The organism is Agrobacterium sp. M50-1 (assembly GCF_049843495.1).
Taxonomy (GTDB): domain Bacteria; phylum Pseudomonadota; class Alphaproteobacteria; order Rhizobiales; family Rhizobiaceae; genus Agrobacterium; species Agrobacterium radiobacter.
Genome location: NZ_JBBHZH010000007.1, coordinates 1 through 115343, shown reverse-complemented (window position 1 = coordinate 115343; position 115343 = coordinate 1). Strand labels below are relative to the sequence as shown.

104 protein-coding genes and 3 pseudogenes (1 of these 107 running past the window's edge) are annotated in these 115343 nt (G+C 60.1%); 34 read left to right on the top strand and 73 right to left on the bottom strand.

Annotated elements, in window-relative coordinates:
- Positions 1–1878, top strand: partial view of a putative bifunctional diguanylate cyclase/phosphodiesterase gene (locus WDZ78_RS17385; RefSeq protein WP_425673719.1) — the 3' portion only. It extends 99 nt beyond the left edge of the window; only the last 1878 of its 1977 coding nucleotides appear in the window; its start codon lies off the left edge, out of view; its stop codon occupies positions 1876–1878.
- A gap of 43 nt (positions 1879–1921) precedes the next feature.
- Here WDZ78_RS17385 and WDZ78_RS17380 read toward each other — a convergent pair whose 3' ends face one another.
- From WDZ78_RS17380 to tssH, 11 genes are all read right to left on the bottom strand, one after another.
- Complete coding sequence (locus tag WDZ78_RS17380) at positions 1922–2224, bottom strand: PAAR domain-containing protein (RefSeq protein ID WP_003504574.1); 303 nt, start codon at positions 2222–2224, stop codon at positions 1922–1924.
- A gap of 23 nt (positions 2225–2247) precedes the next feature.
- Positions 2248–3036, bottom strand: a complete 789-nt coding sequence (locus WDZ78_RS17375; RefSeq protein ID WP_425673718.1) for a hypothetical protein — start codon at positions 3034–3036, stop codon at positions 2248–2250.
- Positions 3037–3567 carry a hypothetical protein gene (locus tag WDZ78_RS17370; protein WP_003504569.1) on the bottom strand — a complete coding sequence of 177 codons (531 nt, stop codon included), beginning with the start codon at positions 3565–3567 and terminating at the stop codon, positions 3037–3039.
- 10 nt (positions 3568–3577) lie between these two features.
- Complete coding sequence (locus WDZ78_RS17365; RefSeq protein WP_003504568.1) at positions 3578–4501, bottom strand: HNH endonuclease; 924 nt, start codon at positions 4499–4501, stop codon at positions 3578–3580.
- Complete coding sequence (locus WDZ78_RS17360; RefSeq protein WP_425673717.1) at positions 4498–4977, bottom strand: hypothetical protein; 480 nt, start codon at positions 4975–4977, stop codon at positions 4498–4500. Before WDZ78_RS17360 ends, WDZ78_RS17365 begins: the two co-directional genes overlap by 4 nt.
- Positions 4974–5570, bottom strand: a complete 597-nt coding sequence (locus WDZ78_RS17355; RefSeq protein WP_425673716.1) for a DUF4123 domain-containing protein — start codon at positions 5568–5570, stop codon at positions 4974–4976. The genes WDZ78_RS17360 and WDZ78_RS17355 overlap by 4 nt, the downstream gene beginning before the upstream one ends.
- Positions 5571–5578: 8 nt before the next feature.
- Positions 5579–7942: a type VI secretion system tip protein TssI/VgrG gene (gene tssI / locus WDZ78_RS17350; RefSeq protein WP_425673715.1), complete on the bottom strand. Its 2364-nt coding sequence runs from the start codon at positions 7940–7942 to the stop codon at positions 5579–5581.
- 13 nt (positions 7943–7955) lie between these two features.
- A complete protein-coding gene (locus WDZ78_RS17345) occupies positions 7956–8456 on the bottom strand; it encodes a type VI secretion system amidase effector protein Tae4 (protein ID WP_425673714.1) in 501 nt (166 codons plus the stop codon).
- An 11-nt stretch (positions 8457–8467) separates the two neighbouring features.
- A complete protein-coding gene (locus tag WDZ78_RS17340) occupies positions 8468–8857 on the bottom strand; it encodes a Rap1a/Tai family immunity protein (RefSeq protein WP_425673713.1) in 390 nt (129 codons plus the stop codon).
- A gap of 109 nt (positions 8858–8966) precedes the next feature.
- A complete protein-coding gene (locus WDZ78_RS17335) occupies positions 8967–9443 on the bottom strand; it encodes an Hcp family type VI secretion system effector (protein ID WP_003504561.1) in 477 nt (158 codons plus the stop codon).
- Between the two features lie 58 nt (positions 9444–9501).
- A complete protein-coding gene (tssH, locus tag WDZ78_RS17330) occupies positions 9502–12156 on the bottom strand; it encodes a type VI secretion system ATPase TssH (RefSeq protein ID WP_425673712.1) in 2655 nt (884 codons plus the stop codon).
- 220 nt (positions 12157–12376) lie between these two features.
- On the opposite strand from tssH, the gene tssA reads away from it, so the two are divergent.
- The 14 genes from tssA to WDZ78_RS17260 all read left to right on the top strand — a co-directional run bounded on the left by tssA (position 12377) and on the right by WDZ78_RS17260 (position 31030).
- On the top strand, positions 12377–13429 hold the full coding sequence (tssA, locus tag WDZ78_RS17325) for a type VI secretion system protein TssA (RefSeq protein ID WP_080864573.1): 1053 nt from the start codon (positions 12377–12379) through the stop codon (positions 13427–13429).
- Positions 13430–13496: 67 nt separating this feature from the next.
- Positions 13497–14006 (top strand): type VI secretion system contractile sheath small subunit, encoded by a 510-nt coding sequence (tssB, locus tag WDZ78_RS17320; protein ID WP_020010212.1) that lies wholly within the window; start codon positions 13497–13499, stop codon positions 14004–14006.
- Positions 14007–14104: 98 nt separating this feature from the next.
- Complete coding sequence (gene tssC / locus WDZ78_RS17315) at positions 14105–15586, top strand: type VI secretion system contractile sheath large subunit (protein WP_003504545.1); 1482 nt, start codon at positions 14105–14107, stop codon at positions 15584–15586.
- Positions 15587–15642: 56 nt separating this feature from the next.
- Positions 15643–17037 carry a type VI secretion system contractile sheath large subunit gene (gene tssC, locus WDZ78_RS17310; protein WP_425673711.1) on the top strand — a complete coding sequence of 465 codons (1395 nt, stop codon included), beginning with the start codon at positions 15643–15645 and terminating at the stop codon, positions 17035–17037.
- Entirely contained in the window at positions 17034–17858 is an 825-nt protein-coding gene (locus WDZ78_RS17305) for a type VI secretion system accessory protein TagJ (RefSeq protein WP_425673710.1), read from the top strand. The genes tssC (WDZ78_RS17310) and WDZ78_RS17305 overlap by 4 nt, the downstream gene beginning before the upstream one ends.
- Positions 17851–18360, top strand: coding sequence for a type VI secretion system baseplate subunit TssE (gene tssE / locus WDZ78_RS17300; RefSeq protein ID WP_003504539.1), 510 nt, complete (start codon positions 17851–17853; stop codon positions 18358–18360). The genes WDZ78_RS17305 and tssE overlap by 8 nt, the downstream gene beginning before the upstream one ends.
- The gene (gene tssF / locus WDZ78_RS17295) at positions 18353–20134 is read left to right on the top strand and encodes a type VI secretion system baseplate subunit TssF (RefSeq protein ID WP_425673709.1); all 1782 of its coding nucleotides are present in this window, start codon (positions 18353–18355) and stop codon (positions 20132–20134) included. The genes tssE and tssF overlap by 8 nt, the downstream gene beginning before the upstream one ends.
- 9 nt (positions 20135–20143) lie before the next feature.
- Positions 20144–21148, top strand: a complete 1005-nt coding sequence (gene tssG, locus WDZ78_RS17290; RefSeq protein ID WP_425673708.1) for a type VI secretion system baseplate subunit TssG — start codon at positions 20144–20146, stop codon at positions 21146–21148.
- A 4-nt stretch (positions 21149–21152) separates the two neighbouring features.
- A complete protein-coding gene (locus tag WDZ78_RS17285) occupies positions 21153–22358 on the top strand; it encodes a type VI secretion system-associated FHA domain protein (protein ID WP_425673707.1) in 1206 nt (401 codons plus the stop codon).
- Positions 22348–23688, top strand: coding sequence for a type VI secretion system baseplate subunit TssK (gene tssK, locus WDZ78_RS17280; protein WP_425673706.1), 1341 nt, complete (start codon positions 22348–22350; stop codon positions 23686–23688). The genes WDZ78_RS17285 and tssK overlap by 11 nt, the downstream gene beginning before the upstream one ends.
- Entirely contained in the window at positions 23685–25187 is a 1503-nt protein-coding gene (gene tssL / locus WDZ78_RS17275; protein ID WP_425673705.1) for a type VI secretion system protein TssL, long form, read from the top strand. Before tssK ends, tssL begins: the two co-directional genes overlap by 4 nt.
- The gene (tssM, locus tag WDZ78_RS17270; protein WP_425673704.1) at positions 25184–28663 is read left to right on the top strand and encodes a type VI secretion system membrane subunit TssM; all 3480 of its coding nucleotides are present in this window, start codon (positions 25184–25186) and stop codon (positions 28661–28663) included. The genes tssL and tssM overlap by 4 nt, the downstream gene beginning before the upstream one ends.
- Positions 28664–28746: 83 nt before the next feature.
- Entirely contained in the window at positions 28747–30147 is a 1401-nt protein-coding gene (gene tagF, locus WDZ78_RS17265) for a type VI secretion system-associated protein TagF (RefSeq protein WP_425673703.1), read from the top strand.
- On the top strand, positions 30134–31030 hold the full coding sequence (locus tag WDZ78_RS17260) for a protein kinase domain-containing protein (protein WP_425673702.1): 897 nt from the start codon (positions 30134–30136) through the stop codon (positions 31028–31030). The genes tagF and WDZ78_RS17260 overlap by 14 nt, the downstream gene beginning before the upstream one ends.
- 11 nt (positions 31031–31041) lie before the next feature.
- Here WDZ78_RS17260 and WDZ78_RS17255 read toward each other — a convergent pair whose 3' ends face one another.
- On the bottom strand, positions 31042–32178 hold the full coding sequence (locus tag WDZ78_RS17255) for a polysaccharide biosynthesis/export family protein (protein ID WP_020812997.1): 1137 nt from the start codon (positions 32176–32178) through the stop codon (positions 31042–31044).
- Positions 32179–32453: 275 nt separating this feature from the next.
- Here WDZ78_RS17255 and WDZ78_RS17250 point away from each other — a divergent pair, with 275 nt between their 5' ends.
- Positions 32454–32750 carry a PRC-barrel domain-containing protein gene (locus WDZ78_RS17250; protein ID WP_003504518.1) on the top strand — a complete coding sequence of 99 codons (297 nt, stop codon included), beginning with the start codon at positions 32454–32456 and terminating at the stop codon, positions 32748–32750.
- 166 nt (positions 32751–32916) lie between these two features.
- Positions 32917–34437 (top strand): glycine betaine/L-proline transporter ProP, encoded by a 1521-nt coding sequence (proP, locus tag WDZ78_RS17245; protein ID WP_020010199.1) that lies wholly within the window; start codon positions 32917–32919, stop codon positions 34435–34437.
- A 104-nt stretch (positions 34438–34541) separates the two neighbouring features.
- Here the strand turns inward: proP and WDZ78_RS17240 are convergent, their stop codons facing one another.
- The 14 genes from WDZ78_RS17240 to WDZ78_RS17175 all read right to left on the bottom strand — a co-directional run bounded on the left by WDZ78_RS17240 (position 34542) and on the right by WDZ78_RS17175 (position 49993).
- Entirely contained in the window at positions 34542–35267 is a 726-nt protein-coding gene (locus tag WDZ78_RS17240) for an SDR family oxidoreductase (RefSeq protein WP_003504515.1), read from the bottom strand.
- A gap of 57 nt (positions 35268–35324) precedes the next feature.
- Positions 35325–36935, bottom strand: coding sequence for an FGGY-family carbohydrate kinase (locus tag WDZ78_RS17235; protein ID WP_425673701.1), 1611 nt, complete (start codon positions 36933–36935; stop codon positions 35325–35327).
- A gap of 90 nt (positions 36936–37025) precedes the next feature.
- Positions 37026–37757: an SDR family oxidoreductase gene (locus WDZ78_RS17230; RefSeq protein WP_020010196.1), complete on the bottom strand. Its 732-nt coding sequence runs from the start codon at positions 37755–37757 to the stop codon at positions 37026–37028.
- Positions 37758–37796: 39 nt separating this feature from the next.
- A complete protein-coding gene (locus tag WDZ78_RS17225; protein WP_020010195.1) occupies positions 37797–38774 on the bottom strand; it encodes an ABC transporter permease in 978 nt (325 codons plus the stop codon).
- The gene (locus tag WDZ78_RS17220; RefSeq protein WP_425673700.1) at positions 38764–40266 is read right to left on the bottom strand and encodes a sugar ABC transporter ATP-binding protein; all 1503 of its coding nucleotides are present in this window, start codon (positions 40264–40266) and stop codon (positions 38764–38766) included. The genes WDZ78_RS17225 and WDZ78_RS17220 overlap by 11 nt, the downstream gene beginning before the upstream one ends.
- A 70-nt stretch (positions 40267–40336) precedes the next feature.
- Complete coding sequence (locus WDZ78_RS17215; RefSeq protein WP_020010193.1) at positions 40337–41248, bottom strand: ABC transporter substrate-binding protein; 912 nt, start codon at positions 41246–41248, stop codon at positions 40337–40339.
- Positions 41249–41345: 97 nt separating this feature from the next.
- Positions 41346–42230 carry a helix-turn-helix domain-containing protein gene (locus tag WDZ78_RS17210; protein WP_425673818.1) on the bottom strand — a complete coding sequence of 295 codons (885 nt, stop codon included), beginning with the start codon at positions 42228–42230 and terminating at the stop codon, positions 41346–41348.
- 373 nt (positions 42231–42603) lie between these two features.
- The gene (locus tag WDZ78_RS17205; RefSeq protein WP_425673699.1) at positions 42604–43656 is read right to left on the bottom strand and encodes an NAD(P)-dependent alcohol dehydrogenase; all 1053 of its coding nucleotides are present in this window, start codon (positions 43654–43656) and stop codon (positions 42604–42606) included.
- Positions 43657–43916: 260 nt separating this feature from the next.
- Positions 43917–44375: a DUF1801 domain-containing protein gene (locus WDZ78_RS17200; protein WP_425673817.1), complete on the bottom strand. Its 459-nt coding sequence runs from the start codon at positions 44373–44375 to the stop codon at positions 43917–43919.
- A gap of 277 nt (positions 44376–44652) precedes the next feature.
- A complete protein-coding gene (locus tag WDZ78_RS17195; RefSeq protein ID WP_425673698.1) occupies positions 44653–46086 on the bottom strand; it encodes an ABC transporter permease in 1434 nt (477 codons plus the stop codon).
- On the bottom strand, positions 46083–46772 hold the full coding sequence (locus tag WDZ78_RS17190) for an ABC transporter ATP-binding protein (RefSeq protein ID WP_020010188.1): 690 nt from the start codon (positions 46770–46772) through the stop codon (positions 46083–46085). Before WDZ78_RS17190 ends, WDZ78_RS17195 begins: the two co-directional genes overlap by 4 nt.
- Before the next feature lie 4 nt (positions 46773–46776).
- The gene (locus WDZ78_RS17185; RefSeq protein WP_026363606.1) at positions 46777–47241 is read right to left on the bottom strand and encodes a hypothetical protein; all 465 of its coding nucleotides are present in this window, start codon (positions 47239–47241) and stop codon (positions 46777–46779) included.
- A gap of 113 nt (positions 47242–47354) precedes the next feature.
- The gene (locus tag WDZ78_RS17180; protein ID WP_425673697.1) at positions 47355–49109 is read right to left on the bottom strand and encodes an alkaline phosphatase; all 1755 of its coding nucleotides are present in this window, start codon (positions 49107–49109) and stop codon (positions 47355–47357) included.
- Positions 49110–49399: 290 nt separating this feature from the next.
- Complete coding sequence (locus WDZ78_RS17175; RefSeq protein ID WP_020813009.1) at positions 49400–49993, bottom strand: TetR/AcrR family transcriptional regulator; 594 nt, start codon at positions 49991–49993, stop codon at positions 49400–49402.
- 121 nt (positions 49994–50114) lie between these two features.
- Between WDZ78_RS17175 and WDZ78_RS17170 the strand changes: the two genes are divergently transcribed.
- Positions 50115–51341, top strand: a complete 1227-nt coding sequence (locus WDZ78_RS17170) for an MFS transporter (RefSeq protein WP_425673696.1) — start codon at positions 50115–50117, stop codon at positions 51339–51341.
- Positions 51342–51438: 97 nt separating this feature from the next.
- Here the strand turns inward: WDZ78_RS17170 and purU are convergent, their stop codons facing one another.
- The 6 genes from purU to WDZ78_RS17140 form a co-directional block, all read right to left on the bottom strand.
- A complete protein-coding gene (gene purU / locus WDZ78_RS17165; RefSeq protein WP_425673695.1) occupies positions 51439–52323 on the bottom strand; it encodes a formyltetrahydrofolate deformylase in 885 nt (294 codons plus the stop codon).
- Positions 52324–52445: 122 nt separating this feature from the next.
- Complete coding sequence (gene glyA / locus WDZ78_RS17160; RefSeq protein WP_425673694.1) at positions 52446–53714, bottom strand: serine hydroxymethyltransferase; 1269 nt, start codon at positions 53712–53714, stop codon at positions 52446–52448.
- Positions 53715–53732: 18 nt separating this feature from the next.
- Positions 53733–54287 carry a sarcosine oxidase subunit gamma family protein gene (gene soxG / locus WDZ78_RS17155; protein WP_425673693.1) on the bottom strand — a complete coding sequence of 185 codons (555 nt, stop codon included), beginning with the start codon at positions 54285–54287 and terminating at the stop codon, positions 53733–53735.
- Positions 54288–54300: 13 nt separating this feature from the next.
- Complete coding sequence (locus WDZ78_RS17150) at positions 54301–57291, bottom strand: sarcosine oxidase subunit alpha (RefSeq protein ID WP_425673692.1); 2991 nt, start codon at positions 57289–57291, stop codon at positions 54301–54303.
- The gene (locus WDZ78_RS17145; RefSeq protein WP_003504489.1) at positions 57288–57608 is read right to left on the bottom strand and encodes a sarcosine oxidase subunit delta; all 321 of its coding nucleotides are present in this window, start codon (positions 57606–57608) and stop codon (positions 57288–57290) included. The genes WDZ78_RS17150 and WDZ78_RS17145 overlap by 4 nt, the downstream gene beginning before the upstream one ends.
- 65 nt (positions 57609–57673) lie before the next feature.
- Positions 57674–58927, bottom strand: coding sequence for a sarcosine oxidase subunit beta family protein (locus tag WDZ78_RS17140; RefSeq protein ID WP_020010179.1), 1254 nt, complete (start codon positions 58925–58927; stop codon positions 57674–57676).
- A gap of 85 nt (positions 58928–59012) precedes the next feature.
- On the opposite strand from WDZ78_RS17140, the gene WDZ78_RS17135 reads away from it, so the two are divergent.
- Positions 59013–60059: a GlxA family transcriptional regulator gene (locus tag WDZ78_RS17135; protein ID WP_020010178.1), complete on the top strand. Its 1047-nt coding sequence runs from the start codon at positions 59013–59015 to the stop codon at positions 60057–60059.
- Between the two features lie 16 nt (positions 60060–60075).
- On the opposite strand, the gene WDZ78_RS17130 is transcribed toward WDZ78_RS17135, so the two are convergent.
- The 19 genes from WDZ78_RS17130 to WDZ78_RS17040 all read right to left on the bottom strand — a co-directional run bounded on the left by WDZ78_RS17130 (position 60076) and on the right by WDZ78_RS17040 (position 82372).
- Positions 60076–60399: a cytochrome C oxidase subunit IV family protein gene (locus WDZ78_RS17130; RefSeq protein ID WP_425673691.1), complete on the bottom strand. Its 324-nt coding sequence runs from the start codon at positions 60397–60399 to the stop codon at positions 60076–60078.
- Between the two features lie 14 nt (positions 60400–60413).
- Positions 60414–61136 carry a heme-copper oxidase subunit III family protein gene (locus tag WDZ78_RS17125; RefSeq protein ID WP_425673690.1) on the bottom strand — a complete coding sequence of 241 codons (723 nt, stop codon included), beginning with the start codon at positions 61134–61136 and terminating at the stop codon, positions 60414–60416.
- A gap of 117 nt (positions 61137–61253) precedes the next feature.
- Positions 61254–61958: a cytochrome c oxidase subunit 3 gene (locus WDZ78_RS17120; protein ID WP_425673689.1), complete on the bottom strand. Its 705-nt coding sequence runs from the start codon at positions 61956–61958 to the stop codon at positions 61254–61256.
- Entirely contained in the window at positions 61955–63733 is a 1779-nt protein-coding gene (locus WDZ78_RS17115) for a cytochrome c oxidase subunit I (protein WP_425673688.1), read from the bottom strand. Before WDZ78_RS17115 ends, WDZ78_RS17120 begins: the two co-directional genes overlap by 4 nt.
- Before the next feature lie 56 nt (positions 63734–63789).
- Positions 63790–64605: a cytochrome c oxidase subunit II gene (locus WDZ78_RS17110; protein WP_020010173.1), complete on the bottom strand. Its 816-nt coding sequence runs from the start codon at positions 64603–64605 to the stop codon at positions 63790–63792.
- Positions 64606–64783: 178 nt separating this feature from the next.
- A complete protein-coding gene (locus WDZ78_RS17105) occupies positions 64784–65170 on the bottom strand; it encodes a c-type cytochrome (RefSeq protein ID WP_020010172.1) in 387 nt (128 codons plus the stop codon).
- A gap of 101 nt (positions 65171–65271) precedes the next feature.
- Entirely contained in the window at positions 65272–66087 is an 816-nt protein-coding gene (locus WDZ78_RS17100) for a DUF2189 domain-containing protein (RefSeq protein WP_020010171.1), read from the bottom strand.
- 384 nt (positions 66088–66471) lie between these two features.
- Positions 66472–68571, bottom strand: a complete 2100-nt coding sequence (locus tag WDZ78_RS17095; RefSeq protein WP_425673687.1) for an FAD-binding protein — start codon at positions 68569–68571, stop codon at positions 66472–66474.
- A 78-nt stretch (positions 68572–68649) separates the two neighbouring features.
- The gene (locus tag WDZ78_RS17090; protein WP_425673686.1) at positions 68650–70305 is read right to left on the bottom strand and encodes a GMC family oxidoreductase; all 1656 of its coding nucleotides are present in this window, start codon (positions 70303–70305) and stop codon (positions 68650–68652) included.
- Positions 70306–70391: 86 nt separating this feature from the next.
- Positions 70392–71897 carry an FAD-dependent oxidoreductase gene (locus WDZ78_RS17085; RefSeq protein WP_425673685.1) on the bottom strand — a complete coding sequence of 502 codons (1506 nt, stop codon included), beginning with the start codon at positions 71895–71897 and terminating at the stop codon, positions 70392–70394.
- 17 nt (positions 71898–71914) lie between these two features.
- Positions 71915–73030: an ABC transporter ATP-binding protein gene (locus tag WDZ78_RS17080; RefSeq protein ID WP_020010167.1), complete on the bottom strand. Its 1116-nt coding sequence runs from the start codon at positions 73028–73030 to the stop codon at positions 71915–71917.
- A 3-nt stretch (positions 73031–73033) separates the two neighbouring features.
- Positions 73034–73918, bottom strand: a complete 885-nt coding sequence (locus tag WDZ78_RS17075; protein ID WP_080867168.1) for a carbohydrate ABC transporter permease — start codon at positions 73916–73918, stop codon at positions 73034–73036.
- On the bottom strand, positions 73918–74796 hold the full coding sequence (locus tag WDZ78_RS17070) for a carbohydrate ABC transporter permease (protein ID WP_003504335.1): 879 nt from the start codon (positions 74794–74796) through the stop codon (positions 73918–73920). Before WDZ78_RS17070 ends, WDZ78_RS17075 begins: the two co-directional genes overlap by 1 nt.
- 229 nt (positions 74797–75025) lie before the next feature.
- Positions 75026–76267 carry an ABC transporter substrate-binding protein gene (locus WDZ78_RS17065; protein WP_020010164.1) on the bottom strand — a complete coding sequence of 414 codons (1242 nt, stop codon included), beginning with the start codon at positions 76265–76267 and terminating at the stop codon, positions 75026–75028.
- Positions 76268–76413: 146 nt separating this feature from the next.
- Positions 76414–77934 (bottom strand): aldehyde dehydrogenase family protein, encoded by a 1521-nt coding sequence (locus tag WDZ78_RS17060; RefSeq protein ID WP_026363603.1) that lies wholly within the window; start codon positions 77932–77934, stop codon positions 76414–76416.
- Positions 77934–78713 carry an enoyl-CoA hydratase/isomerase family protein gene (locus WDZ78_RS17055; RefSeq protein WP_425673684.1) on the bottom strand — a complete coding sequence of 260 codons (780 nt, stop codon included), beginning with the start codon at positions 78711–78713 and terminating at the stop codon, positions 77934–77936. Before WDZ78_RS17055 ends, WDZ78_RS17060 begins: the two co-directional genes overlap by 1 nt.
- Positions 78706–80319, bottom strand: coding sequence for an acyl CoA:acetate/3-ketoacid CoA transferase (locus WDZ78_RS17050; RefSeq protein WP_425673683.1), 1614 nt, complete (start codon positions 80317–80319; stop codon positions 78706–78708). The genes WDZ78_RS17055 and WDZ78_RS17050 overlap by 8 nt, the downstream gene beginning before the upstream one ends.
- Complete coding sequence (locus WDZ78_RS17045; RefSeq protein ID WP_425673682.1) at positions 80316–81329, bottom strand: Gfo/Idh/MocA family protein; 1014 nt, start codon at positions 81327–81329, stop codon at positions 80316–80318. Before WDZ78_RS17045 ends, WDZ78_RS17050 begins: the two co-directional genes overlap by 4 nt.
- The gene (locus WDZ78_RS17040) at positions 81326–82372 is read right to left on the bottom strand and encodes a LacI family DNA-binding transcriptional regulator (protein WP_425673681.1); all 1047 of its coding nucleotides are present in this window, start codon (positions 82370–82372) and stop codon (positions 81326–81328) included. Before WDZ78_RS17040 ends, WDZ78_RS17045 begins: the two co-directional genes overlap by 4 nt.
- A 412-nt stretch (positions 82373–82784) precedes the next feature.
- Between WDZ78_RS17040 and WDZ78_RS17035 the strand changes: the two genes are divergently transcribed.
- The gene (locus WDZ78_RS17035) at positions 82785–83255 is read left to right on the top strand and encodes a heme-degrading domain-containing protein (protein ID WP_425673680.1); all 471 of its coding nucleotides are present in this window, start codon (positions 82785–82787) and stop codon (positions 83253–83255) included.
- Between the two features lie 119 nt (positions 83256–83374).
- Here WDZ78_RS17035 and WDZ78_RS17030 read toward each other — a convergent pair whose 3' ends face one another.
- The 10 genes from WDZ78_RS17030 to WDZ78_RS16985 form a co-directional block, all read right to left on the bottom strand.
- Positions 83375–84772, bottom strand: a complete 1398-nt coding sequence (locus WDZ78_RS17030; protein ID WP_425673679.1) for an FGGY family carbohydrate kinase — start codon at positions 84770–84772, stop codon at positions 83375–83377.
- A complete protein-coding gene (locus WDZ78_RS17025; RefSeq protein ID WP_425673678.1) occupies positions 84772–86034 on the bottom strand; it encodes an NAD(P)/FAD-dependent oxidoreductase in 1263 nt (420 codons plus the stop codon). Before WDZ78_RS17025 ends, WDZ78_RS17030 begins: the two co-directional genes overlap by 1 nt.
- Complete coding sequence (locus WDZ78_RS17020; protein WP_425673677.1) at positions 86031–87428, bottom strand: NAD(P)/FAD-dependent oxidoreductase; 1398 nt, start codon at positions 87426–87428, stop codon at positions 86031–86033. Before WDZ78_RS17020 ends, WDZ78_RS17025 begins: the two co-directional genes overlap by 4 nt.
- Positions 87429–87610: 182 nt before the next feature.
- Positions 87611–88405 carry an ABC transporter permease gene (locus WDZ78_RS17015; RefSeq protein ID WP_020010154.1) on the bottom strand — a complete coding sequence of 265 codons (795 nt, stop codon included), beginning with the start codon at positions 88403–88405 and terminating at the stop codon, positions 87611–87613.
- A gap of 12 nt (positions 88406–88417) precedes the next feature.
- Positions 88418–89296: an ABC transporter permease gene (locus tag WDZ78_RS17010; RefSeq protein WP_020010153.1), complete on the bottom strand. Its 879-nt coding sequence runs from the start codon at positions 89294–89296 to the stop codon at positions 88418–88420.
- Positions 89293–90366, bottom strand: a complete 1074-nt coding sequence (locus tag WDZ78_RS17005; RefSeq protein WP_020010152.1) for an ABC transporter ATP-binding protein — start codon at positions 90364–90366, stop codon at positions 89293–89295. Before WDZ78_RS17005 ends, WDZ78_RS17010 begins: the two co-directional genes overlap by 4 nt.
- A gap of 273 nt (positions 90367–90639) precedes the next feature.
- Positions 90640–91680 carry an ABC transporter substrate-binding protein gene (locus WDZ78_RS17000; RefSeq protein WP_026363598.1) on the bottom strand — a complete coding sequence of 347 codons (1041 nt, stop codon included), beginning with the start codon at positions 91678–91680 and terminating at the stop codon, positions 90640–90642.
- A gap of 62 nt (positions 91681–91742) precedes the next feature.
- The gene (locus tag WDZ78_RS16995; RefSeq protein WP_020010150.1) at positions 91743–92408 is read right to left on the bottom strand and encodes an RraA family protein; all 666 of its coding nucleotides are present in this window, start codon (positions 92406–92408) and stop codon (positions 91743–91745) included.
- A gap of 15 nt (positions 92409–92423) precedes the next feature.
- Positions 92424–93206, bottom strand: a complete 783-nt coding sequence (locus tag WDZ78_RS16990; RefSeq protein WP_034501111.1) for a carbon-nitrogen hydrolase family protein — start codon at positions 93204–93206, stop codon at positions 92424–92426.
- Between the two features lie 147 nt (positions 93207–93353).
- Positions 93354–94262, bottom strand: a complete 909-nt coding sequence (locus WDZ78_RS16985; RefSeq protein ID WP_026363596.1) for a LysR family transcriptional regulator — start codon at positions 94260–94262, stop codon at positions 93354–93356.
- 87 nt (positions 94263–94349) lie between these two features.
- Between WDZ78_RS16985 and WDZ78_RS16980 the strand changes: the two genes are divergently transcribed.
- Positions 94350–94550 carry a hypothetical protein gene (locus WDZ78_RS16980; RefSeq protein ID WP_425673676.1) on the top strand — a complete coding sequence of 67 codons (201 nt, stop codon included), beginning with the start codon at positions 94350–94352 and terminating at the stop codon, positions 94548–94550.
- Positions 94551–94577: 27 nt separating this feature from the next.
- Here the strand turns inward: WDZ78_RS16980 and WDZ78_RS16975 are convergent, their stop codons facing one another.
- Positions 94578–95237: a hydrolase gene (locus WDZ78_RS16975; protein WP_020010145.1), complete on the bottom strand. Its 660-nt coding sequence runs from the start codon at positions 95235–95237 to the stop codon at positions 94578–94580.
- A 154-nt stretch (positions 95238–95391) separates the two neighbouring features.
- On the opposite strand from WDZ78_RS16975, the gene WDZ78_RS16970 reads away from it, so the two are divergent.
- Positions 95392–96312, top strand: a complete 921-nt coding sequence (locus WDZ78_RS16970; RefSeq protein WP_425673675.1) for a LysR family transcriptional regulator — start codon at positions 95392–95394, stop codon at positions 96310–96312.
- A gap of 36 nt (positions 96313–96348) precedes the next feature.
- Here the strand turns inward: WDZ78_RS16970 and WDZ78_RS16965 are convergent, their stop codons facing one another.
- Entirely contained in the window at positions 96349–96702 is a 354-nt protein-coding gene (locus WDZ78_RS16965) for an antibiotic biosynthesis monooxygenase (RefSeq protein WP_425673674.1), read from the bottom strand.
- 128 nt (positions 96703–96830) lie between these two features.
- On the opposite strand from WDZ78_RS16965, the gene WDZ78_RS16960 reads away from it, so the two are divergent.
- Positions 96831–97718 carry a LysR family transcriptional regulator gene (locus WDZ78_RS16960; protein ID WP_425673673.1) on the top strand — a complete coding sequence of 296 codons (888 nt, stop codon included), beginning with the start codon at positions 96831–96833 and terminating at the stop codon, positions 97716–97718.
- Between the two features lie 40 nt (positions 97719–97758).
- Here WDZ78_RS16960 and WDZ78_RS16955 read toward each other — a convergent pair whose 3' ends face one another.
- The 5 genes from WDZ78_RS16955 to WDZ78_RS16935 all read right to left on the bottom strand — a co-directional run bounded on the left by WDZ78_RS16955 (position 97759) and on the right by WDZ78_RS16935 (position 101049).
- On the bottom strand, positions 97759–98310 hold the full coding sequence (locus WDZ78_RS16955; RefSeq protein ID WP_425673672.1) for a DinB family protein: 552 nt from the start codon (positions 98308–98310) through the stop codon (positions 97759–97761).
- Positions 98311–98456: 146 nt separating this feature from the next.
- A complete protein-coding gene (locus WDZ78_RS16950) occupies positions 98457–99053 on the bottom strand; it encodes an NUDIX domain-containing protein (protein WP_026363594.1) in 597 nt (198 codons plus the stop codon).
- 27 nt (positions 99054–99080) lie between these two features.
- Entirely contained in the window at positions 99081–99926 is an 846-nt protein-coding gene (locus WDZ78_RS16945; protein ID WP_425673671.1) for a PhzF family phenazine biosynthesis protein, read from the bottom strand.
- A 50-nt stretch (positions 99927–99976) separates the two neighbouring features.
- Positions 99977–100606 (bottom strand): LysE family translocator, encoded by a 630-nt coding sequence (locus WDZ78_RS16940; protein WP_425673670.1) that lies wholly within the window; start codon positions 100604–100606, stop codon positions 99977–99979.
- Positions 100607–100644: 38 nt separating this feature from the next.
- On the bottom strand, positions 100645–101049 hold the full coding sequence (locus tag WDZ78_RS16935) for a VOC family protein (RefSeq protein WP_020010137.1): 405 nt from the start codon (positions 101047–101049) through the stop codon (positions 100645–100647).
- A gap of 132 nt (positions 101050–101181) precedes the next feature.
- Here WDZ78_RS16935 and WDZ78_RS16930 point away from each other — a divergent pair, with 132 nt between their 5' ends.
- Together WDZ78_RS16930 and WDZ78_RS16925 are read left to right on the top strand one after the other, a co-directional pair.
- Positions 101182–102534: a PLP-dependent aminotransferase family protein gene (locus WDZ78_RS16930; protein ID WP_425673669.1), complete on the top strand. Its 1353-nt coding sequence runs from the start codon at positions 101182–101184 to the stop codon at positions 102532–102534.
- 55 nt (positions 102535–102589) lie between these two features.
- A complete protein-coding gene (locus WDZ78_RS16925) occupies positions 102590–103198 on the top strand; it encodes a nucleotidyltransferase domain-containing protein (protein WP_020010135.1) in 609 nt (202 codons plus the stop codon).
- Between the two features lie 48 nt (positions 103199–103246).
- Here WDZ78_RS16925 and WDZ78_RS16920 read toward each other — a convergent pair whose 3' ends face one another.
- Positions 103247–104104, bottom strand: a complete 858-nt coding sequence (locus WDZ78_RS16920) for a LysR family transcriptional regulator (protein ID WP_020010134.1) — start codon at positions 104102–104104, stop codon at positions 103247–103249.
- Between the two features lie 91 nt (positions 104105–104195).
- Between WDZ78_RS16920 and WDZ78_RS16915 the strand changes: the two genes are divergently transcribed.
- Both WDZ78_RS16915 and WDZ78_RS16910 read left to right on the top strand, forming a co-directional pair.
- Positions 104196–105440, top strand: a complete 1245-nt coding sequence (locus WDZ78_RS16915) for an MFS transporter (protein WP_425673668.1) — start codon at positions 104196–104198, stop codon at positions 105438–105440.
- 121 nt (positions 105441–105561) lie between these two features.
- Positions 105562–106491, top strand: coding sequence for an MYG1 family protein (locus WDZ78_RS16910; protein ID WP_425673667.1), 930 nt, complete (start codon positions 105562–105564; stop codon positions 106489–106491).
- 63 nt (positions 106492–106554) lie between these two features.
- Here WDZ78_RS16910 and WDZ78_RS16905 read toward each other — a convergent pair whose 3' ends face one another.
- Together WDZ78_RS16905 and WDZ78_RS16900 are read right to left on the bottom strand one after the other, a co-directional pair.
- Positions 106555–107235 carry a DUF2161 domain-containing phosphodiesterase gene (locus WDZ78_RS16905; RefSeq protein ID WP_425673666.1) on the bottom strand — a complete coding sequence of 227 codons (681 nt, stop codon included), beginning with the start codon at positions 107233–107235 and terminating at the stop codon, positions 106555–106557.
- A 107-nt stretch (positions 107236–107342) separates the two neighbouring features.
- Positions 107343–108626, bottom strand: a complete 1284-nt coding sequence (locus WDZ78_RS16900) for a cystathionine gamma-synthase family protein (protein WP_425673665.1) — start codon at positions 108624–108626, stop codon at positions 107343–107345.
- 123 nt (positions 108627–108749) lie between these two features.
- Between WDZ78_RS16900 and WDZ78_RS16895 the strand changes: the two genes are divergently transcribed.
- Positions 108750–109208: an Lrp/AsnC family transcriptional regulator gene (locus tag WDZ78_RS16895; protein ID WP_003504223.1), complete on the top strand. Its 459-nt coding sequence runs from the start codon at positions 108750–108752 to the stop codon at positions 109206–109208.
- A gap of 75 nt (positions 109209–109283) precedes the next feature.
- Here WDZ78_RS16895 and WDZ78_RS16890 read toward each other — a convergent pair whose 3' ends face one another.
- Complete coding sequence (locus WDZ78_RS16890) at positions 109284–110978, bottom strand: dihydroxyacetone kinase family protein (RefSeq protein ID WP_425673664.1); 1695 nt, start codon at positions 110976–110978, stop codon at positions 109284–109286.
- A gap of 203 nt (positions 110979–111181) precedes the next feature.
- Here WDZ78_RS16890 and WDZ78_RS16885 point away from each other — a divergent pair, with 203 nt between their 5' ends.
- The 4 genes and pseudogenes from WDZ78_RS16885 to WDZ78_RS16870 all read left to right on the top strand — a co-directional run bounded on the left by WDZ78_RS16885 (position 111182) and on the right by WDZ78_RS16870 (position 113804).
- On the top strand, positions 111182–111544 hold the full coding sequence (locus WDZ78_RS16885) for a hypothetical protein (RefSeq protein ID WP_425673816.1): 363 nt from the start codon (positions 111182–111184) through the stop codon (positions 111542–111544).
- Between the two features lie 407 nt (positions 111545–111951).
- Complete coding sequence (locus WDZ78_RS16880) at positions 111952–112464, top strand: GNAT family N-acetyltransferase (RefSeq protein ID WP_425673663.1); 513 nt, start codon at positions 111952–111954, stop codon at positions 112462–112464.
- 232 nt (positions 112465–112696) lie between these two features.
- Positions 112697–112921: pseudogene (locus tag WDZ78_RS16875) on the top strand (hypothetical protein); the annotation flags it as partial.
- Positions 112922–113048: 127 nt separating this feature from the next.
- Complete coding sequence (locus WDZ78_RS16870; RefSeq protein ID WP_425673662.1) at positions 113049–113804, top strand: IS1595 family transposase; 756 nt, start codon at positions 113049–113051, stop codon at positions 113802–113804.
- On the opposite strand, the gene WDZ78_RS16865 is transcribed toward WDZ78_RS16870, so the two are convergent.
- The gene (locus WDZ78_RS16865; RefSeq protein ID WP_425673661.1) at positions 113801–114262 is read right to left on the bottom strand and encodes a hypothetical protein; all 462 of its coding nucleotides are present in this window, start codon (positions 114260–114262) and stop codon (positions 113801–113803) included. The two genes, WDZ78_RS16870 and WDZ78_RS16865, sit on opposite strands and share 4 nt — an antisense overlap.
- A gap of 200 nt (positions 114263–114462) precedes the next feature.
- Between WDZ78_RS16865 and WDZ78_RS16860 the strand changes: the two are divergent.
- Positions 114463–115027, top strand: a pseudogene (locus tag WDZ78_RS16860) (transposase); the annotation flags it as partial.
- A 103-nt stretch (positions 115028–115130) separates the two neighbouring features.
- Positions 115131–115343: pseudogene (locus WDZ78_RS16855) on the top strand (hypothetical protein); the annotation flags it as partial.

Here is a 115343-nt window from a genome sequence, read left to right as displayed (position 1 = left end):
CAGATGCCGATGATGTATTTCATTCTGCTCTCAAGTACATGGGCGCTTGCCGTAACGCATATGCAGGTGGCGCCGCTCTGGCTCACCATTGGAATTCCCGGACTCTTCACCCTCGGCTGCACGCTGAGAGTCACCTTCTGGTGGAGGACGCGTGGTATAGATCCCGCACCCAAGGTGGCGCATGCAGCCCTTCAGCGTACCAATCGTCTGGCTGCCGGCATCGCCATGGCATTCACGCTCTGGTCTTTTTTGCTGGTGCCCTATGGGGATGCCTATACGCGATCCCACGTCGCCTTCTATATGGCGATTACCGTCATTTCCTGCATTTTCTGTCTGATGTATGTGCGCTCGGCCGCTTTCATGGTGACGGTCATCGTCAATGGCGCCTTCATCGCCTTCTTTCTGGCGTCGCGGCAACCGACATTTGTCGCCATCGCCATCAACGTGCTGCTGGTCTGCACCGGCATGATGTCCATCCTGCTGACCAACTACCGCAATTTTGAGCGCATGGTCATTTCACAGCAGCGCACGGAAGCGCTCAGCAATGAAAACCTGCTGCTTGCCAATATTGACAGCCTGACGGAACTGCCCAACCGCCGCGCCTTCTTCGCCCACCTTGAAGCCGAGCTCGAAAAGGCCAGGGCCAACGGAACCCGGCTGGCGCTGGGGGTCATCGATCTGGACGGGTTCAAGCCGGTCAACGATCTTTACGGACATTCCGTGGGAGACAGGTTGCTGATCAATGTCAGCAAACGCCTCACCGCCAATCTGAAGGCCAGCAGGGCCTTTCGGCTGGGCGGCGACGAATTTGCCATTGTCGCACCGATCATACCTGATGATGCGCAGCTCGTGGCAAATGCCAATGCGATCTCCGAACAGCTGAGGGCGCCTTACCATATGCCTGAGGGAACGGTGCATGTTTCCGCATCCATGGGAATAGCGGTCTTTCCACACCTCGCCTCCACGCTCGAGCAGCTTTTCGACAGGGCTGACTATGCCCTCTACCATGCCAAGAAAACCCGCCGTGGCGATGCCGTTCTGTTCGATGCGGAACACGAAAAGCAGATCAATATCGAAGCACGCATCGAACATCTGCTCAAACAGAGGGATATGGAAAACGAGCTTTCAGTCGTGTTCCAGCCGATTGTCGATATACGCGACGGCAGAACGGCGGGTTTTGAAGCGCTGGCGCGCTGGCGCAGCCCGGTTCTCGGGCATGTGCCGCCTTGCCAGTTCTTCTCCATCGCGGAACGGGCCGGCATCGTCAGCTCGCTGACACGGCCGCTTCTCAAGATGGCGCTCTCCTCCGCCTCGAAATGGGAACCCTCCCTGCGCCTGTCGTTCAACCTTTCGGCCCAGGACCTCAATTCCCATGAGGGCGTGTTGTCCCTGCTCGGCATCATCGAAAACAGCAGCTTCGATGCACGCCGGCTGGACCTTGAAATTACCGAGACGGCTTTTGCCCATGATTTCGAACAGGTCAGGCAATCGGTCGAAATGCTGCGGCGTCTCGGCTGCGGCATTTCGCTCGACGATTTCGGCACCGGTTATTCGAGCCTGACGCGACTGCATGCTCTGCCGCTGACCAAGATCAAGATCGACCGCAGCTTCGTTACGGATCTGCACGAAAAACCGGCCAGCTATAAAATCGTAAAGTCGCTTCTCACCCTCAGCCGCGACATGGGACTGGAATGCGTGGTTGAAGGGGTGGAAACATCAGCCGAGCTTACCGCACTCGAAGGCCTCGGCGCCACGCTGGTGCAGGGCTATATTTATGCGCCGCCGCTTAAGGAAGAGGATGTCGATGCGTTTCTTGCGGGACAGGCGACTGGACCCAGAATTTCCGCCGGCAAACACAGAAACAGGCGCCTCCGGTAAATCCGTTGCATAGGGCAGTTTCTAACGGCACCCGTATTCCAGATTACTCGAACGTAATCCAGGAAGTTCCCTGTACCAGTCGGCCACCATGCGCACATGCATCACCCAGCCGCACTATCTTCTTCCCATCAATAGCGGCAAAGGCCGAGCCGGCAGTAATTGTATCGGTCGTCGGAACGCCCGTGCACAAACAGGTGTCACCGACAGTCGCAACCGGCGTTCCTTCAACCGTAACGAAGCTCTGTTGAGTAGAAATTACGGGGCCACCGACATGCGGCCTTGGACCGGGATCGACCTTTGGGCAGACGTGCATGTGGCCTTTAAGGGAGACTGGGCTGGCGGTCATTCGCTTTTCCTTCTCAAGTAAAATCAAGCCGCATATGCAAAAGGCAAGGGTGTTATGGCGAGCACTCGATTATCTCGCCCCCGGAAGCGTAGTCCCCTGTCGAAATCCCCTCCATTCTTCCATTGAAAAAGGCACGGATCTGACCGAAGGATGAGCGGGTTAAGGTCCAAAAGAACAGCCTCAAAGCCGGCGGCATCGTCGGGTCTCAGGTAAATGTCGACAATAGCATCATCGATATGAGCTACCTGCGTGAAACGGTCGGCAAACTCCACCAGGGCTACAGCGATGGATCTGGCCTTCGCCTCTATCTCAGGAAAGAAGGCCGTATGAAAATACTGCGATGCGCCGATAAATTCCCGGTTCTTCATGAAGAGCCTGAACTCCGACCATTTCGGTATGTTTTCCCAGGGCCGTATGAACATGCAGACGTCGAATTTGTCTTGAAGAGAGCTGGCAAGAAGTCCCGCCACGCGGGGGTTGTCCCGCAGGACATGCGGCATGAGTTGAGCGCTGTTGAAGATCGGGCCGTCCTGATACCGTCCGGGCTGCTTGAAGCTGCATCCCCCGAGACGAAAATGAGCTCCATCTTTGAAAAGCGCCGTTTTGGTATCTATGCCTATGCGAAATTCGTCTGATAGCTGGGTGAGTTCATCTATGTCGAACAGCTCCCGGAAAGCTGCGGTTCTACTTCCTATGGCGGCGCGGTCCTGCTCCGAAATAAGCAACTGTTCGAAGGGTAACCCCAACTCGCATACTTCGTCCGGCCAGGATTCGATGAAGGTTGCTCGCCATTTTTCGTGTAGACCAAGCATTTATATCTCATCGACCTTTTTAAGATTGTAGAAAAACTCATAAAGAGACGGCGCTGCGAGACCCAGGCCGCGCGCGTTATTTCCCGTGCCGAAAGGATCGGAAGCCTGCTCCCACAGCCATACACGATTGTCGGTTCTGTCCCGCCCATTCATCAGCAGATATGAGTTTCCGCCGTCGGCTGTACCAAAGAATATCATTGGCAAGGTAAACTGCTCAGGCCAGGCGGGGCTGGTTATGAACATATCGTGTCTATCATAGAACCGCTTCTTGCCGGAAACCAGAACCTGCACTTCATGCGCAGAGCGCGTCCCATCCTCATATGTCACAACAAAATTCGCGTAGACATCGGGTTGTTCGAAGCCGTTCCAGCCATAGTTCACCAGAACCTCGGCAAGCTGCTCCGGCACTGACAGCGAGGTGTAATCCTCAAATTCAAGAATGTCTTGAGCAGACCAGAGAGAGTCTTCCTCAAAGGACCAATCGCCAGTTTCCTGCATTCTGGCGATTGCTTCACCCAAAGTAACGCTCATAACATTCTCCTCAATATGCAGGGTCTTTTACCGCTGAAGCGCCGCCGGTATGCGCACCTCCGCCCGACTTTACGGCATGGATTCGTTCATCAACAAGCTGCATCGTTGATGTATCCTCATTATGGTGCCATGTGTAACCGTCCTCCATCTTGGAAGCGTTCCAGCTACCGTACCTTTCTTTCATCGCCGTTCTCGCTTGTCCGAAATCGCCATTTCGCGCAGCGTGATTGCCCTGCATATCGGGTATTCGTGCTTCAATGGGCTTGCCGTCTGGACCTTTCTGGCTGAAGGGTGAGAAATCGGGTTTACCATTTCGGTATTGAACACCATCCTGCCCATACTCTTTCAGTGCCTTATCGGCAGGAGTTCCCGGTTCCGGAGACCACTTGCTGTTGCCCGGCTCTCCAGACCACTTCCCCTCTCGCGGAATGTTCTTGTATTTGCCGCCATTTTTATACTCGTCTATCTTTTTCTGGCGGCATGCCTTCGTGTTGCATTTCCTCAGGTCTTCCTGAAGCTTCCGGTAGGCTTCGCCCCGTTTGGAAGCCCAGTATTTCGATGCCGCCGCCGACTTTCGTACGTGGTCTTCGAGCGCCTTGACCTTGCGTTGGGCAGCAGCAACCTGACTCATCAGTTTTTCGGCATACCGCGCGATCTTGGTGCCCTTGGCAGCAGCCTTGGCCCCATCACCCCAGACGGGAACGAGACCGACGAGATCCAGACCGGCATCTGCCCAGTTCCCAGTCCAGGCGTTTCCAATGGCGCTCGCGACATCCACGACGCCACCCACCACGGGAATGGACGAAGCAGCCAGCCAACCCGCTTCTTTCGCGATTTCGGTGTAGCGCTGGTTCAGCATATCCAGATCGCGACGGGCCAGTTCAAGCTCGCGCGTGTCAGGAACATTGACGAGGTCATCGAGGTGCTGGCTCATTGAACGTCTCTCGCCTTGGCAGCACGCTCACGCTCGAACTCCTCCTCGATATCGTCGTAGGGGACGCCGAGAATGTTGTTCTTTATATATTGCGGGAACCAGAAGGCATTGTCGCTGCGCGCGATCGCGTTCCCTTCCTGGCTCATGGTCGGTTCAAGGTTACAACGCTCGATGCGTTGTTCCTCAGTCTGGCTTTGATCGGCTAGAATGGATTTATAAGGTTCGAACAGAAAGAAATCCGGTCCGATCCGCCACATCAGCACAACGAAGTGAATCTGATAAATCGGGTCGGAAAACCCGAAATGCTCGGCATAACGCCTGCCCCAGCGCGTCATCTCGGTAGCCTGGGGCGACCCAGCCATATCCGCGAAACTGGGCAAATGCTTCGGAATCACCTCTCTGGTGAAATAATTCGTAAAATCATCGTCATCGTGCAACATCGCATTCATCTGACGCGGATCGAACTCAATGATCATGACGATATCCTCTCAACTGCCTTTGTCTGGCCTGCGCCCTGAGCAGGCACCACGATCGCACGATGTACAATGCCACCTTCAAAGCGGAACTTGAGTAATTCTCCCGCCTTCAGATCGTTTTCACAATAAAAACACTCAATTCCCTTGAAAAAAACGGCGGCCTGCTCTGACGTCAGGACTGGCAGATACTGGCGCAAAGTCCGCGGGTCGTAATAACGAAAGAAGTGAATGGTTCCCTCACTATCTTTGACGACCGTAAATTTCCTCAAATGCCGGACAACATCCTCCAGCGCATGCGACGTTCGCAGAAAAACCGACCATCGCTTGCCAAAGCCTTTGTCGATAAGCCATTGCAATACGCTTTCGTCAGATGTCATCTCCGCGACCCAAGCGGTATCGTCTCCGAATTCCTCAAGCGCATTGCCTCTATAAAGACATGCAACCTTGTGCGTCATGGCTTGAAGCGCTGGTGGAATAATCATCGGCGCCCGGGACGCATCGACCACGGCATAAAGGCGAGTGGTTCCGCCAGTTCCTTGCTCCTCCCGCAGTTTGGAAAGAACTTCCTGCCTTTTCTCGCTGTTGAGTTCCACGTCGGCCCCTACTTCTTCGAGCAGTCTTCAGCAAAGGGTTTGTTCGTGCTTTTGCCGCCGCTGCCGCGCTTGAAGTTCACAGCATTTGCTTTGACCTCGAACTTGGACGCCTTGATAAACACCCCGTTTTTGTTGATCTCGATGACGCCGCCGGGCGCCGCAAGCACTATCTTGTCGCTCACGATCACCGTGTGATTTTCAGTTTGCGTAAAAATGGCTTTGCCAACGTTTATTTCGTAACGCTCTCCAACGGTCGTCTTCTTTGTCTTTCCGACACTTTCAAGCGACGTCTGGCCGACATTCGTGACCTTGCTCACCCCGATCTGTTCAGCCCGTGCTACGCCGACGCTGTCGGATTTGAACGTGCTGACGATCGTGTTCATGATGCCCGGCAGCGGAAACAGACTCGACGCATCGGACCCGACGCCCGAGCCGGAACCGGCAAGTGCAGTGCCCGCATCTGCACGCGGGCTCGGACCGGAGACCACGCCCTCGCGCGAGGAAATACCGCCAGCACCAAGGAAACCGAGCGCGGACGAGGCAAGTGTGGTGGCGAAGGCTGCGACACCTGGGCCACCGCCGCCGGCGATCTGGGCGGCCTGCGAAAGGAGGCCCGCTGTCTGTCCTGAAAGCGCCTGCACACCCGCCATGGCCATCATCGCCATCGGCCCCGTGCCGCCGACGACGGTGTTCACCGAACCACCGATTTCGTGTTTCTGGTTGCCGGAAACTTCAACGGCGCGGTTGCCGCCGACCGAGGCGACCTCGTGGCGGTCGATGCGCTTGGTCCGGTCATTCAACACCCGCGTCGTCTGGTCCTTCTGGGCGTGGAAGAACTGGTTCTCCTTGCCGGCCTCATCCTCGAAGGTGATTTCGTTGAAACCGTCCCCCTTGTGACTGTTGGAGCGAAGCACCATGCGCGTCTTGTTGGCGGGCAGGTCATAAGGCACTGAATTGGCGGGATTGTTGACCACGCCAATGACCAGCGGTTTGTCCGGGTCACCATCGACGAAGGCCACCATCACTTCCATGCCGATGCGCGGAATGACCTGCGCACCCCATGTGCCACCACCCCATGCCTGGCTGACACGCACCCAGCACGTATCCGTGCCGTCCTTCTTCGCCTTGCGATCCCACGGGAACCACAGCTTGATGCGGCCATATTGGTCAGGGTGGATTTCTTCGCCTTCAGGGCCGGCGACGATCGCCACCTGCGTGCCTTCGATGCGCGGGCGCTTCGTCGCCCGGTGCGGCGTCAGCGGCACACGAGCCGGGATCGCTTCGAAGTGGTTGCGATATTCCGGCTCGTTGCTGTTTGTCTCATAGGAGAGATCCACAATGCTGTGGCTTGCCCTGATAACTACATGCTCTTCATAGGGATGCTCTGGATGGGCAACCTCGAAAGGCGTGAAACGGCGGCCGGCCTCCAGAATCCGCGTGGTCGACGAACCGAACACCCGGTCATGATCGGCTTCGATGGACTGGGTGCGCAGTTTTTGCGCGCGCTCGGCCTCTGCCACCGTCTTGATGCGGGCCGGATACTCGTAAAGCTCGCGCTTCGTCGCATCCGGCATCTGCACCAGCGAGGGCGTCATCGTGCCCGGCACCATGCCCGGCGTCTCGAAATTCCAGTCGGCGCCAGCGCGCTGGCCCGAGACATAGGAAAAACGCCGCGCCCAGTCGCTGATGTGGTTGCGATCCGACGAACCCTGCGCCAGACGCACCGTCCCCTCCCCCTGGGCGGCCGGCGACGGACCGAGCCAGCCACTGGCGCTATCGGCCACATGCAGCTTGTGGGAACCATCCTCATGGCTGAACCAGTAGAACAGGCCGTCCTCTTCGAAACGGCGGGTGAGATAGTCGAGATCAGTCTCATTCCATTGAACACTGTAGTGCTGGGCGGGCGGCGGCGAGACGATGCCCGACGTGTCGGGAGCAGGAATGCCATGTTCGGAAAACAGCGTCTCGACGATCTCGACCGCCGTCTTGTCCATCCAGATACGGCAATCGGAACGGCGCGACAGAAGCCACATTTGCGGGCGGATCGTCAGCGCATAGGAGCGCATGCCGCGGGTGATAGGCGGGCCTTCATGCAGCTCCGTCACCAGGCCGTTGAACGGGCGGCGAACACCGCCGCCATCACCCTCGCCCTGGCTGATCTCGATGGAGATATCGACCAGCCGTCCGATCAGCTCTTCGGGCTTGACCGCTTCTTTCTTGGCCCGCACGGTCAGGCGGATGTCGAAGAGCTGCGACACGCCCTCCTCGACCGTCAGGCGCTCCGGCAGAAGCTGATCCTCGCCGAGTGGCGAAGAAACCTTCAGAACGCGACTTGCCTGAACGAAATCAGAAAAAGACGGCTGGTCGTTCATGGGACACTCCTATTCAGGACCCGCGGCTGGACTGCAGAGGCCAGAACCAGATCGTTTCCGAATTGTAGTAGCAGGCCGATGCGCATTGGGTGGCTTCCGAGCCGCCCCGCACAAGGTCGATATGACCGCCGCCGGTGTAGCCGGGGATATTGTTGAAGGCGACGACGCCGTTGCGCGCGCCGATGCCGTTACGCGCCGTCGCGGGCGTGAAGGGCTCGGGCTCGCCGAGATAGCCCGTCCGCTTCATCAGGTTGGCGAGGCGGCGCATGTTCACCTCTATGCCCTTTCCGGCATAGGGGCCTTTCTGGATGCGGTGCGAGGCAGGCACGATGTTGATGCCCGACTTCACGAAAGCGATGCTGACACGGATGGCGCAGGTATTGTGATAGTTCGGATTGCCGATGAAATCATCCCAGCCGATTTCCGTGAACAGATCACGCTGGCTGACATAGTTAGGGTGCGACGGATCGCTGCTCGGGTAATTCTTATAGAGAGTGTCAAAGTTAACACGCATGGTTCGTCCCACTAGTTACTTTTCTGCTCACAGGGAAAGGAGACCTTGAGCGCCTCCCGCACGAGAGTGGCTGCCTGTTCATCCAGTTTTTCCGCAGGAAGATCGCCGAGATAGGTGTAGATCCGGTCGGTGAGTTCATGGGGCGCCACGGCGCCCGCACCGCACCAGTCCGATCCGCTTGTCAGATCGGCCACACCGGCGATATAGGCGCTCGATTTTGCGACGGAAACCAGCCGCCGCATTTCCGGATCAGACACATCAGGGGCAAGTTTGCCCTCGATGGCCTGCTTGAGTTCGGCACCGGAGAATATCCATGTCCGTTCCTCGGCACCGGCCGGAGAAAGACCGGACAGAGCCAGAACAACCGGCACGGAAACAAAAAACGCATATAGGGAGCGCATGATTAACCCGCCTCGTCCAACGTGGATGAGAAACATCACGACGTGAGCTGCAAAACTGCAATGAAAACGTTCCGGTGCCGGCCGGGGCCGGCACCGGGTCGCGTCGCTATCAGGCGGCCTTCGTCGTCGCCAGATCGTAGGAGGCGATCATCGGAGACTGCGGCGAGTTGTTGTCGTCGAACGGCGTGTACTTCACTTCCATCTTGGTGAAGTTGAGCTTGATGGTTTCCACCGGACGATCACCGCTGGAATCCACCGAGTAGCTGGCGATGAGTGTGTTCGTCAGCAGGTATTCGATATAGGTATTGCCCGGATTGCCCGTGGTCACCAGATGGATGGTTGCGAGCTTGCCAGTGCGGCCGGCGCAGGCTTCCTGGAAAAGCTTGGTGGAAGAAGAATCGCTGACCTTGGTCAGAATGACTTCCGAAATAGTCGGTTCGGATGCTTCGCGGTTTGCAGCAGAACCAGCAGACGTGTTCATGTTGCGTGCCACGTTCCAGTGAATGGCTTCGATGTCCATCCACTTGCGGTGTTCCTCATGCGTGGCGTCGCCCTGGATACCGTCAATCTGCAGATAAATTGGCATGCTGTAAGCTCCTGTAGCTGAAAATGACCTCTTGCTTCGAGGCCGCGTTACCCTTCGTTTAATGCCGCATGCGTCGGGTAGCCCCTTCCGACGCGGCAACTTTATCCACCTCATCCTCTTCGGTTGCGGCGAATTCATCTGGCTCCCCAGCCACTTCGGCACGAATACCGAACCGATTTTCATCAAAATCGACAACGATCTTGCCCACGCGTTCTCCCGCGATCACCTTCTCGAGGAAAAAGCTGGAAAGAGGCGGCAGGAGATCCTTGCCGATCATGATTTCGATGGCGCGTGCGCCAATTTCACTTGCACCGGCGCGCGCCACCAACGCGTCGCGCGCGGCATCGGACAGGGTCAGGTCGGCGCCGTATGTTGCCAGAACACGCTCCCTGATCTTGCCGATCTGCATGTCCACGATCCTTGCAAGTTCTTCCGCACCGAGCGGCATGAACGGCAGGATGATCGTGCGCCCGAGGAAAGCGGGCTTGAACTGTTTGGTCAGCTCCGGCATCAGCAGCGCTTCCAGCGCCTCGCCTTCCGGCATCGTATCCGGGTCGGCTGACAGCGCGGCCAGCAGCTCCGATCCGGTGTTGGCCGTCATGAAGATCGTGGTGTTCTTGAAATCGACATCGCGGCCTTCGCCATCGCGAAGCACGCCTTTGTCAAACACCTGATAGAAAATATCCTGAACGCCGGGATGGGCCTTGTCGATCTCATCGAGCAGGAGAACGCCGAACGGCCGGCGGCGCACGGCTTCCGTCAACACCCCGCCTTCGCCGAAGCCGACATAACCGGGCGGCGAGCCGAGAAGCAGCGAAACCTTATGCTCCTCCTTGAACTCCGACATGTTGATCGTCGTCAGATGGCTGTTGCCGCCATAGAGCAGATCGGCGAGCGACAGCGCCGTCTCGGTCTTGCCCGTTCCCGACATCCCAACGAGGAAAAACACGGCGGGCGGGCGGCGAGGATCGGACAATCCGGCGCGCGCGGTTCGCATGGCATCGGCAATCCGGCCGATTGCGGCATCCTGCCCCACGACCCGCTGGCGCATGCGCGCATCCAGAGTGCGCGCGCTTTCGATCTGGTCGGCCAGGAGTTTACCGAGCGGAATTCCGGTCCAGCGTGATACGACGGATGCAATCGCTTCACGATCAACCACCGTCGGCACAAGTCTTTCGGCATTTGCCGGCCTGGTCTCAGCCGCAGGCCGCAGGGGCGATACATTCGATGCACCGGTTTCAGCCGACTGTTCTTCGCTGAGTTCAGCCACTTCTGCATCGTAACGGCTGCGCAGATCGTCGATCCCTCTTTCGAGCTTTTCGACTTCGTCGCGTATCGACTGGATACGGCCCAGAATCTCGTCATCCTGCGGTTCACGCAGAAGCCAGTTCAACTCATCGGACAGAAGACGCCGCTCGCTTTCCATGGCGCGCAGCCGTTCCGGCAGGGTCTGCCGCGCCAGCGAAACGGCCGCGGCGGCCGTATCGAGAAGGCTGACGGCCTTGTCCGGCAATTGCCGCGCCGGCATATAACGCGCGGATAATTGCACCGCGGCCACGATCGCCTCATCTCGAACGATAACGTTGTGATGGCTGACGAAACTGTCGGCGACACCGCGCAACATGCGTATCGCGGTCGTCTCGTCAGGTTCGCGCACATGCACGGGCTGGAAACGACGCGTCAGCGCCGCATCCTTTTCGAAATATTTCTTATATTCGCTCCAGGTCGTCGCCGCGACGGTGCGCACTTCACCCCGCGCCAGAGCCGGCTTGAGAATATTGGCCGCATCGCCCTGACCAGCTGCGCCACCTGCGCCGACAAGGCCGTGCGCCTCATCGATGAACAGGATAACCGGTTCGGCCGAGCGTTTTACGGCATCGATCACGCCATGAAGACGGCGCTCGAACTCGCCCTTTACACCGGCGCCGGCCTGCAGCAGCGAAATATCGAGGTTCAACAGACGGACGTTGCGCAATTTTTCCGGCACATTCCCGGAAGCAATCTCCAGCGCCAGCGCTTCCGCAACCGCCGTTTTGCCGACACCGGCCTCGCCCACCAGAATGGGGTTATTTTGACGACGGCGCGTAAGAATATCAACGAGTTGGCGCAGTTCATCGTCGCGCCCAATCACCGGATCGACCTTGCCGTTCCGGGCATCGGCGGTCATGTCCTGGGTGTAAAGGCGTAGAAAATCGTTCTGGCCGGCGGCTGGCGCTGTACCCGCCGTCGTGGAAGGAACGCCGCTCCCGGCGGTGTCTTCAACAGAACTGCGAAGGCGCTCCAGAGCCGCGCGATCCATCGCTTTCAGCGACGGAAAAGCGGAGCGGACGAAAGAGCGGAGCGAGGTTTCCTCGTCCATCGCCAGAAGCAGGTCGCAGAGCGTCACGCGGTCGCGCCCGGCCTCCAGCGAAGCAAGAACCCATGCCTCGCGGCCCGCCGTCAGGATGTTCTGGGAGAGCGACAATGCCTCGCCGTCGCCGATCACGGCCTCTTCCAGGCTGCGGCCGATTTCTGCCTGCAACACCGGAAGTGGAATTTTTAATTCCTCGAATGTTTTCGCATAGATGCCGGCATCTACAACCGCCAGCAGCCAATGCGGGATATCCACGTACCTGTGCCCCATACGCACCGCGACAGAAGCCGCAGCTTCAAGGGTGACGCGCAGGTCAGGCTCAAGCGCTTCAACGAGGCGATTGAGATCGATATGCGACATGCAATGAGCCTCCTGCCCGGGTTCATTCCACAACGTGACGTGGAATAACTATGATGATGAAACCGGGTTGTCCACCCCGAAGTTTATTTTTTATCGGGTTAGATTAGAGGGTAGACGCCACAATTTAGACACATTTTGAATAAGTCTGTCTGATCAATAGCCTCACGTAAGGGAAGTAACTACAAAAAATCCATTACTATTTTCTGGGGATAGACTACCTTTGGATACGAAGCATGTTAAAACAGATGTAGAACTTTTAGGGAATTGCGGAGATAATATCCGCAATGATTCAAGAACGCGTGAACTATACTATAGAATTAAGGATGAAAGAAACCAGGCACGCACAGAAGAGCGCGCCACCTCCCCTCAGGATAACTTAAAGATCTCCAGTAGCTGGGACAGTGTCAGCAATCTTGGATTGCAGATTATATATTCCGAAAGCAAGGACATAGAAATATTGGCGTGGCTTTCCGAAGCAAGCCTGCGGTTGCGCGGCTTTCCTGGACTGCGCGAAATCTATGAGCTTTGTAATGATCTTTTTTACAACCACTGGGACTCATTGCGCTCGATCAGCGACGATAATGATGAGGAAAAATTTGCACCTTTTGCGGGATTGAACGGCATCGGCACCGAAGGAACACTTGTTCAGCCGCTCCGGCTTGCACCGCTGATCCCCGGAGGGAAATTTGGCGAGCACAGCCTCTGGGATTTCCAGCTGGCGCAGCGGCCAACCGAGAGCAAACGGCGCGAAGAACTGTATCGGCTGGCATCCGAAGCGGGCGTTGCCGCCATGTCTTCCCATCTGGCCGAGGTAAACGCCTGTCTCTCCAGCTTCGACGCCATCATGGCGGTTCTTTCCGAACGCTGCGGCCAGTTCGCGCCACCCAGTTCCAATATCCGCAATACGCTCATCGAAGCCGCCGCCGCCATCCGCACGCTGGGCGGGCGCGAAAAGGAGCCGGCCCCGGTTGAGCAGGCGGCGACCGCTGTTGCGGACACTGACGAGGGCGGGCAACCTGCGGTGCGGATATCCGCAGCCTCGCCGGAAGGCATATCTTCACGCGATGAGGCCTTTGAAACTCTTCTTTCGGTTGCGCGTTACTTTCGCCGGACCGAGCCGCACTCGCCGATCTCGCTCTCCATCGAAACGCTGGTTCGCAGGGGGCGCATGGATTTTTCGGAACTGCTGGCGGAGCTTCTGCCCGAAACGCAGGCCCGCAACGCAGTTCTGACGGCCGCCGGGATCAAGCCCGGCGGAGAAAACGGAAAATAACGGGCAAGGGACGGGAGACGCCGTCCCCTAACAGTCAGCCATGCCAAGGGGCATCAAGGAGGTTGAAATGGCAAGTGTACATGAAAAGCTGGAGCGGGTTCGCAAGCCCCGCGTTCACATCAAATACGAAGTCGAAACCGAAGGCGCGATGGTGGTCAAGGAACTGCCCTTCGTCGTCGGCGTGCTGGGTGATTTCTCCGGCAACCCCACCCAGCCGCTGAAGCCGTTCGGCGAGCGCAAGTTCGTTCAGATCGACCGCGACAACTTCGATGAGGTGATGCGCCGCATGACCCCCGGCCTCAACATTTCCGTTGCCAACACGCTGCAGAAAGATGGGACGGACATGCAGGTCAACCTGAAATTCGAAAGCATGGACGATTTCGAACCCGGCGCCGTCGTGCAGCAGGTTCCTGCGCTGAAGGCGCTTCTGGACGCCCGCAACGAACTGCGCGACCTGCTTTCCAAGGCCGACCGTTCTGAAGATCTGGAACGGATGCTGGAAGATATTCTGCAGAACAAGACCGATCTCGCAACGCTGGTTTCCGAACTCAAGGAAAAGAACGGCGCGAGCAAATAATCGCCTGTGCGGAGGAAACCCTCCCCGAACGGCCCCCATTGCGGGGCTTCAACTGTTCAAGCGGCATTTTTCAAAGCCGCATGTGGAAGGACTGAAACATGAGCGCTGAAAGCCTGCTGAAAAACGAAGCACAGGCAACGACCGCCGAAGATCAGGGACTGCTGTCCAAGGTGGTTGCCGCAACCCGCCAGACCGAACCGGACCGCGCGCAAAATCTTCTGCGCACGCTGACCGACCAGGCGCTGAAGGGAACGGTCAAATACGACCGCAACCTCACCGTAACCCTCAACCACGCCATTGCCGAACTGGACCGGACGATTTCCGAACAGCTTGCCGCCATCATGCAGGCGCCGGAATTCGCCAAGCTGGAAGGCACCTGGCGCGGGCTCAACTATCTCGTCAAGAATTCCGAGACGAGCGTCAACCTCAAGATCCGCGTCATGAATTCCGGCAAGCGGGAACTGGCGCGCGATCTGGAAAAGGCCGTGGAATTCGATCAGTCGCGCCTCTTCAAGGCGATCTATGAAGATGAATTCGGCACCCCCGGCGGCGAGCCGCTCGGCGCGATCATCGGTGACTATGAATTCGACAACTCCTTCGATGACGTACAGTTGCTGCAGGGCGTCTCGTCAATTGCGGCGGCGGCTTTCGCACCGTTCATCTCGGCGGCGAGCCCGCACATGTTCGGTTTCGAGGATTACCGCGATCTCGCCCGTCCGCGCGATCTGGAGAAAATCTTCGATACGGTGGAGTACGCCAAATGGCGCAGCTTCCGTGAAAGCGACGATTCCCGTTTCGTGACGCTCGCTCTTCCGCGTGTGCTGGCGCGCATGCCCTATGGCCCCAAAACCAACCCGATCGATGATTTCGCCTATGACGAGACCAAGGGCGCGGTGAATGGCGACCTGCAGCATGACGAATATTGCTGGATGAACGCCGCCTATGTCATGGGCACGAAGCTCACAGACGCTTTTGCAAAGAGCGGCTGGTGCACGGCGATCCGTGGCGCGGAAAATGGCGGCCGGGTGGAAAATCTGCCCATGCACGTCTTCTCCAGCGATGACGGCGATCTCGATCTGAAATGCCCGACGGAAGTTGGCATTACCGACCGCCGCGACGCTGAACTGGGCAAGCTCGGTTTCCTGCCGCTCTGCCACTACAAGAACACGGATTATGCTGTGTTCTTCGGTGCCCAGACGGCACACAAGCCGAAGCTTTACGACAAGCCCGAAGCCACGGCCAACGCCGCCGTTTCGGCCCGCCTGCCCTACATCATGGCCACGTCGCGTTTTGCGCATTATCTCAAAGTGATGGGCCGCGACAAGATCGGCTCCTTCATGGAAGCGTCCGATTGCGAAGTCTGGCTCAATCGCTGGATTGCCAATTACGTCAACGCCAATGACGAAGCGGGCGAAGAAAGCCGGGCGAAATATCCGCTGCGCGATGCCAAGGTGACCGTGCAGGAAGTGCCGGGCAAACCCGGCGCCTATAATGCTGTCGCATGGATGCGGCCCTGGTTGCAGATGGAAGAACTGACGACCTCGCTGCGCATGGTCGCCCGTATTCCGTCCAAGAACTGAACCCGGACCGGGGTGGTCCGGCCACCCCGGTCCCGTTCTTCACCCGGAGCCCGCTCATGGCGCATCTGTCCTTTCCGGACGCCCGCATATTTGCCGACCAGCTCATCGCCCTCATCGACGATGCGCTGACCGGCCAGTTGAACGCCATTCTCCATCACCCTGATTTTCAGGCGATGGAAGCGAGATGGCGCGGGCTTGCCATGGTGGTGCGCGAGGCTGGCCGGGGCACCGACGTCAAGGTGAAGCTGCTGAACGCCAGCTGGCGCGACCTTGCCCGCAACACGGAACGCGCCACCGATTTCGACCAGAGCCATCTTTTCGAAGTCGTCTATAATCGCGAATTCGGCATGCCGGGCGGCGAACCGGTCGGCCTTTTGATCGGCGACTACGAATTTTCCCCTGATGATCTCGAGGGCGCCGATTCCATCACCACGCTGTCGCAGATCGGCATGGTGGCTGCGGCCGCCTTCTGCCCCTTCGTGGCGGCGGCCTCGCCTTCCGCCATCGGCCTGCAGGATTTCTCGGAGCTGAGCCGGGTCCACGATTTTTCCTGGCTGAAACAGGAGAAATCACGGCTGCGGTGGAACGCGCTTCGTGCGCGTGACGATTCCCGTTTTGTCGGCCTTGTTGCGCCGCGCGTTTTGCTTCGCTCGCCCTACAGGCCCTATGCGCGCGGGCGCGATGACGGATTTCCCTTCCGCGAGCATGTGGCGGAAAGCGGCGAAACCCTGCTTTGGGGCAACGCCGCCTTCGCTTTTGCCACGGTGGTGGTGCGCAATTTCGTCGATTCCGGCTGGTTTGCGGATCTGCGCGGTGTGACGCAAGACGCCGTGGATGGCGGCATGCTCTCTTCCCGGCAATTGCCGCCGCTCGATCTCGGCATCGAGAGCAACAGCCTTTCCGCGCAGCCGCCTGTCGAGGTGCAGCTGACGACCGGGCAGGAACAGCAATTTTCCGACCTCGGCATCGTGCCCGTCTCCACCACCTATCTCTCCGGCATGGCGATCTTCAACGCCAACCAGTCCCTGCATGCGCCCGGCCACTATTCCAGCGAAGCGGCAAGACAGAACGCCCGCCTCGCGGCCATGCTGCAATATGTGCTGTGCGCCTCCCGGTTCTCGCATTACCTCAAGGTCATCATGCGCGACGATATCGGCCAGCTGAGCGACGCCTCGACGATAGAACGCAAGCTGGAAGGCTGGCTTTCCTCCTACACGCTCGGCAATGACGATGCGGAAGCGACGCTGCGCACGCGCTACCCGCTGCGCTCTGCCGGGATCAACGTCTTCGAGGTTCCCGGCAAGCCCGGAACATTCTCCTGCACCGTGCGCCTTCAGCCGCATTTCCAGCTCGATGACGTCTCCACGAGCTTCCACCTCATTGCCGAAACCATGATGCCGCCGGCGGCCGCATCCCGATCTTCGGCCGAGCCGCAAAGGATATCCGCATGACGCTGCGCGACGACATTTCCCGCCTTCTCGATGATGACCGTCTGCAAGAGGCGATCGGGCTTGCACGCGAACACGTCAAGACGAAGCCCACCGACAAGGATGGCCGCCATTTCTACATCGACCTGCTGGTCCTCGCCGGCGATTATGAGAAGGCCGATGCGCAATGCAATCTGGCCGCAACATTCTCGCCGCAGGAAAGTGTCGGTTTTTCTCTCTTCCGCCACCAGCTGCGCGCCATGGCCGCACGCAATGCATGGTTCGAAACCGGCGCGGTGCCGGATTTTCCAGGCGGTCCGTCCGAACTCGATCAGCTGGCCATCCGGGCGAATATCGCCGCACGCAGCGGTGACGCGGATGACGCCGGAACCGCGCTGGCTGAACTCGACGAAAAACGTGGCAATGTGACGATCGGCCATAATGGCAAAAGCGCCGGCGATATCCGCGATCTGGACGACCGGATTCCGCACGCGCTGGAAGTGCTGACCAATGGCGGCCGCTATCTGTGGATCGATTACGGCCGCATCGAAAGCCTCACCATCGACCCCATGAGCCGCCCGCGTGACCTCGCTTTCCGCGGCGCCGAATTGACGCTGCGCGACGGCGCGGTCGCATCCGTGCTGCTTCCGGCCATCTATCACGGCGCAAAGGACGATGTCGGCCTTCTCCTTGGCCGGGAGACGCGCTGGAGCGAAGGGGAGCAACCGCTGGCGACCGGGCAAGGCCAGCGCTGCCTGCTGATTGGCGACGATGTCGTGCCGTTCCACGAAATCGGTTCTCTTGCCGCCGCCTCCGACGATGAAAGGCAGATCGCCCGTGGTTGATCCGCTCGAGCAATATCGCGCACGGCAGAGAACGCTGTCGCGCTCCGTTCTGGACCGGCTGCTCGATGACGCGCCGGATGCCGAAACGGACGCGCTCGTGAGCCTGAAGGATCAGGCGCGCGAAATGCGTGAGGTGATCCGCCGCGATCTCGAGGCATTGCTCAATACCCGCCGTAACCCCGCCGGCCCGCCGGCGGCGCTGAAGGAACTGTCCGATGCGCTGGTGAGCTATGGCGTGGACGGTATTCTCTCGGCCAATCTGGTGACGGATGCTTCCAAAGCGCGGCTCGCGCGCAGCATCGAACGGCGGATTTCCCTGTTCGAAACCCGCCTTGCCGACGTGCATGTGACAATCCTGAAAAACCGCACGGATGGCGATCGGGCGCTTCGCATGCGCATACAGGCAAGTTTCCGCCTTCAGGAAGGCATGCCGCCGATCAGCTTCGAATCCCGGATCGATCCGTCTACGCAACGTTTCCTGGTGGAGGCGACGAATGGCTGACGGCTTTCTCGAAAAATACAATGACGAACTTTTTGCCCTGAGAAAACGCGCATCGCGTTTCGCGGCGGCGTTTCCGAAAATCGCCGGCAGGCTGCGCATGACGGGAGATGTCGCCGACGACCCGCATGTCGAGCGGCTGATCCAGAGCTTCGCCTACTCCGCCGCCCGTGTGCGCCAGAAACTGGACGACGAATTTCCCGAACTGTCGGACAGCCTCTTGGAAACGCTCTATCCGCATTATCTTGCGCCCATCCCGTCCATGAGCGTGGTGCAGTTCACCCCGAGCACGACGCTCGCAACCGTGCAGACGCTCCCAAGGCACAGTGAAATCCTCGCCGAACCCGTCGGCGGTGAAAGCTGCCGTTTTCGCACCACGCAGGCGGTGGAGATCGCGCCGCTGCAAATCGCAGCCGCAACCTTGTCGGGCCAGCCGATCGACGCGCCGTTTTCGGCCTCCTTCGCCGGCGCCGCCAGCTGCCTGCGGCTTTCGCTGCGCAGCACGGCGCCGCGCGGCGGCACTTTCCCGGAAATGGGGCTGACGAAGCTTCAGATTTTCCTGTCCGCCGCCTGGCAGCAGGCCACGGCGCTTTACGAGCTTTTGACCAATCATTGCGTGGGTATGGCGCTTGCGCGTCACGCCGAGGACAAGGAAGCCGTTTTCCTGCCCGCCGGCAATCTCTGGCCATCCGGCTATACGCGCGATCAGGCCATGTTGCCCTATCCGGCCAACAGTTTTGACGGATACCGGCTTCTCACCGAATTCTTCGCGTTGCCGCAGAAATTTCTCTTTCTCGACATCGACGGGCTGGGCAAATGGAGCGGCGGCGATTGCGAACTTTACATCTATCTGGATGCGGCGGATACGCAGCTTGAGCGCATGGTGTCGGTCAGGGATTTCGTGCTGAACGCCTCGCCGGTCATCAACCTGTTCAAACAAAGCTGCGAACCGCTGAGCCTTGATGGCACGCGCACGGAATACCGCCTGCTGCCGGACGCACGACGGCAGCGGACCCGCGAAATCTACGCCGTCGAAAACGTCCAGCTGACCAGCCGCTCCGGGCAGACCGAAAAGACCTCCCCGTTCTTCGGCCGCACACAGCGCAATAATGGCGCGAACGTGTTCTGGCAGATACAGCGCCGGTTCGATGACGATGGTTCTTCCGATACGGACATCGCCTTCGTGGATCAGAAGCGCGGACCGCTTGGACCGCTCGACATGGTGGCGAGCATCGATACGCTGTGCATCAATCGCGAGCTGCCAAGCCAGCTCCCCTTTGGCGGCGGACACCCCTTCCTGCAGCTTTCGACCGGCAACGAGGCTGTAAAATCCATCCATGCGCTGATGCCGCCGACAGCGGCGATCCGCGTCAACGAGCGTTCGGCGCGTGAATGGCGGCTGATCTCGCATCTCCTCCTCAACCATCTGTCCCTCACCGACAGCGGCGGCGCACCACTGAAGGACATTCTGTCGCTTTATTCCTTCAGGGACAGCCCGGAAACCCGGCAGCTCGTGGAGGCGATCAGCAATGTCGAGGCGCAGAATTCCCATGCCCGGATCGGCTCGGCCATGGTGCCGGGAACTGACATCACCGTGGAGTTCGATCCCGCGCTGATCGCGCGACCTGCCGCATTTGTTTTCGCCAATGTCCTCAACCATTTCTTCGGGCTCTACACCTCGATCAACAGTTTCACGCGGCTGACGGCGACGATGCGCGGCCACTCCAAACCGATTGCCCGCTGGCCTGCCCGTGCGGCCGACCGGCCGCTGCTCTAGGAGACCGGGATGGAACAGCAAACGCCAACCATGAAAGACCGGCAGGCGGCGCTTCTCAGCGACGATCCCGGTCGTTTTGAGCCCGCCACCGCGTTTCGCGTCGCCCAGCTCGTTTCGGTGGATGACGGGATTGTCATCGGCGCCCATGGCGGAACACAGCCTACTCCGCTGGCGATCAGCGGTTTCAATCACAAACGAGGCCAGGCCGAACTGAAATCCGCTTTCGCGCCCATTGTCGGGCCGCTCGGTTCGCTGCCGCCGGCCTATGGCGAATTGCTGCAGCGGGAGGAACGCAATCGCTCCGGCGCGCTGGCAAGCTTCTTCAATCTGTTCGCGGCGAGATTCAGCGAATTATTCGTATCCGCAACGGAAAAATACCGCCTCGCAAGGGGATTGCGCTGGTCGGTCGAGCAGCAGGAAAACGGTTTTCGCAAAACCTTGCTCGCACTCACCGGGTTCCGCACAGCCGGTCTGGTCGAGAAGGCAGGCGTGAGTGAAGATGCGCTCCTGCGTTTCAGCGGGCTGCTGGCCGGCCGCAACCGCAATGTTTCGGCGCTGACATCAATGCTTTGCGAATTCACGGGACTTCCGGTCAATGTCGAACAGTTTCGCCGGCGATGGGTGGCTTTGCCGCTTCACGAACAAAGCCAGCTCGGGCAGGCATCCGGGCTGAGGCTCGGACAGAACACGACGGCGGGAAGCGCTGTCGAAGACATGAGCGGCGGTTTCCGGGTCGTGATCGGTCCTGTCGCCTATGCGGATTATCTGGCCCTGACGCCCGGATCGAAGCGGCTTGCTGAGATATTTTCGCTGACGCGCCTGTTCATCGGAAGCGCATTACATTTCGATGTGCAGGTGATCCTGAAAAAGGAGGACATTCCCTTTTGCCGCCTCGGCCAGTCCGATGCTCCCGCCCGTCTCGGCTGGAACAGCTGGGCTCGTGTGGCGCCTGCACAAAAAGACAGCGCCGATGCTGTGGTGACCGAGCCGGAAGGCTCGGTAATTTCCGCGTGAGGGCATGGATATGAAGCTTGCACTCAGGGACACACAAAATATCGGAGCCACAAGAGCCAATCCATGGAGCTTTGAGCGAGGCCGCCGCGTCATCGGCCGATCTCGCGATTGCGACTGGCAGATCGACGACAATGAGCGGCGCGTTTCCAAGCAGCACTGCACGCTCAGCCGCGATGGTGAAGGTTTTACGATCCTTGACCAGAGCGCGAACGGCACGCTGGTCGATGGCCGCCTGCTGCTCGAAGGTGAAAGCGCGCGTCTCCGGGACGGTTCGCAAATCAATATTGGCGGGCAGATTTTTCAGGTTGCCATCAGCGGCGACGCCGAGCTGGATTTTTCCGATCCCGACGCATCCCTGCGTATGAGTGACGAGCCGCTGACCATTTCGGCGATCCTTGCCGATATCGCCCCGAACGGCCGCTCGGCCGGCGGCGTGATGGGCAACACAGCCGCCTCCGATGAATGGTCCGAAACATGGCGCGAGGGCGCGAAACGGAAGGCAAAATCCATTTCGCGAAATGTTGAGATCGGCTGGAGCGAGCCGCCCTCGGCGCGTGGAATCGGCACCGTTCTGCCTGACAACTGGGACGAGGAGCCGGTTGCGAGCAGCGAGCACGAACATACCGACGCACTGAACACGCCGGTCATGATCTCACGCCCGGTTTCGGCCGCAAGTAGCGAAGATTTTGACAGTGTTTTTCCGGAGGCAAGCGAAGAGCTGACCCTGGAGAAAGCATCAACTGCTGATGTTTCGACCGCCCAGGAAATCGGCGATCTTCTGACCGCGCTGGAGCGGGAAAGCGCCGATTGTCTGGCCATTCTCGACATTGAAAGCGAGCGCGCCGGCCACGGTTCGTCAGCCTCCCTGAGCGAGCGGGTGGAAATGCTCATCCGCCAGCAGCGGCGTCTCGCCGCCTCTCTTGAAACCTTGATCCATAACTGCACGCAAAAGCTAGAACCAAGGCTTCTCGAAGCCTCCGTCGATGCCGGCAACGATCTCCGGGCGAAAATCGGCCGCAGGGACTGGCAGGGTCTGATCATGAAGACCGATTACTGGTCCGCGTACAAAAAGCAATTTGAGGAAAACGGCCGTCCATTGCCGATCAGACAGTTCCTGCAGCGGGCAGCGCGCGGTGAGGCCGCGCCCACGCAGGAGCCTGACGCGATAACGGCCGACGCAACGGGGGTAAACAACCACGATGAGACATGAGAACCGTGTTGCCTGGAGCGAGGGCATGTTTCTTCGCGTCCAGCATTTTCAGCAATCCGACCGCTGGACCGAACGCCTGGTGCGCAACACCACGCGCAACCTCTCGCCCTATCCCTGGGGCATCGCCGAAATCGGCGTCGACCGCAGCGCATTGTCTATAGGGCAATTCGCCCTGTCGAACCTGCGCGGCGTTCTTCCCGATGGAACGCCCTTCGAGGCGCCTGAAGATTCCGACCTGCCGCCACCGCTCGATCTCGACGAAAGCGTCAAGAACGCCGTCATCTATCTCGCCCTGCCGGCCCGGCAGCCGGGCAAGGCGGACATGTCCGCCAGCGGCCGCAACGATGCGAATAATGTGCGCTTCACCGCATCCAGCTATGAGGTCTCCGACACGAATATCGAGACGGATTTCGTGGCCCCCATCGATGTCGGTCGTCTCAGCCTGAAATTCCTGAAAACCGGCGACGATCTTTCCGGCTACGATCTCATCGGTCTGGCGCGCGTGATCGAGGTCCGCTCCGACCGCGCGGTCATTCTGGACCCGGATTTCATTCCTCCCAGCCTCAGCTGCGCGGCGGCACCGCGCCTCAACGAATTGCTGACGGAGCTTCTGGGGATCGTGCGCCACCGTGCGCAGGCGATTGCCGAACGCATCGGCGACCCGACGATCCGGGGAACCGCGGAAGTGGGCGATTATTTCCTGCTGCAGATCCTCAACCGCGCCGATCCGCTGCTGGCGCACCGCTGCGCCAACGCCACGCGTTTTCACCCCATCCGCTTTTACGAAGACTGCATCCAGCTTGCCGGCGAACTCGCCACCTTCACCACGGACAAAAAACGGGCGACGGATTTCCCGCCCTATCGGCACGAAGATCTGAAGGCCACCTTCGGTGCGGTTTTTGATGATCTGCGCACATCGCTGTCAGCGGTTCTGGAACAGGCGGCTGTGGCCATCGAACTGGTGGAACGCCGCCACGGCGTCCGCGTCGGCACCATCCACGACCGCACGCTTCTGCGCGATGCCGGTTTCGTGCTTGCCGTGCGCGCGGACATGGCCGCCGAGGACATTCGCCGCCGTCTGCCGGCTCAGATCAAGGTTGGGCCGGTGGAGCGGATTTCCGAACTGGTCAATGTCGCACTGCCGGGCATTCCCGTGCGCTCCCTGCCGGTTCTGCCGCGACAATTGCCCTATCGATCCGGCACCGTCTATTTCGAGATCGACACGCAATCACCCCTCTGGAAGCAGCTTGATACATCAGGCGCCATCGCCCTGCATCTGGCAGGCGAGTTTCCCGGGCTTGAGATGGAAATGTGGGCGTTACGCGAATGAGCAAGGAAAAGCCCTCCTCCTGGCAGGATTTGCCGACGGTGGTCGAAATCACCGAAGAAAGCCGCCGACGCAACCAGAACGCCCGCAACATGGCGGCGATCCTGGAAGACATTGTCGAAGCCGACGAGCCGGCCGGGCGACCGAAGGCAAGCGCGGCCGCCATGCCGGTCGATCAGCTGCTCTCCGGTTTCCATTTCGGCGGTGACGATGTGCCGACGCTCGTGCAATCGGCCGCCCCCCTTCTCAACCTCGCGCATCTACTGCGCTTCAGCGATGCCGAGCCGGATTCCGACCAGCTTCGCCGCGCCTGCGTTGAAGCGATCACCCGCTACGAGCGCGACCTCGCTTCCGCACGCATCAGCCCCGAGCGGGCAAGGGCGGCGCATTATGTCGTCTGCGCCACGGTGGATGATGTCGTTCTGAGCAAGCCCTGGGGCGTGCGGGCAGGCTGGGCGCGCTCCGGCCTCGTCTCCACCTTCCACAATGATGTCACCGGCGGCGACCGGGTTTTCGACATTCTCGACCATTTCCACCAGTCGCCCGGCCCCAACAAGGATCTGCTGCTTCTGATCTATCTGTGCCTGTCGCTGGCTTTCGAAGGACGCACCCGCGTTTCGCCAAAGGGTGCGCTGGAGCTCTCGCGCATCCGCGACAGCCTCTACAAAACGCTGATCGGCCAATACGGCACTTTCGAGCGGGAGCTTTCGCCACACTGGAAAGGCGTCGACGCACGGCATACGCCATTGCGCACGATGGCTGCGTTGTGGACCTTGCTGTCGCTGATGGCGCTTGCCTTTGCGCTTGGTTATCTCTTCTTCACGCTGTCGCTCAACAACGCCTCCGATGTGACCTTCGAGAGGCTCGCCCATCTCCCGCCGAACGAAACACCGAGCGTGCTGATCGCAAGCCCGCCGCCACAACCGCCGGCGCAGGTCGAAACGCCCAAGGTCGTGGAACCGCCGAAGACGGAGCCGCGGCAACCATCCCGGCTTGAAAAGCTGATGGCCTTCCTTCAGCCGGAAGTCGAAAAGAAGCTTGTCACGCTGGCGGATGTAAACGGGCGGCTGCGCATTCGCATCAACAATTCGGGCCTGTTCTCCACCGGCAGCGCCGATGTCAGCCCGCAGTTCCGCGATCTCATCCAGCGTATCGGCGGCGCGCTTGCGGCTGAGAAATTCCGCGCCGTCGTCATCGGTTATACCGACACCGTGCCGATCAAGACGGTGGAATTTCCGTCGAACTGGCACCTTTCCGAAGCGCGCGCCAAGGCGGTCGGAGACATTCTTTCACAATTCACCGGCCCGGAAGCGATCCTGACGGAAGGCCGTGCCGACAGCGACCCGATCGCCGACAACAAGACGGAGGAAGGCCGCCAGATCAACCGCAGAACGGAAATCATGGTCCTGACCAATCCCGATGAAAAACTGAGCGACGCCGGCATTCTCTCGCCGACCATCCAGAACAGTTCGGGACAGCAGCCGCAAGAGGCCCAGCCATGAATCCGCTAAGCTATTTTTATACGATCCGATCCTATGTCGAGAGCTATGCGGCTCTCATCGGCCGCCGTTTCCTGTCGCTGTTATGGGCGGTCGCGCTCTGCATCGTCATCTGGTTTTACGGCTATCTGGTCGCGCTGGGCGATTTCAAGCCTTTGGGGACGACACAGGCCCGGCTCATCGCCATCGGCATCATTCTGGCGATATGGCTGGTCTATATCGTCGTCACCATTTATCGCGGTCGCAAGCAGGACAAGGAACTTGTCGACAGTATCGAGCGCGAAGCCCTGGCCAACCGCCAGGCTGAAGTCGGCGAAATCCAGACGCGCCTCAAGGAAGCGCTGGCGTTGCTGCGGCGGGTCACGAAAAAGCGCTTCGGTTATATTTACGACCTGCCCTGGTACGTGATCTTCGGCGCACCGGGCTCCGGCAAGACGACAGCGCTCACCAATTCCGGCCTGCAATTTCCGCTTGGCGATGCGCTTGGCGAAAACGCGGTGAAGGGCATCGGCGGCACGCGTAACTGCAACTGGTGGTTCGCCGACGAGGCGATATTGATCGACACCGCCGGCCGTTACACCACGCAGGACGACCTTGATGGCTCATCGAAGGCCGGCTGGGAAGGATTCCTCGGCCTTCTGAGACGTTATCGCCGCTCGCAGCCGATCAATGGCGCGCTGGTGACATTGTCGATCCCCGATCTTCTGAGCCGCAACCCCGAGGAGCAAAGGCAGGAACTGCGCTCCATCCGCCGGCGGCTTTCGGAACTGGACGAATATCTGCGTGCGCGCGTTCCGGTCTATATCGTGCTTACCAAGGCGGATCTGCTGCATGGTTTCGTGGAATTCTTCGACGGTTTCAACAAGACCGATCGCCAGCAGGTTTGGGGCACGACCTTCAAGCTGGATGAGAGCTATTCCGCCGAAAACCTGCCGCAACGTCTGACGGAAGAATTCGAGCTGCTGCAACAGCGGGTCGATGCGATGCTGATCGAGCGCCTGCAGCAGGAGCAGAATGCCGAAACGCGCGGCCGCATCTTCCGTTTCCCGGCTGAACTCGCACGGCTGAAAGACAGGCTCCATGAAGCTCTGACCGAGCTTTGCGCAAGTTCTCCGCTCATCGAAGCGCCGCTTCTGCGTGGCGTTTACCTCGCTTCGGGAACGCAGCCGGAAACGGAAAGGTCTCCCGCAGCGTCCCGAACCCGCCGAAGCTATTTCCTGTCGCGGCTGTTCAAGGACGTCATCTTCCCCGAAGCCGCACTGGTGATGCGTGACAAGCGCCTTTCCAGGCGACAATTGCTGGTGCGGCGCATTGCCTATGGCGTATCCGCCGCCGCGGTCGCCATTGTCTTCACCGGCTGGATTTTCACCTATTTCGCCAATACGCAGGCGCTGGCGGAAGCCGATCGCAAACTTGGCGCTTATGAACAGCTCGTTCAGGGCATTCCCGTGCGCGATGTTTCCGACGCCGATTTTCTCCGTATCCTCCCGGCGCTCGACAATCTGCGCGATGTCAATTCCGGCTTTGCCCGCGAGAGAGTGTGGAACGTCAGCTTCGGGCTCGATCAGGAAGACAAGATCGCCGGACGGCAGCGTGACGCCTATCAGCGCGCGCTCAACGCCCTGCTCCTGCCACGCATGATCGTGCAGCTGCAGAAGCAGCTGAAGGACAAAAAGGATGTCACGCGCACCTTCAATTCGCTGAAGCTCTATGGAATGCTCGGCGGCATGGGTGCGCTGGACCCCGATTTCCTGACCGTGCAGACGCATCAGATCTTCGCATCCCTCTACCCCGGCGACGGAAGAGCGGCGGCGAGAGAAGCGCTCGACCAGCACGCGAAAGCGCTGGCGAATGGCGTACTCGCCCCGATCGAGCTCGATGCGCGGCTCATCGCCACCGCCCGCGAAACCATCCGCAACCAGGCTGTCGGCACGCGTGCCTATGATATTCTCGCCGGTCTTCCGCAGGCGCGGGAACTGATGGAATGGACACCAGCCACGGCTTTCGGCCCGCTTGGCGAGCGTGCCTTCGAGCGCCGCAGCAAGATGCCGATGGCGGAAGGCATCGAAGGTCTTTTCACGGCGGAAGGATATCGCAGCGTCGTCATTCCACAGGTGGCCCATGCCGCGCGCATCGCACTTTCCGAAGGGTGGGTGCGCGGTTCCGATGATGCACTCCGTGGCGCAACGGTCGAGCAGGTGGCGCAGGCTGCACTGCAAATCTATTTCGACCGTTTCGAGAAAAAATGGGCCGATACGCTGGCCGACCTTCGGGTCAAACCGTCCCAGACCCTTGGCGACGCGGTGGAAACGAGCCGCGCACTTGCCAATGAGCGCAATATCGTGGTGGAAGCTGCCAGATCGATCGCGGATGCGACCGATCTACGTCCCGGAGCAAACCCGGCCACCCTCGCCTCCACCGCGGAAGGCGACACAACCGCAGCCGTTCTGGCCGCCACGGTGAACGCGGCCGATCCCTATGCGAGACTGCGGGACATGCTGGCGGCGAAAGGCACGGCCGCAGCGGGCGAGCAGGCCAATGGCGGCAAGGCAGGCGGTTCGCCATCGGAACAGTTGCTCGCGCATTTCAAGATGCTGAACGAGCAGCTTGCCCGCTCGGCAACCACCTCCGACGAAGTCGCCAAGGTGTTCGACGTGGATAGCCAGCTTACCAAGGCAAATCAGGATCTGTTGCAGCAGGCCCGCGATTTGCCGGCGCCGCTGGATGTGTGGGTGGCGGGCGTGGCGGCGGATGTCGGTTCGCTTGCGGTCAAATCCGCACGCAGCCGCATTGCCGAACTCTGGGCAGCCGATGCGGCATCCCTGTGCTCTTCCATCGTGACGGGCCGTTATCCTTTTGACAGGTCATCTTCCCGCGATGTCGCCATCGCGGATTTCACCCGTCTCTTCGGGCCATCTGGTGTTTTCCAGAGCTTCTTCAAACAGCGACTGGAGCCGTTTGTCGACAGAACAACCAACCCCTGGAGCTGGAAAGGCACCTTCGGCGCCGCAGGCATTCCCAGCAGCGCCATTGCCCAGTTCGAAAATGCCGACAAGATTTCGCGCGCCTTCTTCCCGAATGGCAGCGAGACGCCGGCGGTGTCGATCAATGTAAAACCCGTTTCGCTCACCAATGCTTCGAGCGCGGTGATGCTGGAAATCGAGGGTGAGCGGGTCGTTTATTATCACGGCCCCATTCAGGCGAAATCGATTACCTGGCCGTCGCGCGAAAACACGGCCAGCCTCTCGCGCATCGCTTTCCAGCCGGGCGGCTGGCAGCAGGCGAAAACCGAAAACGGCGACTGGTCGCCATTCCGGCTGTTTGACGGCGCCGACATCGAAAACCAGTCGGGTGATCTGCTGCGGGTGCGATTTGCGAATGGTGCTCAGGCTGCCGAATTCGATATTCAGTTCGGCTCGGTTCTCAACCCATTCAGGCTGGACGCCATCGCCGGCTTTGCCTGCCCCGCGCAGTTTTAGCGGCGGGGCGGCGCAGCGTTTTTTTTAAGGAGGGGATCTATGATGAAAGCAACGACGAAAAGCATCGCGGTCAATCACGACTGATGGTCAATCAGGCATCGAGGCCCGCGGAAACAGCAGCGGAAAGCGACCGCATCGGTTTCTTCGGCAAGGTACCCAGCCATGGCGACTTCATCTCCGACGGGCTTGAACGGGAGTTGATCGGGACGTTTGACGACTGGATGCGATCCGGCCTGCACGCCTGCGCAGACATGTTCGCGGGCCGATGGTCCGAAATATTCGCGTCATCGCCTCCCATACGTTTCATCATCGAAAGCGGCATATGGGGAAACTGCGCCTATGCCGGCGTGCTGGTGCCCAGTGCAGACCGGGTGGGGCGAAAATATCCGCTTGCCATCATTGCCCAGCTCAATAACTTCCGGAAACATCCGAGAACGCTCTATCTCGACGACACCTGGTTCATGGCCGCCGAAGCGCTGGCCGAAACATCCATGACGGGTGATTTCGACATGTCCCGGTTCAACGCCTCCGTCAAAAAACTGCGCCCGCCGAAGCCACGGGAAGAGGATGATACGCAGGAAATGGTGCGTAACCGCGTACCGACGAGCCTCTGGTGGCACATTGATCCCATCAGCCGCCGTGCCCGCGGCCTCAAATTTGACGGTAAACCCAAAGCTTCCGATTTCCTGCGCCTCTTCAGCGACATGACGGGCAAGGGCGATGAGGACAGCTCAGCGCCTGCGCAGGCGCCGGAGAGTGTGAAACAGAAAACCCCACCCATTATTTCGCCCGCGCCTTCAACCGGACAGCCCGCGCCGGTCATCTACAGCTATGCCACGCACCCGGGAACACGGCTCTCCCTGAACGCGGATTCGCTCTTCGTTTCCCAGACGCCCGCCCTCTTCGCCATAGCGGACGGACAGGGCGACACGCACAGCGCCGCGGAAGCCGCCCGTCTGGTCACGAATATTCTTGCCGAGACGCCCGACGCCGAAACTCCCGAAGTGATGGCGCAGCAGATCAGGGGAAAGCTCGGCACAGTCAACAGCCTGCTTCTGTCGCGCCAGGCCATGGGTGCGGACGGCAGGCCGATGGCAAGCGTCGTCATAGCCTCCATTTTCGGCCGCAGGCTGAGCGTGTTATGGTCCGGCGATGCGCGTGCCTATCTCCTGAAAAACGGAACCATGCACCAGCTTTCGCGCGATCACGTCGTTATCGGCATGAAAAAGCAGCTCTCGCAATGTGTCGGGCTTTCCCAGCAATTCCGGCCGGATATCGTCGGGGAAGACTGGAGCTCACAGGACAGGCTGCTCCTGTGCAGTTATCCGCTGGTGCAAATCCTGAAGGAGCGCGCGATTGCCGAGATTGTCGGCAACACCCCGATCAAGGACTGCGCCAGCGCCCTGATCCAGGAAGCGCTGATCGAGGACGCACGCGAAAATGTCAGCGCCATCGTGATTGGAAACCGGCTTGAGCAAGGGTAAAGAACCGGCGGATGGGCCTGCCTACCCGCAGGTCGCCGAGCGCTTTTCCGATCTGTGGCAGAGCATCCGCCACGATGGCATTGAGGAGAGGTCGGCCGAAGACCAGAAGGATCTGATCGATCAGGTCAGGAACGCGCTGGATCGGAAAGTCTCGCATTTTTCCGAAGCAAAACCCGAGTGGATTGCCGACAGTTTTTCCCTTGAACGGATTGCCTACGAAAGCGAAAACACGCTGCTGCTGCAAGTGCGGCACCGCGATCTCGGCTCCCTTCATGCGCTGAAGACCGTGCCACCGACGTTGAGAAACGACGCGGTGCTGCTGCAAAGATTGCGGCAGGAGGCACAGGTCGGACTGACACTGCGTCATCCGTGCCTGGTGGAAACATCGGCGCTGCTGAGATTGCCCGATGGCCGGCCGGGTCTGTTGCAACCATGGCTCCCGCAGTCACTGGCGTCGCAGCGGCCTACTACCGCGCCGCAGGCGATCACAATCCTTCGCCGCCTGCTGGAAGGGCTAAGCGCCATGCATGCACGGGGTTATGTCCACTGCGATGTCACACCAGCCAATATCTTGCTGGAGGACGGCGATTTCGAAACAGGCAGGCTTGGCGATTTCGGCATTGCGCTGAAAATCGGCCAAAAACATGCGGAACGGGGCATGAGTTTCGCCGCCTCGCGCGAATTTGCGGCACCGGAACGGATGTGGGACGCAGCGGCAAAGCCGGATCAGGATATATTTTCAGTGGGACAGCTTGCCCGGCGGCTCGCCGGGTCAGACGAGGTGCGGATAACGCAAGGCTTGGCGGACTTTGCGGACGCCTGTTGCCATGACGATCCTCAGTCGCGTCCACAGACGGCGATGGAAGCGCTACAGCTTCTGTAGCGCCTCATTGGTCAGTTGCCGCTGCCGGGAAGCGGCGCGGCCGCCGTCGGAACGCTCTTCTGGAACACGGTCAGCAGCTTGGCCGAATCCACCAGCGGCGCGTTGCTGGCATAAAGCACATCGCCCTTCTGCATCTGGAAAAGCTGCATGAGGGCGATGCTGGAAGCGTCGCGCATATTGACGTGATAGATCACCGGCCGCATGGTCGTGGCTGTCGCGACCGGGCCTTTCGCGCCCGATGCCGTTGCGGCGGGAACCTGAATGATCTCGTTGCGGAAGACATAGACATTGCGTGCGTCCGCACGGTCATCCAGCAACCCGCCGGCGCGGCCGACAGCCTGCGCCAGGGTGAGTTTTCCGGCTTCGAACTGGAATTCGCCGGCGCTCTTGAAGGCGCCGAGCGCCGTGTAACTCGCCGCATCGCCATCGATCATGATCTGATCATCAGGTGACAGTCGGATATTCTGGCGGTCTTCCCGCATGACGCGGTCAAGCGGCGCGCTGGCCCTGTGGGAGCCACGAACAACGGTGACCGTGGCAGCGCCCGGCGCGACAGTCGGGCCGCCGGCCTGATTGAGGGCGTCGAGCACCCGCTCCTGCCGGGCGGTAAGCGTTATTTTGCCGGGGTTCTTCACCGCACCGCTGAGCATGACGGCGCTCGTCGGTTTATCGACGACGGTGACGACGGCCTGCGGGTTCACGGCCGATCCCTTGAGCCCGGCGACGACCTGCGATTGCAGCCCCTCGGGCGTCGAATCCACCACACGCTGTTTGCCGACGAAGGGAATATTCACCGATCCGCTCTGGTCCACTGTAAAGCGGCCGAGATTGAGCGTCTTGCTTTGCGTCGGGGAGAAAAGTCCGTCTTCTCCCGTATCCAGCACGGTGATGTCGATCACGTCGCCGCGCCGCAATCTCTGGGCGTTGTAACCGGTGTTGCGAAGCGCGGTAAGGCCGGGGCCGGAGGCGCCCTGCAGGCTTCCGGCGGAAACCGTAGCAGCCGGTGCATTCGCCAGTTCGATGACGGGGATTTTTTCGTTGGTTCGCGGGAAGGTCGCAGATCGGATATTGCCTGCGGTCGGTCCGTCAGATGGCTTTGCACATGCGCTCAAAAGCGCCACCAGCAAAACCGCCCCCAACTTTTTCATCCCTCATCCCCTCGATGATTCAACCTGACGCAGAGATAACATCCCGACACGTCATCGCAACAACTTTAGCGGTTGCTATTTAGCGAAAACTTGTCTTCCAAAGAAAAGGTGTGACCATTCCGCAACCTTTTCGAAAGCGCCCAAAAGCAAACCCCAACAATGTACCGATGAGAAATAGGCGCGATACCGCGCTCACCGGCATGGGGGATTTTGGATGGAACGGTTTTGCGGTGCGGGAGTTTGTTTTGTGCAAACCCAAGACAGGAGGAAGAACAATGGACCACAGCAATCACGTCCGTCTGGCTGAAACCGAACTCACGCCATCCGTTCTGGAAGGCGCCACCGTTTATGGCGCGGATGATCACAAGGTCGGTAAAGTTGACCATGTGCACGGTGTCGGCGCCAACACGACAGCCATCATCGATGTCGGCGGTTTTCTCGGCATTGGCGCAAAGCCCGTTGCAGTGCCGATCAGCGACCTTGATTTCATGCGCGATGAAGATGGCGACGTCCATGCCGTTACCTCGTGGACAAAGGACCAGCTGAAGGACATGCCCGAACATCGTCACTAAGCCTGTCCCAGCAGACTTCAGAAGCGCCCGGCCATGTGCCGGGCGTTCGTTTATATGGGCCGCTCCCTGCACCGCTCCCCCTCCGCCGGCAAATGGAACACTTGCGCATGTCAGGCATTTTCATGGCGCGCAATAATTGGGCGCAAGGCATTCAAGGGGATAACAATTGCACAATCAGGTTCAGGCCAGCCCGCTGAGCATTGACGACGTGACCGTCATCGATGACGAAAAGGTCAAAAAGGCCGTAACGGCCGCAGCCCTCGGCAACGCCATGGAGTGGTTCGATTTCGGCGTTTACGGTTTTGTCGCTTACGCCGTCGGCAAGGTCTTCTTTCCCGAGGCGGCTCCCGCCGTTCAGACCGTGGCGGCACTGGCGACATTTTCGGTGCCGTTTCTCATTCGTCCTCTCGGCGGCATTTTCTTCGGCGCGATGGGCGACAAGTTCGGCCGCCAGAAAGTCCTTTCGCTCACCATCATCATCATGGCGGCGAGCACCTTCTGCATCGGCCTAATCCCGGGCTATGCGACCATCGGCATCTGGGCGCCTGTCCTCTTGCTGCTCTGCAAGCTCGCCCAGGGCTTTTCCGTCGGCGGCGAATATACCGGCGCGGCCATCTTCGTGGCGGAATATGCGCCGGACCGCAAACGCGGCTTCCTCGGCAGCTGGCTCGATTTCGGCTCCATCGCCGGTTTCGTGCTTGGCGCAGGGTTCGTCGTGCTGCTCAGCACCGCCATGGGGGAAGCAAAGTTCCTCGATTGGGGCTGGCGCATACCGTTCTTCCTGGCCGCACCGCTCGGGCTCATCGGCCTTTATCTCCGCCACGCCGCGGAAGAAACCCCGGCTTTCACCGAACGGCTGCAGCGCGCTGAAGAAGAGGACCGCCAGTCGCTCAAGGAACGGCCGATGGTGCCGATCGCGGAGATCGCCAGAGAGCATACCCGATCGCTGGCGATCTGCATCGGCATGGTTCTCGTCACCAACGTGACCTATTACATGCTGCTGACCTACATGCCGACCTATCTGTCAAAAACGCTGAATTACAGCGAGGATCACGGCGTTCTCATCATCATAGCTGTCATGGTCGGCATGCTGTTCGTCCAGCCGGCGATCGGGCTGCTCAGCGACCGGATCGGTCGCAAACCGTTTCTTGCCGTCGGCAGCACGGCGATCCTTTTCCTCTCGCTGCCTGCCTTTCATTTCATCGCCAGCGGCCAGGTGGTGCAGATTTTCTTCGGGCTGCTCATTCTCGCAGTCGCACTCAATTGCCTGATCGGCATCATGGCCTCGACCCTGCCCGCCCTCTTCCCGGCCCGCATCCGCTACAGCGCTCTGGCAATCGCCTTCAATATCTCGATCATCGTCGCGGGGCTGACACCAACGGTAACCGCCTGGCTGGTGGAGGTGACCGAAAACATCTACATGCCGGCCTATTACCTCATGGTCGCAGCCGTCTTCGGCATCATCACGACCTTCTTCCTGAAGGAAACGGCCAATCGGCCGCTCTATGGCGATACACCGAATGCCTCCAGCCGGAAGGAAGCAAAATCGCTTCTTGCCGAGCAATATCTGCACATCGAAAAAAGTGTCGAGGAGATTGACGAGGAACTCGTCAAATTGGAAGAGCAGAAGAAAACCCTGCAGGCGAAACGCGAGGAACTCGTCGGCCGCCATCCGGACCTGAACTGACAACTCCGCATCAAAAAGTAAAATGCGCGGCGGTGCATCTTGCACCCCGCGCATCAGGTTTGATGGTTTTCAGCGATCCGCCCTGAAATCCGCCGTTGCCTGCCTCAAACGGCGAGGAAACCGCCATCGACCGGCAAGACGGCGCCGGAAATCATCTTGCTGTCGTCCGAGAGCAGCAGCGCGATGCTCTGCGCCACTTCTTCCGCTTCGGCAAAGCGGTTGAGCGGATGACGAACCATCATCGGCTGGCTCTTTGCGGGGTCGTTCCAGGCTTCCGCTGCGAGTTCGGTCAGCGTAATTGTCGGCGCAACGGCGTTGACGCGGATACCATGCGGGCCGAGCTCCTTGGCGAGAACGCGAGTTGCGCCTTCAAGCCCTGCCTTGGACGCCGCATAACACAGGTGATCCTGAAAACCTCGATGGCCGGCAATCGAAGTGATGTTGACGATCGCACCGCCACCGCCATTTGCGATGCGGGCGCGGGCAAATTCCTGGCAGGTGACAAGGGCCGCACGCAGGTTGATGCCCAGCACGGCTTCATAACCCGCATCGCTCATGTCGAGCACGCTTTCCAGCACGTTGATGCCGGCGCTGTTGATCAGGAAATCGCAGGGGCCAGCCTCCGCCATCGCGGCGCGGGTGGCGGCGACGTCGGCAAGATCGACACGGATCGAACGGCCACCGATTTCGCTTTTCAGGCTGTCGAGATCTGATTGCGTGCGGCTGATCGCCACCACTTCCGCACCGCGCGCGGCCATCAGCTGCGCACAGGCGCGGCCGATACCTTTTCCTGCGCCGGTGATGATGACGGATTTTCCGGAAAACTGCATGGAATCCTCGTTGTTTTGCGGCCGATACGGCCGGATGATCTAAGCTTGTGACGCGTTTCAGGAATGGCTGGCGGAACGAATGGCGCGCACCGCATTCTGTAGCGCCAGAAACGCGTCGTAACGCGCCTGATGAACCTTCTGAAAATCAGGATCGGGTGTCGCGCAGCTGGCGATACGCGACATCGCTGGCATGGCGGCGATGAGGTCGGGATAGGTTCCCGCAGCAACGGCACCCAGCATGGCCGAACCGAGCAGCACCGGCTCCTCGCATTCGGTCAGTTCAACCGGAAGGCCGGTCGCATCCGCCAGCAATTGCCGGGCAAGCGGATGAGCACCCGCCCCACCGCTGACGCTGATCGTTTCCACCGGCGCGCCGTTGCGGGCCTGCGTCTCGATAATCTGGCGAAGCCCATAACCGAGGCCGAGAAGCCCCGCGACATAAAGCGCGACGAGAGAATCCACGCCCGTCTCCATGCCGTAACCGGCAATGACCGCGCGGGCATGGGGATCGGCGAAGGGCGCGCGGTTACCGAGAAATTCCGGCACCACATGAAAATCCTCGGCGATCTCAGCTGCGGCGGAAGCGGATGCGGCAAGGCTGAGCGCGCGGTCGGCAAGCCATACCGGCAAGGCTTTGCCATCCTTCTCGGCAAGCACCTTGGCCTCGGCAAAGGCAGGATGCAGTTGCACGAGATAATCGATGGCGGCACCGGCAGCGGACTGGCCGCCCTCGTTCAACCAAGCGCCCGGAACCATGGCGGAATAATAGGGACCCCAGACGCCAGGCACGAAGGCGGGTTCGGCGGTGGTGGTCATGGTGCAGGACGAGGTGCCGAAGACATAACCAAGGCATCGCGAGGCATCGCCGCCGGCAGCAACCGTGCCGACACCGCCCGCATGGGCGTCTATCAGGCCTGCTGCGACGGCTGTGCCTGCAACCAGCCCCATGGCTTTTGCAGCGTCTTCGGTGAGACCCTTGCCCAGCGCCGTACCGGGATGGACGACGCTTTCACCGATACGGCGGAACCCCTGCTCTGCCAGATCCCCGAGGCCGATCTTGGTGAAATACTCTGCATCCCAACGGCTCTCATGGGCAAGATAGGTCCATTTGCAGGTGACCGTGCAGGCGGAACGATCAAGAGCGCCCGAAGCCTTCCATGTCAGGAAGTCCGTGAGGTCGAAGAAGTGCTCGGCGCGGGCATAGATATCCGGCTTGTTTTCGCTAAGCCACAGCAGCTTCGGCGTCTGCATTTCCGGGGAAATACGCCCGCCGACATATTTCAGGACGGCATGCTCTCCCGCATTGATGCGTTCCGCCTGCGCGACGGCGCGGTGATCCATCCAGACGATGATATCGCGCTCGGGATGATCGGCAGCCCCCACGGGCAGGGTTTCATTATCAGGCCCGCGCACGACAAGCGAACAGGTCGCGTCGAAACCGATGCCGGCAACCTCAGCCGGATCGATGCCGGCGCGTGACACGCTTTCCCGCACACTCTCGCAAACGGCCTGCCACACCTCGCCGCTTGATTGTTCGGCGATGCCCCCATCTTCGCGGTGCATTGTGATCGGGCGCTTGGCGGTGGCGAGAAGCTTGCCCGCGACATCAAAGACACCGGCCCGCGCCGAGCCGGTCCCGACATCGACGCCAACAAGATAGGAAGCCATTTGCGATACTCCTCGGAGCGGATCATCCGGTGCTTGAACAGATTTTAAGCGGCGGGACCGTTTCCGGTTGCCCCGCCGCTCCAGACGTTTTTAAACGCGGTCGAAGTTGGTCGGCAACACCAGCATGTCGCGGATGGTGACAGTGCGCTTGCGCGTCAGCATGTAAATGACGGCATCGGCCACTTCGCTCGCGTCGATCAGGCTGCCCGATTCCTTGGCCTTGCGAAGGTTTTCCTCGGGCCAGTCAGCCAGAAGTGCGGAAACGACCGGGCCGGGAGAAACCTGGGCGACGCGCACGCCGTGCGGGATCATCTGGCGGCGCATGCCCTGCACGAAGCTGGTGATCGCCCATTTCGAGCCCGAATAGACCGGCTCCCAATAGGTCGGGAAATGGCCGGCGATCGAGCAGGTGACAATGATATCGCCAGTCTTGCGCTCCGACATATGCGGCACGACGGCATGAACATTCTTCATGACGGCGTTGACGTTGAGGTTCAGCATCTTGTCGATGGCTTCGGGCGTCGTTTCGGTGAGATCGCCGCCGATATAGGTGCCGGCATTGCAATAGAGAATGTCGATATGGTCGACCTTCCCGAGGATTTCCGGGATCATGGCGTTGCAGCTGTCGGCATCGAGCAGGTTCGTCACCTGCGGGATGGCGCGGTCACCAAGCTTGGCGACCAGATCATTCAAGGCTTTCTCGTTCCAGTCGACCATGACCACGGTTGCGCCCTGTTCCAAGAGCGCTTCTGATGTGGCAAGCCCGATGCCGGATGCGGCGCCGGTGATGACCGCGATCTTGCCTTGCAGCGATTCAGACATTTAATTCTCCTGCGTTTATGAAGGTGTTTCCGGGCCGGCTCAGCGCCACTCACGCCCGATATAGATGGCCAGCAGGATGATGCCGCCCTTGATGACATCCTGCAGATAGGGGTTGATGCCCATCAGGTTGAGGCCGTTATTAAGGATGCCGAGCAGCACCGCGCCGATGAGCGTGCCGAGAATGAGACCCCTGCCGCCTGCAATCGCCGTGCCGCCGAGAACGACCGCCGCAATGGCGTCCAGTTCGAAGCCGACACCGGCATTGGGCTGACCGCTCATAAGGCGGCCGGTGAGGATGAGCGCGGCGAAAGCTGCCGTGACGCCCGAGATGCCATAGACCGCAAGCTTGACGCGCTGGGTTTTCACGCCCGAAAGACGGGCCGCCAGTTCGTTTCCGCCGAGCGCATAGACGTGGCGGCCAAAAGCCGTGCGTTGCAGCAGCACCCAGGCGATAGCATAGATCACCACCATGATAATGACAGGCACCGGAACGACGCCGATACGGCCGACGCCGAACCAGGAAATCCAGCTCGGAATGCCGCTGACAGGGTAACCACCGGAATAGATAAGGCCGAGGCCACGCGCCATTCCCATGGTGGCGAGCGTCACGATGATGGCGGGCATCTTGCCCCAGGCGACGAGCGCACCGTTGAAGATGCCGATGCCGAGACCGATGAACAGGCCGGCAGGCAGCGCAATCGCGGGCGACAGGCCCGTATTCACCATCAGGCCCGCCGACAGCGTTCCGACAAGCGCCATCACCGCGCCGACAGACAGGTCGATACCGCCGGTGAGAATGACGAAGGTCATGCCCACGGCGAGAATGCCGACGACGGAAACCTGCCGCAGTACGTTCATGATGTTGTTGACGCTGAAGAAATTGTCGCTCGCAAGCCCCATGAGGATCGATACGACAATCAGACCCGCCAGAGGCAGGGCGAGCGGCGAACGCAGCATCGAGCTGAAACTGAAACCGCCCGTTTTCGCGGCGGTGCCGGTGTTTGCATCAAGCGACATGTTCAACTCTCCCGGTGGTGGCGTTTGTCATTATTGTTTCTGAATTGATGTCTTCGCCTTCGACCGTGGCGACGATGCCGCCGGAACGGAAGACGCAGACCCTGTCGGACATGCCGATCACTTCCGGCAGCTCCGAGGAGATCATGATGATCGAATGGCCCTTCGCGGCGAATTCGCGCATGAGCGAATAGATTTCCGCCTTCGCGCCGACATCGATACCACGCGTCGGCTCATCGAAGATCAGCACGCGCATGTCATGGTTCAGCCAGCGCGCGATGACGATCTTCTGCTGGTTACCGCCGGACAGCGTGTCGACGCGGGCAAAAGGCCCCTGCGCCTTCACCTGCACCTGCGCCATGGCCTTTGTCGTATGTTCCAGTTCCTTTTTGAGATCGAGGAACCAGTGCGCCTTGCGGTATTTACGATAATTGTTCAGCGAAATATTCTGCAGGATGGAGAAGCTGGTGATCAGCCCCTCTTCCTTGCGGCTTTCAGGCAGCAGGCCGATGCCGCGCATCAGCGCTTCATCGGGGCCGGAAAAACGCGTGTCCACGCCATCGACCTTGATCTTGCGGCGCGAGGCGGAATGCGAGCCCAGCATGGCGAGAACCGTTTCGGTGCGGCCCGAGCCGACAAGCCCGGCAAAGCCGAGGATTTCACCCTTGCGCAGCGCAAAGCGCGAAACGGGGCCGCCTTTCTTCAATTGCAGCTCTTCCACTTCGATCAGGCTTTCGGCGGAGGGATTGAGCTGTGGCTTTGGCGGGAAGCTGGCTTCGATGCGCCGGCCGACCATCATCTCGACCAGGCGGTCATTGTCGACCTCCGACGTCAGGCAGGAGCCGATCAGTTCGCCATCGCGCAGAACGGTGATGCGGTCGCAGATCTCGAATATTTCCTCAAGGTGGTGCGAAATGAAGATGATCGCCACGCCCTGACGACGCAACTCGCGCATGACCTTGAACAGGTGCTCGGTCTCAGACGGGGTGAGCGTCGCGGTCGGCTCGTCAAGAACAAGGATGCGGGCATCCAGTGACAGCGCCTTGGCGATTTCGACAAATTGCTGCTGGGCAACGGAAAGACGATGCACCGGCACATCAAGCGGCACATCCACGGCCAGACGGCTCATGATCTCGGCCGCGCGCTTGCGCATCGCGCCCTTGTTGAGAAGGCGAAGCGGTCCGCGAATTTCGCGGGCGAGAAACATGTTTTCAACGGCATTGAGATAGGGGATCAGGCTGAATTCCTGAAACACGATGCCAACGCCGGCGGCAATCGCCTCATCATAATTGGCGAAGCGGCGATCCTTGCCGTCGATGCGGATCGTCCCTTCCGAGGGCTGCAGAATGCCGCACAGGATCTTCATCAAAGTCGACTTGCCGGCGCCGTTCTCGCCCAGAAGCGCATGCACCTCGCCGGCGCGCGCCTGAAGGTCGACACCGCGCAGGACTTCGATCTTGCCAAAGCTTTTTCTTATTCCATTCAGTTCCAGCATTTCACCCTCCTCGATGGTCGGGATTTAACCCCGCCCCCGCATAAGCGGGGACGGAGCCTGGGAGGAGTTCTTACCAGCTGAACTCGCCGGCGTTTTTGCTGTCGACGACCATGACGTCGATCGGGACTTCCTTCGGCACAACGCGTGCGCCCCACTTCTGGGCGAGCGCCATGGCAAGGCCGACACGGACCTGGTCACGCGGGAACTGCGCGGTGGTTTCGATGAAAGGGCCACCGTCGGCAATTGCCTTCACCGCTTCCGGAGCACCGTCTACCGAGGTCAGCTTGATGTCCTTGCCGGAACCCTGGATCGCAGCAAGCGCACCCATCGCGCCGCCATCGTTGACCGAGAAGATACCGGCAAGGTTCGGACGCGACTGGATCATGTTTTCGACGACGCCGAGAGCAACGGAACGGTCCTGACGGCCGTTCTGCGTGTCAACGAGCTTGACCTCGGGGAATTCTGCAAGGGCCGCCTTGCAACCTTCGACGCGCTGGAGGATCGGCACGACCGGAATACCGTCGAGGATAGCAACCTCACCCTTACCACCGAGGGCTTCACCGAGATATTTGCACGACTGGTAACCCGCGTCGCGGTTCTTCGAACCGACGAAGGTATCGACCGGGCCGTTGGCGTTGGCGTCGACGGCGACGACAGTCACGCCGGCAGCCTTGGCAGCATGCACGGCGGCTTCGATGCCGGCGCTGTCGGTGGGGTTCAGGAGCAGGATGTCGATCTTCTGCTGAAGCATGTCTTCAACGTCGGAAATCTGCTTTGCCACATCGTGGCCGGCATCGGTGACGACGACATCGGCGCCGATGCTTGCAGCGGCTTCCTTCAGGGCTTCCTGCATCGATACGAAATAGGGGTTGTTCAGTTCCTGGAAGGTCATGCCGATCTTCAGCTTTTCCTGCGCCAGCGCCGGAGCGGCCATCATTGCAATTGCGGCTGTCGCCATCAGAAACTTGGATTTCATTTTCATCTCACTCTTCCTCCCGTTTGGAAAGTTGGGGCAACAGGTGCCCGTTTCCGGACAGCCCTCTGCCCGAATTGGTAAAAATCGGCGATGTGTCGCTGGTTTACTCCGCCATGACCGCTGCCTTCTGGGCCGCGAATATGGTTCGGAACCTCGACGGCGACATTCCCTTCAATTTCAGGAAATGCCGGTTGAAATTTGAAAGGTTGGAAAAGCCCACATCGTAGCAGACCTCCGCCACCTTTACGTCCTGATCCGCCAGGAGCATCTGGCAGGCGAGATCGATGCGCAACTGATTGCGATAGCGCACCAGCGTCGTTCCCGTGTGGCGCTTGAAGGCGCGGGAAAAGGCGCTCTGGCTCTGGCCCACCATGTCGGCGAGATCGATTTCCTCAACCTGCTCGGTCAGATGCTGGCGCAGATGCGACAGGGCGCGGTTGATGCCGCTGTCACCGATGCCGGTCAGGTCCAACTCGTAGCTAAGGCTCGCCAGCACCTCGGATGTCGGGGCATTGACCAGGAGATCGAGAATTTCCCAGAAAAGCGCCAGACGCGTCAGCCCCTGCGCTTCGATCAACCGGAGGATCAGCGGACGGACGCGGTCGCTCGTCTCATCATCGAAAAGAATGCCGCGGCGGCTGCGATCCAGGAGGCCGCGCACCACGTCCATTTCCGACATGGAGGTGCAGGCATCCTCGATAAAGCTCTCCGGAAACTGGATCACGAGGGAACGTGTCGGCACGATTTCGTCCGGCTCGATCTCGCTGATCCAGTTCTGGGGGAGATTGGGACCGGTCATGATGAGCTGACCGGGGCCGAAGCGACCGACGAAATCACCGATATAAAACGTGCCCGATGTGGCGACGACGAGGTGGATTTCGTATTCGGGATGATAATGCCAGCGCACGGTGCGGAACGGATAGCCATGCCGCCAGGCGGCGAAGGATTCGCCCTTGCGGATGTGCACCAGTTCCAGGTCGGGCTGCATCATGGTTCCTCCCATCAGTCGCGTCCGCCGTATTTGCGGACAGGAGCCATTTCCTCTTTATGGCTCGTCCCAGGCGTTGATGAGGAGCATATGGCGGGCGGCGGCAGTACATCCACATCACGCCGAAGAAAATGCCGATACTTTTTTGACTCTTTTTTGTCGAAAATTGAAGAGTCGCCCGAAAGGGCTGACCATAAACGCGGCGATGGGCCCGATTTTTCCGCTCAATTTAGTGTGATGCGCTCAAACAATGCGCAACCGGAAGCGATTTTCGTTGAAATTTTGACGTGTAGCCTGCCGGATGCCGGCAGGCTACACTCATACTTTTCCGCAACGTCTCTGCCGCTCAATCATCAGCGGCTGGCTTCGTTCGTTACTGCGGCATCACGATCTGCAGTTTCACATCCGTTTCCCGCGCTTCCACCGCACGGTCGAAACCGGCGATGCTATCTTCGAAGGAGATGGTCGCGGAAATCAGCGGCTTCAGGTCCACCTTGCCGGACGCGATGAGCGCCACGGCGCGGTCATAGACATTGGCGTAGCGGAAAACCGTCTCCACCCGAAGTTCCTTGGCCTGCAGGCCGACAATATCGACCGGAACCGGATCGACAGGCATGCCGACCAGAACGATCGCGCCGCCCGGCCGCGCCAGCTTCGCCATGCCAAGCACAGCGGGTGCTGCACCCGAGCATTCGAAGACGATGTCGCAACCCCAGCCGTCGGTCGCAGCCGAGACAGCCTCTGCGAGATTGCGCTCGCGAATGTTGACGGTTTCGATGCCATCATAGGAGCCGATGATATCGAGCTTCGGCTGGGCAAGATCGGCTACGATGACCTTCGCGCAACCGCCGGCAAGTGCTGCGAGCGCCACCATCATGCCGATCGGACCTGCACCCGTTACCACGGCGATATCGCCCGGCTGGATACGCGCCCGCAGCGCCGCCTGCATGCCGATGGCGAAGGGTTCGACCATGGCGCCTTCGGCAAAGGACACGTTGTCGGGCAGCTTGTAGGTGAAGGCGGCAGGATGAATGACCTCGGGCGTCAGGCAGCCATGGATCGGCGGCGTCGCCCAGAAGCGGACAGCCGGATCGACATTATAGATGCCAAGTTTCGAGGCACGCGATGTCGGATCGGGAATGCCGGGCTCCATGCAGACGCGATCGCCGGCTTTCAGGTGTGTTACCTCGGCGCCGGTTTCGATCACCGTTCCCGACGCTTCGTGCCCGAGCACCATGGGCGCATTGACGACGAAATGACCGATCTTGCCGTGGGTATAATAATGAACGTCCGAGCCGCAGATGCCGACCGTATGGGTGCGGATAAGCACATCCTTCGGCCCGAGTTCACCGGATCCTGCTCCACCGGGAATATCAAAATCCCTGAGCGAGAGCTTGCCTTTTTCTTCCAGCACCAGTGCCTTCATCTCATCCTCCGTGGTTTGCGATACGCCTGGCAGCGAATTCAGCAAGCGTGATGGCGTGCAACATCGGCAAAAGTAAACAGAAATCGGCCGGATCGGCCGGTTTTTCTTTGCGACGGAAAAACTGTATCGAGCAGCCTGCGATTTCTCATCATTCCCAGCGCGGCGCGGCCTTTGAGGGTGAGGAAAGAAGGCGTGATTCGCCGCCGCATGCCGCAATCTTCACCCGCTCCCAAGCCTGCCGAGCCGGCGAACCAAGTCGCTCACATTTTTTCGCCGGGCAAGGCGCTCGCCTGCCGCACCCAGTCGGCAAACTGCGTTTCATCAAACACACCCTCATGAATATCGAGGTAACGAACCTTCGGATGTTTGGAGGCGCCGGGCGGCAAAGGCTGTAAAGATACGCCGTTGAGGAAGGTCACTTTGATATATTTCGTAAAACAGTGAAGGCTGAGAAACCAGACGTCGTCCTCCATGCCATAAAAGGGCGAATTCCACTTCACGGCCTTGCGCACGCCGGGCACGAGGCTTTCGATCAGCGCATCGATACGTGCTCCGACCGGGCTTTTCCAACCCGGCATGGCGGCAATATAGGCCTGCACCGGGCCGTCCCCATATCCCTTGGCAATCTGCGGATTGCCGCCCGAAAGGAGCTTCGGCGCGGCGGCGGGCGGCTCTGTCTGCGCGATTTCGGCAGCTTTACCCGGCTTCTTTTCGACCATCTCGGTTCCCTCACAGTATTGCGCGGCTCCTGCTTTTTTCCCAAGCCTCGATGCAATCCTCAGTACAAGCCTGCCATAAAAAGCTACCACAGTAAAAAAACTATATTTTATGTGCATGCTCATGTTTTACGCCTTGGAGAGAATATTTGAGGCCGAAGCGTCGATGTGTCGGCATGGCTATCAAAATGCTGACGGACTAGACCGCGCCAATCGCCCCGGGCTGGCACGCCATTCGATCAATCAAAAAAAGCGAAAACTGCGGCGACTTGCGCGCGATCTAGGCGCGCAGGGCGGCGGCTGGAGACTGGCGATAGGCGAGCAGGGCCGGTATCGCTGAGAGAACCGCGGCAAAGCCCAGCAGGAACAGTGCAAGACGCAGATCTTCGCGGGTGAAGCCAACCGGCAGGATGACGCCGCTTTTTGCGGTAAAGAGTTTTGCGCCGATATGGGCAGCGCCCAACCCGACCAGAAAACCGATACCGACACCGAGCGCCACCAGCAAGAAAAGCTCAAGCCAGACGATGGCGAATACCGAGCCGCGCGGCGCGCCGAATGCCCGCAATGCGCCGATCTGCCTGCGCCGCTGCCCGACATGGATCACCGTCACCAGCACCAGCGCCGCCGCCACCAGCCCCTGCGAACCGGCGGCAACCGCGCTCAGCACCATCTTGGCATCGCCGAGCGTCGCATAAAGACCGGTCAGAACTTCGCCCGGGAAAACGCCAAGCGTATTGCCGGTCCGGTATTCCTGCCGCAGGCGATAGGCGTCGGCGATCGTTTTGGGCTTGACGAGAATGGCAGGCAGGCCGGGCGTGCCCTCGCCGAACGTCTCCACGATTGGCGCATCCGGATCGATGCTGCCTTGATGGTCGGACTCCACATGCGCCGACGTGGCGGGGCCGAGGGCCAAAGCATGTTTTTGCTCTTGCGAGACCACCAGTTGAACAGCGGCTTCGGCATGACCCACCTCACCTTCGGCATGCTTACCGCCATCTTCGTGATGTTCTTCACTTTCATGGGCGTGATCGTGACCATCTCCGTGGTGATGTCCTTCATCATGCGCGCCCGCATCGCCATCCTCATGCCCTTCATCATGGCCATGATCATGACCGAGACCATGGACGTGCCACACGGCCTGTATCGGCACGAGAATGGCGCGATCCCAGGGCGTGCCGGTGGGCTGCAATTTGCCAACGGCTTTATAGGCGATCTCGGTATGGGTGTGGCCGCCGGTCTCGGCGGTGCCGTGCATCGGCTTGATCTCAGCACCGAGAGACAGATCGACGGCAGCCCCGAGTATGGCTTCGCCTTCCAGCGCGAACATCCTGCCCTCGGCAAAACCTGATGTCGTGTTGCTGACGAGGCTCATCGTCGTGCCGACTATCGGGTATCCGGCAAAGGAATCGCCAAACCCGACAGGTGCCGCCCAGGCAACCCGTGGATCGGCAGTGAGCCTGGTCAGAACAGCGCCATTCACGAGCGGCAACGGTGCGGCCTGCAGAAAAATGGAGGAAAGGATCAACTGGGTTTCGCTGCCGGCCGCACCGATAACGAGATCGAATTTATCGGCGGCACGGGCGCTGCCGAGACGCAGCGAACGCTCCTGCAGCGTGACCGCAACGCCAAGCGCGGTGGCGAGCGCAACCAGGAGAACCACGACGATGCCACCCAGCCAAAGGCGGCGCAGGTCGGCAAGGATGAAGCCGATCATGCCGCAATCTCCTTCCGCTCGGTATCGGCGACGATACGGCCGCCGCTGAGGGTGAGACGCCGGTCGAGGCGACCGATAAGATGCTGGTCATGGCTGGCGACGATAAGCGTGCTGCGGGTGCTGGCCGCTACGGAAAGCAGGAGATCACCGACAGCCTCGCCGCTTTCGAGATCGAGGCTTGCGGTCGGTTCGTCGGCAATGATAACGCCGGGACTGCGCAGCAGCGCACGGGCGATAGCGACACGCTGCATTTCACCGCGCGACATGGTCTCAACGTGCTGTCCCGGGCGTTTGAGGCCGACAGTCGCAAACAGGGATTCCGCGCGTTTCACGAGGTCCGCATTCACTGCGCGCGACAGGCGGGCGGGCAGCAGGATATTATCCAGCGCGGAAAGGCCGGGGAAAAGATGAAACTCCTGCATGACGAGGCCGATATTGGCGGCGCGCCAGCGGTCGCGCCGACCCTCGGGCAGATCCGCAATGTTCTCTTCTCCCCAGACAACGCGGCCGGCCTGAACACGCTCAAGGCCGGCGATGATGTTGATCAGGGTGCTTTTGCCCGAGCCGGAACCACCGGTCAGCGCAACGCGGCTACCGGCAGCGATTTCCAGACCGTCGAGAACGAGAACCGGCGCCGACAAACCGGGAAAGGATACGGCAAGATCATCTATCTTCAGGGACAGCATGGTCTCAAACCGTCGCGTATTCTGCCCGGCGGATGCGCAGCAGGCTGACGAAGCCGGTATCCGGATCGGTCCAGGAACCCGTTTCCAGCGTGCCGCGCACTTCGATTGTCTGGCTCGGCTGGGTAAAAGTCTGTTTTTCGCCGAGATAAACGACGACGATGTTGTCCGGCCAGTCGGCATCCGTGGAGCAGAAGGGGCAGATCGACATGGGTATTTCGGTCAGCACGAAAAACTGCGCTTCGGCCTTCAGCGGCGGCGCCATGAAACCGCGCATGGCGATCTCCCTGCCGTTTAACTGCTTGACCTTTTCGGAAAACTCCAGCCCGAGGACGCTGACCTTGCCATAGAGTTCGTCGAAGGTGATGTCGCTGTTCGCCTGCGCGCGCGTGCCGGCGGCCAGCAGCGGCAGACCGGCAATGAGACCCAGGGTCTGGCGACGGTTGAATTGCGCCCGATCAGCCTTGCTCATGACCATTCTCCTTCTTGAAAAGGTCTGCCATCGTCCGTCGTCCGAATGGAAGATGGAAGACCTGAAACCATTGTGAGGACACGCGACAGCGGCGTGCCCTCACAACTCATATCTTAGTTGGTCTGCTTGGCGCCGAGTGCGAAAGCTTCGGCAAGACCCTTGTAGACGTCGCTCTGTTCCATGTAACCACGGAAGCCTTCGGCACCGGGGCCTTCAGCCTGCAGAACGACGTCATCCACCGCGTGGACGCCGCTATCGGAACTTTTCGGAATGATGCCTGGTACGAATACAGCACCGGGAACATCCTTGTACTGCTCGTTGGCGACATATTCCTTCTTTTCGTTCTGGACGGCCGGTGTGAACGGGCCATCGAGCTTAGGACGGAAGGTTTCGTAATGGTCAGGACCGTTATTGGCGTTCAGGAACAGGCGACGGGAAACGTCGACCTTATCAGGATAACCGTCGCCGTCCTTGTCTTCATAATTCGGGAAGCCGGCCTCGGCGTAGGTACCGACCTTTTCGCGCATTTCGGCGCCCGGCTTGTCATCATCGACGGTGCCGATGATGGAAACGCCATGCGTATGGTCGCCGGTGACGACGATCAGCGTATCGGGGTTCTTCGCGGCGAATTCACGGGCGACACCGATGGCCTTGTCGAATTCGATCGTGTCGACGACGGCGCGATCCCAGTCAAGCGGATGGGACATCTTGTCGACGTTGGCAGCTTCGACCATCAGGAAGAAGCCGTCCGGGTTCTTCGACAGTTCGCCGAGCGCGACCTTGGTCATTTCAACAAGGCCCGGCTGGTCAGGGAACTTCGCCGTGGTGCCCTTCTTGAGGAACTCGCGGTCGAGTGCTGTATCCATGTTGCCGGTGTGGAACAGGCCGAGGATCTTGCCCGTGTTGGTGCCGGCAGCCGTGGCGAGTTCCGCCTTGCTGGTCGCCAGCGTGTAGCCAGCTTCCTTGAACAAGGCGATATAGTCCTTGTCATCCTTGCGCTTGGAACCGGCCGTCGCCTGCGGCAGGAAGTAGGCGGAGCCGCCGCCGAGAAGGACATCCGGCTTCACATCGAACAGCATGCCGTTGATGTCAGCCTTGTCGCCGCGCTTGCGGGTGTGGGCAACGACGGCGGCCGGCGTGGCGTCCTGCAATTCGGCGGTCGAGATGATGCCGATCGACTTCTTGGTCTGGCGGCGCAGGGCTTCCGCGATCGTTTCGACCTTCGGATCGTCGAGCGAGGCCGGGGTGCGGTCGGCATAAACGCCAATGGCGTTCACGGCGGTCTTGTGACCGGTCATGTAGGCTGACATGGTGTTGGCGCTGTCGGTGGCCACGGCGTCGGTGGCGGAGGTGCCGATGAAGGCGACCGGCGGCACATCATCCATGTTGAGGCGGCCGTTGGCCTTACCCTCGGTCATGCCCTTGGACATGATGCGGGCAGCGGTGCGGTGAGCGACGGACAGGCCGTCGGCGATCAGGAAGATGACGTTCTTGGCTTTTGCCTGGGCCGGCGTGCCATAAACGGTCCAGGTGATCGCCTTGGTTTCGGAACCGGCAGAAACTTCGACCTTGTAGTCACCGGCGCTGGCGAGCGTGACCCCACGCAGGATGACGGCCGATCCAAGGACCTTGTCCTTGTTCTTTTCTTCGGCGACGAACTCGGCATCCTTGCCGAGAGCGGCCTTGTAATCCTGGCCGTTGACGGTGATCTTGACGTCTTCCGGCTTTACGACGGAAGCGAACTCGACTTTGAAATCGAACGGCGAACCGGTCAGGATCGTAGCACGATCAAGCGGATAAACCTCGGCAGCCTGGACGGCGCCGGCAAGAAAGGTCGTGGCGACCAAAGCAGCAACGATTTTGCGCATATTCCCCTCGCGAAACGTGTGAAAACCACACTTTCTCCTAGACCCGCGATATGACAGTTGCATGACTTGCAGGCAGCATATCCGGGCTCATGGGAAATTCGCGGGGGACGGTTTCAGCACGCCGTCCTCCTCCGGTCGCCGCGCGGCGCGGCAACCCTCTATGATGCGTTTCTCTCCGAGGGGGCCAGCGGATATCGAGCCTCGACGAAATTGTCGGGCGTATGCAGAGATGCTGCGGGGCCGAATGATCGGGCTGCCCGGCGCGCATGGGCAACCGTGTAAAGCCCGGTTCAGTCTTTCCTGATCCGTAATCCCTCCAGAAAGGCCCGGAAGCTGCCCACGGCCCGTTTCGAGGTCATTTCGGGGTCGTCGGAATTGGCGATCCACTGAGCGGCGGCGCTGCTTGCCGCGTTGATGAAGCGGGCGCATGCCTCCGCATCGATATCGCCGATGGTGCCTTCTTCCTTCAGGGCATCGAGGCTTCGCGCGACTGCCGAGATGCAGCCGTTTGCATTTGGCCAGCGCGACGGATCGCCGAGCACCGCCGGCCCGTCACGAAACATGATCCGCTGGATTTCCGGTTCGAGAGCCATGCGCACATAGCCGAGATTCTCCTCGACAAAACCTTCCCACCGGGACTCGGCCCTCGAGGAGATGTCACAGAGCCTCTTCGTCATTTCCGCATCGATTTCGGCCACCACCGCCAACAGCAGGCCTTTTTTGTCGCCAAAATGGTGATAGAGCGCGCCGCGGGTGAGACCGGCCTCGGCGGTGAAGTCATCCATCGACGCTTCCGCATAACCGATGCTGCCAAAGGCCTTGCGGCCGGCAGCCAGAAGCTTCGTCCGCGTCTCGGCAATCATTTCACTGCGAGGTTTGCGCATTTTTTCTCCATTTTCCACATACGACGCGTATATTAGTTGACATACGCGCCGTATGCAATTATCTCATTCACATACGCCACGTATGCATGTGGTGGACACCCTCTGAACAAGGTGCATCCCGATGGCTAATCCATACAGAGAAATTTTCCGGGCTCCAGGCGCAAAAGGCTTTTCCGCCGCCGGTTTCTTCGCCCGCCTTCCCATTGCCATGGCCCCGATCGGCATCGTCGCCATGCTTTCGCAAACCCATGGCGAATATTGGCTGGCCGGCGCCGTCTCCGCAACCTTTGCGCTGACCAATGCCGCCGTCTCCCCACAAATCTCCCGGCTGGTGGATCGCAAGGGGCAGAGCAAGGTCCTCATCCCCGCCACCATCGTCTCGGTCATCGCCTTTGCGGCGCTGATTATCGCGACAAACCAGAAATGGCCGGCCTGGACGCTGTTCCTTTCCGCCTTCCTCGCCGCTGCCATGCCGAGCATTCCGGCCATGATGCGCGCCCGCTGGACGGAAATCTTCCGCGACCGGCCGGAACTGAACACCGCATTCGCCTTTGAATCCGCCGCCGACGAACTCGTCTACATTTCAGGCGCCTCGCTTTCCGTCGGCCTGGCAGTCTCGCTCTTTCCGGAAGCGGGCATGATGATCAGCACCACCTTCCTGGCGCTCGGCACCTTCGCTTTCCTTCTGCAACGTTCGACCGAGCCCAAGGTACGCCCGGTTGAAAGCGGTCGCCGGCAGCGTTCGGCCATCTCCCTGCGTCCGGTCCAGATCATCACGCTTGCGCTGATCTTTGTCGGCTCCACTTTCGCCACTGCCGAGGTAAGTGCCGTCGCAATCACCAAGGAACTTGGCCAACCGGAAGCCGCCAGCCTCGTCATCGGCGTCTATGCCATCGGGTCCTTCGTGGTCGGCCTCATTCTCGGCGCGCTCAATCCCAAAATGCCGCTGCAACGCCAACTGCTGATCGCCGTCAGCGTGCTTGCACTCACCGCTCTGCCGCTGCTTGTCGCCAGCACTTCTGTCGCCCTTCTGGCTTTTGCCGTTTTCCTCAGCGGCGTTGCAATCTCTCCGATCTTCATCACCTCATTCGGCCTGATCGAGCGCCGGGTGCCTGAATCGATGCTGACGGAAGGCGTGACCTGGGTGATGACCGGCATCGGTATCGGCATGGCGCTCGGCGCCTTCATCTCCGGCTGGGTCATCGATAATTTCGGCCCGGATAACGGTTTCTGGGTGTCAGTTGCCGCAAGCCTTTCGACCGTCGCCATCATCACGCTCGGTCAGCGCAGCCTCTCGGGAGATCGCGAAAGATCCGGCGCGGAGACCGTGGCGCAGCCCGCCGAATAACAACCCTCACTCGTAGTCCGCCTCGTTCACTGGCGGGACGGCATGACAACGAGCCACTGACGACGGACGCAAATCACGGTTCCGCATGAGCCGGCATTCAGCCCATGCGCTCGGACACATGCTCCCCGGGAGACGCGGGAAAGACAACCGTCCTGTTTCCATTCAGGAAGACCCGGTGATGAATATGGGCGTGGATGGCCCGCGCGAGAACCTGGCTTTCCACATCCCGGCCCAGGCTGACATAGTCCATCGCGCTTTGGGCATGGGTTACGCGGATCGTATCCTGCTCGATGATCGGCCCTTCATCGAGATCGGCGGTGACGTAATGGGCGGTCGCGCCGATCAGCCTCACCCCGCGTTCATAGGCCTGTTTATAAGGGTTGGCGCCCTTGAAAGACGGCAGGAAGGAATGATGGATGTTGATGATGCGGCCAGACATTTCCTGACACAGCCGGTCCGACAGGACCTGCATGTAGCGCGCAAGCACCACAAGCTCCGCTCCGGTATCCTGCACCACCTGCAGGATCGCGGCTTCCGCCTCCGGCTTCGTTTCCGGCGTGACGCGAATGTGGTGAAAGGGAATATCCTCGTTCACCACCTGCTTCTGGTAGTCGAGGTGATTGGAGATCACCGCGACAATCTCGACCGGCAGCGCGCCGATGCGGGAGCGGTACAGCAGATCGTTCAGGCAGTGGCCAAAGCGCGATACCATGATCACGACCTTCGTCTTTCGCGAAAGATCATGGATATCATAGTCCATATCGAAATCGGCAGCGACGGGACCAAACCCGTCGAGCAGCGCATCGCGTCCCGATCCCTGTTCGGAAACGAAGCTCAGCCGCATGAAAAAGCAGCCCGTCTCCTGGTCGGTGAATTGCGAACTGTCGTTGATATTGCATCCGGACCGGGCGAGATAACCGGATACGGCGGCGACGATGCCGCTACGCGCCGGGCACGCGACTGTCATGATATAGGTGCTCAAATCCTGCTCCCCTGGGTCTTTGCCGCGCGGACGGATCGCCCGCGCTTTCGCGCCGATTGCCGATGAACCGCCGGCCGTGGTCAGGACGGCGATTGAGACTTGCCGAAGCCCGGCGGGGCCGCTTACGAACCGTAGATCGGGAAGGTCTCGCAAAGTGCAGCAACCTCTCCCCGCACCTCGGCCTCGACTGCGGCATCACCTTCGGCATTCGCCGCCAGCGCGTCGATGACACGTAAGATCAGCGCGCCGACCTGTTCGAATTCGGCCACACCGAAACCACGCGTGGTACCGACCGAGCTTCCAAGCCTGACGCCCGAGGTGACGAAGGGCTTTTCCGGATCGTTGGGAATGGCGTTCTTGTTACAGGTGAGACCCGCCCGCTCCAGCGCGATTTCGGCAACCTTGCCGGTCACGCCTTTCGGCCGCAGATCGACCAGAACCATGTGGCTGTCGGTTCCACCCGAAACGATCCCGAGACCGCCATCCGTCAACACCTTCGCCAGCGCCTGTGCATTGGCGATGACCTGGCCGGCATAATCGGAAAACTCCGGACGCAAGGCTTCACCGAAAGCCACGGCCTTGGCGGCGATGACATGCATCAGCGGGCCGCCCTGATTGCCGGGGAAGACGGCCGAGTTCAGCTTCTTCGCCAGGTCGGCGTCATTGGTGAGGATCACGCCGCCGCGGGGGCCGCGCAGGGTCTTGTGGGTGGTGGAGGTGACGACATGGGCGTGCGGCACCGGGTTCGGATATTTGCCGCCGGCGATCAGGCCGGCATAATGGGCCATGTCGACCATCAGATAAGCGCCGACTTCGTCGGCTATTCTGCGGAAGCCGGCAAAATCAATCTGGCGCGGATAGGCCGATGCGCCCGCCACGATCAGCTTCGGCTTGGTCTCCAGCGCCCGCGCCCGCACCTTCTCCATATCGATCAGATGTGTATCGGCATCAACCTCATAGGAGACGACATCGAACCACTTGCCGGACATCGTCACCGGCGAACCGTGGGTCAGGTGGCCGCCATGGGCAAGCGACATGCCCATGATCCGGTCTCCCGGCTGCAGCAGCGCCAGAAATACCGCCTGATTGGCCTGCGCGCCGGAATGCGGCTGCACATTGGCGAATTCCGCACCGAAGAGCTGCTTCAACCGGTCGATCGCGACCTGTTCGACCTTGTCGACGAATTCGCAACCCCCGTAATAACGCTTGCCGGGATAGCCCTCGGCATATTTGTTGGTCAGCACCGAGCCCTGAGCCGCCAGAACATCGGCGGAAACGATGTTTTCCGAAGCGATCAGCTCGATCTGCGTCTTCTGGCGGTCGAGTTCCTCGGCGATGGCGTCGGCGATTAGCGTGTCCGAAACGGTATTATGCGACAGGCGGTTGAGCATTGTTTTCTCCTCTGAGAATCAGGCGATGTCAGCCGCAAGTTCCTTGCAGCCGGTTTCAAGCAAATGGCCAAGATGCGACACGAAGCTGTTCCAGATATCCATGCGGAAACGGTTTTCCGCATCGCGCCAGAGCACCACGGTCACGCCGTCGAAAATCGTTCGGCGCGCCTCACCGACAACAATGGTGTCGATATCGCGGGCGCAGCCCAGCGTCAGTAGTTCGCCAGCCTGTGGCCCCTCGATCGAGAGCGTCACTTCCCGGCCGGAAATATCGACGAGGCTGTGCGGGTGGCTGGCATAGACAGCGCCGCAGGCTGCAATCAGCCTGTCGGTCTCCCCTGTCGGAGCAAGGATCGTCCATTCGTCGGGACCGAGGCGCACGGCCTCGATTTCACCTGCGGCGGAGCGGGTGCCGATCCGATCAGGCAAGGCAAGGCCAAGGGCGGCGCTGAGCGGTGTGAGATCGCCTCGGGCGCGCAGCGACAACCGCGCCTTTGCGGCCACGATACTGACCCGGGCCGCCTTGCTCTCTGCCAAAGTGCCGGAAATGGGGAAGGAAACGCGCATGTTCATTGTCATCTCCGGGTCAGATTTTCAGGCGGGTATTTTCGGGATCGACAAAGACCATCCCGGTGATTTTCGCGGCAATGGTGCGGTCCAGCATGGGGATGTAGACGGTCTCGCCCATCCGCTCATGGCCACCCTCCACCAGAGCCAGCGCGATGGGCCGGCCGACAGCATCCGAGTGATAGGACGAGGTGACATGGCCGACCATTTTCATCGGGATCGGCTGTTTCGGGTCGAAGACGATTTGCGCGCCCTCTTCCAGCTTCGAGCGGTCTTCGGTCAGAAGGCCGACGAGATGACGGCGATCCTTGGCGACGAGATCGGGGCGGGCAAGGCCGCGCTTGCCGACGAAATCCGGCTTGTTCTTGCCCACGGCCCAGCCCATCGCCGCATCATAGGGCGTGACCGTGCCATCGGTATCCTGGCCGACGATGATGTAACCCTTTTCGGCACGCAGCACATGCATGGTTTCCGTGCCGTAAGGCGTGATGCCATATTGCTGGCCGGCCTCCCACAGGATTTCCCAGAGCTTTCGGCCGAGCGGTGCCGGCACATTGACCTCGAAGCCGATCTCGCCGGTGAAGCTGACGCGGAACAGCCGCGCCGGCATGCCGGCCACGGTGCACTCCACGCAGGACATATGCGGGAAGGCCTCTTCCGTCAGTTCGACGCCCTCCACCAGCGGCGCAAGCAGCTTTGCCGCGTTCGGGCCGTTCAGCGCAATGGTGGACCACTGTTCGGTCGTCGAGGTCAGCCAGACATTGAGATCCGGCCACTCCGTCTGGAGGTAATCCTCCATCATGTTCAGCACGCGGGCGGCGCCGCCTGTCGTGGTGGTGACGTGGAAACGGTCTTCGGTCATGCGGCCGATGACGCCATCGTCGCGAATGAAGCCGTCATCGCCGAGCAGCAGGCCATAACGGCAGCGGCCGGCAGCGAGCTTCGTCCAGGGATTGGTATACATGCGGTTCATGAACTCGACCGCATCAGGCCCGACAACCTCGATCTTGCCGAGCGTCGAAGCGTCGAAAATGCCCACAGTCTGGCGCACCGCCCGGCATTCGCGGCCGACAGCCGCATCCATGTCTTCGCCCGGTTTCGGGAAATACCAGGCGCGACGCCATTGCCCGACCGGTTCGTAGACCGCGCCATGGGCCTCAGCCCACCCGTCGATCTGCGTCTTGCGCGTCACCTCGAAATGCGCGCCGCGGTGATAACCGGCGAAGGCTCCGAAGGTCGTCGGCGTATAGGGCGGGCGGAAGGTCGTCAGTCCCACCTGCGGTTGGCGTTTGCCGAGCGCTTCCGCCGCGATATTGAGGCCGTTGATGTTGGACATCTTGCCCTGATCGGTGGCCATGCCATTGGTGGTGTAGCGCTTGACATGCTCAATGGACCGCATGCCCTCGCGCACGGCAAGCCGCAGATCCTTGGCGGTCACGTCGTTCTGGTAATCCACGAAAGCCTTGGCCTTGCCGGCATCGCGGTCGCTCGGCAATTCGGTATGCGAGACGCCGCTGCCGGTGCGGTCATGTTCCACCGCATGGCTGGAAATATTGGCGGCCTTGCCGAGTGCTGCTGCAACTTCACGGCCCCGCTCAGCGCCGTCCTTCAGCGCCGCCTCGATGCCCCAGAGCCCGCGCCCGGCCCCGGCAATCACGCAATCCTCGTTGGTGGCGGCAGGAAGGAAGGTAGTCCGCTCGTCATCCCAGGCGATCTTGCCCTGCGTATGGGAAAAGAGATGCAGCGACGGCGTCCAGCCGCCTGACATCAGCACCGCGTCGCAGGCGATTTCCTGTCCCGCACCGACCGACGCACCATTAACCGGATTGACCCGAACCGATTTGACCCGCAGCCGCCCCGACGTCGCCGTGACCGTATGCGACAGCTTGACCGGAATGCCGAGAGCGCGCGCCTCGTTCACCAGTTCTTCCCGCACCTTGGCGCGGGTATCGACAATGGCCTGAACAGGTGCGCCCGCTCCGTGAAGATCAAAAGCGGCGTACCAGGCGCTGTCATGGCTCGTCACCACCACCGGCCGGTTGCCGACCTTGACGCCGTAGCGGTTGAGATAGGTCTGGGCGGCACCCGCGAGCATCACGCCCGGCCGGTCGTTACCGTGGAAGACCAGCGGCTTCTCCAGTGCGCCCTGCGCCAATACGACCTGACGCGCCCGAACGCGCCACAGGCGCTCGCGCGGCGTATCCTTCGGCACGGTTTCCAGATGGTCCGTGAGCTTTTCGCAAAGGCCGATCATGTTCTGGTGGTAATAGGCAATGGCCGTCGTGCGGGTCATCACTTTGACGCCGCGCTCCTTCAAAGCCGTCAATTCATCCGCCAGCCAGTTCCATGCGGGCTTGCCATCGATCTTCGCCTGCGGCTCCGACAGCAGCGTGCCGCCGGCTTCGGCATTTTCATCGACCAGCACGACCTTGAGACCATCGACCGCCGCCGCGTGCGCCGCCGCCAGACCGGCGGGACCTGCGCCGACAACCAGCACATCGCAATGCAAATTGCGCGATGCATAAATATCCGGGTCTTCTTCGGTCGGCGAAACGCCAAGCCCTGCGGCCGCGCGGATGAAGGGCTCATAGACCTTGTTCCAGAAGCTCTTCGGCCACATGAAGGTCTTGTAGTAAAAACCCGCCGAAAACAGCATATAGGCCATGTCATTGACCGCGCCGATATCAAATTTCAGGCTCGGATATTTGTTCTGGGAGGTGGTTTCCAGCCCGTTCCAGATTTCCTGCACCGTGGCGCGGGTATTCGGCTCGAAACGCCCTGCGCTGCGGCGGGTGCCGATCAGCGCATTCGGCTCTTCGGAACCCGCCGCCACCGGGCCGCGCGGGCGGTGGTATTTGAACGAGCGGCCCATGAGATGCACACCATTGGCGAGAAGTGCCGAGGCGACCGTATCGCCCTTCACGCCGCGATAGGTCCTGCCATCGAAGGTAAAGCTGACCGAGCGGGCGGCATCCACACGGCCACGGCCGGAAACGCGATAAGAGTTCATTTCGACACCTCGGAACTGGCTGGTGCACGGGTCAGGGAAGAAAGTTCTGGACGCGGTTCACCCGCCCGATAGGTCGTGAGGAACCGGTCGCTCACCGTATCACGCACGGCGTTGAAGAAGCGGCCGCAACCATGCAGATGCCGCCAGCGCTCGAAATGCGGGCCTTTCACGTTTTCGCGGATGAACAGGAATTCTTCCCATTGCTCATCGGTCTGCGACGAGGGATCGGCGGCGCGGGTAATATGGGCCTGCCCGGCATAGGTGAATTCGGCCTCGGGCAAGGTTTCATTGCAATAGGGGCAGCGGATCAAAAGCATCGTCGTATCCTCAGAGCATTTCCAGTAAAAGTGCAGCGCGGTTTTACGTCCGGAAAATGCGTGAATTAATGCGCCACGGCGGCGGCGGCGGCCTCGTCGATCAGGCGGCCGGAACGGAAACGCTCCAGCGTGAACGGCGCGTTGATCGGGTGCGGTTCGTTTTTGGCAATGGTCCAGGCGAAGGTGTGCGCAGCGCCCGGCGTGGCCTTGAAGCCGCCCGTACCCCAGCCGCAATTGACATAAAGCCCGTCAACCGGCGTCTTGCCGAGAATGGCCGAGCGATCCGGCGTAACGTCGACGATGCCGCCCCATTTGCGCAGCATGCGCATGCGATTGAAGATCGGGAAAATCTCGACGATCGCAGCGATCGTATGCTCAATCAGCGGCAGACCGCCGCGCTGCGAATAGGATGTATATTGGTCCGTACCTGAACCGATAACCAGCTCGCCCTTGTCGGACTGGCTGATATAAGCGTGGACCGCGTTCGACATGACAACGCAGGGGAAAATCGGCTTGATCGGCTCCGACACCAGCGCCTGCAGCGGGTAGCTTTCGAGCGGCAGGCGCACACCCGCCGTGTCCATCACAACAGAGGTGTGGCCGGCGGCGGAAACCGCGACCTTCTTCGCCTTGATGAAGCCCCTCGCCGTCTCGACGCCCGCAACGGAGCCGTCTGCGTTACGGCGAATGGCGGTGACCGGGCAGTTCTGGATGATATCGACACCACGGGCGGCAGCGCCGCGCGCATAACCCCAGGCAACCGCATCGTGGCGCGCCGTGCCGGCCCGTTCCTGAAGCGCACCGCCCATGACAGGATAACGCGCATTCGGCGCAATGCTGAGCGGCGGGCAATAGTCCTTGCATTCTTCCGGGGTAAGCCAGCGATTGTCCACACCGTTCAAACGGTTGGAATGGATGTGGCGCTTGAAGCTCTGCACGTCATGCACATTGTGGGCCAGCATCAGCACGCCGCGCCTTGAATACATGACGTTGTAGTTCAGCTCCTGGCTCAAATTCTCCCAGAGATCGACGGCGTGATCGTAAAGACGGGCGCTCTCGTCATAGAGATAGTTGGAGCGGATGATCGTGGTGTTGCGGCCGGTATTACCGCCGCCGAGCCAGCCCTTGTCGATGACGGCGACATTGGTGATGCCGTGCTGGCTGGCCAGATAATAGGCGGCGCCCAGACCATGGCCGCCGGCGCCGACGATGACCACGTCATATTCGGTTTTCGGCTGGCTGTCCGGCCACTGCTCGTCCCAGTTCTTGTGGCCGGTCAGGGCATTCCGCAAAAGATTGAAAGCATTAAAACGCGTCATGAGCGGACCCGATGGTTGGAAAATCTCGTGTCGTAAACGCTATGAGCATTTGCCGCGCCGCGGCTGGACAATCGCGTCTGTTTGCATGAATATTTGCGTCATGACTTCACACCGCGCCAGAAAACGCCTCAGCGTCGCCTTCCTGCTTGCCGACCGCTTCACACTGTCGGCCTTTGCGAATTTCGTTGATGTGCTGCGCCTTGCCGCTGATGAGGCGGACCGTTCCCGGCCGATCCTCTGCGAATGGTCGGTGCTCTCGGCAACGCTCGGCAGCGTGCAATCGAGCTGCGGCGTGAAGGTGCAGCCGGATACACGGCTGATGGACGCCGGGCATTACGACTATATCGTCGTTGTCGGCGGCTTGATCAGCGATCACAGCGCCCTGCCGCAGGAAGCGCTGCGGTTCCTAAAAGACCGGGCGGCGGCGGGCATTCCCATCGTCGGGCTCTGCACCGGTGTTTTCATTCTGCACGAAGCGGGCCTGCTTGATGGTTATCGCTGCTGCGTGAGCTGGTTCCACCATCAGGATTTTCTCGACCGTTTCGATACCGTCCAGATGATCTCCGACCAGATCTTCGTCATCGACCGCGACCGGCTGACCTGTTCCGGTGGTCACGGCGCCGCGCATCTGGCAGCCTTCCTCGTCGAGCGTCATGTCGGCCAGTCAGCCGCCATCAAAAGCCTCAACATCATGATGATCGACAGCGCGCTGAGCGGCGAAAAACCCCAGCCCGGCCAGCAGAGCACGCGCAAGGCCAATGATCCCCTCGTCAAAAAAGCGATCCTGCGGATGCAGCAGAATATCGAGGTTCCGAAAACCGTGCTGGAACTGGCGAGCGACCTCGGCCTTGGCCGCCGCAGTCTCGAACGGCGTTTCCTCACCGACCTGAACGCGACGCCGTCCAAGGTCTATCTCGAGCTTCGGCTGGACCGTGCGCTCTCCCTCCTGCGCACCACGCATGACCCGATCACCCAGATTGCGCTCGCCACCGGTTTCTGCGACGCGCCACATCTTTCCCGCACCCTGCGAACCGAGCGCGGTTTCACGCCCAGCGAATATCGCAAGACACAGGCCGGCCACACGGCAACCGACGAGGAATTCGCCGTCGGCGTGCTGCTTCCGCAAGCCTGAAATATGTTGCAGCGGTCTAGGAACCCGCAGTCATAAAGGTCAGACGGGTGAAAGCCGTATAATTGGATTCCGACACCATCAGGGCGGCAAAGACAAGCACGAGGCCCGGCGGGAGCAGGATGACGTAGATCAAGACCAGCCGCTCCCAGGCCAGATGCATGAAAATCGCGATGATCAGCCCCGCCTTCAGCAGCATGAATACGATGATCAAAGACCATCTGGGATAGCCCTGAATGCCGAGATAATCGACCAGATAGGAGAAGGTGCTGAGGACAAAAAGCAATCCCCAGGCCACCATGTAAAGTCTTATCGGATGCTGCCGTGACTGTTCCTGTGCCATGATGCCATCCTCACTCACCACAGATAGAAAAATGCAAAGATGAAGACCCACACCAGATCGACGAAGTGCCAATAAAGCCCCACGATCTCCACAACCTCGTAGTGCCCCTTGCGGCTGGTAAAAAATCCGCGCCTTTCCTGATCGAAATCTCCCCGCCATACCTTGCGCGCGATGATGAGGAGGAACAGCACGCCTATCGAGACATGGGTGCCGTGAAAGCCAGTGATCATGAAGAAAGTCGAACCGAATTGCGCCGCACCCCAGGGGTTTTCCCATGGACGCACACCTTCCCCGATCAGTTTCGTCCATTCGAATGCCTGCATTCCGACGAATGTCGCGCCAAGGAGGGCCGTTACCACCATCAGCGCGGCAGTTTTGCGACGATCGCGGCGGTATCCGAAATTGACGGCCATGGCCATCGTGCCGCTGCTGCTGATGAGGACGAAGGTCATGATGGCAATCAGGATCAGCGGAATGTCCTTGCCGCCAATCGTCAGCGCAAAAACCTCGCTCGGATTGGGCCAGGCGACGGTGGTCGACATGCGCGCGGACATATAGGCCAGAAGGAAACAGCCGAAAATGAAGATGTCGCTGAGGATGAAGATCCACATCATCGCCTTGCCCCAGGAGACGTTCTTGAACGCCCTCTGGTCCGACGACAGATCGGCGGCAACCCCGCGCAGTCCCGTGGGGCGCAGATGCGGATCGCTTGCTGGCCTTTCCATGGATGCGGTCATGATCGACACTCCTTAGAGGATTTCCAGTAAAAGTTCGTAGCGGCTTTACGTCCGGAAAATCCGATGCTTTGATAGAACTTAGAGCGGCGGGACGTGCTCGAGCACATCTCCCGCCCTCTAGCTGACCAATTGACGGCATAGATCGACAAAACTATTCGCCCAGCCTGCAAAAAGCGCAAAAAGGATCAGCCATATCACCAGCATGAAATGCCAGTAGATGGCGCACAGCTCTACGCTCAGGCGCGTCCTTGCCGACAGGGGTTCGCTCCGGGTGCGTATTGCGGTGCGTCCAAGCACGCAGAGCCCGCCCGCTATATGCAGGCCGTGCAGCCCGGTGATCATGTAAAAGAAACTGTTGGATGGGTTATCCGCCAGCACATAGCCCGCGGCGGTGAGTTGCCACCACGCCAGAAACTGCCCGGCGACGAAGAGAACGGCCGTCGCAAAGGCTGCTGCAAGAGCCGTGTTCAGCCTGTCCCGGCGACCGGCGCCGGCTTCGGTTTTTGCCCATTGCAGTGCGAGACTACTGGCGGCGAGCACAGCAGTATTGGCCCATAACAGCCCGGGAATGGGGATGCCCCACCAGTCCGCGCCGCCCATGCGGCCGAGATAGGCGCTGATGAGCAGCGTGAACAGCGCGCCCACGACACCCAGAAAAATGCCGAGCCCGAGTTTCGCTATTGTTGCCGACGATCCCTGCATCTGCGGCGCATCGCCCGCCACTCCCACTTCCAGCCATGGCTTTGATGTCAACCGCTGCCCCGCCATCCACCAGGCGATGATGCCGGCAACACCCGCCATGAAAATGAGAATGGCGATCATGACAGAGCCCTTTCGGACGGTCCGGCCGCAGCCGGCTGGTTTTGCGGCAGGAAGTCCTCATCCGCGCCGGGCACGCTGTAGTCATAAGGCCAGCGATAGACGACCGGCAGCTCCTTGCCCCAGTTTCCATGAACGGGCGGGGTCTGCGGCGTTTGCCATTCCAGTGTCGTCGCCCGCCACGGATTGCCGCCGGCCTTTTTGCCCCAGCGAAGGCTCCAGGCGAGATTGAACAGGAACAGCAGTTGCGCGGCGCCGACGACCAGTGCCGCAACGGAGATGAACATGTTGAGCGTGTGTGCCGAGGGTGGGATGAAAGCGGTCTCGCCCAGCTCGTAATAACGGCGCGGCACGCCCATCAGGCCGAGATAATGCATCGGGAAGAAGATGGCATAAGCGCCGAGAAAGGTGATCCAGAAGTGGATATGCCCCATCGCCGCGTTCAGCATCCGGCCCGTGACTTTCGGATACCAATGGTGGATCGCGCCGAAAATCACCATGATCGGCGCGACCCCCATCACCATATGAAAATGCGCGACAACGAACATCGTATCCGAAAGCGGAACGTCTACGACGACATTGCCGAGGAAAAGACCGGTCAATCCGCCATTGATGAATGTGACGATGAAGGCGAGCGAAAACAGCATCGGCAAGGTCAAATGGATATCGCCGCGCCAGAGCGTGAGCACCCAGTTATAGACCTTGATCGCCGTCGGCACGGCGATGATCAGCGTCGTGGTCGCAAAAAAGAAGCCGAAATTCGGGTTCATGCCGCTGACATACATGTGATGCGCCCAGACGACGAAGCTCAGCGCCGCGATGATGACGATCGCCCAGACCATCATCCGGTAACCGAAGATATTCTTGCGTGCATGGGTGCTGATCAAATCCGAGACGATGCCGAAGGCCGGAAGTGCGACGATATAGACTTCCGGATGGCCGAAGAACCAGAACAGGTGCTGGAACAGGATGGGGCTGCCGCCCTCCTGCTTCAGCTGTTCGCCCATCTCGACAATGGCGGGCATGAAGAAGCTCGTGCCGAGCAGCCGGTCGAACAACATCATGACGGCGGCAACGAGAAGCGCCGGGAAGGCGAGAAGCGCCATGGCGGTCGCCGTGAAGATACCCCAGATCGTCAGGGGCATGCGCATCAGCGTCATGCCGCGCGTGCGCCCTTGGAGCACGGTGACGACGTAATTCAGCCCGCCCAAAGTGAAGCCGATGATGAAAAGGATCAGCGAGGACAGCATCAGGATGATGCCCCAGTCGCGCCCGCCCGGCGTTCCCGACAGCAGCGCCTGCGGCGGATAAAGCGTCCAGCCCGCGCCCGTCGGCCCGCCGGGCGCGAAGAAACCGGCGACCAAGACGATGACCGCGAGAAGATAGAGCCAGTAGCTCAGCATATTCGCATAGGGGAACACCATGTCGCGCGCGCCGAGCATAAGCGGGATCAGATAATTGCCGAAACCGCCGAGAAACAGGGCAGTAAGCAGGTAAATCACCATGATCATGCCGTGCATGGTGATGAACTGATAATAATGTTCCGCGTCGATGAAGGAGAAATAACCGGGAAAGCCGAGTTGCAGGCGCATCAGCCAGGACAGCACCAGCGCCACCATGCCGATTGCCGTCGCAGTCAGGAAATATTGAATGGCGATGATCTTGGCATCCTGGCTGAAGACATATTTCGTCCACCAGCTTTTCGGGTGATAAAGCTCGACATCCTCGACCTCAGCGGGCTGGATGACCTGCCCCGCGCCGGATCCAATCTCGACCATCTTCCGTCCTCCCTGTTTCCTCCGGCGCAGCTTTTCCCTTCAACGATGCATGGCGTTCATCTGGCTGCCGACTTTTCCGCCAAAGCCAGCGATTTCGAGAAAGTCGGTTGCTGCTGTAGCCAGGCCTGATAGTCAGCCTCGGTATCGACGACGACCGTGCCGCGCATCTGCGGATGGCCGACGCCGCACAGTTCCGCGCAGAGAACCTCGAAGGTTCCCGTCCGCGTCGGGGTGAACCAGTAATAGGTGACCGAACCGGGGATCATGTCCATCTTGGCCCGGAACTCCGGCACGTAGAAATCATGCACCACGTCAATCGCGCGCAGCAGCATTTTCACCGGCCTGCCGGCGGGCAAATGCAGCTCGCCGCCTTCAACGATGACATCGTCCATTCCGGCGGGGTCGTTTCTGTTCAAACCGAGAGGATTGTCCGGTGCAATAGCGCGCGTATCCGCCCGTCCGAGCCGGCCATCCGCACCGGGCAGCCGGAAACTCCATTGCCATTGCTGACCGACGACTTCCACCTCGCTGGCGCCATCAGGCACGGTCACGAACTGGTTCCACACGAAGAGGCCCGGCAGAAGCATGGCAGCCACGCCGACCCCGGTTCCTCCGGCCAGCCACCCTTCCAGGCGCTTGTTTTCAGGCTGGTATGCCGCCCGGTTTCCGGTTCGGTGCCTGAAACGGAAGACGCAATAGGCGACGAACAACACGATGGCGGAAAAAACGAAACCGGTAATCCAGAAGGTGATGATGATCGTATTGTCGATATAGCTCCAGTTGGAGGCAATCGGCGTCCACCACCAAGGGCTCAGCAGGTGGAATGCAATCGACCCCACCACCAGCAGAACGAGAACCACAACGACAGCCATCGTCTCCTCCCCTGACACGGCCGCGACTATTTCTACAATCCTATCGCGAAACGTATTAGCATTATCTCATGAACGGTTCGGGCGAGCAATTGCGGTAACAGCAGCGGTTCGCCGCTCATTCGGCCCTATCCTGCCGATCCACCCCGGCGAAAGACAGCTCTTCGGCACACATCTTTCGCTACTTGGAGTATTGCTTCAGATAGGCGATGAGATTGGTGATGTCGGTGTCATCCTTCACCCCGGCAAAGGCCATTTTTGTGCCCTTCACCTTAGCCTTGGGGTCGTGCAGATAATCGCGAAGTGATGTCTCGTCCCACACCAGCCCGGCCTTGCCCGCATCCTGCATCGCCTGGGAATAGGCGAAATTCGGATGGGTGCCGGCGGTTCGGCCGAACAGGCCGTTCAGCGAGGGACCGACCTTGTTCTGGTCGGTTTCGGCGACATGACAAATGCCGCATTTTTTGAAAACCGTCGCGCCGGCGGCAGGGTCGCCCTCCTGTGCGTGCGCATCAAGCGGAAGGGTAATGGCGAAAAGCAGACAGATGGCAGGAAAACGATACGACATGGCATCCTCACGCGCTCCATCGCCATCCCGGCCGCCACGGCTCCCTCAGGAGAGCCGCAACGGCGGGAAGGATGATCGACAGCTAGATTTCCGTTATGAGTTCAAGGCATACGGTTTGGATAAACGGGGACGATCAATTTCCGATAAAGGTGCCAGGTTGCATGTCCGAGGATGGGCATGATGACAGCAAGGCCGACGAAAACCGGGATTGTGCCGACGACGAGCAGCGCCGCGACGATCACCCCCCAAAGCGCAACGGGAACCGGATTGGCAAGCGTGGCGCGTATGCTCGCATCCACCGCCGCGACTGCGCCGACATCCCGATCCAGCAGCAGCGGGAACGCCACCACCGTTGTCGCCAGCACAATGACCGCGAAAACAAAACCGGCAAGATTCCCCCAGATTATCAGGGAAAGTCCCTGCGGGGTGGTCAGCACGTCTGACAGAAAGGTTGAGAGCGAGGCCGGACCGGCCGCATCGAACGTCGTGGTGTAGAGGTGCTGCGCAACAATCAGCCAGACGGCGAAAAGCACGAACAGCATGACGGCGACCGCGATAATCGACGGCAGGGCCGGAGAGTGACGAACCTCCAGCGCATGACGCCAGGAGCTATCCAACCCCTGCTCGCGTCGGCGGCTGATTTCATAAAGACCGATGGCCGCAATCGGACCGATCAGCGCAAAACCTGACATCAAGGGATAAATCAGCGGCAACAGATTGGCGCCGGAACTCCACATGACCAGAAAAACACCCGCAATGGGATACATAAGACAGAGAAAGACATAATGGGACGGCTTCTCTTTGAAGTCATCAAGCCCCAGCCTCAATGCATCGACAATATCCGCGAAACCAATCTTGCGGACTTCGGGGCGGGTAAATTCACCGGTCGCACCGGCCATGACATGGAATGCCGTCATAGCACTTCTCCTCCTGCGCCATGATCCGGCTGGCGGCGTGGAAACGCCTGGAGACTTTATCCGCGCGTCAAACCGCAACCGGCTAAATTGTAATTTATCAAATCCGGGCGCCTTTGTCGCCTGTTCTTTAAATTAGAGAAATTAGATGCTCGTCGTCAGCGCGACCGGGGGCAACGCCGGTCCTTCGAAGACAATCCCGCCGGGGGGCTCCTCGCATCGGCAAACTGGCCAGCCATGGAGGAAAACACCTCCACCTGCCGAGGCTGATCCGCTTCTTCATGTTTTCTCTTGAAAGGCGCCTGGCTTGCGAGCGCGAGGACAGAATGCTGATCGGCCGTATCAAAGGCGTGACTGGGGCCCGTCCGAGCATAATTCAAAACGAATTCAGTCTTCGGCGCATCCTTCTCTTTCGCCGAGATCATAGATGCGTCCGGTGAGCCAGGCGGGCCAGTCCCGTTCAAAGAAGGATTTCTGGCTTTCATCGAAGACACGGTTGGGACGCGTCGATGTCGCCATATCCTCACCTTCGAGCCTGACGACAATCTGTTCGCTTCGATGATCGTCTTTCTCCCTGCGAAAGCGGAATTCATGCAGGGGGCCCGCATTGACGTTCGGAACCAGTTCACCGTCAGCGTCGCAGATCGCGCGTGCGCCCCGGCTGCCCCCGCCGTTGCGAATGAAGTAATCCAATGCCGTGAGTACGGCCTCGGACGCTATCGCCATCTGTTGCCACTGAACGGCGCGAACCGCCTCTGCTGCCCGTCCGTAAGCGATCCCGTTCAAGCGGATCGTTGCATTGAGCGAACGCGCCTCGGCAAGCGCCTGAGAAACACTTTCGGCATCGCATATCATCCCCGCCTTGTCGCTCATGCGGGACTGGATTTCGGTGCGGATGTCCCTGGCGGACAGGCGACTATCCTCCTTCAGAATGGCAAGCAGGCCGTCGAGCCCCGCTAACGCCACCGCCTCGATATTTCCCGATGACGAAGATTTCGCGCGACGGCTTGCGCCGATATGTTCGGCTACGCGTGTGCCGAACACCTGCCCGGCATTCAATGCCGCGCCGCCCGGTCGTGTCACCCCATGTGTTCCAGCGGCCTCGCCGACGGAATAACAGCCCGCCAGATTGGTCCGCCCCCAGGTATCGACCATGATACCGCCGTTCATGTGCTGGTTGTTCACCGCAAACTCCAGCGGCTCACTGGCAATGTCGATTTTGTAGCGCCGGTAGAGTTCGATCGCGAGCGGGTTCATATGCAGCAACCGGTCGATCGGCAGTTCCTTCATCGCGCCGGCGTTTTCGATGTAGCTGCGGACATCGGTATCAAGACGATCAAGGCTGAACGGAAGATCACCGGGAACCGCCAGCGGATTGCGATTGAAATCCATGAAGACCCGCCGCCCGGCCGCCGACTCGCGGAAGATTGCAAGGTCGACCAGACTTGAGCCGAAATCGAGCATCCGGGTCGAATGGAAGGGCCATTGGTAGCCCTTTCGGAAAATGTTGGAGGCCATTTCCTGCGTGTTGCGATAGTAGTCCGCCAAAAAATGATGCTCTTTGCCCCCGGCATCCAGGGAGTAAATGTGCGGAATGGCCTGCACATAGGTTCCCGACAGGTTCCAGGGAAACCCCTCCCGTCGGGTGCCGATGCCGAACTGGCTTTCCGTGAGGTTGACGAGGTCTATCCCCGCCTCCAGCGCCAGCCCCAGCGAACCGAAGCAGCCATTGGGATAGACGCTGTCGCGATAAAGCTCGCCCGGTCCTCCGGCTGCAAGGACTATCACCGGACACACGAACAGGGCGATCCCGAACGGGTTGCTGTCGCTGCGCTCATGCGGCTGCATGGCGAGGACGCCGACGACCCGCCTTTCGTCACCAGAACCTTCCGTCAGTATTTTGACGACGGTGGTGTGATTGTGAAACGGGATATCCAGGCGGATCGCTTCATCCGCAAGCACCTTGACCATCAGCCGCGATGTGCGGGGTCCGCAACTGGTCGCACGTCCGACTTCGTCGTGGTCGGTCTGATATCGCAGCGTCCCGCCCAGCGGGTCCTGCGGCAAAGGCAGCCCGAGGAATTGCAGGGAGGCCATCATGCGCACCGAGCCGACCGCCTCGACATAGGCGGTGTCTTCGTCCATGGCCCCGCCGCTGCGGATGGCGCGCGCCATTGCCTTGAAGTTGTCGCCCTGATCGGCCGTGTTCGCGGTGTGGAGCGTTTGTTTGTCTGATCCCGAACAGGCGGATGCCCCACCCCACGCGCTCTGGCTGAGGATGACGACGTCATCGCCGCGCCGCTTCATTTCCACCGCCGCCCGCAGCCCGGCGGCACCGGAGCCGACCACGACGCAGCCGGCGCGATGAACCGGGACATCGATACCGCCGAGAGAGATCATCTCCATGGAGCCGGGCGCATTCGGCAAACGCGGCATGTTCACATCCGTGAGCGCGTCAAGAATATGCTGCGGGACGGTCGCGTCCATGAGCGTTGTACTCCCTCGTAAATTGCCTTTCAGGCTTCGTCTCGGGTTCGCATCAAGACCGCCTGATCCGCGAAATGACTATCGAACCTGCGCGCGCGCCCTTGGACGCGTTTCATTGCGTTCGTACGAAAAAATCGCCGGTGCAAGGGGGGCAAGTCCTCTTATCAGATCCGCGCCCTTCTCTCCGACCATGATCGTCGGCGCATTGGTGTTGCACGAGGGAACGCGCGGCATGACCGAGGAATCGCAGACGCGCAGCCCTTCCAGACCATGAACCTTGAGATCAAGGCCGACGACGGATTCCGGCCCGTTGCCCATCTTGCAGGTGCCGACGGGATGGTGATCGGTCTTAGCGTTCGCGCAGCCGTATTCGAAAAGCTCATCATCCGTCATGACCTTGGGGCCGGGAAGACGTTCCGCCATGATGTATGGCTTCAACGCCGCCTGCTGGAATATCTCACGGGCGATCTTGAGGCCTTCCAGCGACATCTTCCGGTCATGCGGATCGGACCAGTAATTGGGATCGATCAGCGGCGCGGCGGCCGGATCGGAGGATGACAGCCGCACGGTTCCGCGCGATCTGGGATGAAGATAGGCGGAATTCAGGGTGACCCCGGCGTTTTTCAGCCGCTCTACGCCCGCCTCGATACCCGACCCCAATCCCAGATGGAACTGGATGTCCGGCGAGCGCGCGTCCGGGTCCGCATACCAGAAACCGCCCGTTTCAAATAGCGAGGAGGCAACCGGGCCTGTACGGAACAGAATATATTCAAGCCCCGCCCATATCGTCCGATGAAGCTTGGCGACGCCGTCATAGGTATGGTCGCCGGTGCATTCGGCAATCACGAAAAGATCGAGATGATCCTGCAGGTTCGAACCGACGCCGGGCAGGTCATGCAGCACCTTCACGCCCACGGATTTCAGATGGTCCGCCGGGCCGATGCCCGATTGCTGAAGAAGCTTGGGGGAGCCGATGGCGCCGGAAGAGACGAGGACTTCCCGTTCGGCGCGGATGATTTCCGAGCCGGACTTTCCGACCACCTCGACCCCGATAGCGCGTTTTCCTTCCAGCACGATGCGGGAGACGCGTGCGCCGAGTTTGATCGTCAGATTCTTGCGATGACGGATCGGGTTGAGATAGGCGAGTGATGCGGACGATCTGCGGCGGTTGCGCTGGGTGAGCTGATAGAAGCCGACGCCGGCCTGCTGCCGGCCGTTGAAATCGTGATTATAGGGTATGCCGAGTTCCTGGCCTGCTCGAATGTAAGCATCGCAGATGGGCAGGGCCGAAACCGGCATGGAGACGCCAAGTGGTCCGCCACAGGAATGATAATCGTCGGCAAAACGCTGATTGTCTTCGGCGCGTTTGTAATAGGGCAGGATGTCGCGATAGCTCCAGCCGTCACAGCCATCCTCGGAGACCCATGTGTCGTAGTCGGCCGCATTGCCGCGCGTATAAAGCTGGGCATTGATCGATGAGCCGCCGCCCAGCACCTTGGCCTGGGTGTAACGCAACACCCTGCCCTTCATGTGCTTCTGCGGCACGGTCTCCCAGCCCCAGCTCGCCACGCCTTTGGTCATCTTGACAAAACCGGCGGGCATATGGAAAAGCGGATTCCAGTCCCCTCCACCGGCTTCGAGCAGCAGGACGTTGACATCGGGGTCTTCGCTCAAACGGTTTGCAAGCACACATCCTGCGGGGCCGGCACCGGTGATAATATAGTCGAAACGCATCGAACTATCCTGTTACACTTGAGTAATCTGATGGCCGCCATCGGCATAAAGCGGCATCGCGGCCATGAAATACGGGGTCGTCAGCCTCATGGGGCGAGGTCCTCCGTCGAGATATGATGGGCAACCCTCAGCGCCTGGCTCGCAATGGTGAGAGCCGGATTGACGGCGGCCGACGTCGGCAGAAAGCTGGCATCGACAACGAAAAGATTGCGGTGGTCATAGGAACGGCAGAAGGGATCGAGCGGCGCGGTCGCCGGGTCGCTACCCATGCGGATCGTGCCGCACTGATGCGACGGCGTGCGTTTATCGAACGGTTTCGACAGGACGATCGGGAAACCGATCGATTTGAGGATGCCTTTCAATTTCGCAACCAGCGCCAGATGAGCGTCCCAGTTCGTCCGCCGCCAGTGGAGCACGATGCGATTTCCGTCGACCATTATCCGGCTGTCGGGATGAGGAATGTCTTCGCTCATGGCGTAGAAATCGATCGCGTGCCCGGTCAGTTGCCGGAGCAGCCATTCCGGCATGCGGGGCATTGCTCCCTTCAAGATCGCCGGGGAAATCTTGCCGAGCAGTTGGACGTTGCCAAGCGGCGGCCCGCCCTCGCCGTCGGACAGATAGAAATCATTGAAGCCGAATGTCTTCTGATAGACGGCCGTGTTGCGGAAGCTTGGCGACACGGCGATCACCGCCGACGAATTGTGGTTCATGAAGTTTCGCCCGACCTGATCGGAGGAATTCGCCAGACCCTTCGGATATCGCTCATCCGCCGAGCGCAGAAGCAGCACGGCAGACTGCACGGCTCCCGCAGACAGGATCACCAGTTTCGGCGTGACCGAGCGGGCCTCGCCGTGCTTTTCAAAATGGACACGCTCAATGCTGCCGCTCTGTCCGGCCTCAAGTCTGGTCACTCTGGCGGCGGTTTCGATTTTGACGTTCGGATATTCAAGGGCCTTGAGAAGCGCCGCGGTCTCCGCATCCATCTTTCCATCGCGAGAATTTGGATGGGCATCCCACGGTGTCGGGCCTTTCGAGAGCCATTTTTCGATATCGATGGCAAGCGGCAGGGAGAAGGGATGCAGGCCTTTCGCCTTCAGGCGCGCCCGCACATCCGCCACAGGCGGCTCGTCCGCAACCGGGGAAAATAAATATGCGGTGGAATGTTCGGGTTCAGTCGGGTCTTGGCCCAGCGCGCCGCGAACCTGATACATCGCCTCCGCCTTGCTGTACCATGGCTCCAGCTCCTCATAAGGAAACGGCCATGCGGGAGACACGCCTTCCCTGTGCCTGATCTCGCTGAAGTCTTCCTTGCGATAGCGCGACAGCACCGCGCCGTAGAATTTCGAATTTCCGCCGACATTGTAATAATTGCCGGGATTGAACGCAGCGCCATTGGCCTCGTACCAATTCTCCTTTGGGCGAAAATGGCCCTTTTGAAAGATGGCGCGCTGGTCGCGATTGATCGGGCTGTCGGCGATGTAATCGCCGGCTTCAAGGATCAGGATGTCAGCGCCTGTCGCCGCAAGCCCGGCGGCAATCGTCGCGCCGCCGATACCGGAGCCGATAATGACAATGTCTGGACTGTTCATCATGCCGATCCACCAAATATTCAGGCAATACGCGCCTGGCTCGTCGGATCGAAGAACACGGCCTTGTCGAGGTTGAAGGCAAGGCGGGCGTTCTGGCCGGCATGAATACGGGCATCGGCACGCAGGCGGGCAACGACCTCCTTACCGCCGAGCTTGGTGACGGCGAATGTATCCGATCCGGCCGGCTCCACGACCTCGATGTGGCATTCTCCCTCTGCAAGCGTTCTGGCGTTCCGGTCCGCCCCTTCCGGGTCTGTCAGAGCTTCTGGACGAATGCCGAAAATGACCTGCCTGCCCGCATGGGACGCCAGCGCCTCCTTGCCGGCGGCGACGGGAAGACGCATCGGCGCCCCATCGGGTCTCGCAAGGGAAACGGAAAGTCCGGCCGCGTCCTGTTCGATGGTGCCGGTCAGAAGGTTCATGGCGGGCGAGCCCATGAAATCGGCGACGAACATGTTCGCCGGATTATTGTAAATCTCGGCGGGCGAGCCGAATTGTTGCAGAACGCCGTCCTTCAGAACCGCGATCTTCGTCGCCAGCGTCATCGCCTCGATCTGATCGTGGGTCACGTAGACGATCGTCGTCTTCATCCGCTGGTGAAGCCGCTTGATCTCGGTGCGCATATCGACGCGCAGCTTGGCGTCGAGGTTGGACAGCGGCTCATCGAAAAGAAAGACCTGGGGGTTGCGCACCAGCGCACGGCCCATGGCGACGCGCTGCCTTTGGCCGCCCGACAATTGGCTCGGCTTGCGGTCAAGGAGATGGCCGATCTGGAGAATATCGGCGACCTGCCTGATCGCCTTCTCGCGCTCTTCCTTCGGAACCTTGCGGATTTCCATGCCAAAGGCGATGTTCCCGGCAACGGTCATGTTGGGATAGAGCGCGTAGGACTGAAACACCATGGCGATATCCCGCTGCGACGGCGGCAGACCGGCAACGTTGCGCCCGTTGATCGAGATCGTGCCTGACGTGATGGGCTCCAGCCCGGCAATGGTGTTGAGCAGGGTGGATTTGCCGCAGCCGGAAGGTCCGACGAGCACCAGAAAACCGCCCTCCTCGATTTCAATATTGATGTCCTTTAGAATTTCCAGCGCGCCGTAGGACTTGCGCAGATGCGAGATTTCGAGAAACGACATGGTTTATCCTTTCACAGCGCCGGACATGAGACCCCGTACGAAATAGCGGCCGGAGACGATGTAAACGATGAGGGTTGGCAGGGCGGCGAGGATCGCGCCCGCGAAATGGACGTTGTATTCCTTGACCCCCGTGGATGAGGACACGAGATTGTTGAGCGCCACCGTCATCGGGGTCGAGGACGCACCCGAAAACGAGGCGCCGAACAGGAAATCATTCCAGATATTGGTGAACTGCCAGATGACCGAGACTACGATGATCGGTCCCGATGACGGCAGCAGGATGCGGCGGAAAATCTGGAAGAAACTCGCACCGTCGATCTGCGCCGCCCGGACGAGTTCCGTCGGGAAGGCTTCATAGTAGTTGCGGAAATAGAGCGTGGTGAAGCCGAGACCATAGATCACATGCACCATGATCAGGCCCCAGATCGAACCGGCCAGACCCAGCGTGCCGAGGATGCGCGCCATGGGGATCAGTACGATCTGGAACGGGATGAAGCATGAAAGCAGCAGCAGACCGAAGAAGACGTTCGAACCGCGAAAGCTCCACTTGGTCAGAACGTAACCGTTCAGCGCGCCGACGATGGTGGAGATCGCTACAGCCGGAACGACCATCAGGATCGAATTGATGAAAAAGGGCTTCAGACCCGTCGGCTGAACGCCGATCTGCGCCGTGGACCAGGCGGAGAGCCACGGCTCAATCGTCCACACCTGCGGCAGGTTCAGCATGCCGCCCTGCCGGATTTCGTCCAGTGGTTTCAGCGAATTGACCACCATGACGTAGAGCGGCAGCATGTAGTAGATGGCGAAGAATATTAGCGCCAGATAGATCAGTCCGCGCGTCAGATGGCCGTGGCTGATTGCATTTTGCTGGTTTGGAGCGCCGCTCATCAGCGTTTCCCTCCGCGAATTTCCGAATAGAGATAGGGCACGATGATCGAGAAGATCATGATGAGCATGATGATCGCCGACGATGCACCGATGCCCATGGAGTTGCGCGTGAACGTGTAGGAATACATGAATGTCGCTGGCAGCTCGGTCGCCTGCCCCGGCCCGCCGCCCGTCAACGCAACCACGAGGTCATAGGCTTTGATTGCGAGGTGAGCGAGAACGACGAATGCGGACAGGAAGACCGGCCGCATCAGTGGAATGATGATGCGGCGATAGGTCATGACGGTGGAAGCGCCGTCGATCTGGGCCGCCTTGATGATTTCATTGTCGACACCACGAAGACCGGCCAGAAACATCGCCATGACAAAGCCCGAGGACTGCCAGACCGCCGCGATCACCACGCAGTAGATGGCGTAGTTGCGGTCCTTGATCCACGCAAACTGGAAGCTTTCCCAGCCCCACAGATGCATGGTGTTCTGCAGGCCGATGCCGGGGTCCAGAAACCATTTCCACGCCGTGCCCGTGACGATGAAAGACAGCGCCATGGGGTAGAGATAGATCGGCCGCAGGAAGCCCTCGCCGCGGATTTTCTGGTCGAGCAGGATCGCCAGAAACAGGCCGAGAACCGAGCAGATGATGATGTAAAGCGACGCGAAGATCGCGAGGTTACTGATCGCTCGCCACCAGTGCGGCAGCGCCCAGAGCCGCTGGTAATTCAGAAGCCCGACGAAATTGTAGGAGGGCAGCATCTTACTGTCCGTCAACGACAGGAAACCCGTATAGGCGATGAAGCCGTATACAAAAATGATAATGACGACGAAGCTTGGAGCCAGAACAAGCTTCGGTAACAGCTCCTGAAGTCGACTACGACCAGTCATCGCGCAGATATCCTTGATCCTTGAAACAGCGCCCGACGCTTACCGTTTCCGTCAATGAGAGCATTTCCAGGAAAAGTGGACCCCGGTTTTCCGTTCGGAAATGCGACAAAACAAAGAGTTTAGGTAGCCGAAGGCGACAGGCTGCCTGCAAGGCGCCCGGACGGTTCGACTGCGATTTCATGCGAGCATTGGTGCGGTGGGGGTATGCCCCCACCGCATTTTTGCGCGTTTACTTTGCGGCTGCGACGGCAGCCGGCAGTTCGACGATTGCTTCATCCGCCGTCAGTTCACCGTTGAACTCACGGGTAACGACGTCATAGATCGCGTTCTTGACGGCAGCCGGGTTGGCGTGACCATGGGCCATCGAGCCGAAAAGCTTGCCGCTCTTGTCAGCCTCGGCAAGATCGGCGATCGCCTTCTTGCCGCAGGCGTCAAAGGCCTCGTTCGACACATCGGACCGGGCCGGAGCCGAACCCTTGACGACATTGAATGCCGATTGGAAGGTCGGGCTTTCAATTGCGGCGGCCATTTCCATCTGCGCCGGCACCTTGTCGGCAGCGACCTTGAACATGGCGAACTGGTCGGAGTTGAAGGTCACCGCCCCTTGCGTTTCAGGATAACGGACGCAGACAAAGTCCGTACCCGGCACCTTCTTCGCCTTGACGAATTCACCCTTCGCCCAGTCGCCCATGAACTGAACGCCGGCCTTGCCTTCGATGACCATGGCGGAAGCAAGGTTCCAGTCGCGACCGGAGAAGTTGTCATCCACGTAAGTGCGAAGTTTCGTCATGCGCTCGAAAGCGGTCTTCATCTTCTCGCCGCCAAGTGCTGCCGGGTCGAGGTCGATGAACGCCTGCTTGTAGAAATCCGTGCCGAGCGACAGCACGACCGCGTCGAAGATTGTTGCGTCCTGCCATGGCTGTCCACCAGCGGCGATGGGGGTAATGCCCTGCGCCTTGAAGTTGTCGAGCATGGCGATCAGTTCGTCCCAGTTCTTGGGCTCCTTGCCGCCGGCCTTGTCGAGCGCCGCCTTGTTGATCCACATCCAGTTGGTGGAATGCACATTCACCGGGGCTGCAATCCAGTGCCCGTCATATTTCGAGAAGCGCTGCAGGGCTTTCGGAATGACCTTGTCCCAGCCGTCTTTGGCGGCCAGTTCATCGAGATTGCCGAGAGCGCCTTCTTTCGCCCAGTCCTGAATGTCGAAACCGAGCATCTGCACGGCGGTCGGCGCGTTGCCGGCGGTAACGCGGGCGCGCAGCACCGTCATGGCTTCCGTGCCGCCGCCGCCGGCGACAGGCATATCGGTCCAGGAGATATTCTTCGCCTCAAGGTCCTTCTTCAGGACGTCGAGTGCGGCAGCCTCGCCGCCGGACGTCCACCAATGCAGGACTTCAACACTCTCCGCCGCCTGTGCGGCGCCGGCCATCATGGACACTGCCAATGCAGTGCCTGTCAGAAATTTGCGCATATGTTCCTCCCATTGTCGCAAATTAAAGCGAGGAATACCCCGCCCCGTCACCCGTCCTCCTCGGACGCAGTCAGTCTAACCGGCTAGAGCGGGATGGCGAAAAGTGTGTGCGGTTTTCGCCTGAAATCCCGCTCTAATCCTATGATCTACGCCGGTTTTTCAGTCTGCGGCATCCACCAGCCGGTGCGTCCGCCAATATGCATGTTCAGGGTCTTGGTTTCCGTATAGTCCTCGACCGCATGGCGGCCGAGCTCCCGGCCGAGACCGGACTGCTTGTAACCTCCAAACGGCAGCTCGCTCGCGCCATCCATGAAGGTATTCATCCACACCGTACCGGCCCGCACGCGGCGTCCGATCGTCAGGCACGTATCGAAATCGCGGCTCCAGACGCCTGCGGACAGGCCGTAATCGACGGAGTTGGCAATTTCGATGGCTTCTGCGGTTGTCTCAAAGGTCAGAACCGAAAGGACCGGTCCGAAAACTTCTTCACGCGCAACGGCCATGACCGGCGTGACGTCGGAAAGAATGGTCGGCGACATGAACTGCCCCATTCCCAAGTCGAGCTTTTCTCCCCCATGAGCGATCTGTGCGCCGCTGTTTTTCGCATCTGAAACGTAACCGGAGATTTTTTCAAGATGCTGTGGCGTAATGATCGCGCCGACCTGTGTCGTCGAGTCCAGAGGATCGCCTACCTTTACCTTGCTGGCAAGTTCGCCGACGCGTTTGACCACATCCGCCGCGATGCTCTTGTGAAGAATAAGGCGCGACCCGGCATTGCAGCACTCGCCGGCATTAAAATAGGCCCCGAAGACAGCCGCGTCGATGAACGCATCGAGATCAGCGTCCGGAAATACGATCTGCGGGTTCTTGCCGCCCAGTTCAAGCGAGACCTTTTTCAGGCTTTGCGCGGCATTGACCATGGTCAGCTTGCCGACGCCCGTGGAACCGGTGAAAGAAACCATATCGACGGACGGATGCGAGGTCATGATCGAACCGACCTCGGCGCCGGTTCCCGTCACGATGTTGACCACACCCTTCGGCACGCCCGCTTCCTGCAGGATTTCGCCGAGAACAAGCGTCGAGCCGGAACTGAGTTCCGAGGGCTTTACAACCGTCGTGCAGCCGGCCGCCAGCGCAAAAGGCAACTTCTGACCGACGATCAGGAAAGGGAAATTCCAGGGTGTGATGATCGACACGACACCGATCGCTTCGCGCAGGACAACGCCGAGCGTGCCGTCACCGAGTGTGTTGTAGCTTTCGCCGTGCAAATCTCTCGCAAGTGCGGCGGCATAACGCCAGATATCGACGGAACCGGCGATTTCACCACGCACCTGGGTAATCGGTTTGCCGGCCTCGACCGCATCGAGATAGGCAAGTTCTTCGGATCGCGCGGCAATCAGGTCCGCAGCCTTCAACAAAATAGCCGAACGTTCGGAAGCAGTCATGCGAGGCCATGGGCCATTATCGAAAGCGGCGCGCGCGGCCGCTATCGCCCGTTCCGCATCGGCCTTGGTTCCGGATTGAAAACGACTGACGACGGAGCCATGGCCGGGCGCTACCCGCTCGATCGGGTCGACATTGCTTTCGATCCAGTTGCCGTCGATGAGCATCTTGAAATCTCGGGCCGTCCGGTCGCTCAGCATTTTCGGATTGATCAGAACCGTCATCACCATTCTCCGTTGAATATCGCCGGGCGCTTTGCGCCAAATGCCGCCACGCCTTCTTTCAGGTCGCCGGTCTTGGCAGCCAGGATGGAACCCAATGCTTCGATCGCCGTGCCATTGTCTTCACCGCTTGCCGAAGCGATCATCAATTTAACGATCTCGGACGCGGCCGGACCACGCGCGGCGACGCGCTCCGCATAATCTTTCGCGGCGGTCAGAGCATTGCCCGTTGTGGTAACGGCATCGACAATCCCAAGCGCGAGCGCTTCCTGCGCACTGAATACCTCGCCACCGAGCGCCATCCGGCGCACGGGCTGGGCGCCGAACCGCTTGACCAGCCGCTGCGTGCCCGACCAGCCGGGCACCATTCCGAGGCTGGTTTCCGGCAGACCGATCTTGATCTGCTCCTCGGCAATGCGAATGTCGGCGATACCCGCCAGTTCAAGGCCGCCGCCGAGCGCATGGCCGTTCAGTGCGGCGATCAATGGCACCCGCAAGGTTGCAAGACGTTCGAAAACCCGGTGACCGTGGCGAACCCAAGCGTGGCCAAATTCCTGAGGCTGCATACCGCCCCATGCCTTGATATCGCCGCCCGCCGAAAAGCCCTGCCCCTCGCCCGTCAGGATCGCCACACGGACCGTGCTGTTTGCCTCAACCTCATCGGCGGACGCCATCAGCGCGCCGAGCATACCCAGATCGAGAGCATTGCGTTTTTCCGGCCGCGACACCGTCATGATCGCGATGTGGCCGTCGATTTCGACGCGAACCGTGCCGTTAGCCATGGAAGGTTCCCTCCAGCACGCGGGCGCTTTTTGTTGGCAGCGCAAGGCCAATATTGGCTTCGGCAAAAAGCGAGGCGTCCATCACCTTGAGGTCGTCGGCAAGGATAAGCTCGAACTCTGACTGATCGAGGATTTGTGTCTGCAAATCGATGCCCGGCGCGATCTCGGTCAACACGACGCCTTGCCGCGCCAGCTTCATCACGCAACGTTCAGTGACATAGGTAATATCCTGGCCCTGCTCGATTGCCCTGCGGCCCGAGAAGGTCACGTGCTCAACCTCATTGACGAGCTTCTTCAGCTTGCCTTCTTTTTCGACAACCAGCTTGCCGTCATTGATCGACAGCTTTGCCCCCGCATTGAACATGCCGGAAAAGACGATTTTCCTCGCCCGCGCCGTGATGTCGACGAAGCCGCCTGCGCCTGCGGTCACATGCGGACGGAAGGAAAGCTTCGAGACATTGACGGAGCCGTCTTTGCCGATTTCGAGGAAGGACAGCAGCGATGCATCAAAGCCCGCTCCCTGAAAATAAGTGAACTGATAGGGTGAAGGCATATAGGCGTCGGCGTTCGAGGCGCAGCCGAATGCGAAATCCAACAGGGGAACCCCGCCGACCGCACCCTGCTCGATCACCCAGGTCACAGCGCCATGCAGCCCTTCTTCCAGCAGAATTCTCGGCACATTCGCAGAGATGCCGAAACCGAGATTGACGCAACTGCCAGCCTCCAGCTCCTGCGCCACACGACGGGCAATCACCTTCTGGATATTGAATTCCGGCACCTCGAATGAATCGAGCGGATGGAAAACCTCTCCCGAGATCGCCGGATCATAGGCCGTCTGGGTCGTCTGCTTTTGATCGGGATCGACAACAACGTAATCCACCAGCATGCCCGGCACCCGCACATCGTGCGGTTTGAGCGAGCCTTCCTTGGTGATGCGCTTTACCTGCGCAATGATGATGCCGCCATTGTTTCGGGCGGCGAGCGCCTGATCGAGACCTCCGAGATAAGCGCCCTCATGTTCGTAGGAGAGATTGCCGCGCTCATCGGCGGTCGTCGCGCGAATGATCGTCACCTGCGGAATGATTGAGGGGAAATGCAGCCATTCCTCGCCTTCGAAAGTGACGCGCTTGACGACCGGCTCGGCCGCTGCCGAAGCATTCATCGCGCAGCCCTGACGGGCCGGATCGACAAAGGTATCGAGGCCGATTTTTGTGAGAACACCCGGGCGCTTTGCGGCCGCCTCGCGATGCATGTCGAACATGATACCGGATGGGATATTATAGGCCGGAACTTCATCGGCGGTGATCATCTGCCAGATCAGAGGCGGCTCGGCGCTGGATGGACCGGACGGATATGAACCGCCGATGATCCGCTTCAGCAGGCCCTTTTTCGCAATGTGATCCACACCCTTGATGCCGCTCATGTCACCGGCGGCAATCGGGTGAAGCGTCGTGATGTTCTTTGGGTGTCCGGTCGCATCGAAGCGGTCGCCAATCGCCTTCAACATCAGATCGGGGCAACCCAGACCGCTTGATGACGAGACGGAAACGATTGCGCCATCTGGAATGAGATCCGCTGCCTGCGCGGGAGTGATGTGTTTTTTCATGACCGGCTCTCAATTCCCGTTTTGACCCGAACAGCGGCTCCGCTTTTCGCAGCTTCGACGACGGCAAGCCCGGTCGCCAGCGACCAGATGCCGTCTTCAGCAGTCGCGGCAGGTTTGCCGCCCGTGATGGCCGAGTGAAATGCTTTGAGCGCGACCTCATAGAGATTGTCGGAACCCGCCTGGATTTCCTCCTCGCCAGCCTCGGTGCGCAGCACGACAGTGCCGACCGACTTCTGGGTCATCACATTTCTGGCGATCAGGGAGCCTTCGGTGCCATGAACCTCAAAACCGGTCTCGGCATATCTGGTCGTGAAGCCATCGTGGAACTGCGCGATAACACCATTTTCGAAACGGATGACACCCATGACGGCGTCTTCAAGACCTTCCCTGCTCATGCCGCCGGCCTGAGAAAACGCGATGACCTCGACCGGATCGGCACCCAGCACAAAGCGAAGCGTGTCGACGTCGTGCACGGTGATGTCGAGGATAACGCCGCCGCCCGCAGACGGCTTGTCCAGCCGCCAGCCCTGTAAGTGCGGCGGCAGGTAAACCGCGTGAAAGACGCGCGCGCTGAGCGGCGTTCCGATCCTGTCGGCGGCGATTGCATCGCGCATCGCGCGGTGAGTGGGGGCATTGCGGAGATGATGATTTGTGGCCAGAACGACGTTTGCCTCGCGGGCCGCGTTTGCCATCGCGTGCGCCTCTTCGAGCGACAGCGCCAAAGGCTTTTCACAAAGAATGTGTTTTCCCGCTCCGGCAGCGGCGAGCGCCTGCTCGCAATGCAGATCATTCGTCGTGGAAATATAAACCGCATCGATGGCCGGATCGGTAAGAAGCGACGCCAGATCGGCAGCGACATTCGGGATGCCGTTTGCCGCCGCATATTCCGCCCCGCGAACAGGGTTGGAACTCAGAACGGAAACGACCTCGCCGCCGGTTTTTCTGATCGCGTCGATCACCCATTCGCGCGCGATCGTGCTTGCGCCGATCAATCCCCAACGCACCGTCATGTCAATGTCCTCCCGACTTTATTGCGTTGCGCTCCGCAGCTCTCCCGCAAAACGAGCCGAACCGCCGTTGTCACGGTCTCCGCATCGGCTTTCTCTGAATTGATCTGCTTGAGAAGCAGCTGCGCCGCCCGCCTGCCGATCCCCTGGGGGTCGACGGCGATGGTGGTCAAAGCCGGCACCGTCGTCTTGGCTTCGATGACATCGTCAAAGCCGACAACCGCAAAATCGCGCCCCGCCTCCATCTGCCGGGCACGCAGCCCGTCGCAAACGCCGAAAGCCACGGCATCATTAAAGCAGACGGCGGCCGTGACTGGCTCAGTCGCCTCGAGCACTCGACCGATCGCCTCGACCCCGCCGGCGCGCGAGGGCGTGCAGGGAACAACGGCCGCCTCCTGAAAAGGCAGACCGGCGACAGCCAGGGCATCCCGAAAGCCGCCGACCCGCTCGTGAAAAACCGCCGTATCGGGAAAGCCGCCCATGAAAGCGATGCGGCTGTGGCCGAGCGAGGCAAGATGGGCAACCGCCTGCGCCATGCCGGCCTGATTGTCGGATGCCACCGACGAGACTTTCGCACCGGGCAGACTGCGAACAACGACCACGACAGGAATGCCGGCGGCAATCAGCGGCTTGAAGTCGAGCGGATCAGTCGCACGGGCGGGCGACACGATCAGTCCGGAAATGCCATGCTCGCGCATCGAGGCAATCACCTCGCGCTGCCGGTCGATGCTTTCGCTGGTATTGGCAAGAAATTGGACATAGCCGGCCGATTGCACGACCGTATCAACGCCGACGGCAAGCTCCGCAAAGAAGCTGTTCGTCAGATCGTTGACGACGACACCGATGATTTTCGATTTCGCACTGGTCTGGCGCAGGTTCGCGGCGCCACGGTTATAGACATAACCAAGCTCGCGCATCGCCGCATTGACCTTGGCCCGCGTCCCCTCATTGACGAGCGGCGAACCCCGCAGCACCAGCGAGACTGTCGATTTCGACACGCCTGCGGCCTGCGCGATATCTATAACGGTCACCCGTCCGCCAGTCATTGAACCCTCCCAGGTCGTCCATCAAGATCGAGGGGTAATTAATTGGAACGTTCCAATTTTGTCAAGTGACATCGCCGTAGCAAAATCGAAAACTACGAAAGGCTCCGTCTAAAATCGCCAATAATGTTTTAATTTCAATGATATTATGATCTCTTTTGGTTTCCATGATTTTCAGAAACCCTATGAAGTTTCGGCATAATTGCCATTGAAAAATGGAACGTTCCAAAAATACGCTATTATTTCTTCTCAGCGGGAGCGAGGTGGGTCGAGTTTGCAATGCCGGCGAACGCGAAGGCCGGCAGTGTTCGGCCAAGCCGGAACAGCGACGCTTGCCCTTCCGCCCTAATGGATCGTAGTTTACCGGCCAACGCCTACGGCCGGTAAACGATCACCCCTCATTCCGGAGCAATGAATGACCACCCAAACGCCTTCGCTTGACGCTCTGCGGGCAGAGCTAGCAGCCCTTCAGCTCAACACCTTCAACTATGACTTCGCCTGGAAGTTGGGCAGCCTGATAAGACTGCGGGCAGCGGCGCAGGCGCTTCCCGTTGCAATCGAGATAAGGCACGGCGCCGACGTGGTGTTCGCCAGCCTGCTGCCGGGTGCGACTATCGACAATTTTGGATGGACACGCCGCAAATGCGCGGTCGTTCATCGTTTTCACCGCAGTTCGCTTCAGGTCCGGCTCGAAGCCGAACTGAAGGGATACGACTTCAACGCAAAGTTCGGCCTGCCGGTCAGCGATTTCGTTGCCAGCGGCGGTGGATTCCCCCTCATTATCCGCGGCGGCACACTGATCGGCTCGGTGGGTGTCAGCGGACTGCCTGACGTTGAAGACCACAATCTTATTACACTCTGCCTGAAAGAAATGCTCACAGGCTGACATGGTTCGACACGAGTACTCGTCACACCGGAATAAGCCCTCCTCCGATCGCCGGTACCGACACCGCCCTTTCATTCGTCAGGTAAGCGCTCGGCGTGAAGGCGACAAAAAGGGAGGCGTCACCCGCCCCGCCAGCCCCGCGCATTGTCTATGGCGCGCGCAAAGCGGGCGTGGTCAGCTGCCCCGACCGATCCGTCAGGCGTGAATATCTCGGCATCGTTTCGCATGGAGGCAACATCGATACCGCACAGTTCCGCCAGACCGAGCGCCGTCAGCTCGCGCATGGCAGGAACGCAAATGGTTCGGCCGCTGGCTGCGGCCAGAAAACGGGCGAAATAGCGACTGTTCGACAAGCCGCCATCGATGGAGATCGTATCGCCTATGGGAGCAACAGCCGATGCCGCCTCGATCAGCCGAGCCGTCAGCAGGGCAATGCCTTCCAGCACGGCGCGCACCATGTCACTTCGTCCGGTGGCGTGGTCCATGCCGATGAAAAGCGGCACGGCCTGCCTGTCCCAATAGGGCGCGGCAAGGCCCGAAAGGGCGGGCACGAATACAAGGCCGCGGCGAATGGCCGATGGTCCCTCGAAACCATCGAGCTCGGCACTATCCGCGTATAGGCCGATCTTTTTTGCCCATTCAAGTGCCGCGCCGGCATCGTAGACGCCGCCTTCGATGGCGAAGACGGTGCGCGCGCCCTGCATTTTCCAGCCGATGGTCGGCAGAAGCTCGCCCGCCAACGGACGCCCGTTACCGGCAACGGCCAGCAGAAAGGCCCCGGTTCCGAAGGTTATCTTGCAATCGCCGGCCTTGCGGCAGCCATGCCCATAAAGCGCGGCCTGCTGATCGACAATGGAAACGCGGATGGGCGTTGCCTCAACCGCGCCAAAACCGCTATCGACAGGAGCGATCAGGGGCAGGCAATCCATCGGCACGCCGTGAAGCGCGCAGAGTTCAGGGCTCCAGTCTCCGGTTGAAAGATCGAGCAGCCCCGTGCGCGACGCCGTCGCAAGGTCCGTGCGGAAAGCGCCCGTCAGCCGGTCCAGAAAGAACGCATCGGTAGTGCCCAGCCGCAAACGCCCTGCGGCCCTTGCCTGCGCCACTGCCGGATTGTGCCTCACCAGCCAGGCCAGTTTGCTGGCCGAAAAATAGGGATCGAGCGGCAGCCCGCAAATCTCTTTCGAACGATTTGTCGCCGAGGGCGGCAGGGCGGCCAGCGCTTCGGCGGTACGGGCATCCTGCCAGACGATGACCGGCGACAACGCCTCACCGCTCACGGCATCCCACGCCAGACAACTCTCGCCCTGATTGGCGATAGCGATGGCGTCCACCGGCCCAGCGGCGGCCAGCACCGCGCGAATATTGCCCAGCAGTTCTTCCGGATCATGCTCCACATGGCCCGCGGCCGGATAAGATTGCGCGTGACGCCGGCTGGCCACGACCTCCGCCGTGCCGCTATCGCTCACCACAAGGCACCGGGTCGACGTCGTCCCCTGATCGATCGCCGCAATGCGCATCAATTGGTCTCCTGCAAGTGAAAGGCAATCTGGCTCGCTTCAAACGCAGCGCCGGGAATGGGCACCAGCACACGGCGTTCAGGGCGCCACAGGCCTGTCTTGCTCCACACTTCCGTTCCCTCTAGACGAAGCGAAAGCCGGCCTCGAACGCGTCTGGCGAAGCGAAGCTGAAAGTCCCGAAATGCCGGTCTGTCAAACCCTCCCGACCGTAACATGGTGGGAACCACAAGTTTGAGTGGATCGGTGAAGGTGACAGGCACCGCGGGGGCGTCACAGGGTTCCCGAACGAGATCGTCAGCCACCGCCGCGCCGACGCGGCGACCTTCGCGAAACGCCCAGCCCCCCGTTTCCACGGCCCGCAATACATTCCCACCGGCAAAAAAGATCGGGTTGGCCATGCGTCCATCCTGATCGATCAGCGGCCCGGCGCTGCCTGCCGCTACATCCAAGGGGGATGCGTTGAGAAGGGCTGCCTCCGGCGTGAACCGTCCGGTGAGCAGAACACCGTCGCATTGAACCGTCAGAATGCGGCCACCCGCCAAACGAATATCGGCCTCCTCGACACGGTTACGCCCGCGAATATCCATGAGTGTCGCACCACAATGAAAGGGCACCCCGGCCAGTCGCGGAAACCAATGAAAAGGCGACCGCGCCAGCGGATGAGGCTCCGGCTCGATCATCGCCACCGGCCGGGCGCGATGCGTGAGGCAGGTCAGAAGCGCGGAAAAGGAAACCAGTTCCGAACCGATGATCAACGGCCGGCGAAAGGGCATGATGCCGTGAAAGGCGACATAGGATTGCAGCGTGCCGGTGGTGATGACGCCCACCGGCCGGTCGCCGGGCAGAAGCCGCGCAGAGCGTGGTTTTTCCCGCGCGCCTGTCGCCAGCACGATACGCCGGGCCTTCAGCGTCTCGACCCCACGCGCCGATGTCACCAGCATCGCGCCATCCTGCCCCAGTTCCACCACGGAATGACCGGTGCGGATATCGACACCCGCCTCCTGCGCCTGCCGCTGCAGGCGTTGTGCATAGGCAGGGCCGAAATAGACGCGTCTGAATTCGCGCATGCCGAAGGGCGAATGCAGGCAATGCCGGGTCGCGCCGCCAAGGGCCGGCTCGCGGTCGAGGATCATCACGCGGTCGATACCGCGCGCTTTCAGCTCCAGCGCCGCAGCCACGCCTGCCGGGCCGCCGCCAACCACGATTACATCTGCATCCTCAGCGTTTGGATGCTCTCGCTGAAAGGACTCCACGGCGCTCATCGGTCGTCTCCCTCCCGAACGGCTAGCGGGGCTGCCAGACGGTCGCCCGTCATCGCGGCCAGCCGGGCGTTGCAATAAAAGCCCTGACAGCGCCCCATGCCGGCACGGGTGCGCCGCCGCAGCCCGCCGAAATCGCCAGGCGGCACCGGACTTAAGAATGTCGCCTCGATCTCGCGGCGGGTGACGAGTTCGCAATGACAGACGATTTCGCCGTGATCGGCGCGCTGCCAGTCCCGCTCGCAGGTTTCGGTCAGGTTGGGCATCGTCACTTCTGGGACTGAAGGCGGCGGGGCAAAATCCCTACCGAAACCCTCGTGGAGCGCCAAAGCATGTTGCGCCAGACCGAGTGCTGCGCTGAGACCCGTGGAACGCACCCCGCCGAGCGTGATGGCGCGCCGCTCGGGCCGCGCGGAAATCCGGTAATGTTTCTTTTCAGAGGCCGGCCGCAAACCGGCATAAACGGCGGTCACGGAAACAGAGGCCAGCGCCGGAACGATCTCCGCACCGCGTTTCAGCAGCGCTTCCAGTGTCGCCGTTTCGACCGTCGCCCGCTCGCGCTCATCCTGCTCTTCCGCCGTCGGCCCGACGAGAACATTACCGAAGGCGGTTGGGCACACCACGATGCCCTTGGTGATTTCGGTCGGAACGGGCAGGATGATGCGCGGCACATGCCGGCGGGCAGCCTTATCAAGCACGACAAACTGCCCCTTACGGGGCTTGATGGTAAATTCGGGTGAAAGCCCCAGACGCGCATCGACGATATCGCCGAACAGGCCGGCGGCATTGACGACGCTCGCGGCAAGGATAGCGCCCGCCGTCGTCTCAATCCGCCACGCACCGTCGAACACACCGGACAGAACCTCCGCGTTTCGCACCAGCTGCGCGCCCAGCGCCACCGCCTGTGTGAGATAGCCAAGCGGGGCGGACCACGGATCGATGATATGTTCGCCCCGGACTTCAAGCGCTGCCACAAGACGCTTGGACAGGCCCGGCACGGTTTCACGGGCCTGTCCGGCCGTAAGGAGCTCAAGTCCGGCAATGCCGTTGCGCCGACCCTGATCGGCGATTGCCTGCAGTTTTTCCGCCTCGTCCGGGTTCCAGGCGCAGACGAGCGCGCCGGTTTCAACGAGGCTAAGGCCCATCTGCCCATGAATGGAAAGATATTCCGCCCGGCCCGCCTTCACCAGTTCCAGTTCCAGACTGCCTTCCGGCGCATCGAAGCCGGTATGGAGGATGGCGCTATTGGCCTTGGAGGCGCCGGAGAGGATATCGGAGCCTTTTTCGATGACCACCACCTTCGCACCGGCCAGCGCGAAGCGGCGGGCGACCGCGCAACCGACCACACCGGCGCCGATGACGGCAACGTCGAATTCCGTGGAGGGGGTCTGAGCCATGGGCTTCCCTTTGCCTTCGTCGTTCAAAGCGAAATCAACGGGCGCGACGGATCGCGCCGATGAGCCGCGGCGTTCATAAACGAGAGTGAAATTCGCGCGGCGTCAGTCAGGCGGGACGGCACAGGTTCCAGGATTGACCAGCCTCACGCTGATAATCTCCCAATATGCCGTCTTTCCCGCCCTTACTTCACGAAAGTCTTGGTCAGGCCCGCCGTGCGGTCGACGATGAGGACGACTGCAAGGGTGAGCACGATCAAGAGAACGGAAATGGCCGCAACAAGCGGATCCGCCTGCGTTTCCACATGCTGATACATGGCGACGGGAAGCGTGGTGATGCGCGGGCCGGTGAGGAACAGCGAAATCACCGCTTCATCGAACGACACGAGAAAGGAAAGTGCGGCCGTCGCCACGACGCCCGGCGCGATCATCGGCATGGTCACGCGCCGGAAGACGGTGAGCGGCGATGCCCCGAGTGTCGAAGCAGCCTCCTCGAAAATCAGCGGCAGACCCGCAAGCGAGGTGGTGAGGACGCGCAGCGCATAGGGCAGCACGATGATGAGGTGGGCGATCACCAGACCGGTGAAAGTGGCGAGCAGGCCGGCGCCAGCGAAGACGATCAGGATCGCGAGGCCGAGCACGATGGTGGGCAGCAGCAGCGGAGCCGTGAAGAAGGCGAGAAGCGCATCCGCGCCGATCACCCGCATGCGCACGATGGCATAGGAGGCAGGCAACGCGATCAGCATGGACAGCACTGTGACGATGACGGCGAGAAGGGTGCTGGTGCCGAGCGCCGCCATCATCTTGGAATTATGCATGAGTTCCACATACCAGCGCAGGCTCCAGCCGGAGGGCGGAAAGGCCATGTAGCTGTCGGCCGAAAACGAGATCGGCACGACGAGAACCACGGGCGCCAGCAGGAAAAGGAACATGATGAAGGCGACGATTTTCAGCGCCAGCGGAGCGGGACGTTCTTCCATCTTCGATCTCCTTTAAAGAATGGCCCGCAGAAGCCGGGAATAAAGCACCAGCGCCGCACCGAAGATCACGAGGATGATCATCGACAGCGTCGCAGCGAGTGGCCAGTTGAGCGTCACGATGGCCTGATCGTAGATTTCCGTCGCCAGAAGGAAGACGCGCCCACCGCCGAGCAGCTTGGGGGTGATGAACGAACTGACCGCCAGAACGAAGGAGAGCAGGCAACCGAGCGCGACGCCGGGCATGGTGAGCGGCACGATGATCCGCCAGAACACCTTCCAGGGCGACGCGCCGAGTGTTTCGGCCGCTTCCTCGACACGTGGATCAAGCCTGCCGAAACCGGCAAGCAGCGCCAGGATCATATAGGGCATCAGGATTTCCGTGAGGCCGATGACGACGCCAACCTTGTTGAACAGCAACCGCACGCCGCTTTCGGCGCCGAGTGCAAAGAGGATGTTGTTGATGAGGCCGTCATCGGCAAGGATCGCGATCCAGCCATAGGTGCGCACCACGGCCGAGGTCAAAAGCGGCGAAATAACGAGCACCAGCAGCAGCGTTTTCCAGCGGCCCTGCGCCCGATGAAGGTAAAGCGCGATGGGATAGGAGGCGATGAGTGTCAGAATGGTGATCAGAAGGCTGGTCAGGATGCTCTGGCCGATCAGTTCGATATAAAAACCGTCGGTCAGCGTGGACGACCAGTTGTCGAGCGTGTGGGCTTCCCCAAGACCGCCACCGCCGAGGCTTTCACGGAAGGAAAGCAAAAGCAGGTTGAAGACGGGCATTACGAAGGCAAGGCCATTGACCGCGATGATCGGCCCGAGAAGAAGCGTTGCGAGAAACACCATGGAGGATGTGCGGCTGCCGGGAGCCGTGATCATGACCGCCGCCGTCATTGGCCTGCTCCGAAGACCAGCGTGTCCTCCACGCGCCAGATGAGGCTGACCGCACTGCCGGCCGCCACCGGCGTTTCGCCGCCTGATGTCGCGCGCTCCACCGACAATGTCTGCCCGCCGGCGGCGATCTCGTAATGGAGGATATCACCGGCATAATAGACGTCACGAACCTCACCGGTGATGCGGTTGACCGGCGCGCCATCGAAATCTGGCACGGCGTCATCAGCAACCGTCATGGCCATGCGGTGCGGCCGCACCATCAAATCAATCTTGCCATTGTGTGAACCGGGTGCCCGCAATACCGCATCGCCGACCGTGATGTGATCGCCGACCGCGTTTCCGACCAGCCTGTTGGTGCGGCCGACGAAGGAGGCGACGAAAGCCGTTGCCGGACGTTCGTAAAGATCATGCGGGGTGCCGAGCTGTTCCAGCCGCCCGCCATTGAGGACGGCGACCTTGTCGCACATGCTGAGCGCCTCTACCTGATCATGCGTGACGAAGATGGAGGTGATGCCGAGCTGCTTCTGGATGCGGCGGATTTCCGAGCGCATCTCGTCGCGCAGCTTGGCATCGAGATTGGAAAGAGGCTCATCGAACAGGAGAATGGAGGGCTGGATGACAAGCGCACGCGCCAGTGCGACGCGCTGCTGCTGGCCACCGGAAAGCTGGGCGGGACGACGGTCCTCACGCCCTTCCAGGTGCACCATGGCAATCGCCTCACGGGCGCGACGTTCCGCTTCGGCAGCCGGCACCTTGCGCATTTCAAGACCGAACATGACGTTCTTGAGGACCGTCATGTGCGGGAAGAGCGCGTAGCTCTGGAAAACGAGGCCGATGTCGCGCTTGTAGGGCGCAAGCTTCGTCACGTCCTTGCCATCGATCAGGATCGAACCCGACGTCACGGGCGCGAGGCCTGCAATCATGCGCAACGACGTCGACTTGCCGCAGCCGGATGGACCGAGGAAAGCGACAAGTTCGCCCTTGGGTATCTCGAGGTTGAGATTATCGACGGCGACCATGGTCTCGTAGCGCTTGGTCAGTGAACGAATCGAGAGAAATCCTGGCTGCATGATGTCTGAAGTTCCCATTCCGGCTTTTTGCCTTTCTCCAGAACATGTTCCACCCCGGCGGGGTCTCGGACATGTCCTGTCCCTTGATCTATGCAATCACGGCGGAAATTCACCTGCGCTGTGCGCGGCGCTTTCCCTAATGCCGATCCTCGGACCACTCCCCTCCATCGACCCCGACACCGACGGAGGAAATGAGCCGAGGGCTATGCCGTTTCCGCATCCACCCGAAGGGATGCGGAAGTCTTGCCATTTTTCACGCCGGGCGCGAAAGCCTTAGCGGCTGAGCGGGATGACCTTGCGGCGCCAGTCCTGTGTGATCTTGTCACGAACCTTCGAGAGGCCGATCCAGTCAACCGGGATAACCTTGTCCATCGCCTTGACGACCGTGCGATCGCTGACATCGGGAGCCACCGTTGCCTTGGCATTGGTCGGCGCATAATACATGGCGGCGGTAAAGGCAGCCTGGGCTTCCGGGCTCAGCGCATAGTCAACGAACTTGCGGGCCGCCTCGGACGATGGGCCGCCCTTGACGAGATTGAGCGTGTTGATCTGCAGGATGGTGCCTTCTTTGGGCAGAACCACCTTCATCTTGCCCTTGGAACCATCAGCATTCACCTGGCTGCGGGCATTCCAGCCCACGCCCAGCGACACCTGGCCGTTGACGACATTCGGATAGACTTCCGGCTTCGGTTCCCAGGTCTGGACGTTCGGCGCGACTTCCGCCATCGCATTGATGCCGGCGTCGATATTCTTGATGAAATCGGTGCCGCCATTCATATGGTCCATGATGATCGTCGTGCCGATACCGACGATGTCAGGAGCGCTCAGCATGGCGACCTTGCCCTTGAAGGCGCTGTCTTTGAGCGCATTCCAGCTGTCCGGTGCGGTCTTGATTGCATCGGTGTTGTAGATGAGAACGAGATTGTCAAAGGTCACGCCGACGCCGGCGACACCCTCGAAGCGGGCGTTCGGATAGAGGTCGGCGACATTCTTGGTGACGCTTTCATCGATCTTGTCGAACAGGCCTTCATCCGTGCCGGTCTTGGCGACGGAGACGTCCATTAGCGCAATATCGGCCTGTGGCGCAGCCTTCTGGGCGCGCAACGAGCCGAGCATGGCGGCAGAACCCTGCTGCGGGAAATAATCGACCTTGATGTCAGGGTTGGCGGCCATGAAAGGCTCGATGACGGCCTTGGTGTAACGCTCCTGGAAAAGGCCGCTATAACCGAGGAACGTTACGGTCTGCTGGGCGTGCGCCGGCAGGGCGGCCGCGCCAAGCATGAGAATCCCACTCAGAAGTATCGTTTTCTTCATTGTCCTGTTCTCCTCTATTGTTATTGGGAGTGGCGAACGGATCCGCCACCCGTAAGATTGTGTCAGGCGCTGAGCTTGGCCTGGACAAATTTATTGGCCCCGGAAATATCAGGCAGCTTCTCGCCGTTGCGCAGGCGCTCCAGAAGCACGAGTTCAGCTTCCTGCATGCCGATGGCGCGCTCCGCCATGGCGCGTGCCTGATCTGGGTGAAGGGCGACGACGCCGCTTTCATCGCACAGGATCGCATCGCCCGGATTGATCACCTGGCCGCCGACGCTGATGGGAATGTTGATCGCGCCTTCCAGACCAAGGATTTTGGTGGTGATCGGCGACGGGCCGCGGCACCACATGGGCATGTCGACCTTGGTGAACTCCGAGAAGTCGGTCGCCGGACCATCAACGACGCCGGCTTTGACGCCAGCCATCTTCATGGTGTTGGTGATGACGCCGCCCCAGCAGGCGTGGCGGGTATCACCGCAACGGTCGATGAGGACGATATCGCCCGGACGCACGAGTTGCGTCAGGTAGTGGAGCATGGTCGAATCCGCGTTCGGGATGCGCAGCGTGACGGCTGTGCCCGCCACGCGCTTGCCCGGAAGAACGGCCCGGATTTCGGGATCGACAAAGCCGGAGTGAAGCACATGACCAATCGTTGCGACTTCGACCTTCTCAAGAAGCTCGATAATGTCGCCGCTGATCTGTTCCGGCATGGGGTTGACGATAAACATCAGGTCTTTCTCCGATCAGAGAACATGGTGGTTCGCCACCGGCACGTTGGCGCGCACCTTGGCCGAATAGTCGAAATCGAGGGCGGCCCCCGCCGTGCCGACAGTGTCGGAGCACTGGGCGATGATGTGGCCCCAGGGGTCGATGACCATGGAATGACCCCAGCAGGCCTTCTTGCCACCCGCATGGGCGCCTATCTGGCCGACAGCGAGGAAATAAGTCTGGGTTTCGACGGCGCGGGCACGAGCCAGCACCTCCCAATGGTCCTTGCCTGTCATCAGCGTGAAGGCGGCTGGCAGGACGATGACATCAGCGCCCTTGTCCCGCAGGGCGCGGAACAGTTCCGGGAAGCGGATATCGTAGCAAATGCCGCAACCGACCGTCTTGTCACCGACCTTATAGGTCACGACCTCTTCACCACGGGCGACGGAATCGGATTCGCGATAGCTGATGCCGTTCGGCGTATCGACGTCGAACAGGTGAATCTTGCGGTACCGGGCAATCTGCTTGCCATCAGGACCGAAAACGAGTGTCGAATTATAGAAGCGGTTGCCTTCCTTCTCCACGATGGAACCGGCATGGAGCGTAATTGCGTGCTTCTTTGCCAGCCCCGAAAGCAGCGTATAGATTTCACCATCGGGAAATTCCTCGCCGCTTTCATGCATCTCCTGAGGGTTATCTCCAAGAAATGCAAAGTATTCTGGAAGAACAACAAGGTCTGGATTATCAGACTTCACTGCCTTCTCAATCAAATCGGCAGCAACCTTAAGATTTTCTGCCTTGTCATTCTGGGTATTCATTTGAACAAGTGAGACTTTCACGTTGCTCTCCTCTCATGTTGCGAGGAGAATTAAGAACGGGAACTGTTTTCGTTACAAACGGAAAAACTCTATCGAAACCCATAAGATAAGCTTATGGATTAATCATTTTGCGCCGCAGCATAAAATTTAAGCTGCAGCGGTCATCCATTGCGTGGTGGTTTCACTGACGATCTCAGTCGCCATGTCGGCGATGGCCCTGGCGAGCGCATTGTCGCCACGCTCCTGGTAAACCGTGTGAAAGGTGAGGGGCGGCACCGGCGGCGTGATGTCGAGAATACGCGCTTCGCCCGATTTGATGATGCCGTCCACCAAAACGCGCGGCAATGCGCCCACACCAACGGCGGCGGCCACCAGCCGGGTCATGATCGACAGCGAATTGGAATTATAGATACGGCTGTCGGACAAGCCGTGGGAATCGAGAAGCGCGCGCAATGCCTGGTGCGGCTGTGACCCGGTCGAGAAGGTAAGCAGCGGAAAATGCGCGATATCTTCAAGCGTGACACCGGTTTCCGGCAGCGGCAGATCGACCGCGCCGACCCAGCAGGATTCGAAGGTACAGAGCGGTGAGTTGTAGATATCGGCGGCCATGATCGGCCCCATGATGAAACCGACATCCACCTCGCCGTTCTGAATGCGCTGGGAAAGTTTCAGGCTGGTATCGATTGTGAGATCGAGGCTGACACCGGGATATTGTTCGTTCATGCGGCGGATAAGCAGCGGCAGCCAGGCGTACACGATCGTATCCGCAGCACCGATGCGCACGGTGCCCCTCAACGCTTCCCGGTTACTGACGATCTGCCGGAACTCGCCGGTGAGGTTGACGATCTTTTCGGCATGCTGCAGCGCCAGACGACCGGCGGGCGTCAGGTTGACGCAGCGCACATCGCGCGTGAACAGCACCACACCGAGCTCACGCTCCAGCGCCGCAATCCGGTTGGAGACTGACGCCTGCGTCGTGTGCAAACGTTCCGCAGCGGCCGAAAAGCTGCTCAATCGTGCTGCCCAGAGGAAAGTTTCGAGGAATCGCGTGTTCATGGGGTCCATCTCCTCGCATGGCTCCGCGATCCAGCTTTGCATCTCTGGCTTCGTCTTGCCCTTGGCCTTTTTGGTTCAGGAGGCAGTATGTCCGATGCGCGCGCCGATAAGCAAGGGATCACCGCCGGCGCCTCCCTTTCTCATGGGGATCGCGCCGGCGGCGCCATGCAGCTGCGAATGGAGAGCCCCTTCAGCGTCGAGGCAACAGTGGAACCGTCGCGGCCGCACGCCTTGCTCAATTCAGAGGGGTCAATTCGCATATTCGGAGAGGACGGGATGCGGGCCTAAACAGACGCCCGTCATCCCTGCCCGGTTCTAGTGTCCGCCCTTTGTGGTCGGCGCCGGCGTGTTGAGAAGCTGCTGCTCCCAGAGATAAGCAATGCCGCTGCCGCCGAAGTGCTGGATGAGAATCTCGGTCAGTTCCTCGACATGCTCCGTGCGCGCCCAATCGCGCTGCCATTCGCCAGCAAGCGCCATCACGGTCATCACGTTCGCGCCGGCAGCGATCATGCGCTGGACGGCAACTTCGTGAGACTCCTTCGAAATCCCGCCCGACGCGTCGGTGATCACTGTCACGTCCCAGCCTTCGCCGGCGGCCTGGATGACCGGCATTGCGACGCAGACCTCGGTCCAAAGGCCGGCGATGATCAGTTGCTTGCGGCCGGTCGCCTTGACGGCGTTCACCACATTCTCGTCCTGCCAGGTGTTCACCCAGGTGCGGTCGATGACCTCCTGGCCTGGGAACACGTCGGTGATCTGCTTGAAGAGAAGTCCCCCGCGCGCCGCGATCACGCTGGTGAGAACGGTCGGAACATTGAAGGCTTTTGCCAGCTTTGCCAGCGCGGTCGTGAGGTTGACCACGGCTTGCGGATCGTGGCTGTTCAGGTTCGCTAACTGATAGGGCTGGTGATCGATCAGAACGAGGACCGAGTCTTCGGGACGGAGAAGTGAATCAAGGCCGTTTCGAAAGGTCATGGGTTCATCCTATGTTGGTGGTTTATTGAAGCGCGCTTGCGCAAAAAGGCATGCACCCCCTGGGCGCTGCCGCGGGGCGAAACTTGTCATTCCCGTTTCTGATGCGGTAGTCCTTGTCCGTGCTAAGCTGTGTCGCAGAATGGGGAACACTCGCGTGGATATTGAAGATTTCAGGACATTCGTCGAAGTTGCGGATGCGGGAGGCGTCACAGCGGCCGCGCTGCGTCTCGGTATCTCCAAGTCGATGGTCAGCCGGCGGCTGGTGCGGCTTGAAGCGGAGCTTGGCGTCCAGCTTCTGGCCCGATCCACACGCGGCGCTTCCCTGACCGAGGAGGGCGCAACCTTCCGCGACTATGCGGCAAGGATTTCAGCGGAAATCGATGTGGCCAGGGAAACAATCCTTCCGGCTGGTGAACTTCGCGGCCGCCTGCGGATTGCTGCGCCGCTCTCCTTTGGCCCAACGCATTTCGCGCTGGTGATTGCGCAGATGGCGCGCCGCCATCCTCAACTCCAGATACAGACCTGCTACACTGATCGTTTCGTGGATCTCATCGCAGAAGGATACGATTGTGCGATCCGGGTCGGCACCCTTCCAGACTCCAACCTCGTCGCCAGACGCGTCGGTCCTCTCTACGGTATTTTCGTCGCCAGCCCGGACTATATCAGGGTCCACGGCTCTCCGGAGACACCGGAGGAACTCGTGACCCATCAGGCTCTCATGCAGGGAACGGAAACCTGGCAGGTGATGGATGGAGACACGGTGATAACTCTTCGCCCGCAGGGACGGTTCAAGGCCGATAATGGGGTCGCTCTTGCCGTCGCCGCAGCAGCCGGATTGGGGATCGCCGTGCTGCCTGAGGATCTCGTCAAAAATTATCTGGCCTCAGGCGAGTTGGTGCAGGTGATGAAACGTCATCCACCGCCCCCGGCCGGGATATATGTCGTCAGACCGCCGGGGCAGCATCCCGTCAGAAAAATCCGGGTGCTCACTGAAATGCTGATCGAGTGCTTCGACCACGGCCCCGCGACGGCATCCCTCTCCAACGCCGGGGGAAGCCCCCCGGCAGCTACCTGACCGGCACATTTTCAGAGCCGAACGTCGCTCAATCTTTCATACGGCCGCGGGTTTTGGCAGAACCAGATCGCCAACCGTATAGGTGTGGAACTCGCTCCTGGAGACGATGTCCAGTTTCCGGAATTTTTCGACGAATTGCGGATCGGAAAAGAACTCGTCGACATTGCCGGTTCCCTGAATGGCCTCGACATTAACGACCGTCTCTCCGTCGGTGCTTTTCGCAAGGCTGCTCCAGAGGAACCCTTCCTTTCGTTCGGCAACATAGTGGACGACATCCTGAATGATGGCGAAGGCTTCGTCCTGCTTTCCCGGATGCGCATGAATGATGTTGACAACGAAGGTCGTGGGAGCGGGCGAGCCCGCAAAAGCTGCGATAGGTTTCGTTTCCATGAATTATCTCCATTTGAAGCTTCGGGCCATTTTCAGCCGCGACGACATCTGGATATCGGAAGCAAAATAGCGGATAAATAAGCTTCTATTCTCGACATACCGGACAAAAATTCCTTAATTGCGACATCATGGACAAGCTCGGAACCCTCGGCATATTCATTCAGGTGGCGGAAGCGGGAAGCTTCGTGGCCGCCGGACATCGTCTCGGCATCTCAGGATCCGCGGTCGGAAAAGCCATTGCACGTCTGGAGGAGGAGCTGGGCGTAAGACTGTTCAATCGCTCGACACGCAGCATGGCCCTGACGGAGGATGGGAGTTTCTTCCTCGATACTTGCCGGCGCATCCAGTCGGAATATGAGACCGCGCAGGCGCAATTGTCGAGATCGCAGGCCGTTCCGCGCGGGCAACTGCGTGTGAGCCTGCCGCTGGCAGGCATGTTGCTGATGCCGACGATATCCGCCTTCATGGAGGCATATCCCGAAATCAGCCTCGACCTTGATTTTACAGACCGTCTGGTTGACGTCATCGAAGAGGGATTCGACGCCGTCATCCGAACCGGCGAGATCAGGGACACGCGGCTGATGAGCCGCAAGCTCGGCACCTTCAGGCACAGCATCGTGGCGGCGCCCGGCTACCTGGAAGCGCATGGCCGTCCAGACATTCCGGAAGATCTTGTCCGGCACCGCTGTCTCCACCATCGCTTCGCCAATTCCGGAAAGCTTGAACCGTGGCCGCTGGTTCGCGAAGGGCGCGAGATCAGGATCGATCTGCCGGTCGCCACCGTTGCTAGCACGCTGGAACCCCTGATCTACCTTGCGGCGCGATCATTCGGCATAACATGCCTGCCGTCATTCGCCGTGACATCCGAAATCGCTGAAGGGAAACTGGTATCGTTGCTGGACGACTATATGGCCGACACAGGGACCTTCCGCGTCCTCTGGCCGACCAATCGATATCTTTCTCCAAAAGTCAGAGCATTTGTAGACTACATGGCCGCCAATCTTTTCGCCCGGTGATCGCACCGGGGGCAAAGGGCATAAAACGCTGCGCAAGCGCTCAGTAAACGCCGCGATAATGATCCCTGATGAAGACGGGAAGATCGTTTGACGGCGGCGTAAAAGGCACCTGATACATCATGTCGCCGACAAAGCCGCGGTGATAGGCGCCATGATTGACGATATGCAGCACGATCTGCGCGCGGGTCATGACGCCTTCTCCTCCTCCGACAAATTCGAAATGAACGGCTTTCGCGAGATCCCCGTCCGACCAGGTGTCGACCATATCGACATACCAGCGGTCCATTTCCTGAACGGCTTCCCATAATTCGCCAATAGCGGGCGTATGGTCGGTGTTGCGGGCGGTGTAGCTGTGTTTCTTTCCTTGTAGATGGTGCCTGAAAATATCATCCACCACATAAACGTGGTTCAGCGTATGCACCATGTTTCCGAACCGCGTCGGCCTCTGCCGAAGGGCTTCACCTTCCGGCAGCTCCATCACGCTTCTGAACGTCAACCCGTTCGCCCAGGCTTTGTAGCGTACCAGCATTTTCAGGGTGCCTGTTGCCGATGCGGTGGGTGCATGCACGGGGCTGAGCGGCGCAATATCCATGCTGAAACTCCTTCGTATTTTTGAAATTTCAAAAACGATGATCGGGTTGATCCGGCGCTGACGCGCCGGGCCGGAAGCATTGTTGCCGGCAAACCATGAGAAGATGATCGGCACCTGTCCCGGATAGATAAATCCGGAACTGAAGATCAGCGCGCCGTGGCCTTTTCCTGCAAAAGCCTGATAGCGAGATGCTGGAGCAGAATGATCGTCTTGGCATCGCGAATATCGCCGCGGGTGATCATCCCCATCGCCTCGGGCAAGGCGATTTCCAGAACATCGATATCTTCGCCCTCGTCCGCTGAACCGCCACCTGCTCCAACCTTATGTTTCTCGGCATATTCGCCATAGAAAAAGGCGAGATATTCCGTGACCGATCCGGGGCTCATATAGATATCGAAAAGATGCGTAAGTTCGGAAACCTCATAACCGGTTTCCTCAATCAGTTCCGCACGCATTCGCGTCGCCGGGTCTGCGCCTTCCAGCAGCCCCGCCGGTGTCTCGATCAGGGATTCCAGGCCGCCATTCAGGAGAACGGGCAACCGGAACTGGCGGGTCAGCAGGACGTTGTCGCTGGCCGGATTGTACAACAGGCATGTCGCCCCGTTGCCGCGGTCATATGCCTCCCGGGTCTGCCGTTGCCAGCTTCCGTCCCTCAGCTGGAGTTCATATTCATACTTCGTCAGCCGCCCCCAATCATCGGCCAATACGCGTTCGGAAATAGGGCGGTAAACACTGCTATTCATCAAAATCACCTCGTTTTCATCTGTCTTTCAAAGGCCGAGCAAACGGCCTTCGACATGCGTGCGCGTTTCGCCGCCGACCCATATCTGGCCGGCATCATCGCGGGTAAGGTAGATACGGCCATGGCGGCCAAGGCGCGTTCCCTGCGCCGCGATATAGTCTTCGCCAACCACGCCAGTTGCGAACAGCCATTGCGCCAATGAGGCGTTGAGGCTTCCGGTGACGGGGTCTTCGACAATGGCGCCCAGATGATCGCTGAAGAAGGCGCGAACCTCAAAAGCTGTCTCGCCGCCTTTCGCATGGGGCCCAACCACGCCGATATCGATGTGATGGGGCCAGCTGCGGGCCGGGGTGATGCCAAGCACCTTTTCGGCGGACGCCATCCTGATCCCCAGCCAGCCGGGACCATTATCGATCCATGCCGCATCGATGATGTCGCAAGCCTCGATCCCCAAAAACTGCCGCGCATCCTCCAGCTCGGCAGGCGTCGGCGCGCCGGAACGGATAAGCGGCGGAGCGGCAAAAGAAAGCCGTCCATGCGAGCGCCGGATCGTGACCAGCCCGGCGCCGCATTCCTGAACAATCGCCGTTTCGTTCCCGGGTATGCCATTGGCGGAAAGCCAGGCATGGCAGCTGCCCAGTGTGGGATGCCCGGCAAAGGGCAATTCCCTGTCCAGCGAAAATATCCTGACCCGGTAATCAGCCTGCGGATTGGTGGGCCGCAGCAGGAACGTGGTTTCGGAGAGGTTGAACCATCGCGTCATCAGCTGCATTTCATCCGTCGACAAAGCATCAGCGCCGATGACGACCGCCAGCGGATTGCCGGAAAGCGGCCCGGAGCCGAATACATCGATCATATGGACAACAAAGGTCATGGCACGGTTCTTTCGGTTAGGCTCGATTGGCAACGCGGATGGACGGCCCGTCAGTTCTGCCAGAGAAGCAGTTTCAGCCCAGCGGCGGCAAATACCACGGAAAGCACGGATTCGATCCAGCGCCGCAATCTGGTGTAGAGCGCAATCATCGGGGCGGTGGAAAAGAGAAGTGCATAGCTGCCGAACACGATAACGCCGAGAATGGCGCAGCCGCCAATGATTGCCGGCAACATGCCCGCAGGCGCGTCCCCGCGAAACCCCAGCGACATGATCGCTATCCAGGCCATGACGGCCTTCGGGTTTCCGATATGCATGAGAAGACCCTGCCGGTAGAGCGCCCGGTAGCGCGGCGTCGCGCGCCCGGTATCCACACCCGCAAAGTCGGAGACCGGCTTCATGGCCGACCTGCCAGCTCGAAAAGCCAGATACAGCAGGTAAACACCGCCGAATATCTTGATGACGAAAAGCGCCTGGGCATAGGCGGCCAGCGCGGCCGACATGCCCGTCGCCGCCAGGGTCGCCCAGAACAGCGAGCCGGTGATGACACCGGCGGTCAAGACAAGGGCGGGCAGACGGCCGTCGCGCATCGCCGTTCCCATGATCGCCATGTTGCTCGGGCCCGGGCTGGCGGTGGCGACGATATAGGTGCCGTAAACGAGGGCGATCTGGCTGGCGATCATTCTGACTTTCTCCGGAAACAGGACAGATTTTCCAAGCACTATTGCCGGAGGTCTCCGCGATGCACGATGTGGACCTTGTTGCCGTCAGGATCACGCAGATAGGCGCCGAAATAGCCCTCGCCATAATGCGGACGCGGCCCGGGCGCTCCTTCGCCCATGCCGCCATGATCAAGGCCGCCGGCATAAGCCACACTCACCGCCTCTGCCGACGGCGCCAGAAAGGCAACCATGCCGCCGTTGCCAACCGTTGCCGGTTCGCCGTTGAAAGGCTGATAGACATAAAAGCGTGGCAACGGGGATTGCGCTCTCGCCCAGCAAAGCGCCGCAGGCCCGCCATCGGGGCTCACGGTTCGCCGCTTCAGGCCGAGCGGAGCAAGCACGGCGTCATAAAAGCGTTCCGCCCGCTCGAGATCACGCGTTCCGACGGTTACATGGCTGAACATTTGATCCTCTAAGCGCGCCGGCAGGATGGCAGGCCGGCCGCCGCAAAGTGTGGATATCAATCAGCCTCGTCATAGCCCATGTTACACTTGCTGTTTATTGAAATAGTGTAACGTGACACTTTTATCGAAGGTATGAACGTGCTGCTGCAATCTCCCTGGACCCCCCGTCTTGCAGACATTGAGGCGAATGCCGCAGAACGACTGGTGCTTGCCCTTGCCGACGACATCATCGAGGGGCGGCTGACAGGCGGTGACCGCCTGCCCGCCCATCGCGATCTCGCGTGGAAACTGGGGGTGGGCCTTGGCACGGTGACAAAAGCCTATTCCGTTCTTGAACGGCGCGGGCTGACACGCAGCGTCAAGGGCCGGGGAACATTCGTGGCAATCCAGGAAGCGCATAACGACCGGCAGATCGACCTCTCGTCCAATGCGCCGCCGGCCACGCTCAATGCCCGCATTCTCGCAAAGACCCTGACGGGGATCGCGCGCAGGATCGATGCGGATCATATCAATCTTTATGCCCCGCCCGCGGGACATCTGGAACACCGCCGCGTTCTGGCCCGCTGGCTCGAAACGCAGGGTCTGACGATCGATCCCTCGCATCTGGTGCTGACGAGCGGCGCCCGTCAGGCGCTGGCCCTGGCCTTCGATCTCGCCTGTGGCCCCAAGGGCCTGCTCCTGACTGAACGGATCACCTATCCCGGCGCCATCGCGCTGGCCCGGCGGAAAGGATACCGGATGCAGGGCGTCGAAATCGATGCCGAAGGCATGGTGCCGGAAGCACTGGCGGCGGCGCTGGATGGCACCCCACCGAGTGACTGCAAAGCGATCTATCTGACGCCGACCCTGCATAATCCAACAACCGTCACCATGGGGGCGGCGCGGCGGCAGATCATTGCGGATATTTGCCGCCGGGCGGGCGTGTGGATCATCGAGGACGGTGTTTATGCGGCATCCGCGGAAGCCTTGCCGCCGCTGGCGTCATTGGCTCCTGAAATCTCGTTTCATGTGAACGGGCTCTCCAAATCCCTTGGCCCCGGCTTGCAGATCGGCGTCCTTGCTTTACCGGCCGGGCTGCATGACACCGCCGAAGACCTTCTGCAGGACATGCCGATGGCCCCATCCGCCCTCTCCTGCGCAGTGGTTGAGGACTGGCTGACCTCCGGCATCATCTCTTCAATTCAGCGCGATCTGCGCCACGAGGCCCAACGGCGCTCCAATCTGGCCGTTTCCCTGCTCGGCACGAACCAGCTTGGCTCACATCCCGATGCATATAATGTCTGGCTGCCAATGGAGCACGACGACGCCAGTCGCTTTGCATTCGCCGCTGCGGCAATGCGCATCAAGCTGACCCCTCCGAAAGCCATGCTGGTGAACCCTGATGATCAGGCGAGCGGTATTCGCCTCTGCCTCGGCGGCCCGTCGTTCGACGATCTCACGGAAGCGCTTAAGCTTCTGGCCGGGCTGCTGAAACGCGGGGCTTGACGCCATCAGGAAACAGGGCGACAGCACGAGAATTGAATGAAAGCGACCATATATCATGAATGATCACCCGCCTATACCGGACCAGGACGCCTGGGACGCTTGGAGCCCCGCCGAATTGTCCCGGCGACTGGATGGCGTGTCGAGGCCATGGTGCGTTGTTGGCGGTTGGGCTCTCGACCTGTGGCAGGGAAGCAAGACACGCGAGCACGATGATCTTGAATTCACGGTGCTGCGCGAAGATGTAGGCATCTTTCGCCGGAAGCTGGGTGACATGGCGTTCTACACCGTCAACGATGGCGTTATCGAACCGCTGCCGGCGGATCGGGATCCGGCTCCCGAGATTTTCCAGATCTGGTGCTTCGATCGCGCTGCCGGATGCTGGCGCGCCGATATGATGATCGAGCCGGGAACGAACGACACCTGGGTTTACAAGAGAGATCCGGAAATGACGCGACCCCGTATCGAAATGGTGTCGCTGACCGCCAACGGCATCCCTTACCTTAGTCCCTCCGCCGTGCTTCTGTTCAAGGCGAAGCACAGACGCACCAAGGACGAGGAAGACTTCGCAAGAGCCCAGCCAGGGTTACCTCTTTCGGAACGCCAATGGCTCAAAGACTGCCTCGCCCGCCTTCACCCGGGTCACGATTGGATACAGGCGCTGTGATCTCAGGCTGCCTTATTGTGGTCTCGTTCGAAATTCGAAAATAGCATTTCAGGTTCGAGGCGACTGAAATGCCCGCGTGATCCGTCTCAGCACCGCGTTCGCGTGATCGCCCGTGATCGCGGAAATCATCACCACATCCAGCTTTGCGAGTTGTGGAAGCAGGCCGTCCCTCATCTCCCGCAAACCGGCAGGCGCAACACTTCGCGCCAGCAATGCGACGCCGATCCCGGCTTCCGCAGCAGCTCCAACCGCCGTTGCGCCTGTCCCGACGAACACCTCGCGCCAGGCGATGTCCGCCGCCTCCAGCGCCCGAAGGGCCATGGCCCGCAAATTGCAGGGTTCGGGTTGCAGCACCAGCGGCACCGGCGCGTTCGAAGGCAGATCAAAATCCGCGCTGCAATACCAGCCGAAGCTTTCCTGAAACAGCAGCTCGCCATCCCGGCGGATATCGTCATGCCGCAACACGACGATCGCGTCGAGCTCACCGGCATCATAGAGTTCAAGCAGGGTCCTCGTACCGGCCGTGCGCAGGTGAAGCGTAACGCTCGTTTCGCGCTCGCTGATCACGCGAAGTATCCGAGGCAGGTCGGCCCCGATCAAATGATGCGTGAAACCAATCGCCAGACGGGTCGGCTCCTGCCCAAAGACATCAAGCGCACGGCGGCCGGCCGCGACATAAGCACGCGCGGGCTCCAGAAAGCGTTCGCCGGCCGTCGTCAAACGCACCCGGCGCGGCGTCCGTTCGACGAGGCGATGCCCCAGCATGTCCTCAAGCCGGCGCAGGCGCAGGGAGATAGCGGCCTGTGATGTGTTCATCACGCCTGCAACCCGTGTGAACGACTGCAATTCGGCAACAAGAAGAAAAGCCTCGACGGCCTCGGGATCCAATGAGCGCATGTTTTGCATAACAAGCTGTTATCGCTGAAATGCGCAAGCCCCTAATTCTATAAGGTTGTCGCGAGCGCTATTGCACGAAAACCCATGATAGGAGCTTTTCGTGTCGTCACAGATTTCCTCGCCCGCACCCGCCACCGACAGCCGGATCTGGGCAGTCCTTGCCGTGGCAGTCGCAACGCAAACCGCCGGCTCGTTCGTATCGCAGGGAATTTACATTCTCGTGCCCTTCTGGCGGGAAGCGTTCGGTATTTCCCTTGCATCCGCTTCACTGGCCGTGACCGTCATGAACGGCGTTCAGATCGTGACGATGTTCACGCTCGGCCGCGCCATCGACATTCACGGTGAGCGTCGCATCGTCGGCATTGCCATGCTCGGTATGGCGCTCGCAATGGCCTGCGCGGCGGCATTCGCCAACAGCCTGCCGGCGCTGCTTGTTTGCATCGCGTTTCTCGGCGGCACCTATGCTGCCGTCCAGCCGGGAGGCACGCGGGCGATCATGCGCTGGTTCCCGCCTGCCAAACGCGGCATAGCAACAGGGTTTCGGCAGGCCGCAGTTCCATTCGGGACCATGATCGCAGCCGCCCTCCTGCCGTTCATGGCGGTCCGTTACGGGTGGCACGCGGCGGCATGGCTCTGCGCCGGTATTTCCGTCCTGGGCGCCGCACTCTTCTGGGGCCTCTATCGCGAAGGAGGCGATGTTGCCGCAAAGACCGAGCGCCCTCTTCCCCTGGCGAAACTTATCCGCGAGGTCGGGCAGAATTCGGGCTTCTGGCCCGTGTTGCGGCTCGGTATCGCTATGTCGGCATTTCAATTCACCCTCACCGCACACGCTATCGGCTTCATGGCGGATGGGCTGGGGTTTGGCCTCTTTGCCGCATCGTCCATGTTTGCCGCGACGCAGCTTGCCGGCATTCCCGGCCGGATTCTGCTGCCATGGCTCAGCGACCGCTTCCGGCCCGGACTGCGCGCCCAATCGTTCGGCCTGGTATCCGTCATCGCCGCAGGCGCTGCCGCAATCCTCGCGGCGCTCCCCATCGGTACTGCCCCGGCCATTGTCCTCTTCGTGCTTTCCGTGCTCGGAATATTCGGGATCGGATGGTTTCCACTTTACCTTCTGCAGATCGCCGAAAGTGCGCCGAAGGGTTCGATAGCATCGACAATTGCCTTCGCTTCCACGATCTGTTTGGGGGTCATGGCGATCGGCCCCTACATATTCGGCCTTCTGGTCGATCATTTTGGTTATGGGGCAGCATGGTCCGCACTGATCGTGCCTGTCGTTGTGACAGCTTTGCCCCTGGCAATCTCATCGCCGCGCCTGCCGAAGGCTCAAATCGGCTCCTCCTGAAACGGGATAAGCGTGCTCGACGTCATGGACAGCAATAGCGGGTTGAGGTGACGTCCGGCAAAGGATATCAGGGGCATCAAATCCCGGCGGACCTTCCGCAAGCAACAAGGCGCATTCTGACATGATCCCGGACTTCCTCGTCACCCATTCCGGTGGCTTCCATGCCGACGAACTCCTCTCCAGCGTCGTGCTCACCCGGCTTTTCCCGCAGGCGCGCCTCATCCGCAGCAGGGCGCCCGAATGGATCACGCCGGGCGCGGACCGGATCATCTACGATGTCGGCGGTGCTTATGACCCGACGGCGGGAATCTTTGATCACCACCAGCGCGGCGCGCCGCTACGGGACGACGGTCAACCCTATAGCTCGTTCGGCCTCATCTGGAGGCATTTCGGCCGCGACTATCTTGCCGCGTTTGGTGTTCCTGAAGACCATATCGAAGCCATTCACGCCTCTTTCGACACCAGCTTCGTGCTGCCGGTCGATCTGGTTGACAATGGCGCGCTCAGCCCCTCCATCGCCGGACCGCTCGCCGGGCTGACCCTGCCCGTCCTGCTGGAAACCCTGAAACCTGTTTTCGATGAGACCGATCCCGAAGCGGACAATCGCAGTTTCCATGCGGCGCTGGCCGTTGCCCGCAGCTTCGTGGAGGCAAAGATTGCCAACAGCGCTGCAAAATTGCGGGCCGAAGCGCTTGTGAACCGGGCTATCGTGGATGCCGGTGAGGGACATATTCTGGAACTGCCGGTAGGAATGCCGTTTCGACCCGCCATCATGAAGGCAGGCGCCGACCATCTGCTCTTTGTCGTTCACCCGCGCAACAGCGACTGGTGCCTGACCGGTATTCGCAGCGCGGATGAGGGCTTTGAGCTTCGTGCCGACCTGCCAGCGGCCTGGGCCGGCCTGACGGACAAAGACCTCGAAGCGGTTTGCGGCGTCGAAGGCGCGACCTTCTGCCATAACGGCCGGTTTGTGGCAGCGGCCAGAACCCGTGAGGCTGCACTGGCCATGGCGGAACTGGCGGTGAAGGAAGCAATCGCAGCAAAGCATTGATGTGGAGCCGGCCCTGCGGCCGGCCGCATCCCGTGGCGGCGCGAGCTTCCATTGCTGAAAAAGTCAGCCGGTAACAGTGTCTGTTGCCGGCCTATCCTGCTGCGGCCATCGCTGCAGTGCTTCCCGTCCGGCCTCGGTCAGGCCGTAGACTCCTCGATCTTGTCGTTCGAACCAGCCATAAACATTCGAAAGCAGGATTTTCCCGGCATCCGGTACGCTGGATCTGACCTGGCGCACCCGCATCGGCCCTGATGCCAGCGCCAGGGCACAGCCAAGCGCCTGCTGGCGGTACGCGGTCATGATCGGTGCGCGCGTGCTGCCACCCGCCGTCGGATCGCCGCGTCGCCTCTGGTGTTCACGCATCAGCCGCGACCGCCGTTTCGGATTGGTTCGCGGCATCGGTGATATGGAGCCAACGATCACGCTGACCTCACCGGTATCGGAAATGCCGAGCATGCCGATCCCGAGCCTGCGACAGAGATCGCGGTAACGCCTGTCGGCCTCGCGGCCCTTGCCCTTCGCTGAAACCCGAGCCGCGATCCAGACCTCGTCCGCAATGGCCGCGCGATCGACAGCCTGCAAGATGAGTTCCAGGTTGAAGCTCAGTTTCAGCTCGCAAATCACGACGACGGGCGGATCGTCATCGCTCAAGCCGACGAGGTCGCAACCGCCAACTTCGCCCTTGACGGTGTAACCCGCCTTTTCGAGAAAGCCCTTGATGGGCAGATAAAGCGACGTTTCCATGTGCCTGCAGGTTTAGTGAAGTTCCCTCCAGATACATCGATCCACCTGCACAGGACAACCTCTATAGCCGCTGGCGCGCGTGGTTACAGATTGTCCGCGACCTGTCGTCAGGCCTGATCAAGGGCAAGGGTCAGGTCGGCGACAAGATCATCGGGATGTTCGATGCCGATAGACAGCCGGATCGTGGAATCAAGCACACCGATGCGCTGGCGGACATCGGCAGGAACTCCCGAATGCGTCATCGTCGCGGGGTGAGAAGCAAGGGACTCCGTACCCCCAAGACTTACCGCGAGTTTGAATATGTTGAGCGCATTGAGGAATTTGAAAGAGGCGGCCTGCCCGCCGACGATGTCGAACGAGAAGGTCGATCCTGCGCCGGAGCACTGTTCGGCAAACACCTTGCCAACCGCGGATGCCGGATCGCTGAACGGCAGGTAATGGATTTTTTCGACCTTGGGATGCGCGTTCAGGAATTCAGCCACGACCCTGGCGTTGCTGTTCGCCCGCTCCATCCGGATTTGCAACGTCTCAAGGGAACGTCCAAGCATCCAGCATGAGTGCGGATCGAGCTGCGTGCCGATTGCTCCACGCAATGCCTTCACCTGCTTCATGACATCCTTGCGGCCGAGCGCTGCGCCGGCGATGAGGTCGGAGTGCCCGCCAACATACTTCGTCAGTGAATAGAGCGAGATATCGGCGCCATGCTCGATGGGCCGCTGGAATACGGGCCCAAGAAGCGTATTGTCGCAGGCGATGATGGGCCTGTGCCCCTGCTTTTCGCCGATGACATCGGCAACCCGGCTTATCATCGCGACGTCGACAATGCTGTTTGTCGGATTGGCGGGGGTCTCGATGAGGATGACTGACACCCTGCCTTTCGCCATCGCTTCTTCTGCGGCTGCCATCACCGAGGTCTGGCTGACACCGTCGGCGAAACCCACTGCCGAGACGCCGAAATTATGGAAGGTCTTCGCCAGCAGCGTCTCCGTACCGCCATAAAGGGGCTGGGAATGGAGCACGGTGTCGCCCGGCCGGACGAAGGCGAAAAGCGTTGTCGAAATGGCGGACATGCCGGAGGAAAAAAGCGCGCAACTCTCAGTTCGTTCATAAACGGCAAGGCGATCCTCGACAATCTCGCTGTTCGGGTGGTTGAAACGCGAATAGACGAGGCCCGCGCCCCTGCCCTCCGGCGGCTCCTTGCGCCCGGAGACGTAGTCGAAGAAGTCGCGCCCGTCTTCTGCCGATTTGAAGACGAAGGTCGATGTCAGGAACACGGGAGGCTTTACGGCGCCCTCCGACAATTCCGGATCATACCCATAATTGAGCATCTGCGTTTCAGGATGGAGAGCGTGGTTGCCGATATGGGTTTTGGATGGATGCGGCGCGGTCATTTCCGATGATCCCTCAGCTGGCGTTGAATTACCTGCAGATTACACGCAGTGAAACCAAAATATCTTGCATTCTGAAGCGTCGAGCTGTCTCATGAAGCAATATATTGCGGAGAATTGTCATTTATGTCGCAGAAAATTGCAGACCCAATCGACAGCAGGATACTCAAGGAACTGTCTGCCGATGCGCGGATCACGAACAACGAACTTGCCGAGCGGGTCGGGCTTTCGGCATCGGCGTGCCTGCGACGGCTTCGACGCCTGGAAGAGATAGGCGCGATCAAAGGATATTCCGCGATCATCGATCCGGCAATCGAGGGATGGACCATGACCGCCCTTGCCTCCATCCGCCTCAGCCGTCAGCACGATGACGAAATCCGTATGTTCGAGGCGGCCGTTCTTGACTGGGACGAGGTTCTCGAATGTCACCTCGTCACGGGTCCGCGGGACTATATGCTCAAGGTCATGTGCGGTGGGCTGGAGGACTACGAGCGCTTCATCAAGGACAAGATTGCCAAGCTGAAATGCGTCGACACCATCGAGACCAGCTTCGTCATGAACACGATCAAGGCGCGGCGTATCTGAGCTTCAAGGCCGCCGGAGCCGGCGCAATATATTCACGGGCGTCGGGCGACGACGCCTGCGCCGGCCAGCGGCCCGTCAGCGCTCATCGTTCCTGATTGCTTCAAGCCACACACTGACGGCGACCGCTCCCGCATCAAGATGTCCGACCGCCCGCTCGCCAAGATAGCTCGCGCGCCCGAGCCGCGGCTTCATCGACGCCGTCGCCTCGGCGCCGGCGACGCCTGCCGCCACCGCGGATCGCCAGGCCTCTTCGGCCGAAGCTCCGCCTGCGAGTTTATCCCGGAAGGTTTCTGCCGCCGGATGAAGCGCATCTATCATCGTGCGGTCCCCCGGCTTCGCACCACCGAGTTCAGACACAGCTTCAACGGCGGCAACGAATGCTTCCGCCATCTGCTGGGCCGTCGGCTTTTCGATGCCGGCAAGATGGCGCGAGGCGCGCATCAGGCCCGTGGCGTAAAAGGGGCCAGAGCTTCCGCCGATCGCCTTGCGCATCGCGTTTGCCATCGCCATCAATCCACCGGAGACATCTGCGAAGCTCTCCATGGGCAGCGCCAGGATCGCTTCAGCGCCCCGCGCCATGCTTGTTCCGAGGTCACCGTCGCCCGTAACACTGTCCAGCTGCGTCAGTTTGGGCTCCGCGGCGATCAGGGCTCCGGCAACCAGCTCTGCGTCGGCACGCAGTCGCTCACCGGCTGCTGTCATCCTGTTTTCCGCAGTCACGCTCTTCTCGACGCCTGCCGAAGGCAGGACCCGCTCGCGGTTCACCGCACCGCCGCGCGGCCATGCACCGGCATCGGTTGGCGCATCCATGAGGCTCAGCCTTGCATCGTCCACATGCATGACCGATAGTGAAAAGCCCGGCATGTCGAGAGCGGAGAGGAAAGTGCCGGCCCAGGCCCGCTCGACCACGACGCCCTTCGCTTCCAGGCGTGCGACCGCTGATCGCGCCACCACCGCAAGTTCCATTGGCGGCGTTGATCCCAGCCCGTTGACCAGGAGCGCCACCCGCTCTCCGCTTTTCAGCCTGCCATCGGCTTCGATCGTTTCAAGCACCAGCTTCACAAGCTCGTCCGCCGATGCGACAGGCATCCGTCGTACACCCTGCTCGCCATGGATTCCAAGCCCGACCTCTATTTCAGCGTCGCCAAGGACGAAGCCCGGCCTGCCGACAGCAGGGAGCGTGCAGGACCCCAGCGATACTCCCATTGAGGACAGTTTTTCGGCGGCTTTCCGGGCGATCCGGGTCACCTCCTGAAGGGGAAGTCCCTGCTCCGCGGCCGCGCCCGCGACTTTGTGAACAAGCACCGTACCCGCAATACCTCGGCGGCGATCCGCCGGAACCGTGTCCTTCAGCGCGACATCATCGGCAACGACCACGATCTCGACCGGAATTCCTTCAGCCCTTGCCAGCTCGGCCGCCAATCCGAAATTCAGCCGGTCGCCCGTATAATTCTTGACGATAACCAGAGCGCCGGCGGGGCCGGCTGCAGCCTTTATACCGGCAAGAACCGCATCGGTGCTGGGCGAAGTGAAGACATCGCCTGCCACCGCAACGGTCAACATGCCCGCACCGACATAGCCGGCGTGGGCTGGTTCATGTCCGCTGCCTCCACCCGACAGGACCGCCACCTTCCGCTTTTCCGTTTCGGGAAGACCGGACCGGATCACAACATTCTCATCTGCTAGCAGAACCGTCGCCGGGCTAAGCGCCACCACCCCTTCAAGCATGTCCCGCACAACGGTGGCTGGATCGTTGATGAGCTTCTTCATGCCTTACTCCTCGATGCAGTTCTCAACTGACGGTGGACGCAAACGCGCCCTGCTGATCGTGAACAAGCACGATCTCCCGGCCGATTTCAAGTTCCGGGCATTCGAAACGCAGGTACATTTCCGCCATTGCCTCTCGCGGCGGACGCGCTATCATGATTGTGCTGTGGGGCGGTAAGCTTTGGGAGGAGCGATACGTGAGACGGATGTGGCCAGACGAATTTGCCTTTCTGCTTGATGGTGCGGAAGAGGTTGACCTGCATGTTCCACCGGCGGCAGGCGACGATGGCTCGCCTGGAAAAGCAACCTCCAGAAAAGCCCTGAAAGTCCGGATCAGCCAGGAGGATTTTGAGAAGATCTGGAGCTTAGCAGAGGCTCGCTATCGGCTGAACGGCAGCTTCGCTGGCAAGGCGATCACGCTGATAACCAACAATCCCCACTATCAGAAATGGCATCCCTCCGACGGCGGCAGCGTTGAAAGCGTCTCCGATAGCGGTCAGAAATACACGACGCGTTATGTGATCGTGCACTTTCTTCTGGACGACGTTAGCGAACCTGTCGAAGCCTGAAGTCTTCGGAGTCGGAGGAACCACCGCCAATGTGTTATTATGGCGCGCCGGATGATAGTCCTCAGTATCGTGGTATAGCGTGGCGTAAATCTTTCCGTTGACAACAAAAAAGCGCGCATGAAGCGGGCTGAATTGGTCGCGGGGCTCGCAGCCACCGATACCGACATTCAATCCAAGTAGCCGTCTAATAATTAATCAATGGTTGCGACGGAACGCAACTCAAATTGCAAATACCCGGTATTATGGAGCAAGTGCCACAAGGCACACCAGCTATAGTGCCCGATCATTCCATCATGAGCGAACAGACATCATAATTGCATTGTGAACCAAACCGATGCTATCCCGTATCGGAATTGGCGGTGCAATTTTTGCGCGCAAATGTACCTTCGAAGGCTTGGGGCGACAGGATGTCTGAGGGATTGATTAAGTTGTTAGCTCCAGATGACGCGCCGACATTCAAGCAGATTCGAATTGAAGCACTACGCGCAGAGCCTGCGGCATACGCGAGCCGCGCGGAAGATTGGGAGATACTTTCTCTCGATGAATGGCGCAGTCGATTGGTCGAAATGCCAGTTTTCGTTGCCTTTCAAAATGACGAACCGGTCGGCATTGTGGGCCTCATGTGGCAGAAGCCCAGCAAGACAACGCTTCGAGCAACCATTGTGATGGTTTATGTGCGAACGAGCCTGCGTGGAACGGGTCTCGCTGGGAAACTTCTGGAAACAGTAACTAACTATGCCCGCGACCACGGAATTGGGCAGTTAGAACTTGCTGTAAGCGCCGAAAATCCTGCAGCATGCGGCTTCTATCGGCGGGAAGGCTTCGTCGAGATAGGGCGAATTCCAGGTGGTTTCCTCCATGAAGGCGTCAGAATTGATGAGATTATGATGTATCGGCTGATCGGTGCCCGCATGGGATAACGCAAAAGGGTTTCGTCTAAATTGGCCAGGCATAGACGCGCTCCCCAAAGGAATGCCCAAACCCTCTCGACTCCTCCTGGATGCCCTGGTATGGGACCTTCATGTTCAGACTAATACGAATAGAGCGGTGACCTTCCGTTTCCGTCACTCCGACGGAGCTGTCCGCCTATGTCCTGCGTATCGACCGGAAACCTGAACATGCTCCAGAAGCGAATTCCTATCCTGAGCCCGAATTCCTACGACCCCTTCGCCGCGGGAGACCGGAGGTTCGAAATACGACCGTTGCGCATGGCCTGACCCGAAAGAAGGCTTTGGGCAGCATCCACTTCTGCGCCCGAATGGCCGCGATCTCGATCCCGAGAAGGTCAGGTCGCTCTCCGAGGACGACGCCTACGGCCTGTTCGTTGACTTCCGCTGGGCCGGCAACGGCGGCAAGCCTTATTGCCCGCGCTGCGGCGGCCTGGAACCCTATTGCGTTCGCCGACGTCGTTTCCGATGCTCGGAGCCGGAATGCCGCGTCGAGTTCTCGGTGACATCCGGGGACGGTGTTCGCCAACCGGAAGCTTTCGTTCAAAAAGATCATCATGGCGATCTGGGAGGAGATCACGGCCGCCAAGGGTATGGCAGCGCTTCACCTGAGCCGCAAGCTCAACGTCCAGTACAAGACCGCCTACGTCCTGCTCCAGAAGCTCCGCGAGGCCGTCGGCCTTCGACGCAATACGATCAAGCTCCAGGGCACGGTGCAGATCGACGGCAAGTATGTCGGCGGCGTGCTCCGCAAGGCGAATAAGAAGGAGGAGCGTAAGGACGGGCGCGAGAAGGAGAACCAGAACGGCAAGCGCATGTGTGTCCTGGCGCTGCGCGAGTCCAACCGACATGCGCCGAACAGGACGTTGACGAGGGTGATCATGGATGAGAACGGCAAGGGCGCCTGGGCCGCCGTCATCAAGCACGTCGATCGGAAGGCGCTCCTGATCGCCGACGAGCACAAGGCGTATGACGACCTAATCGGCCTCGTCGCGCTTACCCGCGTGAACCACAGCCTGCGATACCAGGAGGACGACGGTACGAACTCGAACGTGATTGAGAGCTTCTTCAGCCGCGTCGAGAAGGCCTACAAAGGCATCAACCACCGCTTCTCCACGAAGTACCTCGATTGGTACATGGCGATGCTGTCCTGGAAGGAGGACACGCGTTACATGGGTTTGCGCTGGCAGTTCGCCGATCTCCTTCGAACGATTACCTCCAGGCCGACGTCGCGGAACCTCTGCGGGTATTGGCAATGCGCGGCCCAGAACATCGTCGACCAGGTTTGGCTGCAGGGTGAGCCGCCCGACTAGCGGCTAATTTCCCAGAGGTGGCGGCGACCATCTGCGGTACCAGCCTGTCGCACCAGCCCCTGCTTCACCAAGCCGTTCAGCGTTGCGGAGAACCTGCTGGTGAGGGCAGATTCCAGGCGTGCTGCTTCGCTTCCGAGGTCGGCCTCGCTCGCGAACTTCTCTGCGATCTCCGCTGCCGTCGTCGGACGCTCCGAGCGGCGCAAGGCGTCGAGCACGATATGGCGGTTGTTCCTGCCCTTGAGGAGTTCGGTGACGCAACCGCTAGCCGTTTCTCGGGACGAGGCACGGCGTGCCTTCAAGGGCGGCGCAGCCAGTTCGAAGTCAGGATCGTAAACCCTGATCACTTTTTCAAAGGCCGCCTTTTGATCGTCAAGAACGACGATCTCGCGCCGCAGCCCCTCGATTTTGGCATCGATCTCACCCAGTTTCGCTTTCAATTCGTCTACGATTTCCACCATACGCAACACTCCCGAGGCCCCTCAGGAGATAGCATCAGCCGTCACGGGAATCTTGTGGCACTTGCTCCATAATGCCGCAAATACCAGACCCCAGATCCGACGTACTTATGAGGTTTGCTTAAGCAGCGTGGTAATCCCCCCGGTAAATAACGGGTTTCAAAAGTAGAATTTTCCCGGGCTTTATGAACGAGGAGATTTTGATGAAGACGAGCAGATTCAGTGAACCGCAAATCCTCGCCATCTTGCGCCAGGCGCAAGGCGGCATCCCCGTGCCAGATTTGTGCCGGGAGCATGGAATGAGCACGGCGTCGTTCTACAAATGGCGAGCCAAATATGGTGGTATGGACGCGTCCATGATCAGTCAGATGAAGTCCCTGGAAGATGAGAACCGACGGTTGAAGAAGATGTATGCCGAGATGAGCATGCAGGCCGAATTGCTCAAAGAGGCTTTGGTAAAAAAGTGACACGGCCATCTCAACGCCGGGAGGTGGCCGGGAAGGCAGTGGCGTTCGTGGGGTGAGCATCGCGCTCGCCTGCCGCACCTTTGGTGTCAGCGAGACCTGCTATCGTTATAGCGCCAAGCTGAACGACAATAATGAGGAGATCGCCGATCTGCTCATCGGATTAACGCGGGCCAAGAAGAGCTGGGGATTCGGCCTGTGCTTTCTCTACCTGCGCAATGTCCGTGGGCATCGCTGGAACCACAAGCGGGTCTATCGCATCTATCGCGAACTGGAATTGAACCTGAGGATCGAGCCACGCCAGTGTTGGTTTCCACGCAGAACTGAGCCGGTTAGGCGCATAATTTCCATTGAGAATTGAGCCATGTGAACCTTCCCCCAACGCGGAGAGCGACGGGGGCAACGGAGTGATCCACATGGGACTTTTAAATATCATCCGTCGGATGGCGCTGCGTGAGAAGCAGTCGATACGGGAGATCAGCCGGCGCACCGGGCTGTCGCGCAACACGATCGCGAAGTATCTGAACGCCGGTACGATCGAGCCAACGTTCGACGATCCGTCGCTTGCAGTTCACGCTGCAATGAGGCGACAAGGGATTGCGCTCGTATGGGAAGTGACC

Bases quoted from the DNA above. Each gene is read 5' to 3' on its own strand.
- WDZ78_RS17380 (WP_003504574.1), bottom strand. From the start codon at position 2,224: ATGACCGCCAGCCCAGTCTCCCTTAAAGGCCACATGCACGTCTGCCCA.
- WDZ78_RS17375 (WP_425673718.1), bottom strand. From the start codon at position 3,036: ATGCTTGGTCTACACGAAAAATGGCGAGCAACCTTCATCGAATCCTGG.
- WDZ78_RS17370 (WP_003504569.1), bottom strand. From the start codon at position 3,567: ATGAGCGTTACTTTGGGTGAAGCAATCGCCAGAATGCAGGAAACTGGC.
- WDZ78_RS17365 (WP_003504568.1), bottom strand. From the start codon at position 4,501: ATGAGCCAGCACCTCGATGACCTCGTCAATGTTCCTGACACGCGCGAG.
- WDZ78_RS17360 (WP_425673717.1), bottom strand. From the start codon at position 4,977: ATGATCATTGAGTTCGATCCGCGTCAGATGAATGCGATGTTGCACGAT.
- tssI (WP_425673715.1), bottom strand. From the start codon at position 7,942: ATGAACGACCAGCCGTCTTTTTCTGATTTCGTTCAGGCAAGTCGCGTT.
- WDZ78_RS17345 (WP_425673714.1), bottom strand. From the start codon at position 8,456: ATGCGTGTTAACTTTGACACTCTCTATAAGAATTACCCGAGCAGCGAT.
- WDZ78_RS17340 (WP_425673713.1), bottom strand. From the start codon at position 8,857: ATGCGCTCCCTATATGCGTTTTTTGTTTCCGTGCCGGTTGTTCTGGCT.
- WDZ78_RS17335 (WP_003504561.1), bottom strand. From the start codon at position 9,443: ATGCCAATTTATCTGCAGATTGACGGTATCCAGGGCGACGCCACGCAT.
- tssH (WP_425673712.1), bottom strand. From the start codon at position 12,156: ATGTCGCATATCGATCTCAATCGCCTCGTTGAAGCGCTTGAGCCTGAC.
- tssB (WP_020010212.1), top strand. From the start codon at position 13,497: ATGGCAAGTGTACATGAAAAGCTGGAGCGGGTTCGCAAGCCCCGCGTT.
- tssC (WP_003504545.1), top strand. From the start codon at position 14,105: ATGAGCGCTGAAAGCCTGCTGAAAAACGAAGCACAGGCAACGACCGCC.
- tssC (WP_425673711.1), top strand. From the start codon at position 15,643: ATGGCGCATCTGTCCTTTCCGGACGCCCGCATATTTGCCGACCAGCTC.
- WDZ78_RS17305 (WP_425673710.1), top strand. From the start codon at position 17,034: ATGACGCTGCGCGACGACATTTCCCGCCTTCTCGATGATGACCGTCTG.
- tssF (WP_425673709.1), top strand. From the start codon at position 18,353: ATGGCTGACGGCTTTCTCGAAAAATACAATGACGAACTTTTTGCCCTG.
- tssG (WP_425673708.1), top strand. From the start codon at position 20,144: ATGGAACAGCAAACGCCAACCATGAAAGACCGGCAGGCGGCGCTTCTC.
- WDZ78_RS17285 (WP_425673707.1), top strand. From the start codon at position 21,153: ATGGATATGAAGCTTGCACTCAGGGACACACAAAATATCGGAGCCACA.
- tssK (WP_425673706.1), top strand. From the start codon at position 22,348: ATGAGACATGAGAACCGTGTTGCCTGGAGCGAGGGCATGTTTCTTCGC.
- tssL (WP_425673705.1), top strand. From the start codon at position 23,685: ATGAGCAAGGAAAAGCCCTCCTCCTGGCAGGATTTGCCGACGGTGGTC.
- tssM (WP_425673704.1), top strand. From the start codon at position 25,184: ATGAATCCGCTAAGCTATTTTTATACGATCCGATCCTATGTCGAGAGC.
- tagF (WP_425673703.1), top strand. From the start codon at position 28,747: ATGGTCAATCAGGCATCGAGGCCCGCGGAAACAGCAGCGGAAAGCGAC.
- WDZ78_RS17255 (WP_020812997.1), bottom strand. From the start codon at position 32,178: ATGAAAAAGTTGGGGGCGGTTTTGCTGGTGGCGCTTTTGAGCGCATGT.
- WDZ78_RS17250 (WP_003504518.1), top strand. From the start codon at position 32,454: ATGGACCACAGCAATCACGTCCGTCTGGCTGAAACCGAACTCACGCCA.
- WDZ78_RS17240 (WP_003504515.1), bottom strand. From the start codon at position 35,267: ATGCAGTTTTCCGGAAAATCCGTCATCATCACCGGCGCAGGAAAAGGT.
- WDZ78_RS17235 (WP_425673701.1), bottom strand. From the start codon at position 36,935: ATGGCTTCCTATCTTGTTGGCGTCGATGTCGGGACCGGCTCGGCGCGG.
- WDZ78_RS17230 (WP_020010196.1), bottom strand. From the start codon at position 37,757: ATGTCTGAATCGCTGCAAGGCAAGATCGCGGTCATCACCGGCGCCGCA.
- WDZ78_RS17225 (WP_020010195.1), bottom strand. From the start codon at position 38,774: ATGTCGCTTGATGCAAACACCGGCACCGCCGCGAAAACGGGCGGTTTC.
- WDZ78_RS17220 (WP_425673700.1), bottom strand. From the start codon at position 40,266: ATGCTGGAACTGAATGGAATAAGAAAAAGCTTTGGCAAGATCGAAGTC.
- WDZ78_RS17215 (WP_020010193.1), bottom strand. From the start codon at position 41,248: ATGAAAATGAAATCCAAGTTTCTGATGGCGACAGCCGCAATTGCAATG.
- WDZ78_RS17210 (WP_425673818.1), bottom strand. From the start codon at position 42,230: ATGCAGCCCGACCTGGAACTGGTGCACATCCGCAAGGGCGAATCCTTC.
- WDZ78_RS17205 (WP_425673699.1), bottom strand. From the start codon at position 43,656: ATGAAGGCACTGGTGCTGGAAGAAAAAGGCAAGCTCTCGCTCAGGGAT.
- WDZ78_RS17200 (WP_425673817.1), bottom strand. From the start codon at position 44,375: ATGGTCGAAAAGAAGCCGGGTAAAGCTGCCGAAATCGCGCAGACAGAG.
- WDZ78_RS17195 (WP_425673698.1), bottom strand. From the start codon at position 46,086: ATGATCGGCTTCATCCTTGCCGACCTGCGCCGCCTTTGGCTGGGTGGC.
- WDZ78_RS17190 (WP_020010188.1), bottom strand. From the start codon at position 46,772: ATGCTGTCCCTGAAGATAGATGATCTTGCCGTATCCTTTCCCGGTTTG.
- WDZ78_RS17185 (WP_026363606.1), bottom strand. From the start codon at position 47,241: ATGAGCAAGGCTGATCGGGCGCAATTCAACCGTCGCCAGACCCTGGGT.
- WDZ78_RS17180 (WP_425673697.1), bottom strand. From the start codon at position 49,109: ATGCGCAAAATCGTTGCTGCTTTGGTCGCCACGACCTTTCTTGCCGGC.
- WDZ78_RS17175 (WP_020813009.1), bottom strand. From the start codon at position 49,993: ATGCGCAAACCTCGCAGTGAAATGATTGCCGAGACGCGGACGAAGCTT.
- WDZ78_RS17170 (WP_425673696.1), top strand. From the start codon at position 50,115: ATGGCTAATCCATACAGAGAAATTTTCCGGGCTCCAGGCGCAAAAGGC.
- glyA (WP_425673694.1), bottom strand. From the start codon at position 53,714: ATGCTCAACCGCCTGTCGCATAATACCGTTTCGGACACGCTAATCGCC.
- soxG (WP_425673693.1), bottom strand. From the start codon at position 54,287: ATGAACATGCGCGTTTCCTTCCCCATTTCCGGCACTTTGGCAGAGAGC.
- WDZ78_RS17150 (WP_425673692.1), bottom strand. From the start codon at position 57,291: ATGAACTCTTATCGCGTTTCCGGCCGTGGCCGTGTGGATGCCGCCCGC.
- WDZ78_RS17145 (WP_003504489.1), bottom strand. From the start codon at position 57,608: ATGCTTTTGATCCGCTGCCCCTATTGCAATGAAACCTTGCCCGAGGCC.
- WDZ78_RS17140 (WP_020010179.1), bottom strand. From the start codon at position 58,927: ATGACGCGTTTTAATGCTTTCAATCTTTTGCGGAATGCCCTGACCGGC.
- WDZ78_RS17135 (WP_020010178.1), top strand. From the start codon at position 59,013: ATGAATATTTGCGTCATGACTTCACACCGCGCCAGAAAACGCCTCAGC.
- WDZ78_RS17130 (WP_425673691.1), bottom strand. From the start codon at position 60,399: ATGGCACAGGAACAGTCACGGCAGCATCCGATAAGACTTTACATGGTG.
- WDZ78_RS17125 (WP_425673690.1), bottom strand. From the start codon at position 61,136: ATGACCGCATCCATGGAAAGGCCAGCAAGCGATCCGCATCTGCGCCCC.
- WDZ78_RS17120 (WP_425673689.1), bottom strand. From the start codon at position 61,958: ATGATCGCCATTCTCATTTTCATGGCGGGTGTTGCCGGCATCATCGCC.
- WDZ78_RS17115 (WP_425673688.1), bottom strand. From the start codon at position 63,733: ATGGTCGAGATTGGATCCGGCGCGGGGCAGGTCATCCAGCCCGCTGAG.
- WDZ78_RS17110 (WP_020010173.1), bottom strand. From the start codon at position 64,605: ATGGCTGTCGTTGTGGTTCTCGTTCTGCTGGTGGTGGGGTCGATTGCA.
- WDZ78_RS17105 (WP_020010172.1), bottom strand. From the start codon at position 65,170: ATGTCGTATCGTTTTCCTGCCATCTGTCTGCTTTTCGCCATTACCCTT.
- WDZ78_RS17100 (WP_020010171.1), bottom strand. From the start codon at position 66,087: ATGACGGCATTCCATGTCATGGCCGGTGCGACCGGTGAATTTACCCGC.
- WDZ78_RS17095 (WP_425673687.1), bottom strand. From the start codon at position 68,571: ATGGACGCGACCGTCCCGCAGCATATTCTTGACGCGCTCACGGATGTG.
- WDZ78_RS17090 (WP_425673686.1), bottom strand. From the start codon at position 70,305: ATGCGTTTCGACTATATTATCACCGGTGCCGGCCCCGCAGGATGTGTG.
- WDZ78_RS17085 (WP_425673685.1), bottom strand. From the start codon at position 71,897: ATGATGAACAGTCCAGACATTGTCATTATCGGCTCCGGTATCGGCGGC.
- WDZ78_RS17080 (WP_020010167.1), bottom strand. From the start codon at position 73,030: ATGTCGTTTCTCGAAATCTCGCATCTGCGCAAGTCCTACGGCGCGCTG.
- WDZ78_RS17075 (WP_080867168.1), bottom strand. From the start codon at position 73,918: ATGAGCGGCGCTCCAAACCAGCAAAATGCAATCAGCCACGGCCATCTG.
- WDZ78_RS17070 (WP_003504335.1), bottom strand. From the start codon at position 74,796: ATGACTGGTCGTAGTCGACTTCAGGAGCTGTTACCGAAGCTTGTTCTG.
- WDZ78_RS17065 (WP_020010164.1), bottom strand. From the start codon at position 76,267: ATGCGCAAATTTCTGACAGGCACTGCATTGGCAGTGTCCATGATGGCC.
- WDZ78_RS17060 (WP_026363603.1), bottom strand. From the start codon at position 77,934: ATGACGGTTCTGATCAATCCGAAAATGCTGAGCGACCGGACGGCCCGA.
- WDZ78_RS17055 (WP_425673684.1), bottom strand. From the start codon at position 78,713: ATGGCTAACGGCACGGTTCGCGTCGAAATCGACGGCCACATCGCGATC.
- WDZ78_RS17050 (WP_425673683.1), bottom strand. From the start codon at position 80,319: ATGAAAAAACACATCACTCCCGCGCAGGCAGCGGATCTCATTCCAGAT.
- WDZ78_RS17045 (WP_425673682.1), bottom strand. From the start codon at position 81,329: ATGACGGTGCGTTGGGGATTGATCGGCGCAAGCACGATCGCGCGCGAA.
- WDZ78_RS17040 (WP_425673681.1), bottom strand. From the start codon at position 82,372: ATGACTGGCGGACGGGTGACCGTTATAGATATCGCGCAGGCCGCAGGC.
- WDZ78_RS17035 (WP_425673680.1), top strand. From the start codon at position 82,785: ATGACCACCCAAACGCCTTCGCTTGACGCTCTGCGGGCAGAGCTAGCA.
- WDZ78_RS17030 (WP_425673679.1), bottom strand. From the start codon at position 84,772: ATGCGCATTGCGGCGATCGATCAGGGGACGACGTCGACCCGGTGCCTT.
- WDZ78_RS17025 (WP_425673678.1), bottom strand. From the start codon at position 86,034: ATGAGCGCCGTGGAGTCCTTTCAGCGAGAGCATCCAAACGCTGAGGAT.
- WDZ78_RS17020 (WP_425673677.1), bottom strand. From the start codon at position 87,428: ATGGCTCAGACCCCCTCCACGGAATTCGACGTTGCCGTCATCGGCGCC.
- WDZ78_RS17015 (WP_020010154.1), bottom strand. From the start codon at position 88,405: ATGGAAGAACGTCCCGCTCCGCTGGCGCTGAAAATCGTCGCCTTCATC.
- WDZ78_RS17010 (WP_020010153.1), bottom strand. From the start codon at position 89,296: ATGACGGCGGCGGTCATGATCACGGCTCCCGGCAGCCGCACATCCTCC.
- WDZ78_RS17005 (WP_020010152.1), bottom strand. From the start codon at position 90,366: ATGCAGCCAGGATTTCTCTCGATTCGTTCACTGACCAAGCGCTACGAG.
- WDZ78_RS17000 (WP_026363598.1), bottom strand. From the start codon at position 91,680: ATGAAGAAAACGATACTTCTGAGTGGGATTCTCATGCTTGGCGCGGCC.
- WDZ78_RS16995 (WP_020010150.1), bottom strand. From the start codon at position 92,408: ATGTTTATCGTCAACCCCATGCCGGAACAGATCAGCGGCGACATTATC.
- WDZ78_RS16990 (WP_034501111.1), bottom strand. From the start codon at position 93,206: ATGAATACCCAGAATGACAAGGCAGAAAATCTTAAGGTTGCTGCCGAT.
- WDZ78_RS16985 (WP_026363596.1), bottom strand. From the start codon at position 94,262: ATGAACACGCGATTCCTCGAAACTTTCCTCTGGGCAGCACGATTGAGC.
- WDZ78_RS16980 (WP_425673676.1), top strand. From the start codon at position 94,350: ATGTCCGATGCGCGCGCCGATAAGCAAGGGATCACCGCCGGCGCCTCC.
- WDZ78_RS16975 (WP_020010145.1), bottom strand. From the start codon at position 95,237: ATGACCTTTCGAAACGGCCTTGATTCACTTCTCCGTCCCGAAGACTCG.
- WDZ78_RS16965 (WP_425673674.1), bottom strand. From the start codon at position 96,702: ATGGAAACGAAACCTATCGCAGCTTTTGCGGGCTCGCCCGCTCCCACG.
- WDZ78_RS16960 (WP_425673673.1), top strand. From the start codon at position 96,831: ATGGACAAGCTCGGAACCCTCGGCATATTCATTCAGGTGGCGGAAGCG.
- WDZ78_RS16955 (WP_425673672.1), bottom strand. From the start codon at position 98,310: ATGGATATTGCGCCGCTCAGCCCCGTGCATGCACCCACCGCATCGGCA.
- WDZ78_RS16950 (WP_026363594.1), bottom strand. From the start codon at position 99,053: ATGAATAGCAGTGTTTACCGCCCTATTTCCGAACGCGTATTGGCCGAT.
- WDZ78_RS16945 (WP_425673671.1), bottom strand. From the start codon at position 99,926: ATGACCTTTGTTGTCCATATGATCGATGTATTCGGCTCCGGGCCGCTT.
- WDZ78_RS16940 (WP_425673670.1), bottom strand. From the start codon at position 100,606: ATGATCGCCAGCCAGATCGCCCTCGTTTACGGCACCTATATCGTCGCC.
- WDZ78_RS16935 (WP_020010137.1), bottom strand. From the start codon at position 101,049: ATGTTCAGCCATGTAACCGTCGGAACGCGTGATCTCGAGCGGGCGGAA.
- WDZ78_RS16930 (WP_425673669.1), top strand. From the start codon at position 101,182: ATGAACGTGCTGCTGCAATCTCCCTGGACCCCCCGTCTTGCAGACATT.
- WDZ78_RS16925 (WP_020010135.1), top strand. From the start codon at position 102,590: ATGAATGATCACCCGCCTATACCGGACCAGGACGCCTGGGACGCTTGG.
- WDZ78_RS16920 (WP_020010134.1), bottom strand. From the start codon at position 104,104: ATGCAAAACATGCGCTCATTGGATCCCGAGGCCGTCGAGGCTTTTCTT.
- WDZ78_RS16910 (WP_425673667.1), top strand. From the start codon at position 105,562: ATGATCCCGGACTTCCTCGTCACCCATTCCGGTGGCTTCCATGCCGAC.
- WDZ78_RS16905 (WP_425673666.1), bottom strand. From the start codon at position 107,235: ATGGAAACGTCGCTTTATCTGCCCATCAAGGGCTTTCTCGAAAAGGCG.
- WDZ78_RS16900 (WP_425673665.1), bottom strand. From the start codon at position 108,626: ATGACCGCGCCGCATCCATCCAAAACCCATATCGGCAACCACGCTCTC.
- WDZ78_RS16895 (WP_003504223.1), top strand. From the start codon at position 108,750: ATGTCGCAGAAAATTGCAGACCCAATCGACAGCAGGATACTCAAGGAA.
- WDZ78_RS16890 (WP_425673664.1), bottom strand. From the start codon at position 110,978: ATGAAGAAGCTCATCAACGATCCAGCCACCGTTGTGCGGGACATGCTT.
- WDZ78_RS16885 (WP_425673816.1), top strand. From the start codon at position 111,182: ATGTGGCCAGACGAATTTGCCTTTCTGCTTGATGGTGCGGAAGAGGTT.
- WDZ78_RS16880 (WP_425673663.1), top strand. From the start codon at position 111,952: ATGTCTGAGGGATTGATTAAGTTGTTAGCTCCAGATGACGCGCCGACA.
- WDZ78_RS16870 (WP_425673662.1), top strand. From the start codon at position 113,049: ATGGCGATCTGGGAGGAGATCACGGCCGCCAAGGGTATGGCAGCGCTT.
- WDZ78_RS16865 (WP_425673661.1), bottom strand. From the start codon at position 114,262: ATGGTGGAAATCGTAGACGAATTGAAAGCGAAACTGGGTGAGATCGAT.